General features: G+C 46.1%; 93 protein-coding genes, 2 pseudogenes and 1 riboswitch (1 of these 96 running past the window's edge). Of the genes and pseudogenes, 70 read left to right on the top strand and 25 right to left on the bottom strand.

Annotation, left to right across the window (positions count from 1 at the left end):
* Positions 1–256 precede the first annotated feature (256 nt).
* Positions 257–811 carry an NADPH-dependent FMN reductase gene (locus QVE09_RS23505; RefSeq protein ID WP_315938760.1) on the bottom strand — a complete coding sequence of 185 codons (555 nt, stop codon included), beginning with the start codon at positions 809–811 and terminating at the stop codon, positions 257–259.
* A gap of 302 nt (positions 812–1,113) precedes the next feature.
* Between QVE09_RS23505 and QVE09_RS23510 the strand changes: the two genes are divergently transcribed.
* On the top strand, positions 1,114–2,118 hold the full coding sequence (locus QVE09_RS23510) for a ketoacyl-ACP synthase III (protein ID WP_315938761.1): 1,005 nt from the start codon (positions 1,114–1,116) through the stop codon (positions 2,116–2,118).
* 178 nt (positions 2,119–2,296) lie between these two features.
* Here the strand turns inward: QVE09_RS23510 and QVE09_RS23515 are convergent, their stop codons facing one another.
* Positions 2,297–4,231 carry an amidase family protein gene (locus QVE09_RS23515; protein WP_315938762.1) on the bottom strand — a complete coding sequence of 645 codons (1,935 nt, stop codon included), beginning with the start codon at positions 4,229–4,231 and terminating at the stop codon, positions 2,297–2,299.
* 372 nt (positions 4,232–4,603) lie between these two features.
* Between QVE09_RS23515 and QVE09_RS23520 the strand changes: the two genes are divergently transcribed.
* The 23 genes from QVE09_RS23520 to QVE09_RS23630 all read left to right on the top strand — a co-directional run bounded on the left by QVE09_RS23520 (position 4,604) and on the right by QVE09_RS23630 (position 31,736).
* Positions 4,604–6,733, top strand: coding sequence for a DNA topoisomerase III (locus QVE09_RS23520; protein WP_315938763.1), 2,130 nt, complete (start codon positions 4,604–4,606; stop codon positions 6,731–6,733).
* A 104-nt stretch (positions 6,734–6,837) separates the two neighbouring features.
* Positions 6,838–6,975, top strand: coding sequence for a hypothetical protein (locus tag QVE09_RS23525; RefSeq protein ID WP_017690703.1), 138 nt, complete (start codon positions 6,838–6,840; stop codon positions 6,973–6,975).
* Between the two features lie 125 nt (positions 6,976–7,100).
* On the top strand, positions 7,101–7,364 hold the full coding sequence (locus QVE09_RS23530) for a DUF1294 domain-containing protein (protein WP_315938764.1): 264 nt from the start codon (positions 7,101–7,103) through the stop codon (positions 7,362–7,364).
* Between the two features lie 178 nt (positions 7,365–7,542).
* Positions 7,543–7,977, top strand: coding sequence for a universal stress protein (locus QVE09_RS23535; RefSeq protein ID WP_315938765.1), 435 nt, complete (start codon positions 7,543–7,545; stop codon positions 7,975–7,977).
* 270 nt (positions 7,978–8,247) lie between these two features.
* Positions 8,248–8,349: riboswitch (purine riboswitch) on the top strand.
* A gap of 194 nt (positions 8,350–8,543) precedes the next feature.
* Positions 8,544–9,029, top strand: coding sequence for a 5-(carboxyamino)imidazole ribonucleotide mutase (gene purE, locus QVE09_RS23540; protein WP_017690699.1), 486 nt, complete (start codon positions 8,544–8,546; stop codon positions 9,027–9,029).
* On the top strand, positions 9,026–10,228 hold the full coding sequence (purK, locus tag QVE09_RS23545) for a 5-(carboxyamino)imidazole ribonucleotide synthase (RefSeq protein WP_315938766.1): 1,203 nt from the start codon (positions 9,026–9,028) through the stop codon (positions 10,226–10,228). Before purE ends, purK begins: the two co-directional genes overlap by 4 nt.
* Complete coding sequence (purB, locus tag QVE09_RS23550) at positions 10,225–11,523, top strand: adenylosuccinate lyase (RefSeq protein WP_047840491.1); 1,299 nt, start codon at positions 10,225–10,227, stop codon at positions 11,521–11,523. Before purK ends, purB begins: the two co-directional genes overlap by 4 nt.
* Positions 11,524–11,910: 387 nt before the next feature.
* Complete coding sequence (locus tag QVE09_RS23555; RefSeq protein WP_315938767.1) at positions 11,911–12,783, top strand: phosphoribosylaminoimidazolesuccinocarboxamide synthase; 873 nt, start codon at positions 11,911–11,913, stop codon at positions 12,781–12,783.
* A gap of 607 nt (positions 12,784–13,390) precedes the next feature.
* Positions 13,391–13,636 (top strand): phosphoribosylformylglycinamidine synthase subunit PurS, encoded by a 246-nt coding sequence (gene purS, locus QVE09_RS23560; protein WP_017690695.1) that lies wholly within the window; start codon positions 13,391–13,393, stop codon positions 13,634–13,636.
* Between the two features lie 4 nt (positions 13,637–13,640).
* Positions 13,641–14,330: a phosphoribosylformylglycinamidine synthase subunit PurQ gene (gene purQ, locus QVE09_RS23565; protein WP_091000868.1), complete on the top strand. Its 690-nt coding sequence runs from the start codon at positions 13,641–13,643 to the stop codon at positions 14,328–14,330.
* Positions 14,308–16,551 carry a phosphoribosylformylglycinamidine synthase subunit PurL gene (gene purL, locus QVE09_RS23570; protein WP_315938768.1) on the top strand — a complete coding sequence of 748 codons (2,244 nt, stop codon included), beginning with the start codon at positions 14,308–14,310 and terminating at the stop codon, positions 16,549–16,551. Before purQ ends, purL begins: the two co-directional genes overlap by 23 nt.
* Positions 16,536–18,014: an amidophosphoribosyltransferase gene (purF, locus tag QVE09_RS23575; RefSeq protein WP_036606069.1), complete on the top strand. Its 1,479-nt coding sequence runs from the start codon at positions 16,536–16,538 to the stop codon at positions 18,012–18,014. Before purL ends, purF begins: the two co-directional genes overlap by 16 nt.
* A 442-nt stretch (positions 18,015–18,456) precedes the next feature.
* Positions 18,457–19,497: a phosphoribosylformylglycinamidine cyclo-ligase gene (gene purM / locus QVE09_RS23580; RefSeq protein ID WP_315938769.1), complete on the top strand. Its 1,041-nt coding sequence runs from the start codon at positions 18,457–18,459 to the stop codon at positions 19,495–19,497.
* Complete coding sequence (purN, locus tag QVE09_RS23585) at positions 19,497–20,114, top strand: phosphoribosylglycinamide formyltransferase (RefSeq protein ID WP_315938770.1); 618 nt, start codon at positions 19,497–19,499, stop codon at positions 20,112–20,114. Before purM ends, purN begins: the two co-directional genes overlap by 1 nt.
* Positions 20,115–20,408: 294 nt before the next feature.
* The gene (gene purH, locus QVE09_RS23590; RefSeq protein WP_315938771.1) at positions 20,409–21,956 is read left to right on the top strand and encodes a bifunctional phosphoribosylaminoimidazolecarboxamide formyltransferase/IMP cyclohydrolase; all 1,548 of its coding nucleotides are present in this window, start codon (positions 20,409–20,411) and stop codon (positions 21,954–21,956) included.
* A gap of 130 nt (positions 21,957–22,086) precedes the next feature.
* Positions 22,087–23,352, top strand: a complete 1,266-nt coding sequence (gene purD, locus QVE09_RS23595; protein WP_315938772.1) for a phosphoribosylamine--glycine ligase — start codon at positions 22,087–22,089, stop codon at positions 23,350–23,352.
* Positions 23,353–24,067: 715 nt separating this feature from the next.
* Positions 24,068–25,405, top strand: coding sequence for a hemolysin family protein (locus QVE09_RS23600; RefSeq protein WP_315938773.1), 1,338 nt, complete (start codon positions 24,068–24,070; stop codon positions 25,403–25,405).
* Positions 25,406–25,689: 284 nt separating this feature from the next.
* Positions 25,690–26,772 (top strand): hemolysin family protein, encoded by a 1,083-nt coding sequence (locus QVE09_RS23605; RefSeq protein WP_124118555.1) that lies wholly within the window; start codon positions 25,690–25,692, stop codon positions 26,770–26,772.
* Between the two features lie 250 nt (positions 26,773–27,022).
* Positions 27,023–27,973, top strand: coding sequence for a ring-cleaving dioxygenase (locus tag QVE09_RS23610; protein ID WP_315938774.1), 951 nt, complete (start codon positions 27,023–27,025; stop codon positions 27,971–27,973).
* 14 nt (positions 27,974–27,987) lie between these two features.
* Positions 27,988–28,593, top strand: a complete 606-nt coding sequence (locus QVE09_RS23615; RefSeq protein WP_315938898.1) for an alpha/beta hydrolase — start codon at positions 27,988–27,990, stop codon at positions 28,591–28,593.
* Between the two features lie 281 nt (positions 28,594–28,874).
* The gene (locus QVE09_RS23620; RefSeq protein ID WP_315938775.1) at positions 28,875–29,765 is read left to right on the top strand and encodes an alpha/beta hydrolase; all 891 of its coding nucleotides are present in this window, start codon (positions 28,875–28,877) and stop codon (positions 29,763–29,765) included.
* 64 nt (positions 29,766–29,829) lie between these two features.
* Positions 29,830–31,122: a threonine ammonia-lyase IlvA gene (gene ilvA / locus QVE09_RS23625; RefSeq protein ID WP_315938776.1), complete on the top strand. Its 1,293-nt coding sequence runs from the start codon at positions 29,830–29,832 to the stop codon at positions 31,120–31,122.
* Positions 31,122–31,736 (top strand): GNAT family N-acetyltransferase, encoded by a 615-nt coding sequence (locus tag QVE09_RS23630; protein ID WP_315938777.1) that lies wholly within the window; start codon positions 31,122–31,124, stop codon positions 31,734–31,736. Before ilvA ends, QVE09_RS23630 begins: the two co-directional genes overlap by 1 nt.
* A 152-nt stretch (positions 31,737–31,888) precedes the next feature.
* On the opposite strand, the gene QVE09_RS23635 is transcribed toward QVE09_RS23630, so the two are convergent.
* Complete coding sequence (locus QVE09_RS23635; protein ID WP_315938778.1) at positions 31,889–32,860, bottom strand: hypothetical protein; 972 nt, start codon at positions 32,858–32,860, stop codon at positions 31,889–31,891.
* Positions 32,861–33,176: 316 nt separating this feature from the next.
* On the opposite strand from QVE09_RS23635, the gene QVE09_RS23640 reads away from it, so the two are divergent.
* Together QVE09_RS23640 and QVE09_RS23645 are read left to right on the top strand one after the other, a co-directional pair.
* Positions 33,177–36,335, top strand: coding sequence for a stalk domain-containing protein (locus QVE09_RS23640; protein ID WP_315938779.1), 3,159 nt, complete (start codon positions 33,177–33,179; stop codon positions 36,333–36,335).
* Between the two features lie 380 nt (positions 36,336–36,715).
* On the top strand, positions 36,716–37,633 hold the full coding sequence (locus QVE09_RS23645; RefSeq protein WP_315938780.1) for an AraC family transcriptional regulator: 918 nt from the start codon (positions 36,716–36,718) through the stop codon (positions 37,631–37,633).
* Positions 37,634–37,649: 16 nt separating this feature from the next.
* On the opposite strand, the gene QVE09_RS23650 is transcribed toward QVE09_RS23645, so the two are convergent.
* On the bottom strand, positions 37,650–38,462 hold the full coding sequence (locus QVE09_RS23650) for a hypothetical protein (protein ID WP_315938781.1): 813 nt from the start codon (positions 38,460–38,462) through the stop codon (positions 37,650–37,652).
* A 412-nt stretch (positions 38,463–38,874) separates the two neighbouring features.
* Between QVE09_RS23650 and QVE09_RS23655 the strand changes: the two genes are divergently transcribed.
* From QVE09_RS23655 to QVE09_RS23665, 3 genes are all read left to right on the top strand, one after another.
* A complete protein-coding gene (locus QVE09_RS23655) occupies positions 38,875–39,108 on the top strand; it encodes a hypothetical protein (RefSeq protein WP_315938782.1) in 234 nt (77 codons plus the stop codon).
* Between the two features lie 254 nt (positions 39,109–39,362).
* Entirely contained in the window at positions 39,363–40,193 is an 831-nt protein-coding gene (locus tag QVE09_RS23660; RefSeq protein WP_091038809.1) for an alpha/beta hydrolase, read from the top strand.
* Between the two features lie 103 nt (positions 40,194–40,296).
* Entirely contained in the window at positions 40,297–41,082 is a 786-nt protein-coding gene (locus QVE09_RS23665; protein ID WP_315938783.1) for a DODA-type extradiol aromatic ring-opening family dioxygenase, read from the top strand.
* Between the two features lie 167 nt (positions 41,083–41,249).
* On the opposite strand, the gene QVE09_RS23670 is transcribed toward QVE09_RS23665, so the two are convergent.
* Positions 41,250–41,462: a hypothetical protein gene (locus tag QVE09_RS23670; RefSeq protein WP_017690673.1), complete on the bottom strand. Its 213-nt coding sequence runs from the start codon at positions 41,460–41,462 to the stop codon at positions 41,250–41,252.
* 155 nt (positions 41,463–41,617) lie between these two features.
* Positions 41,618–42,160, bottom strand: coding sequence for a DoxX family protein (locus QVE09_RS23675; protein WP_017690672.1), 543 nt, complete (start codon positions 42,158–42,160; stop codon positions 41,618–41,620).
* A gap of 338 nt (positions 42,161–42,498) precedes the next feature.
* On the opposite strand from QVE09_RS23675, the gene QVE09_RS23680 reads away from it, so the two are divergent.
* From QVE09_RS23680 to corA, 4 genes are all read left to right on the top strand, one after another.
* Positions 42,499–43,575, top strand: coding sequence for a DUF3048 domain-containing protein (locus tag QVE09_RS23680; RefSeq protein ID WP_315938784.1), 1,077 nt, complete (start codon positions 42,499–42,501; stop codon positions 43,573–43,575).
* Between the two features lie 316 nt (positions 43,576–43,891).
* Complete coding sequence (locus QVE09_RS23685; protein ID WP_315938785.1) at positions 43,892–44,509, top strand: DUF47 domain-containing protein; 618 nt, start codon at positions 43,892–43,894, stop codon at positions 44,507–44,509.
* Between the two features lie 14 nt (positions 44,510–44,523).
* Entirely contained in the window at positions 44,524–45,513 is a 990-nt protein-coding gene (locus QVE09_RS23690; protein WP_036668387.1) for an inorganic phosphate transporter, read from the top strand.
* A gap of 306 nt (positions 45,514–45,819) precedes the next feature.
* On the top strand, positions 45,820–46,779 hold the full coding sequence (gene corA / locus QVE09_RS23695; RefSeq protein WP_315938786.1) for a magnesium/cobalt transporter CorA: 960 nt from the start codon (positions 45,820–45,822) through the stop codon (positions 46,777–46,779).
* A gap of 244 nt (positions 46,780–47,023) precedes the next feature.
* Here the strand turns inward: corA and QVE09_RS23700 are convergent, their stop codons facing one another.
* Both QVE09_RS23700 and QVE09_RS23705 read right to left on the bottom strand, forming a co-directional pair.
* A complete protein-coding gene (locus QVE09_RS23700; RefSeq protein ID WP_315938787.1) occupies positions 47,024–48,112 on the bottom strand; it encodes a DNA alkylation repair protein in 1,089 nt (362 codons plus the stop codon).
* A 134-nt stretch (positions 48,113–48,246) separates the two neighbouring features.
* Positions 48,247–48,882, bottom strand: a complete 636-nt coding sequence (locus tag QVE09_RS23705) for a tyrosine protein kinase (protein ID WP_315938788.1) — start codon at positions 48,880–48,882, stop codon at positions 48,247–48,249.
* A 452-nt stretch (positions 48,883–49,334) separates the two neighbouring features.
* Between QVE09_RS23705 and QVE09_RS23710 the strand changes: the two genes are divergently transcribed.
* Positions 49,335–49,625, top strand: a complete 291-nt coding sequence (locus QVE09_RS23710) for a YerC/YecD family TrpR-related protein (RefSeq protein WP_017690665.1) — start codon at positions 49,335–49,337, stop codon at positions 49,623–49,625.
* A 1-nt stretch (position 49,626) separates the two neighbouring features.
* Positions 49,627–50,412 carry a sirohydrochlorin chelatase gene (locus QVE09_RS23715; RefSeq protein WP_315938789.1) on the top strand — a complete coding sequence of 262 codons (786 nt, stop codon included), beginning with the start codon at positions 49,627–49,629 and terminating at the stop codon, positions 50,410–50,412.
* A gap of 146 nt (positions 50,413–50,558) precedes the next feature.
* Here the strand turns inward: QVE09_RS23715 and QVE09_RS23720 are convergent, their stop codons facing one another.
* Positions 50,559–51,128, bottom strand: a complete 570-nt coding sequence (locus tag QVE09_RS23720) for a TetR/AcrR family transcriptional regulator (RefSeq protein ID WP_315938790.1) — start codon at positions 51,126–51,128, stop codon at positions 50,559–50,561.
* A gap of 168 nt (positions 51,129–51,296) precedes the next feature.
* Between QVE09_RS23720 and QVE09_RS23725 the strand changes: the two genes are divergently transcribed.
* A complete protein-coding gene (locus QVE09_RS23725; RefSeq protein ID WP_315938791.1) occupies positions 51,297–52,223 on the top strand; it encodes a ketopantoate reductase family protein in 927 nt (308 codons plus the stop codon).
* A 65-nt stretch (positions 52,224–52,288) separates the two neighbouring features.
* The gene (locus tag QVE09_RS23730) at positions 52,289–52,711 is read left to right on the top strand and encodes a DUF4395 family protein (RefSeq protein ID WP_315938792.1); all 423 of its coding nucleotides are present in this window, start codon (positions 52,289–52,291) and stop codon (positions 52,709–52,711) included.
* Between the two features lie 95 nt (positions 52,712–52,806).
* Here the strand turns inward: QVE09_RS23730 and QVE09_RS23735 are convergent, their stop codons facing one another.
* Positions 52,807–53,523, bottom strand: coding sequence for an NPP1 family protein (locus QVE09_RS23735; RefSeq protein WP_315938793.1), 717 nt, complete (start codon positions 53,521–53,523; stop codon positions 52,807–52,809).
* A 524-nt stretch (positions 53,524–54,047) separates the two neighbouring features.
* Between QVE09_RS23735 and QVE09_RS23740 the strand changes: the two genes are divergently transcribed.
* Entirely contained in the window at positions 54,048–54,929 is an 882-nt protein-coding gene (locus QVE09_RS23740) for a diacylglycerol kinase (RefSeq protein ID WP_047840512.1), read from the top strand.
* Positions 54,930–55,551: 622 nt separating this feature from the next.
* Complete coding sequence (rlmD, locus tag QVE09_RS23745; RefSeq protein ID WP_315938794.1) at positions 55,552–57,366, top strand: 23S rRNA (uracil(1939)-C(5))-methyltransferase RlmD; 1,815 nt, start codon at positions 55,552–55,554, stop codon at positions 57,364–57,366.
* A gap of 1,065 nt (positions 57,367–58,431) precedes the next feature.
* On the opposite strand, the pseudogene QVE09_RS31640 reads toward rlmD, so the two are convergent.
* Positions 58,432–58,584 (bottom strand): annotated as a pseudogene (locus QVE09_RS31640) (IS256 family transposase); the annotation flags it as partial.
* A gap of 227 nt (positions 58,585–58,811) precedes the next feature.
* On the opposite strand from QVE09_RS31640, the gene QVE09_RS23750 reads away from it, so the two are divergent.
* The 18 genes from QVE09_RS23750 (at position 58,812) to QVE09_RS23835 (ending at position 77,456) form a co-directional block, all read left to right on the top strand.
* Positions 58,812–59,051, top strand: coding sequence for a phosphopantetheine-binding protein (locus QVE09_RS23750; protein WP_315938795.1), 240 nt, complete (start codon positions 58,812–58,814; stop codon positions 59,049–59,051).
* Complete coding sequence (locus tag QVE09_RS23755; RefSeq protein ID WP_315938796.1) at positions 59,048–60,541, top strand: class I adenylate-forming enzyme family protein; 1,494 nt, start codon at positions 59,048–59,050, stop codon at positions 60,539–60,541. Before QVE09_RS23750 ends, QVE09_RS23755 begins: the two co-directional genes overlap by 4 nt.
* A 49-nt stretch (positions 60,542–60,590) precedes the next feature.
* Positions 60,591–61,646 (top strand): cysteine peptidase family C39 domain-containing protein, encoded by a 1,056-nt coding sequence (locus tag QVE09_RS23760; protein ID WP_315938797.1) that lies wholly within the window; start codon positions 60,591–60,593, stop codon positions 61,644–61,646.
* Between the two features lie 345 nt (positions 61,647–61,991).
* Entirely contained in the window at positions 61,992–62,546 is a 555-nt protein-coding gene (locus QVE09_RS23765) for a GDP-mannose 4,6-dehydratase (protein ID WP_315938798.1), read from the top strand.
* 13 nt (positions 62,547–62,559) lie between these two features.
* Positions 62,560–62,811, top strand: a complete 252-nt coding sequence (locus QVE09_RS23770; protein ID WP_315938799.1) for an acyl carrier protein — start codon at positions 62,560–62,562, stop codon at positions 62,809–62,811.
* The gene (locus tag QVE09_RS23775; RefSeq protein WP_315938800.1) at positions 62,808–64,166 is read left to right on the top strand and encodes an ATP-grasp domain-containing protein; all 1,359 of its coding nucleotides are present in this window, start codon (positions 62,808–62,810) and stop codon (positions 64,164–64,166) included. The genes QVE09_RS23770 and QVE09_RS23775 overlap by 4 nt, the downstream gene beginning before the upstream one ends.
* A gap of 43 nt (positions 64,167–64,209) precedes the next feature.
* Positions 64,210–65,325, top strand: coding sequence for a UDP-glucuronosyltransferase (locus QVE09_RS23780; protein ID WP_315938801.1), 1,116 nt, complete (start codon positions 64,210–64,212; stop codon positions 65,323–65,325).
* Positions 65,326–65,352: 27 nt separating this feature from the next.
* Entirely contained in the window at positions 65,353–66,447 is a 1,095-nt protein-coding gene (locus tag QVE09_RS23785) for a radical SAM/SPASM domain-containing protein (protein WP_315938802.1), read from the top strand.
* A 43-nt stretch (positions 66,448–66,490) separates the two neighbouring features.
* Positions 66,491–67,669 (top strand): radical SAM/SPASM domain-containing protein, encoded by a 1,179-nt coding sequence (locus QVE09_RS23790; protein ID WP_315938803.1) that lies wholly within the window; start codon positions 66,491–66,493, stop codon positions 67,667–67,669.
* Between the two features lie 32 nt (positions 67,670–67,701).
* On the top strand, positions 67,702–68,706 hold the full coding sequence (locus QVE09_RS23795) for an ABC transporter ATP-binding protein (protein ID WP_315938804.1): 1,005 nt from the start codon (positions 67,702–67,704) through the stop codon (positions 68,704–68,706).
* On the top strand, positions 68,684–69,493 hold the full coding sequence (locus QVE09_RS23800; RefSeq protein WP_315938805.1) for an ABC transporter permease: 810 nt from the start codon (positions 68,684–68,686) through the stop codon (positions 69,491–69,493). Before QVE09_RS23795 ends, QVE09_RS23800 begins: the two co-directional genes overlap by 23 nt.
* Before the next feature lie 4 nt (positions 69,494–69,497).
* On the top strand, positions 69,498–70,310 hold the full coding sequence (locus QVE09_RS23805; protein ID WP_315938806.1) for an ABC transporter permease: 813 nt from the start codon (positions 69,498–69,500) through the stop codon (positions 70,308–70,310).
* 40 nt (positions 70,311–70,350) lie between these two features.
* The gene (locus QVE09_RS23810; protein WP_315938807.1) at positions 70,351–71,199 is read left to right on the top strand and encodes an FkbM family methyltransferase; all 849 of its coding nucleotides are present in this window, start codon (positions 70,351–70,353) and stop codon (positions 71,197–71,199) included.
* A gap of 5 nt (positions 71,200–71,204) precedes the next feature.
* A complete protein-coding gene (locus QVE09_RS23815) occupies positions 71,205–72,158 on the top strand; it encodes a class I SAM-dependent methyltransferase (RefSeq protein ID WP_051446948.1) in 954 nt (317 codons plus the stop codon).
* A 46-nt stretch (positions 72,159–72,204) separates the two neighbouring features.
* Complete coding sequence (locus QVE09_RS23820) at positions 72,205–73,239, top strand: hypothetical protein (protein ID WP_315938808.1); 1,035 nt, start codon at positions 72,205–72,207, stop codon at positions 73,237–73,239.
* Positions 73,240–74,152: 913 nt separating this feature from the next.
* A complete protein-coding gene (locus QVE09_RS23825) occupies positions 74,153–74,515 on the top strand; it encodes a hypothetical protein (RefSeq protein WP_315938809.1) in 363 nt (120 codons plus the stop codon).
* A 1,600-nt stretch (positions 74,516–76,115) separates the two neighbouring features.
* Positions 76,116–76,775, top strand: coding sequence for a CPCC family cysteine-rich protein (locus QVE09_RS23830; protein ID WP_315938810.1), 660 nt, complete (start codon positions 76,116–76,118; stop codon positions 76,773–76,775).
* Positions 76,776–76,877: 102 nt separating this feature from the next.
* Positions 76,878–77,456: an InlB B-repeat-containing protein gene (locus tag QVE09_RS23835; RefSeq protein WP_315938811.1), complete on the top strand. Its 579-nt coding sequence runs from the start codon at positions 76,878–76,880 to the stop codon at positions 77,454–77,456.
* A gap of 193 nt (positions 77,457–77,649) precedes the next feature.
* Here QVE09_RS23835 and QVE09_RS23840 read toward each other — a convergent pair whose 3' ends face one another.
* The 3 genes from QVE09_RS23840 to QVE09_RS23850 all read right to left on the bottom strand — a co-directional run bounded on the left by QVE09_RS23840 (position 77,650) and on the right by QVE09_RS23850 (position 80,890).
* Complete coding sequence (locus QVE09_RS23840) at positions 77,650–79,416, bottom strand: leucine-rich repeat domain-containing protein (protein WP_315938812.1); 1,767 nt, start codon at positions 79,414–79,416, stop codon at positions 77,650–77,652.
* A 583-nt stretch (positions 79,417–79,999) separates the two neighbouring features.
* Positions 80,000–80,581 carry a GNAT family N-acetyltransferase gene (locus QVE09_RS23845; protein ID WP_315938813.1) on the bottom strand — a complete coding sequence of 194 codons (582 nt, stop codon included), beginning with the start codon at positions 80,579–80,581 and terminating at the stop codon, positions 80,000–80,002.
* 102 nt (positions 80,582–80,683) lie between these two features.
* The gene (locus QVE09_RS23850; RefSeq protein WP_062836253.1) at positions 80,684–80,890 is read right to left on the bottom strand and encodes a DUF2536 family protein; all 207 of its coding nucleotides are present in this window, start codon (positions 80,888–80,890) and stop codon (positions 80,684–80,686) included.
* 219 nt (positions 80,891–81,109) lie between these two features.
* Between QVE09_RS23850 and QVE09_RS23855 the strand changes: the two genes are divergently transcribed.
* The 3 genes from QVE09_RS23855 (at position 81,110) to QVE09_RS23865 (ending at position 90,713) form a co-directional block, all read left to right on the top strand.
* Positions 81,110–82,258, top strand: coding sequence for a response regulator (locus QVE09_RS23855; RefSeq protein ID WP_315938814.1), 1,149 nt, complete (start codon positions 81,110–81,112; stop codon positions 82,256–82,258).
* The gene (locus tag QVE09_RS23860; protein ID WP_315938815.1) at positions 82,255–85,308 is read left to right on the top strand and encodes a sensor histidine kinase; all 3,054 of its coding nucleotides are present in this window, start codon (positions 82,255–82,257) and stop codon (positions 85,306–85,308) included. The genes QVE09_RS23855 and QVE09_RS23860 overlap by 4 nt, the downstream gene beginning before the upstream one ends.
* Positions 85,309–85,565: 257 nt before the next feature.
* Positions 85,566–90,713 carry an Ig-like domain-containing protein gene (locus tag QVE09_RS23865; RefSeq protein ID WP_315938816.1) on the top strand — a complete coding sequence of 1,716 codons (5,148 nt, stop codon included), beginning with the start codon at positions 85,566–85,568 and terminating at the stop codon, positions 90,711–90,713.
* A 131-nt stretch (positions 90,714–90,844) separates the two neighbouring features.
* Here the strand turns inward: QVE09_RS23865 and QVE09_RS23870 are convergent.
* Both QVE09_RS23870 and QVE09_RS23875 read right to left on the bottom strand, forming a co-directional pair.
* Positions 90,845–91,892: pseudogene (locus tag QVE09_RS23870) on the bottom strand (MFS transporter).
* 250 nt (positions 91,893–92,142) lie between these two features.
* Positions 92,143–92,610: a DinB family protein gene (locus tag QVE09_RS23875; protein ID WP_315938817.1), complete on the bottom strand. Its 468-nt coding sequence runs from the start codon at positions 92,608–92,610 to the stop codon at positions 92,143–92,145.
* Positions 92,611–93,039: 429 nt separating this feature from the next.
* Here QVE09_RS23875 and QVE09_RS23880 point away from each other — a divergent pair, with 429 nt between their 5' ends.
* On the top strand, positions 93,040–94,014 hold the full coding sequence (locus tag QVE09_RS23880) for a tRNA dihydrouridine synthase (RefSeq protein WP_315938818.1): 975 nt from the start codon (positions 93,040–93,042) through the stop codon (positions 94,012–94,014).
* 113 nt (positions 94,015–94,127) lie between these two features.
* On the opposite strand, the gene QVE09_RS23885 is transcribed toward QVE09_RS23880, so the two are convergent.
* Complete coding sequence (locus tag QVE09_RS23885) at positions 94,128–95,183, bottom strand: ankyrin repeat domain-containing protein (RefSeq protein WP_315938819.1); 1,056 nt, start codon at positions 95,181–95,183, stop codon at positions 94,128–94,130.
* Positions 95,184–95,434: 251 nt separating this feature from the next.
* Between QVE09_RS23885 and QVE09_RS23890 the strand changes: the two genes are divergently transcribed.
* Both QVE09_RS23890 and QVE09_RS23895 read left to right on the top strand, forming a co-directional pair.
* A complete protein-coding gene (locus QVE09_RS23890) occupies positions 95,435–96,004 on the top strand; it encodes an SF0329 family protein (RefSeq protein ID WP_315938820.1) in 570 nt (189 codons plus the stop codon).
* Positions 96,005–96,118: 114 nt separating this feature from the next.
* Positions 96,119–97,279, top strand: a complete 1,161-nt coding sequence (locus tag QVE09_RS23895) for a uroporphyrinogen decarboxylase/cobalamine-independent methonine synthase family protein (RefSeq protein WP_315938821.1) — start codon at positions 96,119–96,121, stop codon at positions 97,277–97,279.
* A 529-nt stretch (positions 97,280–97,808) separates the two neighbouring features.
* Here QVE09_RS23895 and QVE09_RS23900 read toward each other — a convergent pair.
* Positions 97,809–99,344: a carboxylesterase/lipase family protein gene (locus QVE09_RS23900; protein ID WP_315938822.1), complete on the bottom strand. Its 1,536-nt coding sequence runs from the start codon at positions 99,342–99,344 to the stop codon at positions 97,809–97,811.
* Positions 99,345–99,425: 81 nt separating this feature from the next.
* On the opposite strand from QVE09_RS23900, the gene QVE09_RS23905 reads away from it, so the two are divergent.
* Complete coding sequence (locus QVE09_RS23905; RefSeq protein WP_315938823.1) at positions 99,426–100,235, top strand: helix-turn-helix domain-containing protein; 810 nt, start codon at positions 99,426–99,428, stop codon at positions 100,233–100,235.
* A gap of 2 nt (positions 100,236–100,237) precedes the next feature.
* Here QVE09_RS23905 and QVE09_RS23910 read toward each other — a convergent pair whose 3' ends face one another.
* Both QVE09_RS23910 and QVE09_RS23915 read right to left on the bottom strand, forming a co-directional pair.
* Positions 100,238–100,441, bottom strand: coding sequence for a hypothetical protein (locus QVE09_RS23910; protein ID WP_074093540.1), 204 nt, complete (start codon positions 100,439–100,441; stop codon positions 100,238–100,240).
* A complete protein-coding gene (locus QVE09_RS23915; protein WP_315938824.1) occupies positions 100,442–101,611 on the bottom strand; it encodes a glycoside hydrolase family 27 protein in 1,170 nt (389 codons plus the stop codon). It abuts the gene before it with no gap.
* A 512-nt stretch (positions 101,612–102,123) separates the two neighbouring features.
* On the opposite strand from QVE09_RS23915, the gene QVE09_RS23920 reads away from it, so the two are divergent.
* Positions 102,124–102,831, top strand: a complete 708-nt coding sequence (locus QVE09_RS23920; RefSeq protein WP_315938825.1) for a DNA alkylation repair protein — start codon at positions 102,124–102,126, stop codon at positions 102,829–102,831.
* 219 nt (positions 102,832–103,050) lie between these two features.
* Here the strand turns inward: QVE09_RS23920 and QVE09_RS31560 are convergent, their stop codons facing one another.
* Positions 103,051–103,131 (bottom strand): putative holin-like toxin, encoded by an 81-nt coding sequence (locus tag QVE09_RS31560; protein WP_370739116.1) that lies wholly within the window; start codon positions 103,129–103,131, stop codon positions 103,051–103,053.
* A 155-nt stretch (positions 103,132–103,286) separates the two neighbouring features.
* The gene (locus tag QVE09_RS23925) at positions 103,287–103,862 is read right to left on the bottom strand and encodes a TetR/AcrR family transcriptional regulator (protein WP_315938826.1); all 576 of its coding nucleotides are present in this window, start codon (positions 103,860–103,862) and stop codon (positions 103,287–103,289) included.
* Positions 103,863–104,063: 201 nt separating this feature from the next.
* On the opposite strand from QVE09_RS23925, the gene lpdA reads away from it, so the two are divergent.
* The 4 genes from lpdA (at position 104,064) to QVE09_RS23945 (ending at position 108,756) form a co-directional block, all read left to right on the top strand.
* Positions 104,064–105,449, top strand: coding sequence for a dihydrolipoyl dehydrogenase (lpdA, locus tag QVE09_RS23930; protein WP_315938827.1), 1,386 nt, complete (start codon positions 104,064–104,066; stop codon positions 105,447–105,449).
* Positions 105,450–105,498: 49 nt separating this feature from the next.
* A complete protein-coding gene (locus QVE09_RS23935) occupies positions 105,499–106,131 on the top strand; it encodes a biotin/lipoyl-containing protein (RefSeq protein WP_315938828.1) in 633 nt (210 codons plus the stop codon).
* The gene (locus QVE09_RS23940) at positions 106,115–107,287 is read left to right on the top strand and encodes an ABC transporter permease (protein WP_315938829.1); all 1,173 of its coding nucleotides are present in this window, start codon (positions 106,115–106,117) and stop codon (positions 107,285–107,287) included. Before QVE09_RS23935 ends, QVE09_RS23940 begins: the two co-directional genes overlap by 17 nt.
* A gap of 284 nt (positions 107,288–107,571) precedes the next feature.
* Positions 107,572–108,756, top strand: coding sequence for a DUF4317 domain-containing protein (locus tag QVE09_RS23945; RefSeq protein ID WP_091038856.1), 1,185 nt, complete (start codon positions 107,572–107,574; stop codon positions 108,754–108,756).
* Between the two features lie 112 nt (positions 108,757–108,868).
* Here QVE09_RS23945 and QVE09_RS23950 read toward each other — a convergent pair whose 3' ends face one another.
* The 3 genes from QVE09_RS23950 to QVE09_RS23960 all read right to left on the bottom strand — a co-directional run bounded on the left by QVE09_RS23950 (position 108,869) and on the right by QVE09_RS23960 (position 114,299).
* Positions 108,869–109,987, bottom strand: a complete 1,119-nt coding sequence (locus QVE09_RS23950; protein ID WP_315938830.1) for a response regulator — start codon at positions 109,985–109,987, stop codon at positions 108,869–108,871.
* On the bottom strand, positions 109,984–113,115 hold the full coding sequence (locus QVE09_RS23955; protein ID WP_315938831.1) for an ATP-binding protein: 3,132 nt from the start codon (positions 113,113–113,115) through the stop codon (positions 109,984–109,986). Before QVE09_RS23955 ends, QVE09_RS23950 begins: the two co-directional genes overlap by 4 nt.
* Positions 113,116–113,345: 230 nt before the next feature.
* A complete protein-coding gene (locus QVE09_RS23960) occupies positions 113,346–114,299 on the bottom strand; it encodes an AraC family transcriptional regulator (protein WP_315938832.1) in 954 nt (317 codons plus the stop codon).
* Between the two features lie 171 nt (positions 114,300–114,470).
* Here QVE09_RS23960 and QVE09_RS23965 point away from each other — a divergent pair, with 171 nt between their 5' ends.
* Positions 114,471–115,343: the 5' portion of a glycoside hydrolase family 88/105 protein gene (locus QVE09_RS23965; RefSeq protein WP_315938833.1), read on the top strand. The gene runs 147 nt beyond the window's last position; only the first 873 of its 1,020 coding nucleotides appear in the window; the start codon lies at positions 114,471–114,473; its stop codon lies off the right edge, out of view.

Here is a 115,343-nt window from a genome sequence, read left to right on the forward strand (position 1 = left end):
ACGACCGTTAAGCCCTCTAGCGCCGATGGTACTTGGACCGCAGGGTCCTGGGAGAGTAGGACGCCGCCAAGCAATAGAAGACACACTTGATGATATCGAGTGTGTCTTTTTTTATTTTAATCCTAAATACTTATATAAACCTTAACAGCCCTGGTAAATAACCAAGGCTGTTTTTTTATTTCATTATTTATGAGAATGTTAAATAACTTTAAAAGGATCATTTCTTCTCTATCATCAATTTAAGTACAACATCTGTCTATACTTTCATTTGGTTGCAAGCCTCCCCAAGGATTGTAAGGGAGTTCTGCAATGCATGCTGGGTTTCCGAATCAGTGATGACGCCTTGTTTGTTCATTTTCAATGTAATATGAGGAATGGTTAAACAGCCCTCCTGTAGAACTTGTGCATTAATCATGTTTAGTGTGAGCAATAAGGAAGCGTGGGCTTTGTCACCTCCCATGGGGCTTGGGGAAGCAGCAATGACAATGGTGGTTTTATTGAGCCATTCTCCAGAAGATACAACCCAATCTAGTGCGTTTTTTAAGACCCCAGGAACGCCGTTTCCATACTCTGGCGTGCAGATAAGGACACCGTCCGAATGCTTAAGTTGGGCTCTCAAGTTCTGTACGGACATTGGACCCTCCTCGACATCGAGGTCAGGGTTAAAATGCGGCAGATCATTTAATTCATCATATACTTCAAACTTAAGGTTAGTGTGAGCCAGTTTAATCATGGCGTGCATTAGTAACGTATTGGAGGACTGATTGCGCAGACTTCCAGAAATGGCAAGGATATTTAATTCTTTTTTCATGGATATAGATCATCTCTATTCTTTAGTAATGTAGGGCAATTTGTTTATTTTCCTCCTATTTGAATGAGCTGTCTATAAAAAACGCATATAATTAAGGCATTCTTCATGTTAGTCAGGGAATATCCACAATTCTTCATCAAAAATGCATGCCATCGTTTGTATTGCTCTGGGTAATAGAATGAAGAGATCACTTTAAAATAAACAACTAACGAAAGAATCATAATAAATATTTTTTAAAATTAGTACCAAGTACTAAGACTTAGTGCTATAATGGTAAAAAAACAAATGAGGTGACTGCCGGTATGAATCATCAATCTAAGGCAACTATCACGGCAATGGGGGCGTATGTACCGGATCGAATATTAACAAATGCTGATCTGGAGAAATTAGTCGAGACAAGTGACGAATGGATTGTGCAACGTACAGGCATGAGAGAACGGCGAATTGCAGCTGAAGATCAATTTGTATCTGACCTGGCTACGAAGGCTGTAGAAGACATGATACGTCGTTATGAAGTAAGTGTAGAAGATGTGGATATGATCTTGGTGGCTACTAGTACACCTGAATATGCTTTCCCAAGTACGGCATCCAGAGTACAGGCTAATCTTAAGATCCCACACACGGGCGTACTGGATTTAAATGCTGCCTGCGCAGGTTTTACCTATGGGCTGCAGCTAGCCGACAGTCTGGTGACCAGTGGAATGTACCGCAAAGTACTTGTCATTGGAGCAGAGACGTTATCCAAAATTACGGATTACACAGACCGCACAACTTGTGTACTGTTTGGTGATGGAGCGGGGGCCTTCTTGGTGGAGGGATCAGCGGCTGGAGAAGGTGACTTTATGGCAGCCATATCCGGTACGCATGGAGAAGGCGGTATACATCTCTATAAGAGTGGTCTGTCTTCAGAGATGAATGGTGTGCCTTTACAGGGTGAAGGTTGTCTGGTTCAGAATGGTAGAGAGGTTTATAAGTGGGCTGTACGGACGATTCCTGAGCAATTGGATAAGCTGATAACAAAAGCTGGGTTAAGATCTGAACAGATTGACTGGTTTGTCCCGCATAGTGCCAATATGAGAATGATTGAGGCTGTTTGTGAACGTGGTCCGGTTCCATTGGAACGAACCTTAACCAGTGTCGAGTACCGTGGGAACACATCTGCCGCTTCCATTCCGCTTGCTTTACAGCTTGCAGTGGATGAAGGGAAATTGAAAGAAGGACAGAGCGTGGCTCTCTTTGGCTTTGGCGGTGGTCTGACATACGCAGGTTTGGTACTGAAATGGGGCGTGCCGGACAGGGTTCAATAATAGATAACATACGACTGTATGCAACACAAAAATAAATTAGAGAAAATTAAAGAGACCACCCAAACTTCATGTAGCCATGAAGAGGGTGGTCTCTTTAGTGAGTTAACTCGTTTCAAAAAAGTGATATGAATGCAGCTATTTTTTGTGTTAACCGGAATTGCTTAATCCCATAAACATTTTACGGCGTAAGCTTAGGGGCATGGCGGTGATGAGTTCCTTGTTCGTAGCTGTAAGCGAGCTTGATCAAGGTACCTTCATCAAAGGCACGACCCAGGAATTCCATACCTACAGGCAAACCATCGGTTGTGAAACCGGCAGGTACAGTGATTGCCGGGAAGCCGGAGAATGGACTCAGACGGTTGTTACCACCGGAGGTTTGACCCTCGCCGATCACGCCAGCGGCCTGTGTAGATGTAGGATAGATGATGGCATCCAGATTATTATCTGCCATAACTTTCAGCAAGGACTCACGTGTAACTTGGGTGCGTTTCAGGACGATGTCCTTGTATTCGGTAGTCTCCAATGTTTGGCGTGCATCCCGAGTTTTCATGGATTGCTCCTGAGACTTGTCGAACTCTCCGGAAGCGATGATTTCGGACAGACTGTGATATGGAGCATCTGCGCCCAATGAGTCCAGATAGTCATTCAGTTGGAACTTGAATTCATATCCGCTGAGACTTGGGTATTTGTTGATCTCAGTCAAGTTCGGGATGGAAATGGGAACTGCGGTAGCGCCCAGTGTCTTCAGTTCTTCCACAGCTGTGTTTATGACGTCAGCAACGGCTTTTTCTTCAGCTTTTGTACTTGGGATGAGTTCTGTGGCCACACCGATGCGTGCACCTTTCAGTCCGTTTACATCCAAGAAGTCTGTATAGCTGGATGGGATTTTTCCAACCGCGTAAGCTGTAGCGACATCTTTTTTATCATATCCGGCTGTAGCATCCAACATGATTGCTGCATCACTCACCGTACGGGCCATAGGTCCACCGACATCCTGTGTCAAAGCCAATGGGATAATGCCTTCACGGCTGGACAGTCCGATGGTTGGGCGAATACCCACAAGGCTGTTGAAGCTGGATGGGATACGGATCGAACCGCCAGTGTCTGTACCCATGCCGGCTGCGGCAAAGTTAGATGCAATGGCAGCACCTGTTCCACCGCTTGAGCCACCTGGATAGTGGTCCAGGGCGTAAGGGTTCAGTGTTTGTCCACCCAATGAGCTGGATGTCGTGATGCCAAATGCGAATTCATGTAGGTTTGTTTTGCCCAAAATAATGGCCCCAGCTGCTTTGAGTCTCTTCACTTGTTCAGCATCGTGAGCAGGAATGGAATCTTTCAGACAGATACAGCCTGCGGTTGTCGGCATGTCATTGGTATCGAAATTGTCTTTCACCAGAATCGGAACGCCATGCAGAGGTCCACGAGCACCTTGAGCTGCACGTTCTTCATCCAATTGCTCCGCAATTTGGAGCGCATCCGGGTTCAGGGTTAATACAGCGTTGATGCTTACCCCTTGATCATCGTATTTTTCAATGCGGTCCAGATATTTCTGAACCAGCTCTTTTGATGTCAGTTTTCCTTGCGTCATTGCAGTCTGGAGATCCATAATGGTTGCTTCCTCCAGCACAAACGGTTTTATGTAGTTATAAATGCGGTCTTTCAATACAGATAGATCATTCTCGGTAAGTACAGCGTTTGGAAGGAAGAGGGACTCCGTATAACCTTTCATTAACCCCGCAGTGTTCAATGCACCAACAGCACCTGCGAAAGTGGCTTCATCCGGGACATCCTTAAATGATTCGGTAGTCGAATCCAGCTTGAGCCATTGTTGCAAGGCGACCGCAGCATCTTTACGTTGTACGGTTGTGCCGGAGAGCTTGTCCATGGTAAAAGGAACACCTGCAAGTGTAGCCGCTTCTTCCATGGCCTTAAAAAATGCTGCCGGAGTAGCTGGCGCTGTTCCTTTGGATACAGCTGCTACTGTTGTTTTACTCGTAGGCGTTGCCGTTGCGGCTGATGCCGAAGGTACCGATCCTCCCCATGTTGTGGCAACAACAGCACCTACCAGTAACAAAGCCCCACTTTTTTTCAATACAGATCCATGATAAGTCATGCATCCACGCTCCCTTCCTGTGTCTCATTGATGTGTGTTAGCAGCGATTCTGTTTCTATGCTTTTGACACATTGTATAGTTATGTCAGGTAATCTTACAATGTTTATATTTATCCAAAAAAACGTATACATCAATGCTGTACAGTGTTAATACTTATTCATGCTTCTGTTTACATGTACTCAGAAAAACTATTACATATTTTGATGTAAAGAAATATAACATGAATTTGATATATTGATTAAACATAAGGTTGCAGGATGCGAGTAGATTAGGAAGTAGAGATGACAGAGCATACCTTTAGTGTGAAATGATATAATGAAAAGATAGGAATAAAAGAGACATAACGTTCTACCAGAGAGGAAGAGATATGAAGTGAAGACATTGGTACTTGCAGAAAAACCGTCTGTGGCACGCGAAATAGCCAGAGTCATGGGTGCGCGTGATAAACATAAAAGTTATATGGAAGGCCCGAAATATATCGTTACCTGGGCGCTTGGACATCTGGTTGGATTAGCTGAGCCAGAGGATTACGACAAGAAGTATGCAACATGGAATCTGGAGGACCTGCCCATTCTGCCAGAGCGTACGAAACTGAAGGTACTTAAAGAGACCAACCATCAATATAAAGCCGTGCAGCAGTTGATGAAACGTCAGGATGTAGGCGAACTGGTCATTGCGACGGATGCTGCACGTGAGGGAGAATTGCTGGCCCGTTGGATCATGCAGATGGCGGGGTGGAAAAAACCTTTTAAACGCCTGTGGATTTCATCCCAGACAGATAAGGCGATCAAAGACGGATTTACTTCGCTGAAGCCAGGCAGTCAATTCGACCGTCTCTATGAATCTGCACGTTGCCGGGCTGAGGCCGACTGGATGATTGGACTTAACGTGACCCGTGCGCTAACCGTTCGTTTCAATGCGCAGTTGTCTGCTGGACGGGTCCAAACGCCGACCTTGGGCATGATTATGGACAGGGAAAATGAAATTAATGGTTTCCGCTCTCAGGAGTATGAGACGTTAACGGCAGATTTGGGTGGTTTTCAGGCTGTGTGGCGGGCAGCTGGGGGAGATTCACGAATTTTCGACCCTCAAGAAACGCAAGAATTGAAGAAACGGGTAGACGGGCGCAAGGGCACGATTGCCCAGGTGAAGAAAAGCGAGAAAGTAGAGCCACATCCACTGGCATATGACCTGACGGAGCTGCAACGGGATGCCAACCGGAAATATGGTTTCTCTGCAAAGCAAACATCAAATGTCCTGCAACGTCTGTATGAACAGCACAAACTCGTGACGTACCCACGTACGGACAGCCGGTATCTGACTTCCGATATGACAGCTACATTGAAAGAACGTCTGGACAGTGTAGCCATTGGACCTTATGCGTCTTTGGCACGTCCTTTGCTGCGCAAAAATCTGAATATCACCAAACGTATTGTGGATGACAGCAAAGTGACCGATCACCATGCGATTATCCCGACGGAGCAAACGGTGCTTCTGAATCAATTGAACCCGGAGGAACGCAAATTGTACGATCTGATTGTACGTCGTTTTATCAGCCTGTTCTATCCGGCAGCGAAGTACGATTCGGTTGCGATCATCGTTCAGGTGGGGAATGACTCCTTCCATGTCAAAGGTACAACGGTGAAAGAAAGTGGATGGCGTGAAGTATACGGCGGCGATTACAGCGATGATGACGATGACCGGGCTGACGATGCAGCAGATCATGAGCGTGCGCTTTTGCCAGATGTGCAGCAAGGACAGTCCGTGACGGTTCAGCGTTGCCATATTAAAAGTGGACGGACGATGCCGCCCAAACGGTATACCGAAGCCGCTTTGCTTTCGCAGATGGAAAAGTATGGACTCGGCACTCCGGCTACGCGGGCGGATATTATCGAGAAGCTGGTCAGTTCCGATACAATAGATCGTCAAGGCAACAGCATGCACCCGACTGGCAAAGGAAAACAGTTAATTGAACTGGCTGCTCCGCAGCTTCGTACACCGGATCTGACTGCTCGCTGGGAAGCTGAACTGGAACGCATCGCTCGTGGGCAAGGGAAACCGGGGCCGTTTCTGGATAGTATCCGATCCATGGCGAAAGAGCTGGTGTCTACGGTAAAAGGCAGCAAAGCAGAGTACAAGCCGCATAATGTGTCTAATAGCCATTGCCCGGACTGCAATGCGCGATTGTTGGAGAAGAAGGGCAAGCGCGGCAAGTTTCTTGTATGTCCTACGGAGGACTGTGGATATCGTCGTTCGGCCGAGAAAAGATTGTCCAATCGTCGTTGTGCGCAGTGCCACAAAAAGATGGAAATCAAAGAAGGCAAGGCGGGGCTATACGTGCAATGTCTGCCTTGTGGAATTACAGAAACATTGGATAAGGATAAACAGCATGTGAACAAACGCGATCAGCAAAAGTTGGTTAAACAGTATGCAAAGCAGGAGTCCATCGGTTCCAATCTGGGTGATCTGCTAAAAGCGGCTATGGAGAAAAAAGGAGAGTAGACAAACTCCAGATGAACTGATGATGACTTTTCACTGCTCGTTCATGCCAAGTCGTATAAGATCCTCCTTTTTCAGGAAACGTAAGCCAAGGAGGTGATACCTATATGCCGCATAACAAACCAGAGAAAATCCATAACCAGCAAAACAAAGACAGTATTCGGGAAGAGAGTATCGCTGTGCGCCCGGACAAAGCAGCCAAAAGAGCACCAAGCCTGAACGGTATTCCAAAACAGGAGTCCTAGGTCAGAGCGAGGTTAGTGTTCTTACACAAATTTGGGGTTCCCTACCGGTGCATTGAACATGTCTCTGTTGAGGATTATAATGGAGACAGGGAGATGTCCCGGGACAGGGGGATCGCTAGAATTATATGCAAACCGGACTTATATTGTGGTTTTTATTTATTAATGTAGTTGGTTATCTGGTGATGTCGGATGATAAGAGGCGTGCACAACAGCGTCGTGACCGTACACCCGAACGGACGTTATTCTTGCTTGCGTTTATTGGCGGTGCTTTGGGAGTCTGGATCGCGATGTATCGGAAAAGGCATAAGACCAAACATCCCAGCTTCACCATTGGCATTCCGTTGTTGTTGTTCTTGAATGCGGTATTCTATGGTTACTTTATTCAATGAACACATGGAACACATGCGTAACCGTTCATAGAATGGTTACATATGTAAATTCATTCGTATAAATGGTTCATTGTGGCTATGGAACGTTTAAGGAGTTATATGGTTCTGTTAGTTTATTACATGTCAGACCGAAGCTTGCTTCGCGTGCTCTACATATAAAGGAAGGGACGGGATTCACATGTTATTTTCCAAAATATTAGTGGCTTATGATGGTTCCAAAGCTTCAAATAAAGCACTTGATCGTGCGATTGAGCTAGCTAAAGTGTCCCCAAATGCAGTGCTGGATGTCATTCATGCGTTTGATTTCCCGCGTGTATTCATCGGTGAGGGGTTGGCTCCACTGCCACCTTCACTTAATAATGACTACTACAATCTGGCGGTACAGACGACAGATGAAGCAAAAGAGCGAATTCAGGCTGCTGGTATAACGGCCAATGTGGATCTGATTCAAGGAGCGGCTGCGGAAGTATTGCTTGATTTTGCCAAAGAAAATGATTCTGATATCATTATTATTGGTAGCCGCGGACTCGGTGGAATTCGGGAATTTGTCCTGGGTAGTGTCAGTCACAACGTGGTGCAGCATGCTCAGGTTCCAGTACTGATCGTAAAATAATGGATGAAGTGTGCACGCACTGAAAAGCAGGAAGCCGGTTGTCTTCGAGAGATTGAAGAGGAGCCGGCTTTCTTTTATGGAATGAAATGGATGTCTAAGCGAATTTAATGAAGCAATTCCCGAACATTATATTTGTCAATATGTTAAATGTTCGTCTTTAAGTTGACATTAGCTGTAGGGGATTGTTAGAATGTTAGATGTGTCGATCAGGTAAGAATAAGGTCGAGTAGGAACGAAATATGTAATAAGAGATTACAAAAATGAACGAAGATAGTTTGATAGATATTTGCTCGTATAACGCCGGGAATAGGGCCCGGAAGTATCTACCCGGGAACCGTAAATTTCCGGACTACGAGGAGATACGGCTGAGAGTCGCATGCAACCAGATGCGGACAGCAAGCCCACTTTTGGCATGCCCAAATGAGGGATACGTATTTCTTGGAGTCCGGTGTCCGAAGAAAATGTGATGTTTTCGCGGGTAGCGGATTTTTTCATTTCACACGTAATAAGAGTTCCTTAATATCAGATGTAATCAAAAAAAGCTCAGACGGGAGTTGGATGTATTCATGTCACTGCAAGTCGCTGTAATTATGGGCAGCAAGTCGGATTGGGAAACGATGAAACATGCGTGCGAGGTGCTGGATGAACTGGAAATCGGATATGAGAAAAAAGTTGTCTCAGCCCATCGTACACCGGATTTGATGTTCGAATACGCAGAGCAAGCAATTGATCGAGGATTCAAGGTGATCATTGCAGGGGCAGGCGGGGCAGCACATCTACCCGGTATGGTAGCCGCCAAAACGATGCTTCCAGTCATTGGCGTACCGGTTCAATCCAAAGCATTGAACGGTCTCGATTCCTTGTTGTCCATTGTTCAGATGCCTGGTGGTATTCCCGTCGCAACTGTCGCGATTGGCAAGGCAGGGGCAACGAATGCAGGATTGCTCGCAGCTCAAATGATCGGTGCTTTCGACCCGGATGTCCAACGTCGCTCTGAAGCTCGCCGAGAGCGCATCAAACAAGAAGTACTTGAAAGTAGTGAAGAACTATGAGTAGTACAGGGAAGAAATCCGGTACGGCAGGAGAAGTACAGCATGTCCTGCTGCCGGGGAAAACAACCATCGGCATTCTTGGAGGCGGACAGCTCGGACGTATGATGACGCTCGCAGGAACGGCAATGGGGTATCGATTTGTTACTCTTGATCCCGCTGCGGATGCACCTTGTGGACAAGTTGCTCGTCAGATTCAAGCTGGATATGATGATGCCAAAGCTGCGCTTGAACTGGCTCGGCAATGCGATGTCATTACGTATGAATTTGAAAATGTGGATGCAGAAGTCGCAGGGCTGCTCGAGCGTGAGTCTTACGTTCCGCAAGGAAGTGCGTTACTGTACACCACACAACATCGGTTGCGCGAAAAACGTGCGATTGAAGCCGCTGGAGTAAGAGTCGCGCCTTATCGTGAGATCACGAGTGCGGATACGATGCTTGCTGCTGTAAGCGAACTTGGAGTGCCATGTGTACTGAAGACGGTGACTGGAGGTTACGATGGCAAAGGCCAGCGTGTAATTCGGGAAGCGAGTGAGGCGGTTGCCGCATATGAAGAACTTGCAGCTACAGGTGCGGAACTGGTGCTGGAACAATTCATTAAGTTTGAATGCGAGATTTCGGTCGTAGTAGCACGTAGCACAAATGGGGAGATCAAGACCTTCCCGCCAGCGGAGAATATTCATGTGAACAACATTTTGCATGTGTCAATCGTGCCGGCTAGAGTTGCTGCAGACATTCAGATTGAAGCGCAAAAGCTGGCAGCTGCGGTGGCAGAATCGATGAAGGCTGTTGGGCTGCTGGCTGTGGAACTGTTTGTAGCGGCGGATGGAAGACTGTACGTCAACGAACTGGCGCCAAGACCGCATAATTCCGGTCACTATACGATGGAAGCTTGTGCGACTTCTCAGTTCGAACAACATATCCGTGCGATCTGCGGATTACCACTTGGGGACACTTCGTTATTGAGTCCGGTTGTTATGGTCAATGTGCTTGGAGAGCATCTGGAAGGCATTATCGCCAGAGCAGGGCAACCTGATGCGGAAGCGATAGAACTCGGTGTGATTCCCAAGCTTCACATATATGGTAAAACCGAAGCAAAAACAGGACGTAAGATGGGGCATGTGAATCTGCTCTGTCAGGATGTTGAAGAAGGATTGCAATGGATTGAACAAACTAACCTCTGGAGGAATACAAATTCATGATTGAACGTTATAGCAGACCCGAAATGAGAGCCATCTGGACCGAAGAGAACAAGTTCCAATCGTGGCTGGAAGTTGAAATTTGTGCATGTGAGGCGTGGGCCGAACTGGGTGTAATTCCTAAGGAAGAAGCAGCATTGCTTCGTCAGAACGCATCTTTTGACATCGACCGCATCTATGAGATTGAACAGGAAACACGTCATGATGTTATCGCATTTACACGTACGGTATCTGAAAGTCTGGGTGCGGAGCGGAAATGGGTGCACTACGGACTGACTTCCACAGATGTCGTGGATACGGCTCTGGGTTATGTACTGCGTCAAGCGAATGAGATTTTGGAAAAGGATATTGTGAATTTCATTGAAATTCTGCGTGAAAAAGCACTGGCTTATCAGCACACACCAATGATGGGACGTACACACGGCGTGCATGCAGAGCCAACAACATTTGGACTGAAAATGGCGTTGTGGCATGAAGAAATGAAACGGAACCTGGAACGTTTCCGTCATGCAGCAGATAATGTACAATATGGCAAAATCTCAGGCGCAGTAGGAACGTACGCGAATATCGATCCGTTTGTTGAAGAGTTTGTCTGCGAGAAGCTGGGCACGAAGCCAGCGCCGATCTCGACTCAAACATTGCAACGTGACCGTCACGCGGAGTATATGGCTACACTGGCGTTGATCGCAACGTCACTGGACAAGTTTGCTACAGAGGTACGTGCGCTGCAGAAGAGTGAGTTCCGTGAAGTGGAAGAAGCTTTTGCTAAAGGTCAAAAAGGATCTTCAGCAATGCCGCACAAGCGTAACCCAATTGGTAGTGAAAACATCTCCGGTCTGTCCCGCGTCATTCGTGGACATATGGTATCCGCATACGAGAACGTAACGCTCTGGCATGAGCGCGACATCTCACATTCTTCTGTAGAACGTATCATTCTGCCGGATGCAACGATGCTGCTGAACTACATGCTGAACCGTTTTGGTAACATCGTGAAGAACCTGACGGTATTCCCTGAAAACATGAAACGTAACATGGAGCGCACCTACGGGGTACCATTCTCCGGTCGCATCATGACTAAACTGATTGACAAAGGCTTCAGCCGCGAGCAAGCGTACGATACCGTTCAACCACGTGCGATGCAAGCATGGGAAGAACAACGCCAGTTCCAGGATATCGTGAAATCCACACCGGAAATCACGGAAGTGCTGAACGAAGAAGAAATCGCAGATGCATTCAACCCATCATGGCACCTGAAGCACGTAGATACGATCTTCAAAAAGCTCGGCTTGAACGATTAATATATAACTTCCATAAGGCTATAGCGCAGAATGATGGTTTTGCACTTGAACGCAGAAGATAGAAATAAAAAGCTACTTCGGAAGCATACGCTGTGCCTTCATCAAATTTAAAACAAGTTTTATTCCCTAAAAGTATAGGTTGATTATGTGTTCACGCTGGAACGGAGAAGGCAGAAAAAACCTGAAGAAGCAAAGCGCTCGCCTAAAAGCTTTCTGAAAGAAAGCTGCATCGGAAGCATACGCTTATCACAGGATTTTCCCCTTGAAAAAGGCGATCAGAAAAATCCGGGGATAACAGCGATCGGAAGGTTGTTCTGCATTCGGAGTGGCCCTGCGTGATGAGGGAATTGGACGTATACTTTACATCTCCTGAAAGAAGGTGAGCCCATGGCACTGTCCACTGCGGCAGATCTCGTTAAAGCACCTCTGTTATATAAAGGAAAAGTACGTGAATTGTACGATCTGGGTGAACATTTTCTGATCGTGGTTACGGACCGAATCTCGGCATTTGATTATGTGCTGGACCCGGCAGTTCCTGAGAAAGGAAATGTACTGAATAAACTCAGCAGTTTCTGGTTTGAACTGACAGGTGACATGATGGATAACCACGTGGTTCATACCGATGTGAATCAACTGGGTGATCTCATCACAGACCCTGAATTGCTCAAAGACCGCATCATGGTGACCCGCAAAGCAGAGCGCATTGATATTGAATGTGTCGTGCGTGGATACATCACTGGTGGTGGATGGAGACAATACGAGACGAGCGGTGAAGTCAATGGCATTAAACTGCCTGAAGGACTGCGCAAGAACGCCAAACTCGAAGTTCCCATTTTCACCCCGGCAGCCAAAAATGATGTAGGGCATGACGAGGACATCTCGATGGATCGCATGAAAGAACTGGTGGGAGACGGACTTGCAATGGAGCTTCAGGAAAAAAGCTTGCGCTTGTACGAATTCGCTCGTGATTACTGTGATCAACGAGGCATCATTCTGGCAGACTGCAAATTCGAGTTCGGCATCGTGGATGGCAAGGTCATCCTGATTGACGAAATCTTCACCCCAGATGCATCACGCTTCTGGGCCAAAGAGAATTATGAACTCGACATCGAGATCGACAGCATGGATAAAGAGCCAGTGCGCACCTACCTTGCCGGAACCGATTGGGACAAGAACAGCAAACCTGATCCACTCCCACAAGCGGTAGTTGAAGCAACAACCGCAAGATACGTCGATATTTATAACCGTTTAACGAAATAATAACGTTTGAGCGCGGGCTACGGAAAAGTTTGAGGAAGCTAACGTTTGAGCGAGAGCTATGGGAAAGTTTGGCTTTCGATCGCTGTTGCCCCCGGAATGTTTTGATTGGAATCCTTTTTTCAAAAGGAAACATTCCGGTTGCAAAGGCGAACGCTTACGCTTCTCTAGCTCAAATCTTTCCCTCCGCCAGTGTTCAAACTGGTGGGTGAGGCAATTAAGAGCGGTGGCTTCCCACAGGTAGGGAAGCCTGAAGAGATTGCAAGATTCAAATTCATTGATTCATAAAGTAACTTAAAGACCAGTCGCCATTAAATGTTTTCACGTAATGGTCAGGCTAGACCATTACCCACCGTGCAACGTAAAGGTTTAGGCCTTTAAAAAAACGTCGCATGGACAGCGGAGGGGCGGAATTGTTCTTAAAAGGAGCGATAGCGTTCGCCTTTGTCCCCGGGTTTTGACCGCAGAGCGGGCCAAAACAATCCAAAAAAAACTGGGGACAACAAGCGATCGGAAAGAACAATCCCCCCCCGGAGCAAGCGCCCCAAGTCACTTTTTTAACAGCGTAAAGCATTTATCCCGTTCATTACTGAGGAGGAACATAAGGATCATGATCAAAGCAACCGTATATGTCACTATTAAGCAAAGCGTACTCGACCCGCAAGGCGTAGCTGTTCAAGGAGCCCTGCATTCCATGGGATTCAACGAAGTGGAAAGTGTACGGATCGGTAAAGTCATGGAATTGAACCTGGATACAACAGATCGTGCGGAAGCGGAGAAACGATTGAAAGTCATGTGTGAGAAGCTGCTGGCCAACACCGTTGTTGAAGATTACCGCTACGAATTGGAGGGTTAATCTCATGAAATTTGCAGTTCTTGTGTTCCCTGGCTCCAACTGCGACATCGACTGTTACAAGGCAGTGGAAGATGCGATCGGACAAGAGGTTGATTATGTATGGCACACGGCTACAGATCTTTCGGCTTATGATTGTATTTTAGTTCCGGGTGGTTTCTCTTATGGTGACTACCTGCGTTGCGGAGCGATTTCCCGCTTTGCACCGGTAATGAACGAGGTAGCGAAAGCTGCTGAACAAGGTAAATATATTTTGGGTATTTGCAACGGATTCCAGATCCTGACGGAAGCGGGCTTGCTTCCAGGCGCATTAATACGTAACACTTCCTTGAAATTCCGTTGTCACGATACGGTATTGAAAGTGGCAAACGCGGATACACCATTTACACGTGACTATGCACCCGGCGAAGAGATTATCATCCCGATTGCTCACGGTGAAGGCAACTATTATTGCGACGAGGAGACGCTCGCGAGTCTGCAAGCGAACAATCAGATCGTATTTACGTATGGTAACAACCCGAACGGTTCCCTGGGTGATATTGCAGGAGTCTGTAACGAGGCTGGCAACGTGGTCGGCATGATGCCGCATCCAGAGCGTGCAGTGGATTCACTGTTTGGTTCGGAAGACGGCAAACGTATGTTTACATCTATTTTGAAAGCATGGAGGGATCGGCATGACGCAGCAGCTATCCGCTAAGGAACCAACAGCAGAACAGGTCGCAGAACATAAACTTTACGCACAAATGGGCGTATCTGACAGCGAGTATGAGCTGATCTGTGAGTTCATGGGGCGCAAGCCAAACTACACGGAAATTGGTGTGTTCAGTGTAATGTGGTCTGAGCATTGTGCTTATAAAAACTCCAAGCCATTGCTGCGCCGGTTCCCAACCACTGGACCACGTGTCCTGATGGGACCTGGTGAAGGTGCCGGTATCGTGGATATCGGTGATAACCAGGCCGTTGTATTCAAAATTGAAAGCCATAACCATCCTTCCGCAGTTGAGCCTTATCAAGGTGCGGCAACAGGTGTGGGCGGCATTATCCGTGATATTTTCTCCATGGGTGCAAGACCGGTAGCAATACTGAACTCCCTTCGTTTCGGTAAGCTGGAGAGTGATCGCGTTAAATATTTGTTCGAACATGTGGTATCGGGTATTGCTGGATACGGTAACTGTATCGGTATTCCTACCGTTGGTGGCGAAGTGATGTTTGATGAGAGCTATGAAGGCAATCCACTGGTTAACGCGATGTGTGTGGGTCTGATTGATCATGACAAGATTCAGCGCGGTGTAGCTAAAGGTGTAGGTAACCCGGTTTACTATGTGGGCCCGCCAACAGGCCGTGATGGAATTCATGGAGCAACCTTTGCATCGGTTGAATTGACGGAAGAATCCGAGTCCCAACGGACAGCTGTTCAGGTCGGTGATCCATTTATGGAGAAACTGGTAATGGAATCCTGTCTGGAATTGATCGACACGGGCATCGTGCTCGGAATTCAGGATATGGGTGCTGCGGGTCTGACATGTTCGAGTGCAGAGATGGCAAGTAAAGCGGGTAACGGTCTGGAACTGTATCTGGATCAGGTGCCACAGCGTGAAGAAGGCATGACGCCTTACGAGATGATGTTGTCCGAGTCCCAAGAACGGATGTTGTTCGTTGTTGAGCCGAAGGATGAGGCGCAGGCGATGGAAATCTTTGAACGTTGGGGCGTAATCTGTGCCAAAGTTGGTAAAGTAACGGATGATGGTCGTCTGAAATTGATCCACCACGGCGAAGTGGTCGGAGATATGCCGGTAACGGCTTTGGTTGACGAATGTCCAGTGTATGACAAACCTTCTTCTGTACCTGCCTACTACGAGCAGAGTGCTTCCATCGACACGCTTCGTTATGACGAAGTGTCGGATCTCGGCGGAGCACTGAAACAAGTATTGGCTTCACCAACAGTAGCTAGTAAAAAATGGGTGTACGATCAATATGACTACATGGTGCGTACAAGCACTGCCGTTCGTCCAGGTTCGGATGCTGCCGTAGTTACGATTCGTGGTACACGCAAAGGTCTCGCGATGACAACGGACTGTAATGGACGTTATGTGTACCTTGATCCTGAAGTTGGTGGACGGATTGCCGTAAGTGAAGCAGCGCGTAACATTGTATGTTCCGGTGCAGAGCCGCTGGCTATCACGGACAACCTGAACTTCGGTAACCCGGAGAAGCCGGATATTTTCTGGCAAATGGAGAAAGCGGTAGACGGTATGGCGGAAGCTTGTCGTGTGCTGGATACGCCGGTCATCGGTGGTAACGTAAGTTTGTATAACGAAAACGCCAAAGGCTCCATCTATCCAACGCCAGTTGTCGGTATGGTAGGTCTCGTTCATGATACGGATCATATCACGACACAAGCCTTCAAATCCGAAGGTGATGTTATCATCCTCCTCGGTGAAACAAAAGCTGAACTGGGTGGCAGCGAGCTGCAATACGCGGTTCATGGTCAGACGGAAGGTCGTCCGCCAGAACTGAACTTGCAAACGGAAAAAGCATTGCTGAGAACCGTGCTGGAAGCTATTCAATCTGGTCTCGTTCGCTCTGCACATGACTTGTCTGAAGGCGGCTTGGCTGTTGCACTCGCAGAGTCTTGTATCAGTGGTAACGTAGGAGCACAGGTGAATGTGGAGACTGCATTGCGTGCAGATCACGCCCTGTTCAGTGAGAGCCAATCCCGTATCTTGTTGTCGGCTACGCCAGAGCAAGCGGGTAAACTTGAAGCATTTGTACGTGAGCGCGGTGTACCTGTAGCTGTGATTGGCCGTGTAGAAGGCAGTAACCTGACGATTGAACTGAACGGAACATCAGCCGTGAACGAACCTGTAGGAGGTTTGGCTCAGGTCTGGGAGGATGCGATTCCATGTCTCATGAACTGACGACAGGACCGTTGTGGACAGGCGATTATTATAATGAAGGGTCCGGCAAGGAAGGACTCGACAAATTGAAAGAAGAATGTGGCGTGTTCGGGGTGTTCAGACACCCTGACGCGGCTTCGCTCTCCTATTATGGACTGCATGCGCTGCAACATCGGGGCGAAGAAAGTGCAGGCATGTGTGTGAGTGATGGCAGCCAGTTTAACTATCATCGCGGCATGGGTCTGGTGAAGGAAGTGTTCACTAAAGACCTGATGCAAACGTTGACCGGGGATATTTCCATTGGACATGTCCGGTATTCCACAAGTGGTGACAGTAAACTGACGAACGCACAGCCACTGGTATTCAAATACCGTGATGGCGATTTGGCAGTAGCAACCAACGGAAACATTGTGAATGCACCAACGATCCGGCGTGAGCTGGAGCAGAGTGGGTCCATTTTCCAAACAACGAGTGATACCGAGGTTATTGCGCATCTGATTGCACGATCCTCCAAAGGGCTTGTGGAAGCGGCAAAAGAGGCATTCCAGCGCATTGTTGGCGGTTATGCATTTCTGATCATGACCAATGACAAGCTGCTCGTGGCTTCCGATCCGCACGGACTTCGTCCGCTGACGATGGGTAAGCTGGGAGATGCGTATCTGTTTGCATCCGAGACGTGTGCACTGGAAACAATCGGCGCAGAGTTAATTCGTGATATTGAACCGGGTGAACTGCTTGTGCTGGATGCAGATGGTCTGCACGAAGATCGCTTTGATCATCACAAACACCGCAAGGCATTATGTGCGATGGAATATATTTATTTTGCCCGTCCAGACAGTGATATGAATGGTACGAACCAACATGCTGCGCGTAAACGGATGGGAAGCCGGATGGCGATTGAGTCGTTTGTGGATGCGGACTTGGTTACGGGGGTACCAGATTCCAGCATCTCGGCAGCAATAGGATACGCTGAACAGACAGGTATTCCGTATGAGATGGGTATGATCAAAAATAAATACACCGGACGTACGTTTATCCAGCCGAGCCAGGAATTGCGGGAGCAGGGCGTGAAGATGAAGCTGAGCGCTGTGCGTCGCGTCGTGGAAGGCAAGCGTGTGGTTATGATTGACGACTCCATCGTACGGGGAACGACCTCCCGGCGGATCGTGAACATGCTGCGTGATGCAGGAGCAACGGAAGTTCATGTGCGCATTACATCACCACCTTTCAAAAACCCGTGTTTCTATGGCATCGATACCCCGGACAGCCGTGAATTGATCGCTTCACAGCTGTCGGTGGAAGAAATCTGCCGTGAAATTAATGCGGACTCCCTGGAGTTCCTCAGTCCCGATGGACTGATAGCATCGATTCAGGGAGATAATCAGGATGATCCTAAAGGCGGACTATGTCTCGCATGTTTTGATCATGATTACCCAACCCGCCTCGATTTTGGCGGCGAAGAAAAATTCGGCTGCAGCTGTTAGCCCTTAAGCCCCGCCTTGCGGAGCAACAGGGGCTAGGCAGCCAGGCGAAGCAGCTGCCCTGCGGGCCTAGCCCGCGCCCTCAAGCCCCGCCTTGCGGAGCAACAGGGGCTAGGCAGCCGAGCGAAGCAGCTGCCCCCGGGCCTAGTCCGCGCCCTCAAGCCCCGCCTTGCGGAGCAACAGGGGCTAGGCAGCCAGGCGAAGCAGCTGCCCAGCGGGCTTGCCCCGCAGCGTAGCTGAGCGGGGTTCGCCGACCGATGGCTTGCAGCTAACGGAATCGGCGAACAATCCCGCGAGATCACGTACGAATCAACCATAGCAAGATCACACCAGCCACCTCTGCACCGCTTTTTTTGGCGGGTGTCCAGAGGGCCTGCCAAGGTCCTATGGAGTCCTCCCGGGCGGGAGGATTTAGGTGGGGCGAAAAAAAAGGAGATGATTCCACTTGTCCGAAGCATATAAAAAGGCCGGCGTTGATATCGCGGCAGGTAATGAAGCGGTTGAACGGATGAAAAAACACGTGAAGCGTACCTTCCGTCCGGAAGTGATGACAGATCTGGGCGGATTCGGTGCCCTGTTCGGTTTGAACAAAGATAAATACGATGAGCCGGTGCTTGTATCCGGTACAGACGGCGTAGGCACCAAGCTGAAAATTGCATTTGCCATGGACCGTCACGATACCATCGGAATCGACGCGGTAGCGATGTGTGTGAACGACATTGTGGTACAGGGTGCAGAACCACTCTTCTTCCTTGACTATCTGGCATGTGACAAAGTCATTCCTGAGAAGATTGAAGCTATTGTTTCGGGCATCGCTGAAGGCTGTCATCAATCTGGTTGTGCGCTGATCGGAGGCGAGACGGCGGAGATGCCAGGCATGTACAGTGAAGGCGAATACGATATTGCCGGATTCACGGTGGGTATCGTGGACAAAGGAAAGATCATCAACGGTACAACCATCGCCCCTGGCGACACAGTGATTGGCCTGGCTTCCAGCGGTGTGCATAGTAACGGATTCTCGCTGGTACGCAGACTTTTGTTGGAAGATGCGGGTCTTGATCTGCATGATGAAGTAGCGGAACTGGGCGGTAAGCTGGGTGATTCCCTGCTGGAACCTACAAAGATCTATGTTAAACCCCTGTTGTCCCTGCTGGAAAAGGTAAAAGTAAAAGGCATGGCACACATTACAGGTGGCGGCTTCATCGAGAATATCCCACGTATGTTGCCGAGCAACGTGAATGTGGATATTGACTACGGCTCTTGGCCGATCCTGCCGATCTTCAACCTGTTACAGGAAAAGGGAGCTGTCTCGAACCGTGACATGTTCACCACATTTAACATGGGTGTTGGGCTTGTACTGGTCGTTAATGAAGCAGATGCAACGGAAGCGCTGCAACAACTGAAAACATCTGGTGAAGAAGCGTACATCATTGGCCGTGTTACTGAAGGAGATGCGCGAGTAACCTTCACGGGAGCGGATGTTTAATGGCGAACTACCGCATAGCTGTATTTGCCTCGGGTGAAGGGTCTAACTTTCAGTCATTGGTCGATGCAGTACGAAACGGTGGGCTGGATGCATCCGTAGATCTGCTCGTGTGTGATAAACCGTCTGCACGCGTTGTGCAGCGGGCACAGGATGCAGGCGTGGATTGTCATCTGTTTACTCCGAAAAATTATGCTTCCCGTGAAGCCTATGAGGCAGAGATCGTGGAAGTACTTGAATCCAAAAAAATCGACTTGGTCGTTCTTGCGGGATATATGAGATTGCTGACTTCTGTTGTGGTGGATCGTTACGCAGGGCGGTTGATTAACATTCATCCGTCCTTGCTACCAGCATTTGCAGGTAAGGATGCGATTGGACAGGCTCTCGAATATGGCGTGAAAGTAACGGGCGTGACCGTGCATTTTGTGGACGGAGGCATGGATACCGGACCGATTATTGCTCAACATCCCGTTCCCATTTTGCCAGAGGATACGCCTGAGTCAATCAGCCGTTCCATTCATGCAGCCGAACAGCAGTTATACCCTGAGGTTGTTTCCTGGTTCGCTCAAGGTCTGGTTCAATTAGACGGACGTCACGTCACTATTAACAAACCGGTTTGATATAAGTTGAATTTTTTTTACACATTAACGGAGAGGACAGAAAAAACCTGAAAAAGCGAAGCGTTCGCCTTTATCACCGGATTTTCCCTTTAAGAAAAGGGAATCAAAAAATCTGGGGATAACAGCGATTAGAAGGTTGTTCTGTCATCGGAGTGTCCCGTGTAAACATCTTGGTTCAACTTCTATAACAGAAGTCGAATATTGGTACGCATTTTGTGATATTTCTCGGGAAATAAATCGGCTGTGTTTCGTCAGGAAACGCGAAGCCATGGGACATTAAAGGAGGAGCATATTGTGAGTATCAAAAGAGCGCTGGTCAGCGTATGGGATAAAACAGGCATCGTGGACTTTTGCCGCGAGCTGTCGCAAATGGGTGTGGAGATTATTTCGACAGGAGGTACAAGCAGCCTGTTGTCGAAGGAAGGCGTACCTGTCATCGGAATTTCGGATGTGACCGGGTTCCCGGAAATCATGGACGGACGTGTTAAAACATTGCATCCGGCGGTTCATGGTGGGTTGCTGGCTGTGCGTGACAGCGAAGAGCATAAGCGCCAGATGGAAGAAAACGGATTGGATTATATTGACCTCGTTGTCGTAAACCTCTACCCCTTCCAAGATACTATCGCCAAACCGGATGTGACGTACGAAGACGCCATCGAGAACATCGATATCGGTGGTCCAACGATGCTTCGTTCGGCAGCCAAAAACCATGCTTTTGTTAGTGTCGTTGTTGACACAGCAGATTATGGCAAGGTGCTTGAAGAAGTTCGCAGTAATGGCGATACCACCCTCGAAACACGCAAACGGCTTGCGGCAAAAGTGTTCCGCCATACAGCGGCTTACGATGCAGTTATTTCTGACTATCTCTCCAACCTGAACGGTGATCCGTTGCCAGAGCGTCTGACGGTTACTTACGAAAAACTTCAGGATTTGCGTTACGGCGAAAATCCACACCAGCAGGCGGCATTCTACCGCAAACCGCTGGCTGCTCAAGATACGTTGACAACAGCCGAGCAATTGCATGGCAAAGAGTTGTCTTACAATAACATTAACGATGCGAACGCAGCATTGCAGATTGTCAAAGAATTTGAAGAACCAGCCGTTGTCGCGGTAAAACATATGAACCCATGCGGCGTAGGTATTGGCGCAAGTATCTATGAAGCCTACAGCAAGGCATATGCTGCAGATCCAACGTCTATCTTTGGTGGCATCGTGGCAGCGAACCGCATTATCGACAGCGATACAGCAGGCAAATTGAGCGAGATTTTCCTGGAAATCGTACTTGCCCCTGACTTTACACAAGAGGCACTCGATATCCTGACGAAGAAGAAAAACATTCGTTTGCTCAAAACGGGTGAATTGAATGCTGCTCGTAAACGGGAAAGCCAATTCGTGGTAACGTCTATCGACGGCGGCATGATCGTGCAACAGTCCGATGTACACTCCATCGAAGCGAGCGAGTTGAATGTTGTAACCGATCGTGCACCATCGGAAGAAGAACTGAAACAGCTGTTGTTTGGCTGGAAAGTAGTTAAACACGTGAAATCCAACGCGATTGTACTTGCTTCGAATGACATGACGGTGGGTGTGGGCGCTGGACAAATGAATCGTGTGGGTGCAGCCAAAATTGCGATTGAGCAAGCGGGAGAGCAAGCAAAAGGCGCTATTCTGGCATCCGATGCGTTCTTCCCAATGGGTGATACGCTGGAACTGGCAGCAAAAGCCGGAATTACAGCGGTGATTCAACCTGGTGGTTCGATCAAAGATGAAGAATCCATCAAAGTAGCCAATGAATACGGAATTGCCATGGTCTTCACAGGCATTCGTCACTTCAAACACTAGAGCGAAAAAGGTTTAAATAAGGGGTGTCGCCAGTCATACTTATGACTTATGGTACACCCCCTCTTTTTTAGGTTTTTCAACAGGCATTAGCGTAACAAATCCAGTTATGCACGGAGGGGGAACAGAGCGAATGGATATTCTGGTAGTAGGCGGCGGTGGCCGGGAACATGCAATCATCTGGGCGCTGGCGAAGAGTCCAAAGGTAGACAAGATTCACTGTGCACCGGGAAATGCAGGCATTGCTCAGCTCGCTGAGTGTCATGCCATTGCGGTGAATGAATTCGATAAACTAACGGCTCTTGCTGTAGAGCTTAAAGTGGGTTTGGTGGTTATTGGTCCGGATGATCCGTTGGCGGATGGGATTGTGGATGCATTTGATTCGACAGGTATTCCGGTATTTGGACCTCGTCGCAATGCAGCAGAGATCGAAGGTAGCAAGACGTTTATGAAGGATCTACTGCACAAATACAACATTCCAACCGCAGCCTATGAGAAATTCGATAATTACGAACAGGCTCAAGCATACTTGAATGAACAAGCAATTCCGGTTGTCATCAAGGCAGATGGACTGGCAGCGGGCAAAGGTGTGACGGTAGCGTATTCCCGTGAAGAGGCTGATCAGGCACTTCGCAGTATTATGGTGGAGAAGGTATTTGGTGAAGCAGGAGCCAAAGTGATTATCGAGGAATTCCTCGCAGGACAGGAAATGTCGATTCTGGCTTTTGTCGATGGAGAGACGGTTCGTCCGATGGCGGCGGCACAGGATCACAAACCTGTATTCGACAATGATCAGGGGCCAAACACAGGCGGTATGGGTACATACTCACCGCTGCCACATATTCCTGCTTCCATTATTGAGGAGGCTGTGGAGACGATCATCAAACCAACGGCTAAAGCGATGGTGTCCGAGGGACGTCCATTCCAGGGTGTATTGTTTGCCGGACTGATGATCTCGCCAGATGGCAAACCCAAAACCATTGAGTTCAACGCACGGTTCGGCGATCCCGAAACACAGGTCGTATTGCCACGTCTGAAGAGTGACTTGTTTGATATCTTCTGGGCAACCGTTCATGGCAAGCTGGCTGATATTGAGATTGAATGGAGCGATGAAGCCGCAGTATGTGTGGTGCTTGCTTCAGGAGGTTATCCGGGTCCTTATGCCAAAGGCGTAATCATTGAAGGTCTGGATCAAGTAGATGATGCCGTGGTATTCCACGCAGGTACTGCGCGTAGTGAAGCAGGAGATTGGGTCACCAATGGTGGACGAATCCTGGGCGTAGTTGGCCTTGGTGCGGATATTGCCGAAGCTAGAAACAAAGCTTATGAACAGGCGGAGCGTATCCATTTTGATGGTAAACATCAGCGGACGGATATTGCTGCCAAAGCACTCGTATAGAATGAATATAAGAGCCCGTAAAGATGTGTACCGGAAAGGTATTTGCATCCTGCGGGCTCTTTGCTACGTATATAGATATATCTTGTGCAATGGCCGAACTTGTCCATATGGGAAAGAAATGGGGAAGATACGAAAGGATCAAATCTGGGTGTATAGGCATGTTGTTTAATGCCCTAAAGTACAGGGTAGTATTTTTATAAATTGGACTATACTAAATATGTGAACAATATCACATTATGAGGTAATAACAATCATATTATAAAAAGTAAGTAACATACATAGAGACTAATTTGTGAACATTATACTGTAAGCTTGTGGCAAACCATAACGTGCAACTGGATGGTTGAGCGGGAAACATGGTATACTTTTCGGAAACAGGAATGAGTACGAGGGGAGGTGGATATCTATTGGGTAGGCGATATTGTAAATTGTCCAAATGGCGAATCTAGGTGGAGTTAAGCGAGGAACAATTGACAGCATGAGGGGTAACCCGATTTGAATGAAGAAGTTTCTGCATGTCATTGACTTCATCTTGAATTCCTGTTTTGGTTTTACAAGGTCAAACACGTACGACATATACAAATATGATCATTATTCGATTTCATATAAGGCATAAGCCATGATGAACGACAAACAGCGCATGAATGGTTAACGTAGTTAACGGATTACGCTGTAACTATCTCTGGAGGTGAATCCCTGAGAACCGGGGAAATCATTGGACATAATTACCATATTGAATATCGTTTTACTTATTATCTTGATTGCATTGACTGCATTTTTCGTAGCATCGGAGTTCGCTGTTGTCAAAATTCGTACATCAAGAGTGGATCAACTGGTTGCCGAAGGCAATAAAAAGGCTGTACTAGCCAAAAAAGTTGTCTCGGACCTGGATTATTATCTATCAGCCTGTCAACTCGGTATTACGGTCACTGCTCTAGGACTGGGAGCGCTCGGAAAACCGACGGTTGAGAGATTGTTATACCCGGTATTCAATTATTTAGACGTACCTGCTTCGATCTCATCAATTGCTTCCTATGCAATTGCCTTTATCCTTGTCACGTTTTTGCATGTGGTTGTTGGTGAGATGGCACCCAAAACATTGGCGATTCAGTTTTCGGAAAAACTGACGTTATTACTCTCGCCACCTCTATATTGGTTTGGTAAAATCATGTATCCGTTCATCTGGGCGCTTAATGGAACCTCACGTGTTCTTCTGCGGGGATTCGGTGTAAAGCCTGCCAAACATGATCAAGCCTACTCTGAGGACGAGATTAAGATCATCATGAACCAGAGTTATGAAGGTGACGAGAACAACAAGACCAAGCTTTCTTATCTGGAAAATGTATTTGTGTTTGACGAACGTGATGCCAAAGACATCATGGTGCCACGTACGGAACTGGTGACATTAGATCAGGAAATGACCTATGACGATATTATTCCTATATTGGATGAACATAACTACTCACGTTACCCTGTCATCGAGGATGGGGACAAGGACCGCATTATCGGCGTTGTGAATGTGAAAAAGATTTTGCCTGACATGGTAGCCGCAAGATCATATCAACTAAGCGAGTTCGTTCGTGAGATCCCATTTGTTTCCGAAGTTACAAGTATCCAGGATGCGATGATTAAAATGCAGCAGGAACGTGTACACATGGCCGTGGTCGTGGATGAATACGGCGGTACTTCGGGAATCATTACGATGGAGGATATTCTGGAGGAGCTGGTCGGTGAGATTCGTGATGAATTCGATGCCGATGAGGTGGCTGATATTCAGGAGACCGGAGAGAATCAATATCTCATTAATGGTCGGGTACTTTTGGATGAAGTGGAGCGGCAGTTCGGACTTATCTTTGAAGGTAATGAAGAGATGGATACCGTTGCCGGATGGATTCAATACCAGAAGGGTGTAGGTGTGGAAAAAGGAGACACGGTAGAACACGGTGATTATGTCTGGACTATTGTTGATACCGAAAATTATCACATCAAACAAGTTCTTCTGGAGCGGGTAAACGGCGCTCAGGTTGAGGAAGCAACAAGCGATCTTGCGTGATGTTGGTTGGTTCGATCATGACTGTAATCTAGGGTTTGATTGCCTATTTGGCTACTGCCCTCAGAATTTAAAACGTTTTGGCAACGTAGCAGTGTAGGGGACGGAATCGATTCTGAAGAAGCGTAGCGTTCGCGTTTGCAAACCAATTTTAAACCTTTGAAAACAACAATCAGGAAAATTTGTAGGCAATGGCGATCGGAAGAACGATCCGTCACCGGAACGTCACTCGTGCAACCTTATTTTAAATTTTAATGGAGGTGAATCCCTCAACCTGGGGGAAATCATTGGACGGAATAATAGCCTTGAATTTATTTTTAGTAGCCGTATTTATAGGTCTGACAGCCTTTTTCGTTGGAGCCGAATTTGCAATTCTTAAAGTACGGATGTCCCGAATCGATCAATTGATTTCGGAAGGCAACAAAAAGGCAGTACTGGCCAAAAAAGTGGCGCACAACCTGGATTATTATCTGTCGGCATGTCAATTGGGGATTACCATCACGGCGCTGGTATTGGGAGCCCTGGGTGAACCTACCGTTGAGAAAATGCTGCATCCGCTCTTTGAGCGAATGGAAGTGCCGGCGGCATTGTCTACCGTGCTTTCCTATGGTATCGCTCTGGCGATCATTACGTTCCTGCACGTGGTTATTGGTGAATTGGCACCGAAAACTCTGGCGATTCAGTTTGCAGAGAGAATGACGCTGTTGCTGGCACCACCACTGTACTGGTTCGGTAAAATCATGAATCCATTCATCTACGCGCTTAATGGAGCTGCTCGTTTGTTGCTTGGCATATTTGGTGTAAAACCTGCCGGGCATGATACCGTTCACTCGGAGGAAGAGCTGAAACTGATTATGGCACAGAGCTACGAGAGTGGCGAGATCAACCAGACGGAGCTGGACTATCTCAAAAACATTTTTGCTTTTGATGAGCGTTTGCTTCAGGAGATCATGATTCCACGAGATAAAATTGTTACTTTGAATAAGGAAATGCCGCTTGATCAGATCATTGAGACGCTGAATCGACATGAATACACGAGATACCCTGTTATTGCAAATGGGGATCAGGCTCATTTTGTTGGCTTTATCAATACAAAAGAAATGCTGACGAGTGTGGCTGCGGGCAGAGATTTCAATATGGAGACATTTGTTCATAATACACCGAGTTTCTCCGAGCGTTCTCCAATCAAGGATGTACTGATCCAGATGCAGCAAAGCCGTGTACACATTGCAACCGTAAAAAACGAGGCAGGTGCTACGGTAGGTATGGTTACGATGGAGGATATCCTTGAAGAGATTGTCGGAGATATCAAGGATGAATACGAGCACAAAGATTTGGTGAATCCACCAAAAAGAATGAAATTGGTTTAAGAATCAGGGATATAAAGATATTAAAGGATTAGCGAAGCAACGTAATTGTTCTAACGATAAGCAGGTTCCCGATGTGATCGGGGCCTGCTTTTTGTATTAAATCTTAATGTTAAAATAAAAGCTTGCATATTGAAGTCCAATGGATTAATATAAATTTAAAGAATCTTAATTTAAAGATAAATAACGAAAGCAATAAATAAAAGAAGCGAAATTAACCTATGATACTATTAAAACTAAGGGAGTGGAGAGTATGTTCAGAACTACAGGAATTCATCATATTACAGCTTTTGTAGACGATGCACAGAAAAATGTTGATTTTTACGCAGGCGTGTTGGCGCTTAGACTGGTGAAAAAAACAATTAACTTTGATGCACCAGATGTGTATCACTTGTATTACGGAAACGAGCAGGGTGCACCGGGCACAATCATTACCTTTTTCCCACAGCAGAATTCAAGAAGAGGTGTCATTGGTTCCGGTCAGACTGGAGTTACCGTATATGCGGTTCCTGTAGGAAGCCTGCCTTTCTGGAAAGAACGTCTTGCTTCCTTCGATATTCCATATGAAAATAAAACGAGATTTGGTGAGCAGTACATTCGTTTCTTCGACAAAGGCGGTCTGTTGCTTGAACTGGTTGAGCGTGAAGGCGGTCAGCCAAGCAAATGGACTTTCAACGGTGTGACACCGGAGCATGCCATCAAAGGATTCGGCGGTGCCGTATTGTTCAGCCACGTTCCTGAGAAAACTATGGACGTCTTGGTGAGCAAACTGGGTCTGGAGCAAGTTGGTGAAGAGAACGGACTCCTTCGTCTTCAGGCAAGCGGCGATATCGGTCAGATCATCGATATTCAGTCTACAGGCATCCAACGCGGGATTGGCGGAGCCGGAACGGTTCACCATATTGCATGGCGTGCCAAAGATTACACGGAGCATGAACAAATTCAGCAGGATCTTGAACAATCCGGGTATCACCCAACGCCAGTCATTGACCGTCAATACTTCAACGCTGTGTATTTCCGGGAGCCGGGAGGCATACTGTTCGAACTGGCTACGGATCCTCCGGGATTTGCAAAGGATGAACCAGCAGACAGCATGGGTGAGAAACTGATGTTGCCTGAATGGTATGAGCCACAGCGTGAGCAGATTGAACAATTGTTGCCACGAATTGAAGTACGTGAATGGAAAGGAGAGTCCAAATCATGACTACAACCAATACAATGAAACATATCTATAAAGCAGGTGCTCAGCCGGATGCGCCAACAATCCTGTTGCTTCATGGTACAGGAGGAACCGAGAACGATCTGATTGGTCTGGCGGAGATGATCGCACCTGGAGCTGGCATACTTGGGGTGCGGGGGAATGTATCGGAGAACGGGATGCCCCGTTTTTTCCGCCGTCTGGCCGAAGGCATTTTTGACGAAGAAGATCTGATTGCTCGTACGGCAGAGCTGGGATCTTTTGTAGATGCAGCTGCGGTGGAATACGGTTTTGATCGGTCCAATGTGTATGCACTGGGCTACTCTAACGGTGCCAATATTGCGGCAAGCTTGATCTTCCATCAAGCAGATGTATTCAAAGGTGCAATTCTGCATCACCCGATGGTACCGCTGCGCGGACTCGAACTGCCGGATCTGAAAGGTCTGCCTGTGTTCATTGGTGCGGGAGAGAACGATCCGATAGTACCAAAACGTGAAACGGAGGAACTTGCTTCGCTGCTCAGCGGTGCAGGTGCCGATGTAAACACGCATTGGGAGCGTCAGGGTCATCAGTTAACTCGTACCGAGGCAGAAGCCGCGGCAGCCTGGTTTAAGACACAGGCGTAAGGTAAAGGTAGCCCTAAACCGAATATTCGTTCACCCTTGCATTGAGTGATTGTGCAATCTTGCAGGAGCTGCGTACGAAGCAATAAGAATATGTATATGAGGGCCAGTCGCATAGTGGCTGGTACAGTTACCCGATCCAAACATGGATCGGGTTTTCTTTTTGCATAAGGAAAAGCAACATGGTTGTCGTAAAGCATGGATTATTTTATAATGAAGTAATTGATAATCATTTTCAATTAGATTCGGTGACAGATGACTATGCACGTAATCAGGAGGGGAATATGAATCCTAACCCTAGCTCACATACATTTGGTTCAAGTGCGTTTGTTCGGACCCGTGATGGTCGCAAACTACATTATATGTCCAGGGGAACAGGAGAACTGACGGTTGTATTTGAGTCCGGTATGGGCGCCTCCAGATCGAACTGGGGACTGGTTGCACCAGCCATTGCTGAGCATGCACGTGCTGTCGTGTATGACAGGGCAGGGGCGGGACGAAGTGATGTCGACTCGGCTCCCCGCAGCCTTGAACGCATTGCAGGGGATCTTGGAGAACTGCTGACAGCTCTGGGCCCGGGCCCATTCATTCTGGTTGGACATAGCTGGGGCGGTCCGATTGTACGGGCTGCGGCAACTGCACATCTATCTCGATTACGTGGCATTATTCTAGTAGATCCATCAGACGAGCATTGTGAGATGTATTTCTCCAAACTTACTAAAAAGAGCTTTGCCATCAATGGTTTCCTTATTCCAATTATGGCGCGTACAGGCTTATATAAGCTGCTCGGTAGCAAAGCTGGAAGCATTCAGCCTGACGATGTGGCGGCGGATCACCTCACGGAGGATTTCACTGTACGGGCAGCCAGCACGATGCTTGCGGAAGGCAAAACATTTCTGAATGACATGGCAGGGCTGCTGGAAGATCCTCCAGATCTGGGTGATCTGGAAGTCAGCGTGATCTCGGGTACGAAACCGGGCAAGGGAGAGGGGAAAATCAGACCTGCTCTCATCTCGGCGCATCGCCAGACAGTGAGCAAGTTATCCAATGCAAGATGGATTGGGGCGGATCAATCGGGACATATGGTTATGTATACAGACCCTCAGGTCATTATTGATGAAATTGTACGAATGATTAATGAAGTGAGCTCAGGCGCAAGAACAGAACAAAAGTGATACAATACAAAGAAAAGCAGTGCACGGCATTGCTAGACCATAAAAGCGGAGTGTGGAGAACAAAATGAAACCAGTTGAACAAGAACCAACGGGAACCACAAGTCCCGGTCGTGCCAGTGTTGGCATGGAAGATATCGTGCGCGCACATCATGTGCTGCGTGAGGTCATTGTAAGAACGCCGTTGCAGCGGGATGCTGTATTGTCGGCCAAATATAACTGTAATGTGTATCTGAAAAGGGAAGACCTTCAAGTGGTGCGTTCGTTCAAAATCCGAGGCGCCTATAATATGATTCGCAGTCTGACGCCAGCCGAGATGGAGAAAGGTATTGTCTGTGCGAGTGCAGGCAACCATGCTCAGGGCGTCGCTTTTAGCTGTAATGCCCTTGGAATTAACGGCAAAATCTTCATGCCGAGTACAACACCGAACCAGAAGGTGAAGCAGGTACGTCGCTTTGGCGGAAACAACGTTGAAGTGGTGCTGATCGGGGATACGTATGATGATGCTTATGGAGAAGCGATGCGCGCATGTGACGAACAGGGCATGACGTTCATCCACCCTTTTGATCAACCCAAGATTATTGCAGGTAATGGTACGGTAGCGATGGAAATTATGGAAAGTCTCGATGAGAATGCCGACTATGTATTCGTGACGATTGGTGGCGGTGGGTTGGCAGCCGGCGTGGGAACCTACATGAAGACCGTGAGTCCGGAGACACGCATCATTGGTGTCGAGCCACTTGGGGCAGCTTCCATGAGTGAGGCGATGTTCCGCAAACAGGTTGTGACGTTGGATGACATTGATAAATTCGTGGATGGCGCAGCGGTGAAACGGGTTGGCGATCTTACCTATGATATCTGCAGCAGTATACTTGATGACATTGTGAAAGTGCCCGAAGGCAAAGCCTGCACAACTATTCTGGAGCTATATAATGAAAATGCGATCGTGGTCGAGCCTGCCGGTTCCTTGGCTGTTGCGGCGCTTGAGCAGTATCGTGAGCAAATCGTGGGCAAGACGGTGGTATGTGTTATTAGTGGTGGGAACAACGATATCGACCGGATGCAGGAGATCAAGGAACGTTCCCTGATCTATGAAGGGCTGAAGTATTATTTCATGGTTAATTTCCCGCAGCGTGCAGGAGCTTTACGTGAATTCCTGGAGGAAGTTCTAGGGAAGAATGATGATATCACCCGGTTTGAATATACGAAAAAACATGATAAAGAAAATGGCCCTGCCTTGGTGGGCATCGAGCTGATGTACAAGGAAGATTACCAACCGCTCATTGAACGCATGAACCGCAAAGGTATCGCCTATACCGAGCTGAACAAAAATCTAAATCTGTTCAACATGTTAATCTGATGAATCATTCGACAAGACAGTCAGGTATGCCGTCAGACAACATGGAGACAACTCCTCGGTTAAGACCTGCGCACATAGAAGATGCTGATCAGGTCATTCCTTTGCTGTACCAGGCGATAGGAGACATTGCATACGCCCTTGCAGGTGAGGCGGATCATGAGAAGGCGATGCAGATTTTGCAGGAGTTCTATGTACAGGAAGACAATCGGATTAGCTATCGTCATGTGACAGTGATGGAGCAAGATGGGCTGATCGCGGGGATTCTCGTAGCCTATGATGGTGGTGAGGTGGATCGTCTGGACCAGCCAATTCTGGATCGCCCTGGACGAAGCCGGGAAGAGAAGTATGCATTGGTCAAAGAAACCCGTCCGGGCGAGTATTATCTGGATACTCTTTCGGTAAGTGAAGCATATCAAGGGCAGGGCATCGGCCGCGCACTGATGGCTGCTTTTGAGCAGCAGGGCAGAGATCTGGGTCACTCGCAGGTATCCCTGATTGTAGAACGAGACAACGGCCGTGCGCTAATGCTGTACGAACGGCAGGGATATGTCAAAGACGATGTAATTGTCATCGCAGGACATGAGTATAATCATATGGTCAAACCACTTCAATAGTGCAGGGAACTGGAGCGTTAAGTCAGTTATTGATTATAGAAGCAAGAAGAAACCGCCACAGGAGTGAGTCCTGTGGCGGTTTTTGTCGTGGTGATATGTTGGATGGAACTTAGCCTGAATTTGAACCGGATGTTAACCATGGGAGCTGATTATCAATAATTCGCATATTCGTTGACCGGCACATTCTGCTCCAGCCATTTCTCCACCGCAGCTGTTTTCTCATACTTCGATTCCTTAACCACGTCCATAAAGGCATCCAGCTTGGTGAGGAATTCACTATCGACGGATGCAAGACGCTGCAAGACGCCGTTGTAGCCTCTTTGGGCGTTCGCAACCATTTTGTTGGTGTCATAATCAAACAGCGGTGTATTGTTCAGCCCATAAAAGGTATACAGGGTATAACTGTTTAACAAATTATGCACCTGCTTGGCCCGATTTGATTTTGGATGCCGTTCCAGAAATTTTTCCTGGCTGAGTGCTCGAAGGAGAATTTCTTGATAGCCAATGACCAGAGCACCGTCATCCGCAGGCAAGTTTTTCGTTTCCTTTGTCATGATATGGATGTAGCTTGAGATGTCCTCTTTAATTACAGAGGTATATTTCACGAATGCGGCATAATTCATTATGGGATAGAGGGAGCCTTCCAGCATGACGAGGCGGTAGCCGCTGTCACGAGCTTCTTTTAACAGTGCACGCAGATCGGAGTCCTGGGTACGCTCCATGAGTTTGGTGAAGCTATCATTCAACTTGTAAGCCTTGATCATCTTGTCCTGAACGTTAGGAACGAGAAGGCGGTCTGTCATGGCGCTTAGCGCCTTCATTCGAGCATTCTCCAATTGAAGCACCATCAGGGTGGCGTGATGCTTTGTTACTTTTTTGATATGAGATTCGAGATAAGTATCCGCGGCAGGCAAGCCGTTCTTTTTGTAGAGCATGGACTGAAATGTTTTATATATGGTTGTTGAACTGGCAGTCGTGACTTTGTTGGTATCTGTACTGGAAGATGCGGCAGCAGCGACTCCGGATAATGGGGCGACAGCCGTTTGTAGCAGCATGAGGACGGCGGTGGCTGTAATGAAGGTGCGCATGCCTTTACGTTTGGCAGATTGGAGCAATGATGTCATAGATATGAACCTCCCGTAGTTGAGAAAATGATAGGTGTTGTTCACTAGTCACTATACCTTAACCCAATTGGTGCAGGATGTGGTTGCGGAATGGTGACAAATTCTTCTGTTATTTTTAACTTTTGGAGGGTGGAAGATAGAGGAAGATTTCTGAGAAAATATTTTTTGTACAACTGGAAACTTTTGAGCCGATCGGAACGTCTTAGTTGTGCATAGGTAAATACAGGAATTAATGAAAAGAACAGCGAATCTATTTCGATGTTAACTAAATGCGAGAATGGGGATATGGGATATGAGGAAAGCGGGAGGAAAACAAGTGAAGAAGGTAATGTCAGCGCTGGCTGTATCGGCCATGCTGATGTCCGCACTTCCAACGTCGGTTATGGATGCAGCTGCGAGGATCAGTATATATATTAATGATGCAGAGTTATCATCTGCTCAGGCACCTGTCATGAAAGGTGGGCGCGTACTGGTTCCGCTGCGGTCGATTTTTGAAGGATTGGATGCGAAGGTACAGTACACGAACAGAACCAAAACGATTGTTGCAACTCGCGACGATCAGGAAGTTAAATTGACACTCGGTTCCAAAACGGCATACATCAACGGGGAAGCGATATCGCTGGATGTACCTGCAAACACGATTAAGGGCAACACGATGGTTCCCATTCGTTTTGTCAGTGAGGCTTTTGGAGAGAAAGTATTCTGGAACTCGCGCAATCAACGTGTAGATATCAAGACAACGGTAACACCTCCAGTGGATGAGACACAATATGCTGCATGGAACATCTATGGTTCGGTATCCGGAAGTAATGGAGATGGTCGTGACCTGACCGTGAGCTTCACACGTCCAACTTCAGAGAAGGCGGTATCTGCTTACCGGATTATGTTGGTGAAAACTCGTGATGTGAATAGCTTCACGGAGTCCTCAGCAACTGCCGTACCTTCTGCGAACTATACATCCGTTACACCAAATGGTAGTAACCCGAAACTGACACTTAATGCACAGACGCGTGACGTGAACGGGGATTTGCTCAATAGTAATGAAACGTATCGTCTGTATGTACTGACTGTTGGTAACAGCAGCAATAATTATAAAAATTCACTGAACTGGTCTTCCCAAGCATTGAAGCTCAATAATGTGAAATCCACAGTACAAGCGGTTACAAGTCTGCGTGCTGCAGATATTAGTGACTATGGCGATGGTCGCGATCTGGAGATTAACTTCACGCAGCCGAGCACAACATCGAACATTACGTATTATCGTGCTTTTGTTGTTAAAGCGAAGGACTCTTCTGCATTCAATCTGGCTGCAGCGAACAAAGTGTCCAGTGCAAACTCCACGATCATATACAAAGGAAACAGTAGCGCAGTGAAAAGCCAGCTGACTTCTTCGACACGGGATACGTCCGGGGAAATGATCAAAAGCGGTACAGCATATGTAGTTTACATCTTGTCGGTAAGCACTAATACAACAACAGACAGCAAGCTGTCCGCAGCATCATCTTCACTTACGCTGTCCGTGAACACAGCAACCTCTCCAGTAATTACGCAGGTGAAGGATAACTCGGATTATGGAGATGGTCGTGATATTCAGGTGAGTTTCAACCGTTCATCGGATGAGTCCAAGGTGGCGAATTATCGCGTCTTTGTGGTGCGCAACTCGGTTGCCAGCAGCTTTAATCTGACGACAGCAAGCAATCTGTCCTCCAGTCTGTACTATACGGTGAACAAAACAGGTAACAACATTACAACGACTTTGCCTTCATCCATGAAGGACACAAGTGGTTATAACGTAACAAATCTGCAAGATTATCGCATCTTTGTGATGGCGGTGGGCAACCAGCAAAATGGATACACCAATGCGCTGTCAGCCTCCTCCACAGCTCTGAGACTGACAACGACCGGTAACGCGGGAGTCATTAGCAACCTGGCTGTTGCGGATATTGGTGACAACGGTGATGGGCGTGATCTGCGGGTTTCGTTCAACAAGGCCGCGGATGAATCCAGAATCTCTGCCTACCGAGTATATGTAGTTCGTTCCGCTAATGTGGGCAGCTTCACACTAAGCGCAGCTAATGCGTCGAACAACTATACGCAGGTGAACAAAACGGGTGGTAACCTGTCAGTTACGCTTCCGAATGCATATGATACAAGCGGTTCTAAAGTCCAAGAAGGTGTGAGTTATCGTGTATTTGTTGTATCGGTGAGCAACAGTGGGAATGCTAGCCAGAATGCACTGTCTGGTTATTCTTCATTAATCACATTATCCAAAACTGCTGCTTTGACTGCACCGACAATCATTACAGCAACGGATATCGGCGATAATGGTAATGGTAGCGACATAAGTGTGACGTTTAATAGATCGGCGAATGAGACTAATGTTCATCACTATCGTGTATTCGTGGTAAAGAAAACAAATGTAAGTGGATTTGATCTGGCAGAAGCGAATCGGAATCCTAATTTTACCCTCCAGAGTAAAACTGCAGGAAGTGGAAACTACACTTTGACTTTAAATAATGCAAAAACGACAGATGGCGCAAATATTCGTAATGATGAAGATTATCGTATATTTGTACTGGCGGTGAGCAACACCGGTACTATTTCTAATGCTCTATCTACGGTTTATTATGATGTTAGGTTGTCTGTAAATAGTGAAGTTGGGAAAGTTGCAATCACAGATGTTGAAGTCAAGAAAGAAGAGCAAGCTGCAGGTAATGCTACCGATGTAAAAGTGACATATACAAAACCAGTCCCTGATCAAGCCATTGGACGTTATGTGTTAATGGTAGTACCTGCATCTACAACTTTCGATCTAAATGCGGCCAAAAAAACTGCGAAATCCAGCAATTCACTCGATGTTTCTGCAAGTACAGTTACAGAACTTCCTATTTCTTTATCCGATAGTAATGGTGACGAGATCAAAGCTGGAGCATACAAGATTGTTATTTTGTCCGAATCATCTGATGGTAAACGAGAATCAAGTATGACTACGTCGGCTCCTTTCACGATTAAAGCAAAGAAACAGGCACCAACGCCTGTTGAGAAGGTAACGGGTGTGGATGCAAGTGTAACTAGTAATTCAATCAATGTAAGTTTCACTAAGCCAACTAATGAGGCAGGCATTGCTCGTTACGATGTGTACATTGTTAAAGAAGGGGGCGGTACAGGTACTTCTGGTACAGTTCTAGCTACAGTACGTACGGGTACTGCTCCAGGGACAGCAACAGTGGGTATTACAGCTAAGGATTCAGATAATGTAGATTTTGGAGCAGGGAAATACCGGGTATTGGTAGTCGCAGTGGCTGACACAACGTTAAATACATCAGTCACTTCTGAAGGGACTTTGACCATTCCGCCAGTTTCTTCTGGTGCTGATCAGGGAAACGACAATTCAGGTACATCCTCTAATCCGGATAGCGGAGCAAGTGCTTCCGGTGGTACTGGTGCGCAAGCATCTGCTGGAAATACCCCATAAAACAAAGTTTAATGCATGAATCATACATCATCTTGATAAGAGTGACAGAATTAGTGAAGGGCACGGAATCGATTCTAAAGAAGCGTTAGCGTTCGCTGTTGTCTCCGAATTTCTACCTTTTAGAAATTAATGACGAAAATTTGGAGACAACAGCGATCGAAGGAACGATCCGTGACCGGAACGACCACTCAGTGAAGAACAATCTATTATTCAGTAAAGTAACATGTTAACTCCCTTTCTAAACGAGAAGGGGAGTTTTTTATTTCCATTTTGAAAATCTTGTCGCTAAAAAGGTTCCTTAGACCATTGCTGCAATGGGACAACCCGATGGATAATAGAAGGAATAAGCTATAAGCCTATGAGCCGAAAGGAATGATGGAATGCTTGCATTTCGTTTGACGGGCCTGCCGGATTCCCGGTTGCCGCTGTACCTGTATTGTGTGGGTACGCAGGAAGAGAAAGTTCTGCATAGACCGGATGGATTTCCGGTGTATCAGTTGTTTTTGTTACGCGGCGGTGAAGGGCAGTTCAGGCTTCCGGGAAAAGGGACATGGACGATGGGAGCAGGGCAGCTATTCATCGTGGAACCTGGGACTGCGCATGAGTATGTGCCTCATTCCAAATCCAAAGGAGAACTTGGTTATATCGGTATTGGCGGTGCATCGGCTGGATCGGTACTTCAATGCGCGGGTTTACTTCAGAACGAGCCATACCCTATCTCCGGTTTTGACATCATCTGGTCACGGATGACCAATCTCTGGCATGCGCTGGATCAAGGTGCAACGGAGATGTGGAACAAATCAGCCCTCATCTACCAGCTCATTTTGGATATAGCACAATCCCAAATTCCATCTGCTGTCGATATCGGAAGTGTTAGACCATCTAAGGAACAGGACAGCACTGTAACACGTTCTAATCGGGAGTCAGATCCGAGCAAGGATGCACTGGATGCACTCACCCGAGCCGTAGCTTTGATGCATACTCATTATCAGGACGATCTGTTATTGAAGCACATCGCTGACGCAGTGGGTTATTCGGTGCAGCATCTCAATCGATTATTTCATCATCATTATGACGTGACAGGACATCAATATATGCAGCGATTGCGTTTGCAGAAGGCTTCAGAATGGCTGGACAAGCATCCACGAGCAAGTGTACGAGAGGCGGCAGAGACCGTAGGCATGGAAGTGAACTATTTTATCCGGATGTTCAAGCGAGAGTTTGGAGAGACACCGGGCAAAGGAATCAAACATCGTAATCAACTCCAAATGGAAAAAGGGACCCTCAAGGCCCCTTAATCGCTTATATAACGTGTTATGCAGTTTTCTTTTGTCCAAATAAAGGCCTTAACGTTGCAAGCCCCACAATGCCGATTACAGCGCTCACCCATGGAGCCAGCGCAAATACCGGAAGTTTATCACGTAGTGGATACCCGACAAACAGCACGAGTACTACGACCACGATGTAGATGACGATCCCCCGAATATTAACCTTAGGTATCTTATTTCTGTCCGCTCCTTCATCGTCCGGTCGCTCAGCAAGGCGGCGAAGCATCTCCACCAATGCAATACCGCCAACTGCCGCAACGATCAGAGAGAACAGACTGATGTGTTGGAACGGTTCCGTATCTCCGCCAGTCCAACCCACGAACAATCCCGCACATCCTTGAATTAACATGACAAAAGACAAAGCCGCCCAAGCGATCATGGCATACCACTTTGGTGTCCGTTTCACAGGCTCTGGATTCTCCGTTGGCTGTGGTTCTACAGCGTAGGCATTCTTTTTCGATGAAGCTGATGGACTATTACCACGGGTTGGGCTGGATTTACCCACCTCAACGGCAGCTGTCTTCTCCGGTGCTGTATTTGTTATCCCGAGCTGTGCATGGATGTCTTGTTCCAGATCAGGTCCGTATAATTCGCGAGCGGGTTTGTTATCCCGCTGAGCCTGTACGATCGCTTTTCCTGCGGAGAGAATCCATTCTTCCTGTGTTCTCTCGTCCGCTGGCGCATGACGCGCAATTGTGCTGATCTCGTCATACAGTTTCACATGTTCAGGTGTCATTCGACTCATCTCAGTTATTTGCCGATTCTGTATTTCTTTAAGCTTCTTATAGGAAATCCCCAATGATTGCTCCCCCTGTCTACACACGTTCTGATCTTCCATTTCTCTGAAGACCCTGACGGTATTTTAGTATACGGGAAGGGCTCTCGTTTCGCAAAGTCATTCCTTATTAAAAAGCTGCTCATGGTTGGCCCATATCCCCACACAGGCCAGTATGACACAGGTGCATAACAGCACCAGTTTACCGTGATGTTGAATCCATTCCAGTAGATGTTCCATGAATTCATTCCTTTCGGCAGAAGGATTCCGAGGCATATGCTGCCATTGATTGTTCGTTTATTTTCCCCCGTTCATTCAAAAAAATACCCTCACGCCTCACAGATCTAACGATTGTGTGAAGGATGCATAAAGAGCAGCCGATTCCATCACAATAGTAGCATTTCCAACAGAAATCCAAGATTGGAGTGTGCTTGTTATGGATAAACAAACAGAATTGACGCGTAAGCTGCTAATGAACAGCAACTCCCGTGGAGTTGTGGACGAGGTTGTATCCTTTGAGGAGAACCTGGAGGATACGGAGTATGCAGAAGAACTGACAGATGGCAATTTGAAGGGAAGAAGTTTCTGGGACAATAGTGATTCGGGTCATGAGCATGCGTGGAATGGACGGGTGGAGACCCACGAGATGTTCCGTAGAAGCTACGAATAACGAACCTGCAACACTTGGTTTGAATTCCACAAGATTTCCGGGCCAGCTGTCATCAGCGTGGCTCATTTTTTTGCGCTCATCAACCGATAAAATGTAGAATAGCAGTCGACGTAGAAAGGGTTCTTACTTACGTTGACTTGAAGGTTACGGGATGATAATATATGAATAACATCTTAATACACACTAAACTTATCGGATTATATATATTTAATAAATGGAACTCAACAGGCTAAGAATGGAAAGGGGAAATCGGTATGGAACGTCAGATCAGTATCCGTCACGGACAGGAAGAATTAACAGCCACGATTCATTATCCGGTTGTGAAAGATATCAAGGAGGGGAAGAGTCAGCAGCGCGTACCTCTTGCCGTTATCTGCCACGGCTTCGTTGGTAGTCGGATCGGCGTGGACCGTTTGTTTGTAAAGACTGCACGGGAGCTGGCTGAAGACGGTTATCTGGTCCTGCGTTTCGATTATATCGGTTGCGGAGAGAGCAGTGGGGAGTACGGAGCGGAGGGACTGGAGTCCATGGTGCTGCAGACCCGTTCGGTGCTGGATTACGCGGTGAATTGCAGTGATGTAGATCCTACGCGTGTTACACTGATTGGTCATAGTCTGGGTGGTGCCGTTGCCTTACTAACTGCTGTACGTGACAAACGTGTCAAAAACCTGGTGATGTGGTCCTCCGTGGGTTATCCATTCAATGATATCGTGAAGATTACGGGACGGGAAGTATACGATGAAGGCGTGAAACTGGGTGCGGCTGATTATCTCGGATACAAATTCACACCAACCTTCTTCGAGTCTCTCGCTGAACAACAGCCATTCCAGGAAGCAGTCAAATTTAGTGGTGATGTTCTCGTCGTACATGGCACGTCAGATGAAATTATCCCTGTAGACTACGCATTCCTGTATCAAAAGGTATTCTGGATGCGTCAGGAAGGGCGTTGCGACAAGGAAATCATCTTCCAGGGCGATCACACCTTCTCTTCAGGTAAAGAGCGGGAACAGCTCATTACGCGTACCAGAGAGTGGCTGGGCGAACGTCAGAAGATTGAGCAGGATTGGCAGCACTGGATGATATAAGTGGCAGGATTACAACTGTTTGGGGATGTCAGCTTGGAAAAGCGCCTTCTTAGGGGTAAAATAGAGGAGTAAGCATTCTATCCGTGTCTGGAGGTTGGCAGCAATGACATTACCCGCACTTTTCATTGCGCATGGTTCTCCCGCTCTGGCGGTGGAGAGCAATGACTACACTCACTTCTTGAACCAGCTTGGAGACAGGCTGCCGGCTCCGAAAGCCATTGTTGTATTTACGGCGCATTGGGATTGTCCTGAACCGTCCGTGACGATGGATGATACACATCAGACCTTGCATGATTTTTACGGATTCCCTTCTACGATGTATACAATGGAATACCCTGCATCTGGGCAGCCGGATTTAGCGAACGAGATATGTGCTTTGTTCACCCGCAGCAATCTGGCACATCAGCCGATTCGAGGCCGAGGGTTGGATCATGGCGTATGGGTACCGTTGCTCCATATGTATCCCGAGGCTAACATTCCTGTGATCGCTGTATCTGTAGACTCGCTGCGTACGCCGCAGGAACAGTATGATATTGGCCGAATGCTGGAACAGCTGCGTCATGATGATGTGCTGATTATTGGCAGCGGTGGAACGGTTCACAATTTACGATTGCTGGGCAATACGGATGAACCGGAAGAGTGGGCGGTGGAATTTGATAACTGGATCGGGGAGCGCTTGCAGCAGTGGAACACAAGAGAACTGTTTCAATATGAGAAAAAAGCCCCTCATGCACGCACGGCAGTTCCATCGTATGGTACAGAACACCTCGCACCTTTGTTTTACGCCATGGGTACAGCCGATATGTCCCGATCAGCGAAGCGTCTATTCCAGTCTTATCCTTATGGAACGCTCAGTTTGAACTGCTGGCAGTTTGGAGACGGCGTGTAACTTGGAACAGACAACAGCCTGATTATGGTTTTTGAAGCCAGTTGGGTACGGATAACGTGTGTTAATGTATACAATTACAATATATAAACAAAAGAAGGTTCCTGTACACCCTTGATGGGCTAAAGGAGCCTTCTTTCAATACGAGGACTTATTCAGGTAATAGATCTTTATTTGCGAATTTCGAACAATTCACAGTCTGTACGCGAATGATAAGCGAGCTCACTGACACTGGATTGTACAACTACGGTGTTGCTGTCAAAACGGATAATGATGCCACCGGAGTCAATCTGGTGATTATCTTTAAAAACTCGAACTTTATACTTCATATTCATGGCTTCCTGGAAGTCCGCATCGGTCTCAAGACGTCGCTGGGTCGGCATATCGTGTACTCCTTTGAAGTTCAACTTTATTTCATCATAATACGATTTTCTGTAGCTGGGCAAGTCAGTCAGAGCAGCCAGGCTATTTATGAAAAGAAAAAGCCCTGCTCTCCAGGGGGATTGGGAGCAGGGCCGAGAATTCGTTGAATGATTGCTTAAGCTGTTTTTTGAGTAGGGCTAATCGTTGGTGTGTCTTTAGGAAGATTGCCTTTGTTGTTACGAGTGAACAATCCGCGAAGGTAAGGCAGTACCCAGTGATCCAGCCCGATTTTACCTGCATTTGCACCAGCAACGACAAGGAAGATTTCCATTACAACCAGTTGAGCATTCGTGCTTACTGTTCCCGAGAAGAGGAACGCGAAGTTCATGACCATAGCCATCAGTGCTGCTAGTGTAGTGAAGCAACCGAGGATGAGACCCAAACCTACAAGGAATTCACCCAATGGGATAACGAAGTCGAACAGTCCTGCGTTTGGTACTGCGAATTTCTCAAGGAACGTTCCCCACCATGCTTGAACTGCTGGATGATCACCCGTTGTTTTTTCCAATGCCCCTGCAAGGAACCCGCCAGCTTCGAATCCGCCAGTCAATTTGCTCCATCCGTGAGTCATCCAATCATAACCGATATACACCCGAAGTACTGTCAAAATCCACATTGCTACTTTGTTTTCTCTAAGCCATTGGTTTGTGCTGAACATATGAACCACTCCTTCATGGAATCTAGTGTGTGTTGTTTTTGTTTTTTCTAAGTGATCACCTTTGATGTCTTTATTGTATAGTTCAAAAGTTGTTTTGTTTGTGATTAAAATCACAATCTAGTTCAAATTTTAAGTAAGGTTTGAGAAGTTCACATTTAGGACATATTTTTCTCGCAATTCGCTGTTTCAAATGTGAATTTCACGCTGTATCAAGGCCTTCTGGGCGCAGACAAATCGGATGGGGTGTGATTAAATGGAAAGAAATACGTGAAATGGTTGCCCACATGAGACATATATCACAACTTAGAACCAAGCCATATCGTTCAGGAGGTCCTATATTGAAGCTTTTTAAATGGAACAAAGCAGCATCGGCTGCATCTCTATTTATTCTCTCATTAAGTCTTGTTGCCTGCCAAAACCAGGAGGTGGCGCAGATGCCACTTCAGCCGGAACCGACACCTGCACCTGTACAAGAAGAACAGAACGTGGAGGAATCCAACACGTCTCTCTATACAGCACCTCTTACGGGTCTGCCTGTAGATGAAGCGATTACGCGACGACCACTCGCCGTAATGATTAATAATGCACCAGCGGCTCGGCCCCAATCGGGTCTAAGTTCAGCCGATATCATTCTTGAAGTCCTCGCAGAGGGAGGCATTACTCGTTTCATAGCCATCTTCCAGAGTGAAGGCGGTGCGGAGACGGTTGGACCCGTTCGCAGTATACGTCCATATCTCATTGAGCTCGGCGAGAGTTATGATGGAGTACTTGTTCATGCCGGAGGCAGTCCGGAGGCGTATTCCATTTTGCAAAGGCAGCAGAAACAACATATGGATGAAATCTCGAATGGTGGACCTTATTTCTGGCGTTCCTCGGATCGTAAAGCCCCACATAATCTGTATACTTCAGCGGACAAGCTGAGAGAAGGGTCAGATATCAAGGGTTATAGCCATGATTTCAGGTCTCCCGTGTACATCTACAACGAAGAAGGTGCGACATCCGCAGGAGAGGCAGTGAAGCAATTCGATATCCATTATTTATTGGATAGTTACCGGGTGACGTATGATTATGATGAAGTTAGCGGACGATATATGAGAATGGTGAATGGCAAGGCAGATCAGGATCTGGATAATGGGACTCAACTTGGCGCAGCGAACATCATTGTGGCAGGTGCAGATCACAAGGTGCTCGATAGTGTAGGTCGGTTGTCCGTTAATTTGGAACAAGGCGGGGAAGCCATGTTGTTTCAGAAAGGCAAGATGATTCGTGGGCAGTGGGTGAAGAAGCAGGGGGATATTATACGTTTTGTCCAGGGTGGCAGTGAAGTGGCTCTTGTGCCTGGTAAAACCTTTATCAGCATTGTTCCCAATCAACCGGAATTTTCCAGTCATGTGAAGCTGGCTGTGCAGCAATAAAAGGATGAAATGAAAGAAACGATGAAACATGTATCCATTTTTTCTTCGAAAAGGCATTATATTTTACCTTAGCGTGAAAAGTAGAATCGTGTCGATTCTGTATTTTGATGTCGAATTGTAAACGCAGTGTAAAATCTTGACTTGAATTTACCATTATTCCAAATAATTAAGATTCATTTCAGATTAATGTGATAAGAATATAAAAAAGGATCACACCTTTTGTACAAACCATGAAACAAATATGATAAGATATCAAAGGTTGTCATTTCATGTTTCATCGGTTATCAGCAATTTTTCTCGTAAAGGGGATAGAGCTATGAAGCTTAAGAAGAAGAAGGATATATTTTTTGAGACACTGGAGAACATGGCAGATACGGTTGTTCAAGCGGCAGATTATTTCTCCCAGCATGTTTCCAACCTTCAGGATGTGACTCTTTTCGCTAATGAAATGAAGAAGTACGAGTCGAAATGTGATGATTACGTGCATACGATTATTACAGAACTCAACAAAACATTTATTACGCCGATCGAACGCGATGATATCATGGAGCTGACAACAACTCTTGATGACGTATTGGACGGACTCGAAGCAACGGCTTCCCGTTTCTATATGTACCAATTGACGGAACCGGATGAATTTATCGTTCAGTTCTCTGAAATTTTGCGCCAATCGGCTTACGAAATTCAGAAGGCGATCCATCTGCTGTCCCAGAAAAAATTGCTGGCTATTCGTGAGTACACCATTCGTTTGAATGATCTGGAAAACCAGGGCGACGAAGTGCTGCGCATGTGTATCAAACATCTCTTCGCTACCGTGTCTGATCCGATTGAACTGATCAAGCGTAAGGAAATTTACGAACGTCTTGAGACAACAACGGATGCTTGTGAAGACGTAGCGAACGTGCTTGAATCCATCATTATGCGTAATTCTTAAGGAGCCAGAGAATAATGGAAACAACGATTTGGGTATTGGGTATAGTCGTCTTCCTTGCACTGGCGTTTGACTTCATCAACGGTTTTCACGACACGGCGAATGCTATTGCGACTTCGGTCTCAACCCGAGCGCTGACGCCACGTCGAGCTATTCTTATGGCAGCGGTGATGAACTTTGTCGGTGCGATGATGTTCACAGGTGTTGCGAAGACGATTGGGGGGAGTGTGACCGACCCCACCACGCTGGATAACGGTATAGAGGTCGTCATAGTCACCTTGATATCAGCGATTATCTGGAACCTGGTTACATGGTGGTTCGGTATTCCGTCCTCATCCTCACATGCACTTATTGGAGCCCTTGCAGGTGCAGTACTCGTTGGCGCAGGATCTGATAAAGTGAAATGGAGCGGATTCATTGATATCGTCGGAGGTTTGCTATTATCACCTCTGATCGCATTTGCCATCGGTTATGTGGTCATGACGATTCTCAAATATATTTTCGCCAAACGCAGTCCGCATAACGTGAACAAAGGTTTCCGTACGGTACAGATTTTCACGGCAGCACTGCAAGCATTCACGCATGGTACGAATGATGCACAGAAAGCGATGGGGATTATTACGTTTGCTTTGGTTGCAGCAGGTGTGCAGGATAATCTGGATGTTCCGCTGTGGGTTAAAATCTCAGCAGCAACTGCGATGGCTCTCGGTACATCCATTGGTGGTTGGAAAATCATCAAAACGATGGGTACCAAAATCTTTAAAATTGAACCGATCAACGGATTTGCCGCCGATCTGTCAGCTGCATCCGTTATTTTCACAGCAACGTTGCTTCACCTTCCAGTTAGTACAACGCATGCGATCACATCGGCTATTCTGGGTGTGGGTTCCGCGAAACGTTTCTCTGCGGTGAAATGGGGACTTGCTGGACGTATTATTATTACGTGGTTCATTACGATTCCGATTACTGGGGCACTGGCAGGATTATTGTACTGGATTATTTTCTAAAAAGAGAAGTTATCCCGAACAAATTCGGGGTTACCAGACAATCTGTTCATAACTGTGTGAATATCGGGATATGTGGACAATTAAACAACAAAAACAAGAGACGCCTGTGCATGAACGTGTGGACAGGCTGGATATGTGGATAGCCATCCGTGGAATGATAAACCAAAAGAAGATATTCCTGTGGATACAGGGAACTGTGGATAGGGAAATGAGAGAAGCCAACAGGGTTGGCTTTTTTTGTTGTCGAGTTTGAAGGTACCTGTGTACAATAACGTAAAGATACAGGACAAGGATGTGATCTGATTTATGATTCGTACACTCGCCATTACACGAGAACATCAAGTCTCCGTTAACGTACCACTTACACAGCTGGATCTGAACGATTACGCCTGGGTATGGGCCGATTTTAACCAGCCAACGGAAGAGGAAAGCCGTTTGCTGGATACATATTTTCATTTTCATCCATTAGCGATAGAGGATTGTCTGCATGTATTGCAACGGCCCAAGCTTGATTATTATGATAATCTGCAGTTTCTTGTGCTGCATGCACTGAACCCGTCCACACTGGAAGCCGAGGAGGTTGACTTGTTTCTCGGATCAAACTTCCTAGTGTCTTTTCATCATGGCGTATTGGAGGAAGTGGATGAAGCGTGGGAACGCTTGTTGCACCATGCACATGAACGAACCATCTGGGCGCGAGGTCCGGTGGCAGCAGCCTATACGGTGATGGACAAGCTGGTCGATCATTATTTCCCGTCTCTATTTGCGATTGAGGATGAACTGGCTGAACTGGAGAACCGGGGTGGACAAGAATCGGTTGAAGACTTGATGAACCAGGTGTTTGATCTGCGGACTCGATTGCTGAAGCTGAGAAGAACCGTAGTACCGATGCGGGATCTGCTCTATCGGGTGGTTAACTCCCAGCATGTGCAGCGAACAGGTGAACATACGGCTTATTTTACCGATATCTATGACCATTTATTGAAGCTGACGGACATGATTGAAGCCGATCGGGAGATGACGGCCGACCTGCGTGACAGTTATATTTCCTTGAACTCCAACCGGATGAATCAGATCATGAAGACACTCACGGTGATTACGACTGTATTTATGCCGCTCACACTGATCGCGGGTATTTATGGCATGAACTTTGCCCATATGCCTGAGTTGCAATGGAAGTTTGGGTATGGGGCGGTGTTATTGTTAATGTTTGTGCTTGGAGGAAGCATGGTGGCCTGGTTTGTGAAGCGGGGATGGTTTAAGTAGAGAACGTGACACCTTACTGCTCCGAACGCCGCTTTCTTTCAGAAGGAATAGAGTCAAGCTTTTCGGTCTTCATGAAAAAGGCCACTGAGCAAGGATCACGGGCAGGAATGGAATAACCTGTCGGGAGATGATATTTGCCTAATGGCCTTTCTGATTCTTCTATAGATGTGCTAGAAATAATCTATCCACATGTGAATAACTATTCCGCTGTAATACGCTGTGTATAACTTATCGTGATTTCCTTTTATTCCACTTCAAGGACAAAAGAAGTCGTTGCTGCCGCTTTACCATTCACAACAATCGTTAGCGTATGTAGTCCAGCATAGTATTTTCTCGTTGTAATGATTTTGAACGATTGTTTGGTGGCTACCTTGGTTCTGCCTGTCGGGTACATTTTATCGGAGCATTTGAACCGCTTGGGGGCCTGCTTGCCGTTTGCCTTCATATAGCCCATCTCATATTCAATTCGCAGCATCTGTGACTCGCCGCTCTCATTAACGACATCAAACGAAAAATGAAGATCCTCGCCAATGCTAATCGACTCCTGGACAAGTTGAAGCTGCTCAATGTGAATCGAATCCTGCTCGTTATAACCAAAAAGACTTAGCGCTTTGCTATGTCCTTTCTTCAGTAATGACCTGCTGGCATGCCGGACAATCCAGTCTGTGTGTACATGTTGTCCGTACCAGGTCGTGGCCAGATCCATAACCAGTTCAGGGTGGTCTTTGGAGATGTCATTCAGATGATTGGCGACGCTTTTGCGAACGTAGAGGGACTCGTCCTGTTTCAATGCATGCAGAATCGGAAGTACAGGTGTTGGATCAGTGATAAAGTTCTGGAGTTTGGCACCCCATGGCAAACGTGGCCGGCTGCCCTCACTGGCAAGTCTGCGGATATGCTCGTTGTCGCTCTCTGCCCACGTCATCATATGTTTCATTGTTTGGATTGGATAATGTTCAATAAACGGGCGTACCGCGAACTCCGAGCTGGAATAAGGTGTGAAGAGGGTCAGATACTTCATGGATAACTCGTAATCCTTCGGGTCAAGTCCGTTCACTTCGATAAAATCCGGTACAAACAGATATTCAACACCTCTCATCGTTGGTGCGGCTTGTTCGATAATATGTAATGCTTCCTCATAATTGTCCGGCAGTACTGCAGTCAAGGCCAGTGTGATTCGGCGAATGCGCGCTTTGAATTCCAACTGTTCCCAGCCTTCAGCGAAAACCAATTCATGAAATTGCTGTGTATCCAGCTTCGGGTAGAATTGACGCAACTGTTCGCCGGTCCGATCGATTAATGCGGGAGTGTATTTGTCTTTGAAAAGTTCCATGGTCCGCCTCCTTTAAGTTACTATCCAGTATACCTCAAATTACAGAAATAGGAACGTAAGTTCCTGAAATTTATTTATATACCGATGAACAGAGTTAAGGCACCCACCTTCTGTATGGGGGTGCCTGGAGTTTTTTAACCTTTGCGACTTTTGGGACGGCGCTTCGTGGTATTGGATTTGCGGCGGACTGGAGTTGTATTGCGGCGACGTGTAGCATTCGTTGTTTTGTTCCGACGTTTACTTTTGCGTTTCCGGGGCGGCGTATATTCTTCATAGTCTGCATCAGCTGCGCTGTTATTCGTTTTTCCTTTTCCAAAAGGCAGAATGCCCATAACGAGTTTCATCATCGGAGCCATCTGCTGGATCCCACCAACGACCTTTTGCATTTTGCCTATTCCACTCATGATTCCATCAATTCCGCCAAAGCGGTCGATCATTCCTTTTAACTCACCGATGTTGGCTAATGAAAAGCCGGTACTGCCAGTAGCAGGCGCCGTTACCGGAGCTGGGGGAACAACCTGAGCTGCACCTCCATAAAAGTTCCCTCCAGCTACACCTTGCCCATAGGGTACCACTGCAGATGCTTCGACTTCACCGAAGCCCGGGTAATGGGGCTCTACTCCAGGGTACATCGGTTGAATCTGAGTTTCATTTAAAGACCGCGGAACCACACCGGGCGGCATATAGGCAGAAGTATATGCCTGCCGATGAGCATGAGAAGACGGACGGTGCCCTTGTGCTGGCTGGCGGTGATAATAATGCTGTGGCATGAACGATCACGTTCCTTCTATTGGATTTCGGAATTGCGTTCCACAAGTTTCATGACAGATGTACATCATATACGGTAGTGGAACTCCCTTTTGTTATACTGTATGTCATTCGCGGAGAGACGGCGTAGGCGGGTATCCCGGAAAACGGGATATTTGCGGATTTGGGCGCATATATGATGGCAGGTTCTCGACGAGTAAAATGCAGTTTAGACACAAAGTTGTAACATTTAGGAGGGTTGAAATCCTACATAAGTAATCGGATATATACAGGTGAAAACTGGGAAATAACGCGGTAATTTCGCCAGATGTACGCGAGGGGAGGACAATAGTACCTTTTGTAAGCGGTAACATGTATTTTTATTCTGTAGTGCGTGAAATCGGTAACGCTTGAAATACCAACTCAGGGTGAGTACAATGTAGGTACACAGTAACCGCTAGGGGATGATGATGAAATGCAGCTGAAAAAGCTAAATGATAAAAGCATTGAACAACTATTCGAGGCTATTTTGACGCTAAAAGATATTGAAGAGTGTTATGTTTTCTTTGATGACCTCTGCACAGTTAACGAGATCCAATCCATGTCCCAGCGGCTGGAAGTGGCTCGTATGTTGGGTAAAGGCAATACGTATAACCAGATTGAAGCAGAGACAGGTGCGAGTACAGCTACAATCTCACGTGTGAAACGTTGCCTGAATTATGGCAATGATGGTTATAAAATGACGCTGGAACGCCTGGGACGCTAACATGAAGAAGCCGGGTGTACTCATCATCAGTCACGGTTCACAGGAGCAGACCTGGGTGGAATCCGTCGATGACGCGATCTCCCGGTTGAATCTGCCTGTTCCATTACCGGTTGAAGCCGGTTTTCTTGAACTTGTGGAAGGACGCCTGATCCAGGACGGTATCGACCGACTGGAAGCACAAGGCGTAACCGATATTCTGGTCGTACCTCTATTTGTTTCGTCCGGGAGTACACATGTGGATGAAATTGAATATGCCATTGGTGCAAAGGAAACACCTGATCGCGAAACGGATCTGGAACCGTTCGATGTGAAGGCTCGTGTTCACTTCGGTTATCCAGTGGATAACGATCCGGATATTGCCGTGATGGTGTGGGACAAAGTCCGATTGTTGTCGCAGCAACCGGAGGAGGAAACGATTCTGCTTGTAGGCCATGGGAGTATTCATGATGGTTTTCGCGAGCGTTGGGAAGCCGGAATTTTTTCCCTTGCAGAGCGTGTGCAGGAAGTTAGTGGTGTAGCCCATACGGATTATGCACTGCTGAATCCGGAGAGTGTGTACGACAAAGTGAAGTACTGGAGCGAAGAGCGGGGGAACCGAGTCATTGTGGCGCCGCTGTTTTTGAGTGCGGGTTATTTCACGAGGAACGTTATCCCGGATCGGCTGCAGGAACTGGACTATGTGTACAGCGGTGAGACACTGTTGCCACATCCATTGCTTGGGCAGTGGCTGGAGCGCCAGATCCAGATTTTGCTGGAGAGATGTAATGAAGTTAAAGCTTCTTCTTGAAGTGATCGCTTTGGCATAGGTGTGACATCGCATCACTCGTAGTAATGTCGCATCAGTTGATGTGAACTCCATAGCTTCATAAACAATCAAACCACGTCGAAGGACGTGGTTTTTGTTTGTTGTAGATCACTTGAACGAGGATTAGTTTATCCATTAATGGGTGCGTGCAAATTCAGATGTAGCTCCAGTAAATCTATTAATTGGTCAACGATCTCCTCGGCCGGATAAGGCATGGAATTCATAATCCACCACTCCAGGAGACCAACTGCAGCGGAAGCAAGAAATTGTATCGTAATCTCTTTTTTCATACCCTCCTGGATGCCACAGGCATCCATTTGCTCCTGCACTCCCTGGACCAACAATGTCATCAACTTACTACGGAATGCCGGAATACCTTTTTTGGTTAGAAGTGTGGTATAGGTAGTGGCATGCTGTTCCAGATAACGGAAGGTCCGGAGCAACGCATCCTTGGCCGTAACGGGTGTTGTAGTAGAGCTTTCGATCATACAGGCATCCAACAACTGCTGCAAATAGGTTTCAATGCATTGATCCAACAGGTCGAACTTGTCAGCGTAATGCAAATAGATGGTTCCTCGGTTTACATTAGACCGATCAGCAATTTCGTTTATCGTAATTTGTTCGAAATCCTGTTCCTCCAATAACCCCACAAAAGCTTCGATTATCGCCTTTCGTGTCTTGAGTACTCGTCTGTCCATGGCCCCTCCTATGATGGTTTTCAACAATAAGGAATCATTCGTTGATTATTCAACAAAAACGGATATTTTAACGATTGAAGCACAGTAGGTGCTTTGTTACTCTTATTTTATCAACAAATGTTCATAAAGCAACGAATATTGATAAAATATGAAATAGAGGGATAACCAATGAAGATATTAGTGTATGGCGCAGGTGTTTTGGGCAGCCAACTGGCACACGTTCTGGTGCGCGGTGGAAATGATGTTACTGTTCTGGCCAGAGGGAAGCGGGCAGAAGAACTGGAGAAGGATGGAGTCGTCATCCGGCATATTTTTCAATTCAAAACGACAGTTGATCAGGTTCGGGTAGCCAGAACGTTGGAAGTGGATGACCAATATGATCTTATTTTTGTAGTCATGAAATATAATGATTTCCCTTCTGTGTTACCTATTCTGGCAAACAATCAGAGCAGCAATATTGTGATTGTGGGAAACAACGCAGATGCACGAAGCATGCAAAACGTTTTGGAGGAAAACAGCAGGGTGGCAAAACAGGTCGCGTTTGGATTTCAGGTGAGTGGAGGTAAGCGGGAAAAGGACCGCATGTTATCCATAGGTGGAAGCAGCGGACAAATGGTAATCGGCAGTCTGGACGGTGAGATAAGATTTAAACCTTTGCTGGATCAAGCTTTCCAACATGTGAAATACAAGTTGAATGTTCTGAGTGATATTGATGCCTGGCTGAAAAGTCATATCATCCCCATTCTGATGCTTAATGCGGTGAGTTTTAATGAGGAGCGCGAATTGATCAAGTTGGACGGGAACAGAAAGCAAATCCAACATATGATTAGGGCGATGGATGAGGGCTTCAGCGTGCTTGAGGCTATGGGCATAACGATTATACCGGAGATTCAGGCTAAAATGATTCGCAAGCATCAACGGATGTTGTACCTTCTGTTGAAGATCTATAGCATGCTTCCGGTTCATAAGCTGGTCGCAGGTTCTTTTGGAGAGATTGAGGCGTTAAATAATGCATTTACCGATTGGAAAAAGACAACAGGCATCCCGACTCCCCATTGGGACGTGCTGAAAAGAGATTTTACTATCCTTAAATGAAGTGTTGCTCATTACCCCAATACCGACTACAATAAAACCAACTAATAAAATGGGGATAAGGTGATATGAGGATGCGGGAAGTGCCCATGCGCTATGTGAAAGCGAATCAGGTTGGTATTGTATTGTTTGTTCTGCTCTCGTTTGTGTTCAATCCTCTTGTAGTTTTGGGCGTGCTGTGGGTCGTTCAGGTGGTTGGGCTGGCTTCCAGTGGCAAGCTTAATCTGTTTGTGCAGATTGGGAAAGTTGTGTTGACTGGTAAAGGTACAGAGACGCAGGCGGTGGAGCTACAGCGATTCAACAATATTCTGGCCGTGCTCTTCCTGTCTCTGGCACTCATCTCATTCTCGCTTGGCTGGGTAGGTGCAGGTTATGTATTCTCCGTCATGCTTCTCGCGGCTGCAAGTGCGGCACTGCTGGGTTATTGTGTTGGCTGCACCGTCTATTTCTGGTACAAACAGCTGCGTGCAGGTAGAAAAATTGGATTTTGAGGTTGGATGAAGAAGTGATACAGGTATCCGGGATGCTACGATTGCTTCATAACGAAATCCCCCTCAAGTGAACTGTTCACTTGAAGGGGATTTTTTTATCTAAACCAGGCTTTGTTTAAATTGTTGGTGAAATTGTTATCGTTGAAAGGCACGTTGGCGCTACCGAAGTCCGTCGTGTTGAGTGCATTTCGTGCCGCAGAAGTCAGATCGTCCCATCCGATCAAAGGCTGAGTTCCACCAACAGCGCTAGTAACGCCGAGCTCATGGTTCAGCGGCCAGGTACTGTTATAGGAAATCAACGGATGATTACCTTGTGTATTGGTATTGCTCGGTGTGACGTTGGTGAACTGTCCGTGACCGGAATAGGCGATGGAGAGGATTTGGGGGTTGGCCGCTGTCGGATTATCTACCCACACGACGATTCCTTCCCAATCATGACGATGGCCGAGTCCGGAGGAAGGGGAGTCTTTGGGAAAATACCACGAATACATGATGGCCCACACCCCATTGTGCCAGGCGGAACGGGAGTAGATCTGCCCCGTACTTGAGCTACAGTTTCCATTCGATGACCCAGACGTATTCAACCCAGCGCTGGTATTGCCCTGTTGATCCACTGCGGGGAAAGGCACACAACCATGATAGACTTTCAGAAAAGGCTGAAAACGCTTGGCTGCTTGCTGCATTACGGTGACTGGTGAGACTTCCTGAAATCCGACAACCTGATCATGATTAATTTCTGCTGCTTCAACAACGGTGACCCAAGGAATACATGCCATAAGAAAAACCAGGAGCATTAACACGATTTTTTTCATTTACAATTCTCCTTCAAGGGTATGATGTGGTGCTAAGTTGAGGGTGCACTAAAACTATATTGGAAAAAGGTTTATATTATTTATCTTTTCATCTTAAGATTTGTAAATTTGTAGCATATCTATGTCATAATCATATGAAGGTATCAAAACGGAAGACTAATTCCTGTCCAAGCGGGCAGAATGGTTGATTAATGAGACTATTTTACATAAAAGGTAGTGGGATAGATTCAGGACTGGTGCATGAGGTTTATTGGCTAATGGATAGATTAGTGGGTACATATATGAAAAAATATACTTATGGATTACAGGCTAGGACATCTTTACATTTGATGATATGATAGGAGTTAAAGGCTTTGGAATGAGACGGAATTCCTGATGCATAGATATAAGTAAGACGAAAGATTAGAGCAGAATGAACGTAAGTTCATTATTGTGTAAAAAATATGCCCTTTTGTGGACTGATGCAAGGTAAGATTATGAGGTTGTATAGACTCATGGATATTGTGGAATAGGTGGCGTATGAGATGAAAAAAGCTCGTTTAATATATAATCCGACCTCAGGCCGGGAAGAAATGAAGAAACGTCTGGCTGATATTTTGCAGCGTTTGGATCAAGGTGGTATTGAAGCTTCATGTCACGCAACAACCGGTGAAGGTGACGCAACCCGGGAAGCTGAACTTGCGATTGAACGCGGATATGACATGATTATTGCTGCTGGTGGCGATGGCACGTTGTACGAGGTTATTAACGGTATGGCTGAGCGGGAGAACCGTCCTCCGCTGGGTGTGTTTCCTTTGGGAACGACGAATGATTTTGCACGTGCACTCGGCATTCCGAGACAGTGGGAAGATTACGTGGATCTGGTCATTAATCAGCAACTTCGTCCGCTCGATCTGGGCAAAGCGAATGATAAATATTTTATCAACATCGCCGGTGGCGGATCATTAACTGAATTGACCTATGAAGTACCGAGTCGTCTGAAAACGATGATTGGGCAACTGGCCTATTATATGAAGGGTATTGAGAAAATGGCGAGCCTGTCTCCACAGGAGCTGATTATTCGCGCCGACGGTCAGGAAGAGATTCATGATGAATTCATGTTATTCCTCATCGCCAATACCAATTCGGTCGGGGGATTTGAGAAATTGGCTCCGGGTGCAACCATTGATGATGGTCTGTTCGATGTCATTTGCGTGAGGAAATGTAATTTGGCTGATATGATCCGCCTCGTAACGCTTGCGCTGCGTGGGGAACATCTGAACGACAAGAAAGTGGTTCATTTCCAGACGAGTCATATGGAAGTTACGTCGCCAGGTTATGTGCAACTGAACCTTGATGGAGAGTTGGGCGGCACGCTGCCAGCTACCTTTACGAATTTGCGTCATCATCTGATGCTGTATCGTTAAACTTGGCACTTGGCTTAGAATGTTGGTTGCTTGCGGAAAACATCGATACCTCAGCAGTGGTTGCACAGCATCGCACAAGTGATAAGGAGAGTTGGATTCAGCTCTGCCGTAAGGCGAGATGGAAGTGTATTTTCCAGTTGCTGTGTACGGTGGGATCGCGTATAATCTCATGTGGTCACCATGCGTTGAGCTGATACAGGGCACATTGTGGTGATTGAGTGAACGTGAACATTGAACGGTGAATAATGAACAGTGAAGGTTAAAAGTGCTGTTCTTGTTCGATGGTAATGCGATGTGGTACACCGTGCTGAATGTAACAGTTTGGTCGGGTGCCGGCTGGCGGCTAACGAACTCAGAAAGCCTTAATATGGCGAAATCGCCGAATCTGCGAATTTAACGAATCTCAGCGTCGTTATTTTGGAGAAAATGACCGAAAAAGGTCGGAAAACACCATCCGAACTTGATATAACGTTTCTGAAGTTCATTAGAAATTCGGAACGTTATTTTTGATGTGAATAAGGTGTGTCAGGTTCTTTAGAATTGTGAACAGAGTGAAAAAAGAGATTTCTCCCTCGCCTGCATAGGCAAGGGTACTATATAAGAAGAAAGAAGTGAATGTACGTTGTCTAATACGAACCGCAGCGGTCGTGGAAAAAACCGCCGGAATTCGGCTGCCTCTCAGGGGCAAGGGAACGCTTCTGCGTCCCGTCAGCCAAGTCAATCATCTCGTCCATCTACACGTCAGCAGGGAAAAGAGGTGCGGCCACAAGGCGCATCTCTTTCTGCCGTTCGTCCAAAGGGGAGAGCGCGTGAATCTGCACCAATCGAGGGACTGCCCGTTAGTAAAAATGAAGAGACTGTCATCGACATCATTGGCATGAACCATGACGGTGAGGGTGTAGGTCGCGCGAATGGATACACGCTCTTTGTGCAGGGTGCGCTTCCAGGTGAAACCGTGCGTGTACGTGTGATGAAAACCAAGAAGCAGTATGGCTACGCCAAACTTCTGGAGATCGTGAAAGCAAGTCCGGATCGAGTGTCCGCGCCTTGCCCGATCTACGATCAGTGCGGCGGCTGCCAGATCCAACATATGAGCTATGCCGGACAGCTTGCGTGGAAACGCCAGTTGGTAGTCGATAATTTGCAACGGATTGGCAAGTTGAACGTGATGGTGGAGGATGCAGAGACGTTGGCATCCAACGTGCAGAATGATAAAGAGGGCGCCGAACAGCGCGTGCAGGATGACGCTTCAGTTGGTGAGGCGAAGCTGGAGGAGCGGTTGGTACAGGATGAGAATCAGCCAACTCAACCTGGACAAGCATCTTCTGAAGTACAAATGAATGGTAGCAATCGTATACGCCTTCGCCTTGAAGGTGTCATGAACGAAGAGGATACGGAGCAGGGCATTCGTGTGCTGCCTACCATGGGCATGGACGAGCCATGGCGCTATCGTAATAAAGCACAGGTGCCGATTGGAGCAGCTGAGGGTGGCCTGGTAGGTGGTTTCTACGCTAAAGGAAGTCACCGTATCATTGATATGGAGAGCTGCCTCATTCAGCATGAGCATAATGACGAAGTGGTTGCGAAGGTTAAGGAGATCGGCAGTCATTTTGGAATTAGCGCGTACAACGAAGAGACAGGTCGCGGTTTATTGCGTCATGTCGTTGTGAAGAAAGCGTTCCGTACAGGCGAGATGATGCTCGTTCTCGTCACCAATGGCCGCGACATTCCACACAAGGATGCATGGATCGGTAGTATTCATGAAGCGATCCCGCATGTGGCGAGCATCTGCCAGAACGTGAACAAGAAGCAGACCAATGTCATCTTTGGCGATGAGACCCGCGTCCTGTGGGGCCGTGATGTAATCTATGATTATATCGGAGACGTGCAGTTTGCAATCTCGGCGCGTTCGTTCTATCAGGTGAATCCGGTGCAGACGGAAGTATTGTATGGCAAAACTGTTGAATACGCAGGACTGAGCGGCAAAGAGACCGTGATTGATGCTTATTGCGGCATCGGGACGATTTCTCTTTTCCTCGCGCAACATGCGGATCAGGTGTACGGGGTAGAGATTGTGCCTGAAGCGATCGAGGATGCGCGTAGCAATGCCATGTTGAACGAGATGCGTAACGTTAAGTTCGAAGTTGGTGCTTCTGAGGACGTTATTCCACGCTGGAAAGAACAAGGCATCGAGGCCGACGTGATCGTTGTCGATCCGCCGCGTAAAGGCTGCGATCCACGTTTGCTGGAAACGATCCTGGAGATGAAGCCGGAGCGAGTGGTGTATGTGAGTTGTAATCCGAGTACGCTGGCACGTGATCTGCGTGTGCTGGAGGATGGTGGCTATCGCACGGTTGAGGTAACGCCGGTGGATATGTTCCCACACACGGTGCATGTGGAGTCGGTAGCGATGTTAAAATGGAAGGGGCAGGATTAATTCCTACGCCTCTCGTTGTTCCAACTTCCTTATGGATTGAGGACGGGAAATATGTAATGTATGGCTTTGATTGAACCGTCTTTAATAACTTCAAATTTTTTGAATAAGTCTTTGAAGTGCCTGCTTAAAGACTTGTTGACCTTCAATTTGAAGTTCGGTGAAGCGGGATTTGCTATATATAGGCACGGAGTTGTTCTTCCGTGTCTTTTTTTGTACCTGTAATAATGAAGTAATTACTGATTTTGTACACACCCTAATTCTAATACAGATAGAGGTGAAATTCTTGAACTATAGGGGCATAGATCTCATCAAGTAGAAGCTTCTTATCATCACGCTTGTAGCCAAATGTGGGTAGAGAAGCCTTGTAGGGCGGTTCGTAAAATATCATTTTCATGTGGCTCGCCGCTGGTCAACAGCCAGACTTTCGTACCAGTAACCTCTTTCTTTCCGAACGGATGAAAGAGGTTACTGGAAACCGTGTTTACTCATGTGCTAGAGTTATAACTGATTTCGAATGGACGTCAAAGCGAGGCAAACTTCATTAACTCAGCTTTGGACGCCAATACACGTGATTCTGTATCGTGTTCGTGAGCGATTCCAGTTTGAAGTCGAGCCGTTCTCCTTATATGATTGACGTTCGTTCTTGACAGCCCCACAGCATGCGTTGAACATCTCCTTATCAATATCTCCGCTCGTCCGTTTCCTCGTAAGCTTAACAGTCCCTAGACGAAAACACTTCGACATGCGGCTATGAAGCATTCTGACAATGTTTATTGTATTGGGCGTATTCTTTATGGCTGGAATGGTTGCGTTAAATATATTTTCCCTTTACCATACACATTTTGAAACAATCGCAAAGGAGAGAAACAGCAGGATGACGAATGGAATTCCAGAGGGCATCAATGGGCTTTTTCGAAATTGTTGACAATTGGCATATATGGAATTATATTAAATATATCACGCACTTGGTACTGTAGATCTACCAGTGTAAACGCTCTCCAAGCAAAACTTTACGCAATATAGTTCGATCCCGTCGAGGAAGAAAATGGAGAGGTGATGGGGTACTTAGTCCCAGTTTTGTACACGCCCTGTCCATTTACGAGTGACATTCATCCTAGTTTTGTAGAGCATTTTCAGCAACGCTTCATTGCTTGGGAAAATGCTTTTTTCTTTAGGCTTTGCGATGTTGACGAAGGAACCCTCAATTATTTCCGTCGTTGTACTCTTCGCGTCAAGCTTTTTATGTCCTGCATCGTGTCATACTCCGCCTCCAGCATGAATTGCAGAATCTCTGCATACAACTATGCAAACAACTCTTTCAGTGCAAATTCACCTTGTACATCGTTATGAACTTATTCTTCTTCACAATACTCTCACTTGCTTATCACATATAGTATCCTCTTTAATCGGCCTTTTTCTAAAGATTATCTAACGGGGGAAACATGATGTCTAATTCAATAGAATTGATCTTGAGAAACGAAATTTTTGCTGAGCTGGACATCGAGTATCCGGAAGACCACGATACCCGTTTGTTGGACCAAGGGATCGATTCAGTAGGCTTCATCAAGCTTATTGTTTTAATGGAATCGAAGTTTAACATCTCGATCCCTGATGAAGATCTGTTATTTGAGAAGTTCTCCACGGCTGGATTAATCCTTAATTATTTGACTGAGAAAACGCTATGATGACTATCATTCAGCGTCTATTTCTGGAGGCCTCTGATCGCCAAGATCATATTATCCTTGAAGATCTAAAGCAGCAATGGACTTACGCAGAGGTGATGACAGAAGCTTACTTGATTTCTTTATATATCCACAAGAGTTTTGAGCTTGAGACCGGAAGTCATCTTGCATTATACACAAATAATGAGCCCTTGTTCATTATTGCGGCGCTGGGCATTCAATTCTGCGGTTATGTGTTAGTACCGGTTCCTTATTCGGCATCCAATACTGAAATTGAAAATATTTTAAATGCCAGTGACGCCAAATTGGTTATCAGCAAATATGCACAGCCTGCGCATATCAATTGCGACATTCCTTGGGTTACCGCTCAGGATTTATCGCAAGAACCAATGCCTTCGTTTGAATCGATCTCGTTAACAAATCAGTCCGATCCCAATCAATGTGCGATTCTCCTTCCTACATCGGGCACAACCGGAAAATCTAAAATCGTTATGTTATCCCATTGGAATGTATTAACGAATGCCTTGGCACATGGCGGAAAGGTGGGGTATACGGATCAAGATTCGTTTCTTGTAACGATGCCCGTTCATTTCAGTTCTACGATTGTCACGCAATTGATTTCTTGCATGCTATATGGAACCCGAATTAAACTTATCAGCTTGCCCTTTCTGCCGCGCACCGCGTTTAAACTGTTTCAGAATAAGGCGGTCACGGCATTCTCAGCGGTGCCTACGCAATTGATGCATTTTGTTTCCGATTTCCATCAGACAAAGAACTGGAGTGCCTTTGATTCCATTGAATTTATTGTAATTAGCGGTGCGGCGACTCCTGCGAAATTAGTAGACCATCTTCAGACTGTATTTCCTCATGCGGACATTATTCAAACCTATGGATTGACCGAAGCTTCTCCGCGGGTAAGCATGATGGAACGGGGAGAGCGCTACTTATCCTGTGGATCACCCATAAATGACGTTTCTATTCGTCTTGTTGACGAAGAAGAGAATGAGGTAGAAGGAGCTGCTATCGGAGAAATTTGGGTCAAGGGCCCGAATGTGATGCTCGGTTATTACAAAAACCCGGAGTTAACGAACGCTACCATTGTTGAGGGTTGGTTAAAGACAGGAGATTTGGGATATTGGAATGAATCAGGGTGTCTTATACTCACAGGTCGAAAGAAGAATATCATTATATCCGGCGGTATCAATATCTATCCGGAAGAAATCGAGGAATTTTTGTACGGCTTGAAAGAAGTGGAGGAGGTCATGGTTGTTGGTGTACACGATGATCTGTTAGGCGAAGTACCTATCGCATTTCTGAAAGTTTTTAATGAATGCCTGGTTGATATAGATGCACTGACACGACATTGCAACTTACATTTGTCATCGTATAAAGTGCCTAGACAATGGAGGGTTATAGATAACATTCCAAAAACAAAAACAGGAAAACTGGACAGGGCAAGTACGAAGCGCTTATTGCTAAATGAGATATACTGATTCGGCATCCTTAAGCCATTTAACCAAATAACGAGGGGGGAACGAAAGGTTGAAGAATTCAACTCAAACATTGGGCAGAGAAATATTGCCGGTCAGTTATCCGATGATTACAACCTATACGCAACATGCTCATCTCTTGTCCATACTTACCCATTACGAGTGCGCACATCCATGGATATTTAGCAATTATATTCAATTATTTATTAACAAAGATTATAAACACCATTGGGGAGATTTTTATTTCCCGCTGACTTATGAGCTGCGGCCTTCGGATGCGTGCAAATGGATTACTACTCAAAAGATACATAGAGATACGGTAACAACTAAATGGGAGTCTGTTATTCATTTTATTATAGAAAATATTAACGCTAATAACTATGTCCACACCATGGTCAATTATTTCTACGTGCCCCTAAGCGATCGCTACAATAGACTCCATTTGCATCATGACATATTTGTTTACGGCTATGATTTGGATAGAGAGATATTGTATGTTTCCGATTTCTTTAAAAACGGCGTGTATAGTCAGGCTGAGATATCATTTACTGATTTCAATCTTGCGTTCGACACGAATCATCTAACAACCAATCATGATTATCTTAGAGAAATGGTTTATCTGTATAGATTCAATGATCAATATCAGGATAAATTCAGTGCAGATACCCTAGTGAATTCTATAAGAAATTATTTCACTAAGCAAACGCCGGAGTATTGGGAGATGTTCAACTATGGGGGCGACAGGGATAATCTTGACTTCGGCATGCAAATATACACAACTCTATATAATTATGTGAAAGAGACATTGGAACATAAGGTTATGCTTGATATAAGACCCTTTCATTTACTTTATGATCATAAGAAGATAATGACGCTAAGACTCAAGTACTTGTACGATAATCAACATTTAATTAAATCAAATCAAGAGCATATAGATGAATTCACAGCTATTGAACTTAAAGCAAAAATCCTTGTGAATCTAGCGATTAAATATAATTTGACAAAGGACACGAGTATTTCCGAAAGTTTACAAACGCTGATTACGAATATAGAAAATGAAGAATCCATATTTCTTGAACGATGGCTGAAGAAGGTAGCTATTCAGTAATGTTGAGGGAGCAGATGATGTCAGTTGTGGATATCTCTTCTTGCACCCGAATAGAAGCCTTAGCGCGAAGCCCGTGGTGATCCGGTCATATTTATGGAGGGAGTGATGCCGGGATTATAATCGTTGCGATACAGCGTGTTGAGTAAGCCAAACCGTTCCTCTTGTATTAAAACAAACGTTTGCTGACAGCCTATTGTCTTCTTGTCTTTCAACGATCCGCATTGCTTCAAGCTCTTTTTCTGGCACAACCACAACGGATCCACTCACCTCAAGAATCTCTCCTGGTATTTAACCCAACATCTTGTGACTCATGCATAGAACCATATCTGTTCGATTGAATTAATAGTGGTTTCACAAACCTTAAGCAAGGGGGAGGATCATAATATTCATTGTATTAACAGGAGTCGCAGGCTTCATCGGTTCCAACCTCGCCGAGAGGCTGCTGCGGGAAGGCATACCGTTATCGGCGTCGATAATTTTCTGACCGGGTCTACTGTCAACATAGACAATCTCTTACGGTCGCCAAATTTCAAGTTTATCGAGCATGACGTCATTTATCCGCTCGCAATTGAAGGCCCTGTCGATTGGGTGATGCATTTTGCAAGTCTTGCCAGTCCGCCCAAATATTTGTCCTATCCGATCGAAACGATGAGGGTCAACAGCGAAGGGACGATGCATCTGCTGTATCTGGCCAAAGAAAAGCAGGCTGCTTTCTTCTTGGCTTCAACAAGCGAGATCTACGGTAACCCAACTGTTCTCCCGCTGCCGGAAGACGATCCAAGGAGAAGGAAGCCGGATATTACCATTTCAAGGACGATTATGGACTGGGAACCGGCGATCAGTTTGCATGATGCACTCGCTAGAACGATCCATTATTACCAGGGTCAATATATCCATTAAACGGGAGGTACCTATGCAAGAACAGATCATAGCGATGATATGCGAAATCAAGGAAGACGCCCAACTGGCAAACAGTTTGAACGAGCATTCGAACATCATGGAAGACGGGGGATTGGACTCCTTACAGCTAATTACTTTTGTATTAAATGTGGAAGAGCGTTTCGGTATTGAAATCGATTTTGAACAATTCGACTTCAATCTTATGGAGTCAGTCACGACCTTCTGCAATTATATCTCGGAGCTGCAGAAAACAGCGCCTGTATGAACGATAGACGCAAGTTCGAGCTCATTATCGGGACATTTGACGCGGAACGCTTCTGGCGCGACCCTAATCTAGCCAAACTGCCGTCGTTTCACGATCCTGAAATGGAGAATATCGTGATGGCCATGGATGAGCTGCTCTTCCCATTTTGCGAGGCGCAGGATAAGCTCATTACTCGCTATCGAATGAACGTTTGCCATAAAGAGTATTTGCATGAGATCGGATTTAAATTTCTTTCCAATTCAACCGATCTCGAGAGTCCTGATGTAGGAAGCGCAGGCAGAACCACCAATATATTCGACCTGCTCACATCAGCCGATCGAATGGGTGACGTGGATCTCTACTTGCTGGACGGCGCCCGGTTGTCGCCCTTTGCCGTCATTCCGGGGGTGGATCGTACTGCAGCGCGTTACGGGCTGGAACAGGATTTTCCAGCTATCGAAACGGTTCAGACTGTCAATTCGAAGCTGTATTCAACCGAATTGAACCGTCGCCTTGATCTTCGGTGTGACAGCCAGACGGTCTATTCTCCCGAAGAGCTGCTGGCAAGCGGCTTGACTTTGCTGAATCAAGGACCCTTCCTGATCAAAGATGAGTTTGGGGTATCCGGGAAAGGGAATTTGCTGATCGAGTCGGAAGCGATTTTGCAGCGAGTCACATCCTATGTCGCCGATCAGTGCAGCAAGGGAAAAACGGTTCGGTTTATTATTGAGCCGTTCCTCCGCAAGGAATTGGATTTTTCTTGCCAATTCCACATTGACCCGGACGGTACGTACCGACATATCTCAGTGCAGCAGTTGGTCAATCACAATTTCGCTTACCAAGGCTCCTATACAGCAGACGATAGGTTGCTTCATATGCTGCAGGAAGCGAAGTATTTTGATGTAATGAAACGGGCGGCTCGCGAGCTTTATCGGTCGGGTTATCACGGCGACGTATGCGTCGATTCCATGCTGTTGACAGACGGCCGCATCGTTCCGATTGTTGAGGTGAATGCAAGAAGATCGATGAGTCTGATCAAGCATTACGTTGACCGCTACCTGAAAAAGCACGACACGGCCGGGAGCATGACGCATGCGAATTTACAGTTTGCATGCGATGTATCATTCGATCAATTGCTGGAATCGCTGGACCGCGAGGGTGTTCTATATAAGCCTGATCGAGGATTCGGTATTTTACCGTTAAGCGCGAATACGCTCCTTATTAACAAAGTCGTCAGCGAGTGCAAGGGGATCCGGAATAAGCAGGTGAAGGGCAGATTATATTATTCGTTGATCCAGGGGGAATGGGATAACGAACGATTGACCGCTAAGGTTAAGGAGGTGCTGTCGTCGTTATCCTTCAAGATCGCCCGCTGATGCAGTCCGAAGCGCTTGAAGCCATGAATGGAGGAAGAAATTTATGGGTAAGCGGAAAGTGACGATTCTATGCTCGGGTTTCGGTCTGGGTTTCTACATTCCCGGTCTGTTAGCTGCAAGTGATTTCGAGAAAAGGGATATTGCGACGGAAGTGCTCGTGTTCGAAAGCTATTTGGAGCAAGACAAGATGGATCATATTGCAGACAGTAGAAAGGCTTACCACAATAATTTCGCACTTGCCAATATATCGGCCCGAATGCCGGTGGATATCCGCAACAGCATTGATGATGCCCAGGTCGAGCTATTGCTGGAGGCGTGGAAAGCGGAAGACCGGTACGAATTTATATCGTTATCCGGACACTGGATCTATATTCTGGATTTGTATAGGGAGAAGATGCTGCCGAATCAAATTCATGTAGACCTGCTCTACGTCGATTCAGATCTGGCCCCGTCCTGGAAGAGCTTGAAGAAGTTTCATCCTCGTTATGACGAGTATTATTACAATGCTTGTCTCTATGACACTGACAAGATGGAGATTCGATGCGAAATCCCATTTCTTCATCGTACGCCACTGCCCTTCGACTCAAGGAAGCGGCGGCTTGTTGTTCATGGCGGCGGCTGGGGGATGGGCACATATCAAAGTACAATTCCAGAGCTTGCCGGCCATAACTATGGGCTTGATATCGTAGCTTACGATTGGAAGGAAGCGAAACCCGATCCCGATCACCGATATTGGATGAACGATCCGGAATGGTGTGCATGGGTGAAGAGTGCGAACGGCCTGCACGAGTTTCCGCCATACATCGAAATAACGGGAGAAGGTACGAAGTCATACGCCGCTGAGGTTGATCATCATTGGTTATTCGATATCGCTTCGGAGGCGATGGCTATCGTGGCCAAGCCGGGAGCGGGCACATTAATCGACTCGCTTGCATCCGAAACCCCTCTTATTCTGCTGGAGCCGTTCGGAAGTCACGAACTTAGCAATTTGGAATTGTGGGAGTCACTGGGGTTCGGAATACGCTACGAGAAGTGGCGGGAGATGGATTTTTCCGTAGAGGTCCTTAAGGAGATGCATCAAGCGATCATGAACAGACCCGGAGAACGGACGAATTATGTGGATCATTATTGTGCGAGAGTCGCGTTAACGAAGGGGTAAGATTTCAATGGCAGAAGGGGTTATGCGATGAGCGTAAACAAATTGAGTGTCGTCCAAGATAAGACAAAGACTAGCTATCCGAGATGGATCGTCATGCAGCTGTTGGAGGAGTGTAATTTACGATGCAAGATGTGCTATGAGTGGGGACTCGAAGGGCCCTACAAAAGCAAAAAAACGTTAGCGCATCTGGATCCGGATCTCATCAAAAAGATCATCGTCGAGTGCAGCCCGGGCAAGCCGTATTACGATTTTTTCGGCGGCGAGCCGCTGATGTACCCTTGGCTGAGCGATATTCTCGACATGATCAATCATTATGGAAGCATAGCGGACTTCCCCACGAACGGCACATTGCTTGAGCAGCATGCCGAGATGCTTGTCGAGACTGCTCCAAATAAGATATGGATGTCGCTCGACGGCCCTGAGGAAATCAACGATAGGCAGAGAGGCAAAGGCGTATTCAAGAAAGTAATCAAGGGGATTGAGAAGCTTTATGAGCTTCGGGAAAGCAAGGGCAAGCAATTTCCGAAAATGGGTGTATCCTTTATCATTACGCCCTTGAACTATATGTACGTTGAGGAATTTTTCTTTAAGCATATCGACTTGTCGATGTTGGACCATATCAGCATGGAAGTGCAGCTCTATGCAACGGAAGAGCAGTATGCCCAATATGTGGAGGTTCTTAGTGACAAATTCGACGTGCATGAAGCTCCTTATGCCAAGGGGATGGTGTGGCGGGACACCAGTTCGTTCAGCCAGATCGATATTCCCGAATTGACGAGACAGCTCAATAATGTTAAAGCGTATTGCTTGAAAAACAGCATCCATGTGATCACCTATCCGAAGACGATAGATGAACAAAATTTGAGCAACTATTTCTCGGGGCAATTCCATCAGATGGCTGATAAACGAAATCGGTGCTCCCTTCCGTGGGTTTATGCGGAGATTACGGCAAGGGGCGACGTTTCGCCCTGCCATGCCTTCTATGATTTGACCTTCGGCAACGTGAACGAAGAGAGTTTGTTGGATATCTGGAGTAGTGACAAGTACAAAGATTACCGCGCGTATATGAAAAAAAATATGCTTCCGATTTGTACCGCTTGTTCAAGGTATTATATCTATTGATTCATGTGAATGACCTAATAGGTTTAAGAGGGGTGGTGTTGATATGAATCCGAAATCAGAGATTAAACGTTCCCCAAAGGATTTGCAAATATTGAAACGTACTATCAAGAATACGGTGGAAACAAAGCGGAACATGGAGAAAATAGCGGGTTACGCGACACCGTTGCCAGAGTCGGTCGGGATTAAACTGACGAACCAATGCAACTTGCGCTGCAAGCATTGCTACCAATGGAACGACACCGGATACCATCACTTTATGACACCGGAGCAGCAGCGGGAACAGCTCGACTACGGGCTGCTGGAGAAGCTGATCCTTGAGACGGAACCAGCCAAGTCGAGACTCTATATCTGGGGCGGCGAGCCGCTCGTATACAGCCATTTCGACCGTTTGGCCGATTTGCTTGAAGCCCATCCTCGCGAGACGACGATCTGCACGAACGCGATGCTGATCGAGCGAAAGCTGGACGCCTTGCTGAGAATCTCCGACAATCTGGAGCTGCTCATTGCACTTGATGGATTCGAAGAAGAGAATGATGCGCTTCGCGGCAAAGGGGTATTCAACAAGGCGATAGATGCTATTCGGATGCTAGTCGAGCTGCGCAAGGAAAACCGATTCAGGGGCAAAATTACGATCCATACCGTCGTTAACGATGCTATGACCGACAAGCTTTACGATCTGCTGGACTTTCTGGAGGACGTCGGTGTAGATATGGTCATGGTCTGCTTCCCGTGGTACATCTCGGACGAATGCACGAAGGGAATGGACGATTACTTTGACCAGAAGTTCGACTTCCTTCCGGCGAGCGAGCACAAGGGCGAACGAAGCTGGCACGCCTTTAACTACAAGCTCGATCCGGAGCGTATCCCTGCTTTGATGAGCGAGTTGGACCGGGTGAATAATCGGGTCTGGAAAATGCGTTTACGCTACCAGCCGAATCTGGATTATGACCAGATCGAAGATTTCGTGCTCGGCAAAGAGGTGAGGAGTAAAGGCACGATGAACAAGAAGTGCCTGGCTCTCTCGAACCGGATGGATATTACGCCCGATGGAACGATTGTTGCATGCAAATTTTTTAAGGAGTTCGAGATCGGCAATTTAAATGAAGCGTCCGTACAGGAATTATGGCACGGCATGACCTACAGAAGGATAAGGGAAATGATGGATGAACGACTGACACCGGCATGTTCCAAGTGCAGTGTCTTGCATTTGCACGGTGTTTAACTATTCTACATGAGCATAAATGAGGTGACCCAGTGAGCATTATCCAAGTGGAACGCTTATCCAAAAGCTTCAATTACTACGAAAAAGAATTGGGGTTTAAAAAATCGCTAAAAAATTTAGTGAAGCGGAAATCACTGATCAAAGAAGCGGTTAGCGAGATATCACTTGTAATCGATCAAGGCGAGATGGTCGGGTTCTTAGGCCCGAACGGTTCCGGCAAAACAACTACGCTTAAGATGCTGTCCGGCATCTTGTATCCGACAAGCGGGCAAGCGACGGTATTAGGCTATGTCCCTTGGGAGCGAAAAAAAGAATTCAAGATGCAGTTCTCGATCGTGATGGGGCAGAAATCGCAGTTGTGGTGGGATTTACCGGCGAACGAATCGTTGTACCTGAACAAATGCATTTATGAGGTCGAGGATAAGCCCTACAACCTTGTCCTGGATGAGCTTACGGAGATGCTTGATGTTAAAGATCTGCTCAATATTCAGGTACGTAGGCTTTCGCTGGGGGAACGGATGAAGATGGAGCTAATTGCGTCGCTCATCCACCGGCCTAAGGTGATTTTTCTGGATGAGCCTACAATCGGACTCGATCTGATTTCGCAGAAGCGCATTCGGGAGTTCCTGAAGTATTATAACCAGCAGACGAAAGCAACGGTCATTCTGACAAGCCACTATATGGCGGATATTGAGGATTTATGCAAACGAACGATCATCATCAATCAAGGGAAGATCGTATACGACGGCGATCTTCGGCGTGTGAACGAGCTGTTTCATGCAAAAAAGATCATCAAGCTGCAATTTACGGACGAAGTGCCGAGGCAAGCGCTAATCGACTATGGCGCTATCATGCAACATGACGGCATGAATGCCGTCATGGAGATCGATAAGCATGACCTCCAGCGGCTTTCCAAGATGATGCTGGACCGGTTCCCGATCCTTGATTTCACAGTTGAAGATATACCTGTCGAGCGAGGCATCGAAAGCTTGTATCAGAAAGATGGGGTCAGACATGAAAGCCTTACAGAAGTATAAAAGGACGTACATCCTTGCGCTTCAGAATGCGATGGAGTATCGGACCGATTTCTTTATGAGTATCATCAGCGGCGGCTTCATCATTCTCGTCCAATGCTTCCTCTGGACAGCCGTGTTTCGCAGTTCGCCGCAAGAGATTATTAACGGCTATACTTATTCACAGATCATCATTTATTCCGTGTTGTCCGGCGTCGTCTCCAAGCTGGTTTCTGCCGGCTTCGAAGGGGAAATCGCGAATGATATCAAGACGGGTGGACTGAGCAAATTTATCGCTCAGCCCATTCATTATTTCAGCTATCGGATATGCAATTTTTTCGGTGGGAAAACGGTTCAGATCGGGGTCGTCCTTGTCTTATTCGTCATACTGATGGTCGTTTTTACTCAGATTTGGGGGTTTCAGCTTAGAGGGGTGCAGATCGTTATGTTCCTGGTCAGCATTCTGTTCGGACTGCTCATCAACTTCCTGCTTTTTTATTCGATTAGTGCTCTCGCGTTCATCATTACCGAGGTTTGGGGCGTTTATATCGCGTTCAATCAAGGAGTCTATCTGCTAAGTGGTGCCATCTTTCCGCTTAATATTTTCGGAGATACGTTTGCCAGAATCTCCAGCTATTTACCGTTTCAATATGTCGTATTCTTCCCGGTTAACATCATCAATGGGAGCATGGCGATTCATGAAATCGTGCGCGGACTGCTCTTACAAGCGGTCTGGGTAATTGTGCTTATGATGATTTCGAAGTTGTCGTGGGATTCCGGGATGAGGAAATATGTAGCCGTTGGAGGTTAGATCTGTGAGTATCAGCTTGACGGAGTTTCGGAAGCATGTACGTATGTTCTTTATTTTCGCTAAGAACAGCTTGGTCGGTTACATGGAATACAAAGCGAATTTCTACTCCGGTTTGATCATGGAGACCGTATTTCTGTTTTCCAAGCTGATCTATATCTTGTTCGTTTTCCAGCTCGGGATCGAAATCAATGGCATTTCTCCTGACCAGATGTTGATTTTCACGGGGACCTATACGATTATGATCGCAATCTATACAGGACTGTTTATGGATAACTTTTATAGATTCGCCGGCCATATCCGCAACGGGACGCTGGACTTGTATATGACGAAGCCGCTTTCGCTGCAGTTCATGATTTCATTCCGGCACGTTAACTTTGCGTTTCCGATCCCGAACCTGATCGCCGGGATCACGATGATCGTACTGGCTTGGCATCGTCTTGACATCGAGCCAAGCTTGATCCACGTGGCCGGATATATCGGCGTGATCTTGAGTAGCACGATCGTGACCTATTCGGTGCTTCTACTTCCGCAAATCCTTGCCTTCTGGACGGTGAAGTCCGGTTCGATCTTCGAAATACTCGACAAATGTTGGGATTTAAACAATATGCCGATGTACATATACCCCAAATGGCTGCGGAGAATAGGGCTGTATGTTGTGCCGATCTTGTTCATCACCAACATGCCGTCGGTTTATTTGATCGATCGATTGGACTTGTTCCTTGGGATATGGATTTTTGTAGCTCCCGTTATATCGCTTCTAGTGGTCAGGCTGTTCTGGAAGCTGGCCGTCAAACGCTATGAAAGCGCCAGCAGTTAGAGAAATGCCCTACAAACAAATTGTTGAGAAGGTGAATTGAATGAGCAAGATGGAGCATGAGCGTCATCCATTGCAGACAGAGGCCATTACAAAGAAACGGCTGCACAACGGGATTGAAATCTATCAAAACAACGAAGGAGAGACCGAGTTTCTCTACAACGAGATTTTCCACAAGGAGATGTATTTCAAGCACGGTATTACGCTTCCGGATCATGGCACGGTCCTGGACGTCGGGGCTAATATCGGCATGTTCAGCCTATATGTCAGCAGCAAGAGCGACTGCAGGGTGTATGCCTTTGAGCCACTGCCTCCGACGTTTAAACTCTTGAAGATGAATACGAGTTCGCTGCCTCGCGTAACGACGGTTAACGTCGGGCTTTCCAATGAGATCAAGGAAGCGGAGTTTGCCTATTTTCCTACGATGTCCACGGACTCTGTCCAGATCAAATACAGGGAGAACCACGATCAAGATCTCCGATACGGGTTAATCAACCATTACGAAGATAATTTCGCTGACCGGCGAATGCTAAACCGCTTTGTCGATCATCTTATGTCGCCGAAGCTTCTGAATGAACAAATCTATCGTTGCAAGTTAACTACGATCTCCGAAATGATCCGTTTTTATGATCTGAACCAAATTGATCTTCTCAAAATCGACGTGGAAAAAAGTGAGTTCGAGGTGCTGGAAGGAATCGAACCGGAAGATTGGGGCAAAATCAGGCAAATTGTAATGGAGGTACACGGACTGGACGGAGAGCAGATCAGCAGGCTCGAGAACATCTTCCAAACCAACGGCTTCTATGCCGTGATCGATTACTACGAAGATTTGAATATCCCAAATTACTATAATGTGTACGCGTTGAATCAAATGCATACGTCGGCTGGGTGATAGTCATGCTACAACATCTACATGCAAGGTTGGTATGCTCCAGCTGCAAGGGCGTGCTGGTCCAGTCGGAGGCATTGCTGCAATGCTGCAGCTGCGATGCGGTATATACGAACGATGACCGTTATGTATCGATGCTCGACCGGCGTGAGCAGTTTGTCCACCCTTCCGAATGGAACCGGAAAGAGGCTGAAATTCGGGATTATAGCGAGATTTCGCACTCTCTTGCACTGTCCGGTATAGGCCGATTCGCCACCTTCTTAAATTATGGTTACGTCCCGCACGGGAATGAGCAACATGCGGTGATCGAGCCCGACGATGCATGGAATAGAAACTCGGTCAAGCTGCTGCTTGAGACAGTGGGCAGGACGGCGATTCGGGAGCGGCAGGTGATCGACATCGGATGCGGCAGGGGAGGGAACATAGCAGCTCTGTCTAAATATTTCAAGCCACTGTCTATTGTCGGTCTCGACATCTGCCCGGCGAATATTGCCTATTGCAATGCCAAATCCCGAGGGGGGGAATCTTTGTATCTCGTCGGTGATGCGGAGAATATACCGTTTGCAGACGAGAGCTTCGATGTGGTGTTAAATATAGAATCCGCACATGCCTATCCGAACCGATCACGATTCTATGAAGAGGTGTACCGGATAATGAGAGTTGGCGGCGTATTTCTGTATACGGAGCTGATGCTGGGAGATCAGGTAGCGCAGAACATCAGGCTGTTAGAGGAAGCGGGCCTGTCTGTAATCCGCAATCAGGATGTGACTTCAAATGTTCTTCTATCATGTGATGAGAGTGCGAAGCAGCGTACTGGCACACAAGGGATTGCGAGCAACGCCAAAGCGAGCACGAATATTGGAGATATTAATGAATTCATCGCATTGCCCGGCTCGAAGAAATATGAAGAGATGAAGGCTGGAACGCGGCAATACCGTATGATGAACCTTGTTAAGAGGTAATATAGCCGTAATATCAACAATAATTTTAGTATAGGAGAAATATTTTATGGAAGAAATTATTTCCCTGGACACCTTTCAGCCCTTCGACGGCATGACAAAAATGTTTCCTCATCATAATTTTCCTTATTTTAATTGCGGCTACAATTTGTTATTAACGCTTGCCAGATATTTCAAAAAAGATGAGTTGCCGATTTTGAATAATGTCATTACTATTTATAGATTTGATAAACAAAAAATACAAACAAGAGGATATTTCAAGTTAGAGGTGTTGGATCTTGAGGGGGAAGATCAGATCCTTGAGGAAATGGGGATCTCTATTCGTAAAAAATCCCCTGCACTAGATACGTTACAAGATGAGATCATAAACTCTATTTCTAGTGGTCATCCGATTTCCATATTTATTGATTTATTTTATCAACGCGGGAGAGACTTTTACTATAACAAAAAACATGGACTGCACCCTGTTTTTGTCTATGGCTTCAATCTTACGAACGAGGAAATATATACGGTTGATGATATTACAGAATACAGACAATATTCTCTGCCATTTTCAGAATTTAAATCGTCATGCATGACTTCGGAACACGTAAAGATGCCAGACTACTTTTGGGAATATGCGCTAGTGACCCCCGGTAATCATGAGATCTTGGACAATAAGAATTTAGCACATACAACAATCAATTCATTCGTAGAAAATATGTGCAGGTATCAAAATGAAATAACGGAAAGTTTGAATAATATCCTGTTGCTCGCAGAAAATTACGAGCTCATTATACAAAATGAAACGATTATAGAAACACTGAGCAGTACGATTTATAGAAAATGTTCTGAGAAATACAGGTTAAATACGCTCTATAAGTACAACATTGATCATATCCATGCAAAACATACGCTTGACCCGTTATTGGACCAAATTATTCATGATTGGAAGACAGTAAGGATCTATTCGAATAAAGCCATCATGTCTCAAAAGTTTACTGGGGAAATCATAGACAAGTGCGTTGGTTTATTTACAAAAATATATACGAATGAAGTACATTTTAATAATCAATTATTTTTAATGTTAAAGACTTCCAGGTAAAATCACATCTAATATTGCTAGAAATGAGCCGCATCAACAGGCATACTGTGCATGTGTCTTTTCATCGTATGAAAACCGCCGCTGTCTGCATCAACACTTTAAACACAAACGGCAGAGATGCCGTTTTTTTTTGATTTTGTTACAGCACTGCTCAAAAAAAAAAATGAAATATAACAACCTTTGTCCAGAAAGCCTAGCCTAATCTGGGCTTTTTATTGTGTTCTGTAAGAGCTCCTCTAAGAATGTGTCGAGTATACCAACTAATTATCGAATGGTCAGAGTCGTATGAAAAATGTTTTAATGACAACGTAACTCGTGGAATTTTATTTGAGCAAGGGGGAACACGCTACTTTTTGACATAATTCGATAAAATAATTACAATTTTTACCTTATGACGGTATTATATACTCAAATCCAATTAGTTGAAGGGGGGCTATATAGAAAATCGCAATTCACCAATTCGCTCCGACTGTTGGGAAAAATTAATATGGTAGGGTAATTGCATTGTACATTTTGACGATAAGCTAAACTAGAGGGTGGCGTACATTTAATGAAGGCTAAAATTCTCTATTCCTTGTATTATTTGTTTCTTTAGGAGTAAGTGTTGCGCTGTATGTATTAACTAAATATGATTTGGTTGAAAGGGAAGTGCAAGTAGTAACTCAGATTCACTAGAATTACCAGCAAGTGAACATGTCATAGAAGAAGAGAATACATATGGATCAAATGCAGCAAACGGAATGGTTGACAAGAAACTCGAAACAAAATCAGATGATACCGGATATATCTATTATTTAACAGATGATATAATCATTGAGGCGATCAATTACGGAAAAAAACTAATAAGGAGTTTCATGAGAGTTTTAGATTACCCTTATTATCCTCGACCAGCAAGGATAGTACGTTTGAATACATGGATGTTTTTATCAACACACCGTACAGATTGGTGACAGCACATTCATATAATCAATATATACAGCACGATAAGACGGCATCTATTGATGAAGTTATGAGCTTGATCAACGATGATTCTATTTCATTTACTGCTTATGTGCTGAGAGGAACGGCTAGTATGCTAGCTACCGAATTGATACAGGACGGAACAGTAATTGAATCATATAAGATTGATAATAATGTGAAAGGAGATATGAAGACTATCTATTTTTCCGTAGATGCTATTGGTTTCCGGGAACCCGCTATTCTGAAAATATTCGAAAAAAGCAATCCTTCAAATTACTCTGAATATCAGATTTCTTTTGAGAATTATATTAAATAGAGTTTTATTGGAATAGTATAAACCACTAGTCACTGAGGACGGGAAATGTTGTAATGCATGGCTTTAATTGAACTTTATTACCTTCAATTTTTTGAATAAGTCTTTGAAGTACTTGCTTCAAGACTTGTTCATCGTGGATGTCGTCAAGTTCGGTAAAGTAAGATATTTGTTTTCTGAAGGCACGGAGTTTTTCTTCCGTGTCTTTTTTTGTTTCAAGTAGGCTTTCAATCTCTGCCTATGCGTATTACTGATCGTAAAATGTTCCCAAGTTTGGATGTATTATAAATTCTCTTTGAATGTTCATCGTCATCAACTCATTACTATCTATGGCCGTTCTATGGATTTATAAAGGTACGCTCGAAAGATAAAGGGTTTTGGAAGGTTTTGTCGAATAGTTCTACATGCCTACAAACATTCATTGAGGAGGGAATCAAACGAAGTGCAACGTGATAATAGACCTACATACAATCAGCCTAATAGATCATCCGTACAAACTAACAGGGCTGTTAGCGGTCAATCTAGGACGACTAGTCCCCAAGCAAGCAGTACAAAGAGCGTAAATGCAGTTATTTGTCGTAAGTGCAAGTCACAACAAGTGGTAGCCAATAAAAGAGGTTACAGCTTCGCAAACTTGTTCACAACTCTTAGTATTATGATTCTTTTTGGCATACTGACTTTTGTATCGAACTACCTTATCACTTTGTATAGAGTGAGCTATGCTTTAGAAAGCTTTATGATATTATTCATGGGATTAGGAGCAATCTCCTTGTTTCTAGCGCTACCAGTAAGTATATTAGTCGGGTTCGTTGGGAGAAGTGAAATTGTTAACGGCTGTATGAACTGTGGTTTCAAATGGAGACCAGCTAAGAGGAAGTGAAATTGATGGGAAAAATGTAGATCTACCCGGCCAATGTTGAGCTATAAGGGAGTTACAATACTCTTAGGAAATGCAGACTATTCTGTATAATGAATTTTTGAGCGGTTCAGAAGGCTAAAGGTGTTCAAATGTTAGTTAGTGGCCGGCTCCCTGTGTCAGTAGATAGTTTTATACATAATATGTTAATTTTTTAGGCGTTTATGAACCCCTAGTTCCTGGTATTGGTGATATGTCTCACATTAGTTTTATCGAGACATCAGCAAAAGTGTTCAGCAGTGAACTGATATTACCGGTGAGAAAATAAGGACAACTGCTGTCAGTTGCCCCTGATTGAGCAAATGCTAATCCTGTAACTTGTTTTAAGTGTCCACACGCACATGTGGAGAGTGTAGCCATGTTAGTGAGAAAAGATTAAACTAAATGTTACGGTTTCAGAACCCTTTCAACACGACGGAAGGGTTCTATTTTATATGGGTAATTACGGTGATAGGCGATTCATATTAAAAATTGAGCAGTATTTACTTTCCAAACTTCAGGAAGATGTGATTTTAGTGTAGAGAACACACAAAAGAATATTGAATGTATTAAGCAAAGGGTATATAAGAATGATCCAATAAATTTGAGTGGTATATGTATTACAGTTTTTAATGTGAGGGTTGGGCATGTTTGGGTAAGCGAGATGAAAAGGAGTAGCTAATAGAAACAGATTTAATTGTCCCTGTTGTGGCTATCCCCACACTGGAGGAAAGACAAGGTTGGGAAATTTGTTGTTTATGTAATTGGGAAGATGATCAGCATGCAGATGAAGTTTGGGGCGGACCCAATCAAGACTATTCACTTACTGAGGCTCGTGAGAACTTCAAAAAACACTACATCATGTATAGAGATAGACGAACAATCTTAAAACAAACGAATAAAGAAGTTCAAACCAAGAAAAGATTAATTCATGCATTTGAAAAGCTTAGAACCGCCGCAAATAATGAATCTGACCAACATATATGGCAAGAAATCGACTCCTTCGAAAAGGAACTAGATGATATAGTTCACGAAAGAGTAGAACGTTACAGCAACAACATAGAGAAGAATCAAGAGATTATAAACCTGATCAATTCCGATAATCCTGACACAATCGTAAATGGCTTGCTATCTCTAACATTAAATGCGGATGATGGAGAGTTTGTACAAGAACTGATGGTCCGATACACTCAGCATAAAAATGAAAATATAAGAGGAATAGCCGTTCTTTGTTTTGGCCATATCGCAAGAATACATGGAGCAGTGAATAAACAGTTGATTCTTCTCAGAAGAGTTTGCTCCAAAACCAATAGTAGGGTATACATTCCTGTATTGGAGCCCGAAAGGAAACACAAGCAAGGCATATGATTTCACGAAACCGGTCAGTGAGAACTTCGATCTGCACGCGATATTTAAAATAGCTGCCTATGAAGTTGATTTTATGAGTGACGGCACAAAGGTGATCAGTCAGTGAATTATAAAGAATTGGCTAAGGTTCCTTCAACGCCAACGAGGGAGGGGTATGCGTTCAAAGGTTGGTATACCGATACGATCTTGACGAACGCATACAACTTCGGCAGTCAAGTGCTTGGTCCTATTACGCTGTATGCGAAGTGGGCGCCTACGTTCACAGTGAGCTTTGATAGTAAAGGTGGGTCAGCAGTAAATACACAGTCGTTGGAATACAATGCTAAAGCCAAGGCACCTACATCCCCGACACGGACAGGCTATGTATTCAATGGATGTTATGTTGATGAAGCATTGACGGAGGCTTATAATTTCGATAATCCAGTGACAACTGCCCTTATGTTGTATGCAAAGTGGAAGGCTCTGTATACGGTGAAGTTTGATGCGGGTCTTAGCAATACTACTCCGCCGCTTCCTAAGATCGTGGTAGAGGGCGATGTGGCTCATGCACCTGACACATCTGAACTTCCATCCAATCCCGGAAATACCATCTACAGTTGGATTGTTCCTTATGATTTCGAGCAATTGGCTATAAACGGAAACCTTACACGTACCATATACGCAAGGTGGACTGAACTATAAATGAATTTCAACAGAAACATGACAAGTTAGATCACAAGCCGATTGCCCTGAAATTCAGTGCAGTCGGCTTTTCGTATCATGTAATGACTAATCATTGAGATTCATTAGGTGAAAAACTAAAAGAGAGACTTTCGTCTCTCTTAAGTTCATTAATCACAGGAGTTTAAGAATCTCCATTGATCTGTATACTGGTTTAATATACCTTCGCGTCCGTTCCAAGCACGGATTTGTTTTGTACGGAATTACCAGATAGATATACCTTTTGCAGATCAGGCAGCTGGCTTAGGGTCTCGATATTGGAAATGGCATTGTTTTCAAGATGAAGCTCTTCTATGGCCTGCCAGTTACTCATGAATTCGAGAGAAGCCAAGTTGCTGTCTTGCATAGTGAAGGAACGTAGAGCGGACATGTTGGCAAAGTAAGGCATCATTTGGTCAACTTCAGTAACAGAGGTGTTGTTTATGCTGAAATATGGCTGCTCTAAGGTCAGATGTTCAAGCACGCTGTTCTCCGCGGCCGCCTTTTGTTCAAAGTTCAGCCTGCACTCGGAGCACATCAGAGATTTGATCTGCTTCAAACGAAATAAAGCATCGCTCTCCTTATATAGTGACGAGTCGTAAATGTTTAGAGTCTCTAGGCTGGACAAGCCGTCCAGGGCGCCAAGACGGGTTATTTCACTGATCTCCCAGAGCGAGAGTTGCTCCAGTTTCGGGAATTTTCCCAACGCCGCCAAATTTAACTCTCCGCTTCCGCCACGGAGCGTCAGGCTGGTTGCAGCCGGCGCCTTCAGGCCCGAGAGAAAGGAGGTTGGTATTTCCACTCGCTCTACTTTAGGCAGTGTCAGCGCTTCTGCATTCTCGTAGTAGCCGGACAACGTTAATTCCCGCAAAGAGGACAGGCTATTGATGGCTTTTACCGAACCAAGCTGACTTAGAGAAGCCAGGCGCAGCGTAGTAATAGAGTTTTTGCCGGTCAAGCGCTCCAGACTGGAGAAGTTTACATTTTCGATATCTAGTGTTTGTAGAGCAGGCATATTTTGTACAAAGTCGATGGACTTTACATTTGATAAATAGGACAACTGAAGGTCCTGAAGCTGGGTTAAGGCGTACAGCGGCTGCAGGTCTGTGGCTTCGCTGTAATGTATGGACAAGGATGACAGCCCGGTCATGGAAGATAACCATCCGAGTTCATCGACAAAGGTGAGAGACAGGGACTTGAGCGGCAGTTTATTCAATAGATAAAAATCCGTTACGGACTCATCCACATAGGTAATGGATAAAGAACTCAGATTAGGAAACTCCAGCAACATGGCCAATTCCTGATTGCTGCGAAGCTGAGTGGTAAGCTCCGTAATTTTAGACTTGTCGCCAAAGTAGCCCGAAAATGTACTGAAGGATTCGTTAAAAGCGCCTCCATAACTTTTTAATCCGGGCATATGGGCCAAAGTGATTTGGTCCGTCTGGGATATCTCATAGGTATTTGTCAGGTCCAATGTCGTCAGTCCCTTAAAAGCTTCAAAATCTCGCTGATCAATCCGCTGGCTATTCAGTTTTTTATCTTGAGTAACATAAGTGATCTTCTTGGCCTGTTCATCGCTGAAGGGATCGGAGAGGCTATATGTAAACTTCCACTGATCATTCTCCGAATGCTCTACGGTTAAATAGCGAATACGAGCCAATTCCTCCACTGTTGGCAAGGCGGACCCTTTATCGAAGATATCTCGCAAAAAGGAGAGTAAAACCTCGCTTTCAGGCATCTTTCGCACAGGCAGATTGGCTTCTGTTTTTGAATAGGTGGAGCTGTTGTTATAATAAAAATATGTACCGATGGCGCCAGCTAGGACTAACATCAGTATCAGCATTACCTTTACGGAGGCAGTCTGCTTCAGCGGTGCTTTAGGGGGCGTTCCGTGGTAATGATTAATGGTCTGGTCTACGTAATAGACATGATTTTGCTTCAATAAAAGCTCTGTTTCACAATAGGGACACTTTAAAACCTCATCCTTCTTGTATTCAATTCTTCCGTTGCAATTGGGGCAGTTTAGCGGGATAAACGCCACGAATGTCCCCTCCTTCATTATGATGGTCATAAGATTATGCTGAACGGTCATCTGATTTCATTATACCTTGTGAATTTACGTTTGATGAGAGAAAGAAGTTTCACATAGCAAAGGAGCAGGGAAATCCTGCTCCTTTTTGATCTTTTTTAAGTATGGTCAGGTGGCAGATCTTATTAAATAAATCATCAAGCGATCGAAGTAATCGGATGTTTAACGTGCACAGGCTAGAGATATTCACCATGAGTTCTTACAAATAAACCTTCATTGGTGATCGAACTTTTTAGAACGATATGATCTGTTGCATCTGGCGTGAAATGGAAGGTTATTTTCTCCGTATCCTCATCTGCGATCTTATCCAAGATATCTTTCATATTTATTTCGTTTAAGCTAACAACGTCGAAGAGCTCAATATGATTGTCTTCTTTCTGATAAATAACAATGACGTTCTCGTTTTCCAAGTAATAAATATCATCACTAAAGACATTCAGGCAATAAAACATGAGTATTCCTTGAGCATGATGGGTTGCGAAATGCCGAGAAACAGGTAATCTTTCCGATGCAAATTTTTGAATAAGACGTAATCTTCCGCATTAGTAACATTTAGTTTTCGGATATTCGCAGGTTCGGGTGATTTTTTTGCCGTATAATCCATTGAAAAAAGATGTTCTTCCACGGGCTTAAATCCAAACTTGGGGTAAAAATCAAGCACCGACTCATTGGCAAAAAGGTACATGTAATCATACTTGTTGTCGTATTCCTCTAAAACTTTATTCATTAAACGTGTAGAGAGTCCTTTCCCCTGATAATCAGGATGTGTCATCACCGTGCCGATTTGAATCGCTTTTTTCTTCTCACCGTGAATGATGAGCTCGAGGATGTTAACAGAAACGTTGGCAATAACCTGGTCTCCATCGACATATGAATAAGGGATGTAACGCTCGCCCCAGTATCCTTGTTGATACCAATCTTCAAAATTGATCTCAAACGTGTTGACAGCAAGCTCGAAAAAACTCTTGCGCAGTACTTCATTGTTTTTATAATTCTTCATAAATATTAATTCTTGCATGGTATTCTCCCCTTAATCCTCAAAAGTGACTACATAATATGACCATGCCGTAACTGCAATGAAGTCAGTAATCTGGTATTCACTATTCAAAGTCTTGGTCCGTTAATCTACGGCAAAATGCACAACTGCACTATATAACATTTTGGTACGTATAGGGTCAAATGTTACTTGATGTTGAACTTGCTTCACTCGCAGCATTAGCGCTTTGTTGATTTCAATTCGTTCTTCAATCGCTCGCGCAAGTTCATGAAAGTCATAAGCCTGCAAGCATTCGACTTTATCTTTAATTATATCCAGTGAAATTTCCATATTTAAGTCATGCCTCCTCCAAATGTCGATCTGCAGGTTAAATGCCTGCCGAGCTTCATTTTAGAGGAGCTTTTCCAGTTCGGCAAGATTAATTGCACCCAACATATCAGGATATAAAGAGACGAAGCCGCTCGCCCGATATATATTTATAAATATTGTGAATGGAACATTGACTCAAGGCCGCCAATCTTTAGCATGAACGGAAAAGGAGAACAGCCGATGATACGTGTCATATTGATTGACGATGAAGAAGATGCACTGGATCTGCTTGAAATATTGCTTGGTCAAATGGGGAATGTGGAAATCGCAGGAAGATATCTAAATCCCATTCAGGCGCTAGAAGATTTAAGCCGAACCATGATAGACGCCGTGTTCCTGGATATTCAGATGCCGGGTATGAAGGGCACCGAAGCAGCCCGGCGAATAAGGAGCATTTCTCCTGAGCTGCCCATCATTTTCACGACAGCCTACGCCGAATATGCACTTGAAGCGTTTGAGATTGATTCAACCGATTATCTGTTGAAGCCGTTTACGGTGAGCCGGTTACAAACTACGGTGGCACGGATAACCAAAAATCTTTACAAGCAGGCCAGTCCACCAGAGCCAAAAAAGCCTTCAGTGCCATCAGTTCTTTCTCTCGGAGGATTTCATATCGTATCACTGGGCGAAACGGGCAAGGAAGTCATTTGGAAAACGAAAAAAGAGAGGGAGCTATGCGCATTTCTGATTCATCATGAAGGCAAGCGCGTAAATACTGCTGTCATTATTGAGGCGTTGTGGCCGGGTTACGATCTCGATAAAGCCAAATCGTATTTGTACACCTGTCTTTCTTATCTTCGAAGAAGCTTGACAGAGCAGGGCGTACCAATCCATATCCGTAAGGGAAATCAGGGGTTTTCCGCCGAACTGAACGACATTACAATAGATGTTTCTCAATTCGAGAAATTGCTAAACAAATTATTAGCGGAAGAGCAAATGAATGAGATGCACTATGATCAGATGAACGAGATGTACATCGGAGATTATATGGATGGATGCAATTTCGACTGGGCGATTGCTAAACAGTTGGATATCAAATCGTTGTATGTCCGTGCGCTTCGAAAATGGCATGTGCATTATCGTAGTCAAGGAAAGCTTTTGTTTGCAGCGGATAGCTTGCAGCGGTTGTTGTCGCTTGTTCCTGACTCCGAGATTGATGGACGTGCGCTGATTAAACTCCATCTGGACCTGAACAACCGCAGTGAGGCGTACCGTGTAAGCTTGCAGTTAGAGCAAGCCGTGCGTATACAACTTGGAACAGAACTGGAGGAGGAGACGTTGTTATTGGTTCAGAAAACGATAGAAGGATCGGAACGCACAGCTCGATGAAGCGCAAAATCCTTGCGGTACTTATTACGATAACAATGTTATTCGCGACTTACGGGGTGTTGTTGAATTACTTCACAATGAACAAGAAAACCATGCCGATCGCGGCGAACGGAGCCATGGACTTGACCGATTGGGCATTTGAGGAGAACGGTGCGGTACGGCTGGATGGGCAATGGGAGTTTTACCCGAATCGGCTACTCTTCAGCGATCCCCTCACCTCTGAGGAGGTGGGAGATGAAGCCCCTTCGTTCATTCAGGTGCCAGGATCTTGGTCCAAACAGATGGATACGTTGGGTGTGGCAACGTATCGGTTAAGGCTTTTAATTGATGACGATAGCGTGATATACGGAATGAAGACGGCAGCCATTCTGATCTCCAACAGGCTTGTTGTCAACGGACAAGTCGTAGGCTCCAGCGGGCATCCCGATAACAAAGACAGTTATTGGGCGCTTAACAAGCCGTATGTCAGCTATTTCACACTAAAGCCAGGTTGGAACGATATCGTTATCGAGGTTGCCAATCATGAATTCCGGGTAACCAGTGGACTCGGGGAGTCTATCCAATTTGGCAAGGCTGACCAGATCGCGAGAATTCGGGATGTCGCGACTGCACATGACTGGATTGCCCTAACAGCCTTCCTGATCATGGGGCTTTATTTTATCGGATTATTTTCTCAGCGCAGGAATGACCAGTCCCTTGTTGTATTTGGACTCGTCTGTGTATTTATCGCAGCGTTTACAAGCGTCAGTGGTGAGAGGGTGCTGTTCGATGCGATGGGTCCACTTCCATTTTGGCTATATTTTCGCATTCAAATGGTGTTGACAATCGGGGTAGGTGTAGGATTTTTCTTGTATGTGTATACCGCATTTCGTCCCTACAGCTATAGATGGTTTACGAAGGCAGGACTACTATCAGGGGTTGCTTTACTTCTCTTGCATATGGGTTTTGCTACGCAACTTACGACAGGACCGTTTCGCCTTGTGACGTCACTGTACGTCACGTTAGCTTTGTTGTACGCCACCTATGTGTTTGTTTACGCTGTTCTCCATAGAGTGGCTGGCAGCTGGTATTTGGCTGTAGCGGCTATGGCTTTGAACGCGCTGGTGTTGAACCAAAACTTAAACGTCTACTTTGGCGTTCCGATCTATTCGCTACCACCCGTCGAGCCGTTTCTTGTACTGCTCATGCTTGCACTGTTGATGTCGCTCCGCTTCTCAAACGCGTTCCAGAGAATAGAGGAGCTCTCGGGGCAGCTGATGGAGGCGGACAAGCACAAGGATGATTTTCTCGCACGCACCTCACACGAATTCAAGACGCCTCTTCATGGCGTTATGAACATATCCCGGTCTATGCTCGATGATACTGCTATACCGCCTACGTCAGGACAGCGAGAGAAGCTGCAGCTGATGATCGATATTACCAGGAAGCTCTCTCAGCTTGTCTATGACATTCTGGACTTGTCCAAGCTGAAACAGGGGGAGCTTAGAATTGATCCGGCGCCAGTCGATGTCCGTTCAGTCGTAGAGATGCAAATCCGTTTCTACTCTTATCTCAGTGCGGAAAAGGAGATTCAACTCGTCAATCAGGTGCCAGCGGACTTGCCGCTTGCTTATGCTGATGAGATCAGGTTGAGCCAGGTCATTAGTAATCTGTTGGACAATGCAATTAAGTACACAGAGAACGGAACGATTATTGTAGCTGGCAAGGAACAAGGAGGCCTATTGCAATTCGAAGTGCAGGATACGGGAGCGGGTATTCATTCTGAGGATATGCGGCATATCTTTGAGCCATTCAAATCCATGGAAGGAGTAAGCCAACGCGGCTCCGGGCTTGGGCTGTCTATCGCTAAGCAGTTGATTAATCTGCAAGGGGGAACACTATCCGTGAGATCAACCCTGGACGTGGGGACGACATTCACGTTTACCCTGCAGCGGGCAACGTCAAATAATGAAAATATAGCTACCTCGGACCATTCATCAGCATCCTACATTCAACCTTTGGAGAACGAGTATTCGTTTCCTACACCATATATTGCGAATGCCGCTGGTAAGCGCACGATTTTGATCGTTGATGATCAGTATGTGAATCTGAAGGTCTTGCTGGATACACTACAATCCCATGACTATCGGATCATCGCAGTCAAAGACGGATACGAAGCACTTCGCCAGATCGACGAACCGGGCAGAATCGACCTTGTCATTCTGGACCTGATGATGCCAGGCATGTCCGGATACGAAGTATGCCAAGAAATTCGCAAGCGCTATTCACTATTGGAGTTGCCCGTACTGATGGTTACTGCGGCAATACAGCCACAAGATAAGGTGGCTGCATATCAGGTTGGAGCAAACGACTACTTGCCCAAACCGTTTGATTTGGAAGAATTAAAAGCCCGAATCGGAAGTTTGCTTGCCATGAAGGAATCGCTGGGACGCGCAGTATATATGGAAGTGGCTTTCCTTCAATCTCAGATCAAGCCGCATTTTCTATATAACGTTCTTAATAGTATCGTTGCCTCCAGTTATACAGATATAGAGCGTGCGCGGAGCATGATAATCGCGTTGGCTGATTATTTGCGAGGAAGCTTTCGGTTCAGCAATTCGGATAAACGCATCGAACTCGATGAGGAATTCAAGCTTATTCAAACGTATGTGCAGATTGAGCAGGCAAGATTCAGGGACCGTATTTGCTTCCAATATGAGATTCCTGAAGAGGCATATCGTTTACAAATACCGCCGTTGCTGCTTCAGCCGTTGATCGAAAATGCGATTCGCCACGGCATCGGAGATCGAATTGAAGGCGGCACAGTGAAATTGATAGTAGAGAGATCAGAAGAGGATTGGTTATTTGTTGTATCCGATGACGGAGTCGGAATTCCCTCAGAAAGTATGAAGATATTACTTGAACAAAGCGAGTCCTACGTCCAGCAAGGAGTAGGTTTGAGAAATATCGATAAGCGATTGAGATTTGAATATGGAACTTCACTGGCGCTAACGAGTGAGCCTGGGCGTGGAACGAGTGTTGCCTTTCGTATTCCTTATGTATTGTCTTAAGAGAAGATGTGTTATATCAATGGGTTCCATCGTAATGGCGATGGGGCTTTTTTGTATTTATTTGAACGTTAGTTTATCAAAAATATGATTGATTGGACTGGAATGCCCAAGCTGACCCAAGGCAAAAGATACATGTGATCCGATTAAACTAGTCGAAGTATGTCGAATAACATCGTTTTTTTAAGGTTTTTTTAAGGTGTACTCCGTTATGCTGATTAGAATGTATTCGATTGATATTGCGGAGGGGGAGACATGTAATGGTTTCAGTGGGGGGAGCAAGTAAGAAATACAAAAAATTTCGAAGAATGGCACATCTATTTCTAGCCATCATTCTTTTTATACCATCCTTGATAGTTGGAGGTGGTGTAACTTCGGCTGCTTCCGGCTGGTCGATCATTGATGGGAATGGAGCAACTGGCATTAACGTAAATCCAAGCATGAGGGGTGAAAGGCCTGCCATCGTGGAATGGAATGGTGAGATTTATGTGGCGTGGAAAGAAACTATTCCGAGTACACCTACGATTAGCCAAATCAGAGTTAAAAAGTTTGATGGCTCAAACTGGGTTAGTGTTGATGGGGGTCACCCAACACTTGGTTTAAACTACGATGTTAGCAAAGATGTCGTATCTCCGACCCTCGCCGTATATAACAACGCTTTATATTTGTCTTGGTCGGAAATGAAGACTTCTTCTATTGGTCAGATTCGGGTCAAAAAGTATGACGGCACGAGCTGGACAAATGCTGAAGGAGGAAGTGTAGAAGGAATCAATGGAAGCCCCTCAATAAGCGCGAGTACTCCCAAGTTGACTGAATACAATAATGAGTTGTATGCAATCTGGACGGAAGCAGCTAAGATTCGCGCGAAGAAGTACAATGGCACTACGTGGACAAGCCTCGACGGGGGAGGAACAGACGGATTGAATGTGAGTCCAGGCAGTGGAGCAAGTAACCCCGTCATGGTTGTATATGGTAATGATTTATATGCACTATGGTCTGAACGAGTGAGTAACGGCTTCAATACGGTGCGTGCTAAGAAGTATGATGGAAACAATTGGATAGTAGTTGACGGTGGAGCTGGATTAAACAAGGTTAGTTGGAACAACGCTATAACCCCAGTCTTAAGTGTTATCAATGATCATCTCTATGTAGCATGGGTAGAAGCCCGCGGTGGTCAATATAGCACGGATGATCAGATTCGTGTAAAAAAATTTGATGGCAGTACTTGGACAAATATTGATGGAGATGGCGAATATGGCATCAACGTAAATATAGGGATGAGAGCTTTTGAAGTTCAGTTAGCGAGTTTGAATAATGAATTATATGCCATTTGGTCCGAATATTCTGGAGTGACGAGTAACGCTAGTGCTATTTTTAAAATTCGTGTAAAAAAATATGATGGAAATGGATGGGTTCTAGCCGAAAACGGAAGAAATGGTGGTCTAAATGCATTTGGAACTAAAACCGCTAGCAATCCTGCCATAACAGCAATGAATGGAGCGCTGTACGCGGTGTGGGACGAGAATGACAGAGCAGTGGTCAATATAAGGGCAGCGCAATTCACGCCGCCACCTCCACCAAGCGTCACCAGTGTTACTGTGAACCCAATTGCGACGAGTACGATGCAAGGTGGCAGCAGACAACTATCAGCCGTTGTTAATGCAGTAGGGGATGCGCCAACGACAGTGACATGGAATAGTAGTGATGTCACGAACAAGGTAGCAGTAAATGCTACGGGCTTAGTTACTGTTGCACGGGACGCAACACCAGGGAATTACATCATCACGGCGAGTTCCACGTTTGATAGTACCAAAACAGCAACCGCAACCGTTACGGTGACATATGCACCAGCGGTTCAGAGCATAACGGTTAGTCCAAGTACTGATAGCTTGATGCAGGGGGAGAGCACCCAGTTAACTGCAACAGTTGTAGCCGTAGGTGGAGCGCCAGACACGGTAAGATGGCATAGCAGTGATCTCAGTAATAAAGTAACGGTAGATGCAACGGGGAAGGTAAGTGTGGCATCGGATGCTACACCGGGTGACTATACCATTACAGCATCTTCCTCATATGATACTTTCATGAGAGAATCTGCGGTCATTACGGTGACCTATGCGCCAGCTGTTAATAGCGTTAGCGTTAGCCCAGATACCGACAGTTTGATGCAAGGAGAGAGCAGACAACTGGTAGCAACGGTAAACGCTGTAGGTGGGGCGGGAGCAACGGTGACATGGGTCAGCAGTGACACGGACAACAAGGTTGAGGTAAGCGATACTGGCTTTGTGACGGTTGCCGCAGATGCTGTGCCAGGTAATTACACGATTACGGCAACTTCGACGGTAGACAGCAGTAAGGTGGGGACTGCAACCATTACGGTGACGTATGCACCAGCAGTAAACGGAGTTATCGTTACGCCTGATCCAGCCAGTATTGTACAGGGAGATGGTATACAGTTAGAGGCAATCGTTGAGGCAGTTGGTGGAGCTTCGACGGAGGTAACATGGAACAGCAGTGATCTAACTGGCAAAGTTGAGGTAAGTGATACAGGCTTTGTAACGGCTGCAGCAGATGCTGTACCAGGGGACTATACGATGACAGCTACATCAATTGAAGACGGAAGTAAAACGGGAAGGGCAACCGTTACAGTGACGTATGCGCCAGCTATTCACAATATCACTGTCAATCCGGAAAGTGCTAATGTCGCACAAGGAAGAAGCGAGCAACTCACTGCCACGGTAACTGCGGTAGGTGGAGCCGATCCTTCCGTGATGTGGGCGAGCAATGATTCTAGCAACAAGGTAACTGTAAGCAGCATGGGTAATGTTAGCGTTGCTTCCGATGCTGTCCCAGGTGACTATGTGATTACAGTAACATCCGTGTACGATCTAACCAAGGTTGCAACGGCAATCATTAAAGTGACGTATGCACCGGCTGTGAACAGCGTCATTGTTAACCCGGCTACGGACAGCCTTATGCAGGGAGAGAGCAGACAACTGACGGCAACGGTAGATACCGTAGGCGGAGCCGATGTAACGGTGACGTGGAGCAGCAGCGATGCAACCAATATGGTGAAGGTCAGCGATACAGGTTATGTTACGGTAGAAGCCGATGCTGAGCCCGGGGAATATACCATTTTCGCGACCTCGACAGTAGATATTAGTAAAAAAGGTAGCATGGTTCTCACGGTGACAGCAGCTCCAACGTATACGATTGCTCCAATTGAAGATCGCACACTGGAACCACTATTGCTCGATTACGAGTCTGGTACTCAGGAAACGAACACCGTGTCCATTCAACATACGGGTACAGGAGATTTGATTCGTTTATCTGCATCCCTGAGCGGGGATGATTCGGATGCCTTTGTTATCACGCAGCCGGATACTGAATTGACCGCTGGAGATCAGACAGAGTTCACTTTGCGTGCCAAAGATGGATTGCCAGCAGGAACATATACAGCTACAGTTACTTTGACAGCAGATCAGATGCTGCCTGTCACTTTCAAGGTAACACAGGCGGTAAATCTGCCTTATGCGCCGGCCAACCCTCGGAATCTGACAGCTGAACCTGGGGATGGTCATGTAACGTTGAAATGGGAAACGGAACCCGAAGTAGAGTACCGGATTTATATGGCAACAGACGATGATCCTGACCATAGGGTTGAAATTACAGACGAGGCATCGTCACCTTATACCATTCCTGAGTTGGTTAACGGTAAGAACTATTACTTTGTCGTAAAAGCAGAGAATAAGGGAGGTCTTAGTGAAGCCTCCAATCAGGTCAGCGTTACTCCATCAAGCGTTCCGGGGGCGCCAACAGATGTGACGGCGACTCCGGGCAACGGGCAAGCTACAGTGAGATTTACAGCGCCAGCCCATGATGGTGGAAGTCCAATTACGGGATACGAGGTGACCGTATTTCCTGGGAACACGGTAATTACAGGTACTGCTAGTCCAATAACAGTACCAGGATTGAGTAACGGAACAAGCTATACGTTTACGGTGAGAGCCATTAACGGTGCAGGCAAAAGCAGAGACTCGGCGAAGTCCAATGCAGTTGTGCCAGTTGCAGCCTCAGTTCCGCCAACCAATCCGCCTGTAACAGAAGCTCCATCGACCACACCAGTAACGCCAGTCACACCACCGACAACAGCAACGACGAAAGGTGTCGATATTCTAGTTAATGGAAAAGTGGAGAATGCTGGACAAGCGACATTATCCCGACGTAATCAACAAACGGCACTGACCATTGTTGTGGATCAGCAGAAGCTGAACGATAGATTAGCAGCAGAAGGGCAACGTGCTGTTGTTACGATTCCAATCCGTCAAACGTCTGACATCTTCGTTGGTGAGCTTACTGGCGAAATGATCAGGACGATGGAAGCTTATCAAGCTATACTGGAATTCCAAACGGAGCAAGCTTCATATACCGTTCCTGCAGGGCAAATCCGCATTGGGGAGATTGCGAGCCAAGTTGGAGGGTCTAATGACTTACAGGGAATCAAGGTACAGATTGAAATCGCAGCTCCGACCTCAGTTCAATCGGACATTGTAGGGCGCGCAGTCGCTCAGAATGAGTTAACACTGGTTGCTCAGCCGCTTAATTTTACAGTTAATGCCGTTTATGGTGACAAGTCTGTTGAAGTCAAAAATTTTGATGTTTATGTTGAGAGAACGATAGCTATTCCATATGACGTAGATCCGAACAAAATTACAACTGGCGTTGTCGTGGAGCCAGACGGATCAGTTCGCCATGTCCCGACCAAAGTACGTCAAAACAATGGCAGATACGAAGCTCAAATTAACAGCCTGACCAATAGCACATATGCCGTGGTGTGGCATCCGCTACAATTTGATGACGTCACGAATCATTGGGGGAAAGATGCTGTAAATGATATGGGATCTCGCATGATTGTGGAGGGCGTTGGCAACGATACCTTCAATCCTGATCGAGCCGTGACCCGTGCAGAGTTCGCCGCAATCATTGTTCGTGGTCTAGGGCTTCGTCCGGAGAATGGGGAAACGCCATTTATGGATGTACAGACCGAGGATTGGTACAATGGTGCTATCCGTACAGCACATGCTTATGGGCTGATCAACGGCTTCGAGGATGGCACCTTCCATCCTAACGAAACCATTACGAGAGAACAGGCGATGGTCATATTAGCGAAAGCGATGACGATTACTGGGTTGAAAGACAACCTGAACACAGAGCCTTTAGATGCCACGCTCCAGTCATTCCAAGATGAGACTACTGTATCCGCCTGGGCACGCAGCAGTGCAGCGGACAGCGTGAAGTCAGGTCTTGTGCAGGGGCGCAGCCAGTCTTTACTAGCACCAAAAGGTAAGATTACACGTGCCGAGATTGCCACGATCATGCAAAGATTGTTACAGAAGTCGAATCTAATCTAGTGATCGTTAAACTTTTGGGTATAGTAATTTGTAAGGTACAGTACAGGGAAGCTAGAAAAGCGGAATGAGTACTTATTAGTACTCATTCCGCTTTTTTCCCATTCAGGGTGTACAGTGGATTCATAATATACCTAATCTTCCTTATTTCCCGGCATGAGAACACGTTTCATGAAGAGAGACAGGACGAAGCCTAGCACTGATAAAAATATGGCGACTAGAAACACATGTTGTATACCTTCGGTCAGAGACAATACCGCATTCGCCGAGTTGGCCTGATCTGTAGATTGCAGCAGTGATTTATTTGCAACAATAGACATAATACTTACCGCAATCGCGGTACCAATTGCACCTGCCACTTGCTGAACCGTATTCATAATAGCGCTACCGTGCGGATACAGATAAGGAGGCAGTTGGTTCAGACCATTCGCTTGAGAAGGCATCCATACCATGGAAATACCAATCATCAAGAAAGTATGAAGCAGTATGATGTGAGTAAGGCTATCTGTTGCTGTAATTCCTGAGAGAAGCCAGAGTACAACGGAGATGACCATTAACCCAGCAGGTACAACCCATCTTGGACCATATTTATCAAATACTTTTCCCATAATAGGCTGCATAATGGCGTTGATAATTCCTCCCGGTAACAACACAAGTCCTGCAGAGAACGCATCCAGACCTTGAACTCTAATCAGATACATGGGTAGCATGAGCATGGCTGCCATCATCACCATTACCGCAAGCATAAGCATGACAGTACCCATCGTAAACATCGGCTGCTTGAATGCTCTTAGATCCAACATCGGGTGCTTCATCCGCAATTGTCTTATGGAAAATAAGATAAGGGATAATACGCCGATGAATAATGAAATGACAACCGTAGGTGATGCAATGCCTCCTTCACCTTCGCCTGCGCTGCTCAAAGCAAATACGATTCCGCCGAAGCCAAGTGTCGATAAGAGGAGTGAGAAGATATCAATTTTAGGTTTGGTCACATTCGTAACACTGGAGGAACAAACCGGACACCGGCACTAAGATACCCAGAGTTAATAAGTAACCTGTTGTCAGCCACTGGGCTGTTGATGCGCTAATATTAAAGAGAAGAATGAGATTACTGAGCGCAATGTTTAAAGCCGTCTCGTTGAACATACCAATAAAACCAGCTAATAGTAAGGCAGTCATGATGGGGATGATTTTATACTTTTGAACGGTGGTACTCTGATTTTGTGTCGTATTTGCTTGCAATCTTTCCACGCTCCTCAGATAATCTTGTTTTTGAGGATATTAAAGATATTTGTTATCTTTAATATGGCGAAAAAAAACGCATAACAAAAAAAGCCTATACTTGATAAGAATCAAGTAGAAATATGTAGACATGATTAATCGTTTATCACTCACCCCTTTTGTTAAATAGATGATTCCCAGGCTCATTTTATTTAGATAAATTCATTTTGGGAGGGATGTATCCAAGTAGTCTGGCTATTTTCGTGATTTGTCCTCGATGATGGAATTCATGGGTTGTGCAATGTGTAAAAAGCCATAATTCACTTAATTCGGCGGTTTCACTCATCCAACTGGCTTGAATGTCGGGGTTCCAGTTGCTTGTAAAATCCTGCAGGAATTCGTCAACGAGCGAATCTGTCACCTCAAATAATTTACGCATCTGCTGAACATCTCGGATGGATTCTGGTTTTATTTTGGCCATGGATCTCCCAAGACCACGAACACCTAACCATACGCGATAACAATCTGTAACATGAACATGCAGGTTACGGATTGAATCTCCACCTAAAGCTTCTACCGGATTAATATACGCTGTGGGGGACATGTTTTCACACATTCGGAAGAGGGATTCCCTTGTTCGTTTAATCATTTCGTACTGACTTTTTAATACATCCATGTTTATTGATCTCCTTTCTAACTGTACTGTCTGTTGTATGTCGAACCGCAATCTCGAACAAGGTCTGACATTGTCTGGTTACTCAATTAAAGATTACATGTGTCTATAATATATGCAATGTATCATGATGTCAAAAACACATATTTAGCTACTCCTTGATGGGTTAAATAAAGTGAATGAACAGGAATGAACAGATGGCAAAAAGAAATTAGGTTTAAATGTGGATAATGAAGTTGTCTTGCGCCAAGCAGTGGTTTTATAATGGTACATTCAAGATATTTAAGATATTCATTCCTATGTAGTTGACTTTGTTTATTCAGGCGAGCGGGAGAAGTATGCTTCTCTCGGGGGTGTGATATAATCGGTTACAGATGATTTAACATTTTCGGGATAAAGAATTTCCCTAGTATGCATAGAGAGGTTTTGGATATGACGAAAGACAATTTTTGGCGTGAATTGCCACGACCATTTTTTATATTGGCACCGATGGAAGATGTGACGGATGTTGTGTTTCGGCATGTCGTAAGTGAAGCGGGCAGACCGGATGTGTTTTTTACGGAGTTTGCGAACACAGAGAGTTATTGTCACCCGGAGGGGCACCATAGTGTGCGTGGACGGTTGACGTTTACAGCGGATGAACAGCCGATTGTGGCTCATATCTGGGGAGATAAGCCGGAGTTTTTCCGCGAGATGAGCATTGGTATGGGGAAAGAAGGCTTTAAAGGCATCGATATTAATATGGGCTGTCCGGTAGCGAATGTAGCGGAGAATGGAAAAGGAAGTGGATTGATCTGCCGGCCAGCCCTTGCGGCGGAGATTATTCAGGCGGCGAAAGCCGGGGGGCTGCCGGTCAGTGTGAAAACGCGTCTCGGATTTACTGAGGTCGATGAATGGCGCGACTGGTTAACTCATATTTTGCAGCAAGACATCGTGAATCTGTCCATTCACTTACGAACGAGAGAAGAAATGAGCAAAGTAGACGCTCACTGGGAACTGATTCCGGAGATTAAGAAACTTCGTGATGAGATAGCACCAAATACACTGTTGACCATTAATGGGGATATTCCTGACCGTCAGACAGGCCTGAGACTCGCGGAGCAATATGGTGTGGATGGAATTATGATAGGACGCGGTATTTTCCAAAATCCATTTGCTTTTGAGAAGGAGCCAAGGGAGCATAACACAGAAGAGTTCCTTCATCTACTGCGGCTGCATCTGGACCTGCATGATCAATATTCTGAGCTTGAACCGCGTTCGTTTAGCCCGCTGGCCCGTTTTTTCAAAATCTATGTCCGTGGCTTCCGCGGGGCTAGTGAGCTGAGAAACAGCTTGATGAACGCTAAAACGACTTCTAAAGTACGTGAATTGCTCGATGAGTTTGAAAGTAATGAACAGGCGGAGTAGAGTAAGACGAAGAAAACGAATCGTTGTCATCATGGATACGGAGTATGATTCAGGTAGATTTAATAGAAAAAAAGAAGCGGTAACTTTTCCGCTTCTTTTTTTTGCTTTGCTGTTTAACGCGTATACTCTGGCTTCTCTATAGCGACTGGCTGAGGATTGGAAAGCACCCATAATACCGCCAACTCGGATAATCTGGCAGGCGCATCAAAATCGTATCCATTGCGAAGCCTGCTGACCAAGTCTGTTGCCTCTTGGAGCAGAGCCGGGGCGAGTGGCGCACCAGTGCCTAGGTGACGAATCAGTGCATCCAGCATCTTGCGATACTCCGCATCCCAGTTTCCTCCGCCATTATCCAATACTTCATGGGACACACGTCCTGTGATGCGAATGACCTCTCCCTGCACCGTTTGAGCGTGGCCTTGGGCCGGGATAAGATATTCCCACAGCTCTTGGTGCTGCTTGGGCCAAGTGGTTGCCTTTACCTGAATGGGTGCAGTCCCATCGTGCATGATCCGATTCGCTACCGGCTCGACATCAAATAACTGGTACAGTTTGATCAGCGCGTCTGAAACTCCATCGACCTTGTCCTTATTGAACTTCTCACGGACGAATTCAAAATCCTTACCGATCCGCTTCACCGATTCTTTCATATCCGGGGTGACCGATGCTCCGGCATCCAGAAGAATTGCGGCAATCTCTGCCAGATTAACTATATCGCTATTCCTACAATTGACTAACCCCTTAGCTAATGGCGTATTACCCTGTTTATTTTCTACGTTAATCGTAGCGCCCTGGTTTACCAACTCTTGAACCACTTTGGTTCGATACCCACTGACCGCTGCATGTAACGGTGTTTCATTTTGGTAATCCACAGCGTCCAGATCCGCACCTAATTCAAGGAACAGGGGTACATTTCCTGACCAGTGTGAGGCATGGGCATGTAAAGGCGTGCGTTGATATTTGTCACGTGCATTAATATCTGCCCCTTGCTCTATCAGCCAGCGGACCAATTCATCCGAAATATGCCGAAAGCTGAGGGCCGTACCTTTGCTGTAACCCCCGCGGGCAACCCATTCGCATTGCTCAAAGACTTCTTTTACGGTTGCGATATCATTATCTTTAACGAGTTTTTCCATATGAGCAGGTAAGGTTGCTTTCTTCGTAGCCATTACACTCTTCCTCTCCTTTGTGAATAACAACGTAAGTTCCAATGGTAGGTTATGACGATTTAATAGTAAGTAGATAATTTTCTGCAATTTTATCACATAGGGGATTTTAAAACCAATAACTGGGTTTCTTCCATCGTCAATTTGGTTTGCTATGTTATAATTTAGGTGAATGTTGATACTGGAGACGGATTGAAAAATATTTGAATGATCGCCGCAATTCATGCGGTAGGCTTTTAATAATAGGAGGATCTATGTCCTGGAGTAAATTGAAGCAACAACTGGAGAGTTTTCTTAGTCCTGCGTTAGTTGGAAGGGTGGAGTACCGTGCTACCAGCTATCGCTATTCACCTGATAAATCAGGCAATTGTTATATTACTGTAGATAAAAAGAATGTACTCAACATGAGCGATACTACAACCCCAATCCGATGGTATCAGACAGAGCAGGAGATCAAGAATGATCAGAATATTGTGATTCCTGTGAGCGATGAAGAGATTGAAGCTATCCGAAAAGATTCCAAAGGACCCGTTCCCGAGGATCGTATTAATGTCATGGCTAGAAGTAGAAAAATCTCTGTACATGCCAAAGAGCTTTTGGTGGCTCAGACCGCACTCAGTAAATCGAATTTTACCGTTGCAGCCACGACATATTTATCAACTTCTATAGAGGATAATCTGGAGAGCAAGGATATCTTGTTTAATATTCTGGCTTTAATGGACAGACGAGTTGGCAAAAAGCGAATCCTGAACATGTCCGAGCAGATCAAGTTAAAGCATCCAGCTGTACAGTATTTCTATGAAATACGGCGTAGTACGTTGTGACATTGAATAACTTTTGATATAGCTTTTAACTATAACTAGTTATGGTTTTTAAGTATCCCTTCTAACTGCTCTCGGCGTGATATGATCAATGTATACAACAAGGGGGTTTTTTAGATGACTGATAAGTTCCAGATCGTAGGAAGTTTATTGCGGCCGGATGAGCTGTTGAAATATAAAACGCAAATTGAGCATAACGATGATATCCAATATCCGTTCTATGAAAACTACGAAGGATATGAGAAGTGCGAGACGGAGGCAATCAAACAAGTTGTCGCAAAGGAAATCGAACATAACTTGTCCGTGGTTACCGATGGCGAATTTTCCAAATCGATGTGGCATTTAGACTTTGTATGGGGATTTGGCGGCGTGAAGCGTTACATCGCGGATCATGGTTATTTTTTCAGAGATGTGGACGGAACGTCGAAATATGAAACACGCAAAGATATTGGACTGCGCATCACTGACAAATTGAGTGGGAAAAATCATCATTTCATTCAGTTGTTCAAACAACTGCAAGACACGGCTGGCGAGCAACAAACGAAACTTTGTGTACCATCGCCTTCCCATATTTTCGGTGAGCTTTCCTGGTCGGATAACATTGGCGGTACGGATTCTGTATATCAGAACAAACAGGAACTCAAAGAGGGCCTTGTGATCGCGTATAAGGAATTCGTCGAAGAATTCGCTGCTATAGGCGGTAAAATTCTACAATTCGATGATTGCTTGTGGGAACTGTTTGCAGACGACAATCCGAACTCTCCGTTTACAGGGGAGCATATTAATCAAGATGAAGTAAAGGGTCTCGCTACCGAATTCATTGATATTAATAATACCGTGATTGACTTTGGTCATAGCCTTGGCTTGAAAATGTGGACACATAACTGCCGCGGCAATTATGATTCCCGCAACATGGGCGGTGGATCATATGTGAAAATCGCTAATCTGTTCCTGAAGCAATTGAAGTATGACCGTTTTTTCCTGGAGTGGGATGATGATCGTGCGGGTTCAATTGAAGCTCTGGAAGTGTTCAAGGACAGACCTGAAACGGAAATTGTACTGGGTCTGTTGTCATCCAAAACGAGTACACTCGATGATGAAGCACGTGTTGTCCGTTTGCTGGACGAAGCTTCCAAAATCATCGATAAGGATCGGCTGCTGCTGTCTCACCAATGCGGCTTTGCATCTTGTGATGGCGGTAACGAATTAAGCGAAGCTCAGCAATGGGCGAAGATTGATCAGGGGCAGAAGATTGCGAAGCAATATTGGAACAACTAGATTGAAATAACACTATTTTGAATTAAAGAGATGACTCGTAGGGCCGTTAATGGACCTTTGAGTCATCTTTATTTTTTATTTAGCGTGAAAGAACTTTGAATCTAGCCCCTTAATGAGTAACTGGGATGGAGCTATTTTTTACTATCATCGCTGCGAAACGGTTATGCAATCGAATTGCATATCAGGTATCATGTTCGTTCATATGAAGTGTATAATTTTGCTGGGATATATTACATAGATAATCGAGGATTCGATAAACGAATAATCCATATAAAGATAGGATGTACAAAATGATTTGATATACGTGGTAGAATTGACTTCGCAAGTGCTATCTAAAGCTCCACCATGATATATTGACTGATGTTTAAGATGTATAAAAGTATCTTCCAGATGGCGAAGTGGCGTATATCAGACATGTGGGAAAGCACATAAGTAGACGAATGAACACATGCTTAACCATCCCAAATGTAAAAAGAGCCATGCAACAGCATGGCTCTTACATATATCGTGAGAGGGCAAACCTCATGTTTTAAACAACAGGTGCATTCTGTTTCTTGAAGTATTGTTCAATTAGAAACGCGAGCATCGGTCCGGGCTCAGCCTTCTGTAATTGAGCCTGATTACCAAATTCCATGAGATACGGCTGTTCCGTAGTACAAGGAGTCCAATGAGGCATCAGCTTTCCGGTGGAGTCCGGACCGTTTGGATCACCTGTAGCAATAAAATTGGATAAATAATTGCACATCTGGCGGGCCAGATCATAATGCTTGCCTGTGAAAGGCCGCCAGCATTTGGCAAGTGTTTCGAAGAAGAACCACAGATCAACCGAGTGAAAAGTGCCTGGCTGATCCCAGCCCGGAATCTCGGCGTCGAAGTTATAATAGTAGAGAGGCGTTTCAGACGGATGACCGCTGTTCGCGCGGATGGCGAGCAGAATGGCATGTTGGATCATGCGGACCGATGCTTGTTGCAGAGCATGTTCGATTTGGCCGGTATCAGCCTCACATAGCTGCAAAAAGGCAGGAGCATCCTCGCCAAATAGCTCCACAGCCATCTGCTTCAGTTCTTCCAGATTGGCTGCGGCGGGACGGGTCCAAAATTCGGAAGACGTATGCCCCAGCATTACGGGTATCGCCTCGCGCTCCTGCTGAACAAAACGAGTAAACGGATCGCCTGCGCAGAATTGTTCGTCGATGACGGTTCCCCAGAAGCTTTTGTATTCGAGTGCTTTGTCACGGAGATATTCAGCATCCAGTTGTCTCGCCTCAGCCAGGGAAGATACGCCCAGGAAGCCGAAAAATTCAACCCCTGCTTGCTCTGCATCCCTTAGTGTGGAGCGGACAGAAGGCACGCGGACCTTCGGGTACAACTCGGTAGCTATACCGCTCATGATGACGGCTCGCTGGAACAAGCCTTTATTTTGCGGAGAGGTCATCTGGCTGAGTACACTTCCTCCGCCTGCTGACTGTCCGCCGATGGTGATCTGGTCTGGATCACCGCCAAAGGCGGCAATGTTGCGTTTGACCCACTGGGTACCTGCTTGCTGATCGAGATGACCGAAGTTGGCGGGTGCATGGGGGGATTCGGCACTAATCTCAGGATGGCACAGGAAGCCAAAGGCATTCAGCCGATAATTAATCGTCACAACGACAATACCTCTACGAGCGATTCGCTCGCCATCAAATTCCATTTCGGCTGTATGGCCGACTTGCAGGCCCCCACCAAAATACCAGACAAAGACAGGCAGCTTCTCGTCCGTGCGTTTGGCTGGTGTCCAGACATTCAGATACAGGCAATCCTCGTTCATGGGCAGGTCGGGATCAACGGCCCATTCGCGGGTATAAATATTGTTATCATCGATGACTGTTGGGGCTTGCATCGAGATGGGGGCAAAATCAAAAGCTTGCAGTACACCTTCCCAGTTCGATTGCGGCTGCGGAGCGCGCCAGCGGTTCTCACCTACAGGAGGTGCGGCAAAAGGAATTCCCTTGAAGCTGGTAATCCGCGGGTCCGCCGCGGGCAGTCCTTGCACTTGTCCATGTTCTACCGTAACCATTCTAAGCATACAACATTCTCCTCTCTGGATTTAGCGTGTAAGCGTTACCGAACATCTGATCAACGTGGCATTAGAAAGGGGGAATCAAGGTTGAATCCGATTTGGCATGAGAGCAGTAGAGCAAGTCATTTGTATTTTATCAGCGGTGGTCACAAGCCGGCCAACGCTCACCAATGGGGGCCAGGTGTACGTGACGTTTATGCGCTGCACTATATTATCCGCGGCCAAGGGACGCTGGAGACGGGCGGGCGCGTTTTTCGGCTAGTTACGGGGGAAAGCTTTATCATATTCCCGCAAAAAGAGATTTACTATTATCCAGACCCGCAAGATCCATGGGAGTACGTCTGGGTGGAGTTTAGCGGTGAGGATGCCGGGCGGTTGCTTGGGCTGACGCAGCTCTCAGAGGTACAACCCGTGGTGACGGTCTCGCCGGAGACACTGCAGCCTTTTTTCCACCTTGCCTGGAACGCGGGTGCATCATCCTATGAATTGCTACGGGCGGATGCACGTTTGCGTCTGCTGCTCTCCTACTATATGGAACATTATCCGAAGGAGCCGCAGGTGGACGCCAAGGATTATGTCTGGCTGGCGAGAAAGTACATCGAGCAGAACTATTGGAAGCCAACATTGACCGTCACGGAGATCGTAAAGGCAGTTAATCTGGAGCGCAGTTATTTGTTTCGTCTGTTTAAGGCAGCAACCGGCAAGTCTGTTTTGGAGTATATTACATCCTGCCGAATCGAGCGCGCCTGTGAACTGCTGAAGACGTCAGGCCTGCCGATTCAATCGGTAGCCTATTCTGTCGGCTACAATGATCCGTTATATTTTTCCAAAGTATTCAAGAAAGTAACTTCACACACGCCAACAGCGTACATGACGCTCCACCGGACGAAGGTATAAAGTTAACGGAACAGGGCGCAGTTTCCGGACTCTCGGAAATAACGGATCAGCTTCTCAATAGGCTCGCGTCCACAGTTCAGCTTCACTCCTATACAATCAATGCACAGAAATTGCTGGGCAGAGCGCGAGATCAATTTGAGGTAGATGCCCACATCGTCTGAAGAGAGCGGAACCTGACAGGAGGTGCACAGGCGATGTTGAGCCATCTATTTCACCAGTTTGGCCCGGACGACGAGGCAATCATGTGCTGCGACAACGGGAGCGAAGCGTTCACGGAATACGCCAAGTTCTTTATGTTCCCAGCAGTCATACAGGGACAGGGCGTAACCGGCAGCGTAAGGCAGACCCATATCCCAAAATTGCAAAGACAATTCCCGCTGGCTGTCACTCAGGTTGAAGAAACCAATAGCTAGATCTCCATCTGTGAGTACCTTCACCAGCATAAATACATCGTCCGTGTGAAACCATTGCGGTTCTGGTTTAATGCGGTAAGCTCCGCGTGCTTCTACATCCTGATTGATAGCGATCAGGTCAGGATTCAGGAGAATATCCTTTGTAATCTGGTTAGCCTTGCGCACGTCACATCCGATCATTAATGGGGAACCCATGATGGACCAGAGTGAGAAGTGGGTTTTATATTCGATGTCGTTGCATCCGCCGATGCTGCCAATATAATCATTGTTGCTTCCACCGTACATACCTACAATCAGCATATCCATGTCGTTATGGCAGAAGGAGCCGGTGTAGCTTTGTTTTCCCAATTGAGACAGGGCAAGTTCCTTCACTGAATCCCAATTGTCGCGGATATCGCCGGTAGAGCGGTACATATGAGCGCCCGATTCCCGAATCCAATCGTATACATCGTCGGCTCCCCAGTTGCAGGCGGAGAACAGGATATCGCGTCCGCAGTTTTTGAGCGCAAGGCTCATCCGTTTGTACAGCAGCTCTCCTGAGATATGGCGCGGCTTGAAGCAGTAATCATACTTCAAATAATCAACGCCCCATTCGGCAAAAAGGGCAGCATCCTGGAATTCATGCTCGAAGCTGCCTGGATACCCGGCACATGTATGTGTACCCACGCATGAATACATGCCGAACTTTAGTCCTTTGCTATGGATATAATCAGAAAGCGCTCTCATTCCACTCGGGAATTTCTCCGGGTCAGCCACCAGATTGCCGCTCGCATCACGTTCCTTCAGGCTCCAGCAATCATCAATGACAATATACTCGTAGCCAGCGGCCAGATAACCTTCCGATACAAACACATCAGCGACATCCCGAATTAATTGTTCGTTAATATCCCACGTAAAGGTATTCCACGAATTCCAGCCCAGGGCAGGGGCAAAGCCTAACACTTGATTGTTGCTCCTTCTCACGCATCCTTCCTCATCTCGGTTTTGTTAACAATAATATACTGAACATAAACGATGAGCGACGTTTCCTGCCATAGCTTAACGTTGCTTGGACATGGACATATGTTGCTCTGCTTGTGCTGGTGGAATTAGCTCTTCCAATCAGACTCTGGGAAGGTATTCAGAAGTTGCCAGTAGAAACACAAGAAAGGAAAAATGCCTGTCTGCGCAGAAGTTATATCTATCTTTTCAGGGATCTGTGCGAAACGATGCCATGGATGTTATGATCGATGATAATGCCCGAACAGGATGGTAGAGCAACGGGGAAATCTGAATAGTATTCAGTTTTTTTAGGAAAAATACTCCAGTGAGGAGTCCCCATACGAAAGGTAATAATTTCGCCGGAATGATTATGCAAATGGCAGAACGGTTTGAATCGGATAATGAGCGATTTACCTATCCGGTTTTTCGTTAAACATAAGTGTCTGTTTGATTTTGATCAGATATATAATTTATACGATTGGGAGTGTTGCAAAATGAATCTAGATGAAGTGATGCAAGAGTTAGAGGCGCTGGGCAAAGAACGAACGAAAAAAATTTACATCTCCAACGGTGCGCATGAACCGCTATTTGGCGTGGCAACTGGGGCGATGAAACCAATGGCAAAGCAGATCAAAAAGGATCAGCCTTTGGCAGAGGAACTATACGCAACGGGGAATTATGATGCGATGTATTTTGCGGGTGTGATTGCCGATCCTCAAGCGATGACGGAAGCTGATTTTGACCGTTGGATTGACGCTGCTTATTTTTACATGATCGCTGATTTCATCGTTGCCGTCACGTTGGCAGAGACGGATATTGCTCAAGAAGTTTCGGATAAGTGGATCGCGAGCGGAGATGAACTGAAAATGTCAGCAGGATGGAGCTGTTACTGTTGGTTGCTCGGTAGTCGAAAGGATGCTGAGTTTTCGGAGAATAAACTGATGGAGATGCTGGAACAAGTGAAAAATACGATTCACGAATCTCCGGAACGAACGAAATATTCGATGAACAACTTCCTGTACACCGTTGCAACATCCTATCAACCATTGCACGAACAGGCGGTGGAGACGGCCAAGGCCGTTGGCCCTGTCGAAGTGAACAAGGACATGCCCAAAAGCAAGCTGCTGAATGCCTCTGAGAATATCCAAAAGGCAGTGGAAAAAGGGCGGACGGGGTTCAAGCGTAAATATGTAAGGTGCTGAAATTTTCGCCGTATCGTCATTTTTAACATACGGAACATATGGTTATCGTGGGATTGAAATCCACAATCTCCATGTTATAATGAGGACAGAAACAGCTTATAATGCAAAGAGAGCCGTGCGCTAACACAACTCCCTGATGCAATAGCCGCTTTTAAGGGCGGTGGGCTTAACAAGCAGGGTACCGACTAAATAGACCGCATCCCTTAGCCAGAGGGCGGTCTATTTGTCTTTATTGGACAGCAGCGCTACAATTAGCAAACCGAAGGTAAGCATTAGCATAATTGCTTCAAATACTGTCACAAGGCATCACCTCCCTTCTCGTACTTTGAATACGAGAAGAGCGTTACGGTGGCTGGTATGGAATTTATTTAGTTGCAAACAGATAAGAAAAACACGCCATTTATAGGCGTGTTTTTTGTTGACAGCTAGATAATAAGCATATAGCAACTTCAAGGCTACATATCGTTCCTTTTAACCATTTCTTTGGCTTGCTGCCTGCCCGCCGAGAGAAAGCTGTCGCTAAGCTCAGGATCACTAACAGAGCGTGCAAGTACAAGCGAGCCAACCATTGTACTGAACAGTGCACGACCTCTGGACACATCGATTTCAGCCAGATTGGAGATAAAAGCGATCATCCGCTCCAATTCATGGGTAAATACCTGCCGAACCTCTTCGGACGAACGGGATATTTCGCTGGAGAGGGAAGGGAAAATACAGCTCATTTCCGTTTGGTCGCGGTGATAGGGACTCAAATAATAATCGATTACTTTATTAATTTTGGAATTCTGCTCTTCCTGATCAGCCACGTTCTGTAGAAGTGTAATGGTATCACTAATGGCATATTCACAGGCTTCGGCAACCAATTGTTCCTTGTTGTCAAAGTGTGAATAGAACCCTCCGTGAGTTAATCCAGCTCCCTTCATAATAAACGGGACACTCACCTCCTGGATACCATTGGTGCGAAAAGCTCGAGCCGCACTCTCCACAATCTTACCTCGTACTTTTATCTTATGTCCTTTGGGATAGGGCATTATCATTCACTCCATAATTTCATCATTCTGCTTTTCTAAAATATTATAGTCATCATAATAAAGCCTGTCAATTTGGCGAATGAATATCAGTTGATTTATAAAAGGGCCAAATACGGTTGTTGACGGTCTTAAAATATGATGGTTATAATATATTATGGTCATCATATTTTAAATTGACTTCAAATCGGGAGGTATCAGATTATGAGCAAGCTTGAATCTGTGGATACGTTAGTTATTGGATCAGGTCCAGGGGGATATGTGGCGGCGCTTCGTTCTTCGCAGTTGGGGATGAAGACGGCGATTGTTGAACGTAAACAGCTCGGCGGAGTCTGTACACATGTGGGTTGCATACCATCCAAAGCATTAATTGCGGAATCACAACGCTATGATTTGTTCAGACAATTCAATCAAGCTGACGCGGCAGCGACATTTAAGATTGCTCAGCATTTTAAGCAGGGGGTTGTGAATAAACAGGCAGGTGGCGTCCACTATTTGTTAAAGACTGCGGGTGTGAACATTCTGGAAGGAGAGGCCAGTCTGGTGGATGAGCACACAGCCATGATCCAGCAAACTGGACAGGAGCAAGGCATTTCTTTTAAAAATCTCATATTGGCAACGGGGTCTCGTCCAATTGAGTTGCCAGCATTTCCAGTTGGAGGTCGCATCTTATCTTCCACTGAAGCATTATCTCTACAGGAGGTTCCGAGTAGTCTGATTGTGATCGGCGGAGGTTATATTGGGGTGGAGCTTGGACAGATGTATGCCAAATTCGGAACCAAAGTAACGATTCTGGAGGGAGGCGCACAAGTATTGCCTGGATTCGAGGCGGAACTTGCAGCCCCTGTAGTCAAACAATTAAAGGCGGACGGCATCCAGATCGTAACCGGAGCGATTGCCGAAAAGGTGGAGCACAAGGCGGATTCCATTACACTTCATTATTCAAAAAATCAGGAGCAGCATCAGGTTACAGCGGAATATGTATTGGTCACAATCGGCAGGAAACCCAATACAGACGGCCAGTTAGGACTGGAACGCATAGGCTTGCCCGCAACAAACAAAGGACTGGTTGAGACGGATGAACAGTGCAGAACGGTTATCCCGCACATTTATGCCATTGGAGATATTACAGCCGGTCCGGCACTTGCCCACAAGGCATCCTATGAAGCCAAAGTAGCCGCAGAAGCCATTGCGGGTCTTACCTCCAAAGTGGATTACAAGGTGATTCCGCTTGTTGTCTTTTCTGATCCGGAGCTATCCAGTGTTGGAGTAAGTGAGACGGAAGCCAAAACACAGGCCATTCCAGTGGTTATTGGAAAATCTTCTTTTGGAATCAACGGAAGAGCATTGGCATTAAGAGAACCCGAAGGATTTGTGAAAATAGTGGCAGACCCGACCACAGGAATTGTCATTGGTGCGCAAATCGTAGGCGTGGAGGCATCCACACTGATATCGGAGCTCGCACTCGCAATTGAGATGGGGGCAACCGTGGAAGATCTGGCCATGACGATTCATCCTCATCCGACTTTGGGAGAAGTGATCATGGAGGCAGCCGAGAACGCGGTCACCAAAATGAAAAAGCAAAAATAGTCAGCAAATTTAACCATACACGAGGATTGGGAATGGGAGAGATAAAAAGATGAAGTTAAAAGCAGGTTTGTATATCGGAATTGCGATGGTGTTTATTATTGGAGGTTCACTTCTTGCGGTTAAAGGGAAGGATGCTGTAAGTCAGGCCGAGAGCCGGAAACAAGGCATACTTGAGGCAGAGCAAACGACCTTATTTTATCAGAAGAGTCCCGGGGCAATTAAAGAGGCGGGCGCGTCTGCAGGTGACTCCGTGAAAGAGGGAGAGATTCTTTTCAAAGTGAAATTAGCGGACGAGGGAGATGTGGAGGTACTCGCACCGTATGACGGGTTGGTTGACCGAGTCAATGTAGAGAAGGGAGATCAAGTCCAAGCAGGAGTGCCGCTGGCAGTTGTGCAAAAGAATACGTATTACACCGACCTTTACATACAGGAAAGTGAAATTCAACAGCTTGAAGTGAATCAAAGTATTGATGTTCATTTTCCGTATTCGGATCAGCCAACGCAGGTGAAGGGGATTGTTACCTCAATTTCATCTGCTCCTCAGTTCGCAACCTTGCGCATGTCACGGGAAAAAGGGCAAGCCGATTTAAGTATGTTTCTGGTCCGAATATCGATGGATTCGAATACCGATTTGCTTCCGGGGATGACAGCAGAGGTGAAACTTGATGAAATCACTGATTGACGAGTGGAGGTACGTCGCAGGAAGTAAGTATACACGGCTAATTTTTATTGGGCCAATGATTGCAGCCCTATTTTTTGGTTTAATGTTCTCGCAGAATCAACTCAGTAAATCACCAGTTGTGGTCATTGATGAGGATCATAGCGAATATTCACGACAATTGATCTCCAAAATAAATGCGTCTCAATACATGAGCATCAAAAGCGTATATGCGAGCCGAATGAGTCCTGAAACAATACTTGCTAACGAGCAGGCTGTAGCGGTCATTATGCTTCCCAATCAGTTGGGATTGCGCCAACAACAAGGGAAATCGACAAATATCGGCATCTTGATGGATAACACGATGCCCTCGGGGCTGACCGGTATTCGCACTGCGATTCAGGAGATCATCCAGACGGAAAATATGACCCTTTCCATGACACGTTTGATCCAAAAAGGGATGGATACCGAGACAGCTAAAGGAATCGTATCACCGTTATCCCTTCAGCAGCGGATGCTGTTTAATCCAACCTCCAGTTATGTCGGTTTTATGGTGCTTGGATTTGTGAATATCGTAGTATTGATGATTACAACAAGTGCAGCGGGCTCAATTGCACCTCGGCTTCGTCAGGAAGGGAAACTGTTTGCAAACGGAAGGTCACCTTTCCAGCTATGGGTTCGGAGTGTACCTTACGCCGTGTTGAGTTCCCTTTCGCTGCTTCTATCCTATGGATTGTTAAAACAAGTGGGGGGAATGCGGTTTGAAGCAGAGCCTTATCTTTTCATCATTCCATTGGTTGTTTATGCTTTTGCCTTGTCACTCATGGGTATGCTGATTGGATACACTGCCAAAGACATGTCGAAAGTCAGTCTACGAACCAGTTTTGTATTGTATCCCTCCTTTCTGGCTACGGGAATTCAATTAACGCCACTGGCGTTCCCAGAACCGTTCCAAATGTTCGCATGGGCACTACCCATGAACTGGCTTAACCGCCTAATTCGTGGAATGGCGCTTCGGGACGGGGCGCTGACAGCCTACAGTCAGGAGTTGGGGGCATTGCTGATTATTATTGGCGGAGTGTCCTTGTTTATAGGATTACTGTTTCTACGGGAAACCAGGAAAGTTTCTTCCAGCAGAGCCCCCCTGTTGAATACGGATATAATGCCGAGCAGTAGTTAATTGTTTTAGAATCGTTAAGCAACGAAAAAAGGCGCACGGGAGTCATTCCTGTTGCGTCTTTCTGTTTCCATAGATTGATTCTCATTAATCGTCATCATTATATGATATAATTTTTCACTGAGAGTACAGAAATGGAGAGCAAGAACGGCTTGATCCAGCTACTCCATAGCTGCGCCCATTTGTGACCTACTGCTCAGATAAAAACTTCCAAGGGAGCACTGATTTTTAGGATATAGAGCTGCACGCAGATAAAATTATTTATTATGGGAGTTGTCTAACGAATCATGAATAAAAAAGAAGTCGCGCATATACGAAAGCAGTTTAAACTCGATCATGATCTACTGAATATTTACGATATTCTCAACGTTTATATTACGAAGGAAACCAACGAGGTCTATCACTGGGAGCGTCACCCGTTCGAACTGGTGGACAGAGAGAAGCAGGAGTTGTACATGGGCAATTTCAAAAAGTTGCTGACAGGTGATTTGGATCAGAAGTTGTTTGAGTTGAAGTTCCAGGAAGCGGCGGAGGACCCGGCCCAGGTGCTGCTTCACCAGGCGCTGGTAACAGGGGATCCGGATGAATGGCAGGATCTGATGTTGCTGCTCGTGGATCGAATGTTGGTGGATACGAAGTTTGAGCGGGATATGGTAGCTACGTTCGTGCGTGGACAGTATTATCTGCCGACCAAGGCTAGAAACGAAGCTACGGAAGAGAGTGAGAAGAATGAAGTGTTCGCCCATCCGTTCATTCTGTGCAGCGTGAATTCCACGGAGAAACAGCGGAAAACGCTCTTGTTTGATTACGTGGAGAGAGAGTTCAAATACAACATTATTGTCGATCCGATTATCAAATTAAGCACGCCAGAGCAAGGATTCCTGTACCCTAGCGTGACTGACAACTACTCCGATGTGAATCGAGTGTTATATTGCACAGGGAAATCCAATTTCCCGGACCCGCATTTTGTTGAAAATGTTTTGAATGGAGAAAGATCCGTAACCGCACTGGAAGAACGGGCGATCTTCGAAGATATCGTTAAGGAAGTGGCGGGTGAACAGCTCGATTCAGCCACCATTGCACATGTATATGAGGAGATTAACCGAGTCATCGAAATTAACGAAGAGTCCCATGAGGAAGAACCTCCGAAGCTGGATTATAAAGATCTGGAACGTGTACTGACCGCAAGCGGTATAGAGGATCTGACGACGGAGAAAGTGGAACGGGCTTTCGAAACCATCGTTGATAACAAGAATTATGAGATGAAAGCGACCAGTGTTATGCCGAAGTTTACGTCCAAGTCCATTAAGATCGAAACCAAGGTTGCTACGATTTCGGTTAGCCCGCAAGACTTGAGATATGTGAAACAGGTGAACTATCAAGGCAGACGATGCATCATGATTGAAGTGGACGAAGATGTTGTGATTGAAGGATTTACGCTCAATACCGAAAAACTTATAAATGAGGATTGATTGTAGACCATGACGGTGTAAAATCATCCGACAAGGACGAATGAACGTCCATCTATGTTGAAAAAAAGCCCAAGCCTAGGCATTATGCCAAAGCTTGGGCTTTCTTGATATTTCATGACTGTCGCAGCAGTTGTTTGATATCCGCTGCCGGACTGGAGCCAAGCTCCTCTTGGAGCAATTCCTCCAGAACCAGATACTGTCGCTGCGCCTCGGTTCTTCGTCCAAGGGACAGATACAACAGGATGATCTCACGATGAATATCTTCTCGAATTGAATCAATCTGGAGGATCCGTTCAAAATAATACAGCGCCCGTAACGGCTCGCCTGCCTTCGCGTGATAGTGGGCAGCAGTTTCCATCGTCATGATGAAATCCAGCTCCAGCTGTCTGGACCACGCGAAAGCCCACTCATAATGCCTTCCTTTCAGAAGTTCACCCGTATACAACGTGTCCATTCGCTCGAAGAGCTCGGGGCGATGTGCCGATGCCTGACGCATCTGCCGGAACAAGGCTTCGAACTCGTACAGATCACAGTTGATCGCTTCCCGGTCGATACGGATGCCATTCCTGTCTTTAAGAATGATCGGCACGTCACTGTTATCACCGATGGCACGTCGCACGTAGTACAGTGTGGAATTGATGTTGGTCCAGGCTTTCTGCGGACTGAGGTCCTTCCACAACGTATCGGCTAAGGCATCGCGGGTGGTCGATTTGGTATACAGCAAGAATGCAAGTAACTCTTCGGTTTTGGGCGTTCTGAGCTTGATGGGACTGTCTGCTCCTGCTCCGCCGAACACGGTGAATTCACCGAACAAACGAACGTTTAGTTTGGGTTCAGGCACCGCTGGTTCAGGCGTTGTCACGGACTTGTGAAGCTTTTCCTGCAACCGCTTGATGCTGCGGTTCAGTCGCTCTGCCGTGACTGGCTTGATGACGTAATCGATCACCTCTTTGTCGAAGGCCTGCACCGCATATTCCTCATATCCAGTCACCAGCACAATGGGGAGCGAAGGGTGATGTTTACGCAATTCACCAATGAGGTGCATACCCGAGATGCGAGGCATCGTAATGTCCAGAAATGCCGCATCGAAGCTATTCTCTGCCGCATATTCACAGGCTTCCTCCGGATCATGAAACGCACGACATACCTCGACTTCTCCGCTTTCTGTCAAAATGCGATTCAGTCGCTTCAGCGACAAATCCTCATCGTCCACGATGATGACTTTTATCATGTATCATAACCCCCGTTCCCATCTGTGCTTAGACGTTGATTTGGAAGATCAAATGTAATCCGCGTTCCCTCGCCGTCCAGACTGTCCATCTGAAGGTGTCTGCCATACAGCAGGTTCAATCGGCTGGAGATATTCCATAGTCCAACGCCGTTACTGCCGTCCGTGGATTGCCGAATTTCCTCCATCCGTTGCTTGGTTATGCCAATTCCGTTGTCCTCAATGGTGAATCGTGTTTCCGTATCATTCAGATTGCGAATGGACAACATGACGCGACCACCGCGAATGCTGGACATCAGTCCATGCCGAATCGCGTTTTCAATCAAGGGCTGCAACGTGAGGGGCGGAATGTCCATGTTCCGGTTCACGTCGGCATCTACATCGATGATGACCTCCAGCCGGTGGCCAAAGCGAGCTTGCTCTATGGCTACGTATGCCTCGATCATCTCCAGTTCGTTCATCAGGCTAGTCTTTGAGTCCAGATGTTTAAAGTGCACACTCCGCCGTAAGTAACTCGATAATTGCAAAATCAATTGTTCTGCCCGATTCGGCGCATCCACGCACAATTCGGCGATGGCGTTCAGGGCGTTATATAGAAAGTGCGGGTTCATCTGAGACCGCAAAAAAGATATTTCCGCATCTCGCGCAGCTTGCACGGATGTTTTCATCCGAGTCAAACCGCCGATCCGTGCCAGCAGTTCCTCCGATTCGAACGGCTTTGATACGAAATCATTGGCGCCTTTTTCCAAGGCCAGCTTCAATTGATTAGCTTTATTACTCGCCGTCAGCATGAGCACGGGAAGCTCGGAAGGGGAATAGCGCTCCCTGATCCGTTCCAGCAATTCGTAACCCGACATGTCCGGCATCATGATGTCGGCAATGACCAGATGCACGGCAGGAAGCTGGTCCAGTAGTTCCAGTACGGAAGGGGAACGTGCGGTTACCGCATAACTGTAACCTTCCAGCTTCAATAGGTTCACTATTGTCTGCAAATTAGCCGAGTCGTCGTCCACAACGATGATCCATTCGTTGAGAAGCCCTTCCACAATCTTTGGTTCTTCGAACCGGAGCAGCTGATTACCATGACTTGTAGGAGCGATGGTAATCGGCATGACGTTAGATCGTTTCTCACCTTTGCCATCTGCCAGTGGAAAAGTCAGGATGAACGTAGCACCCATGCCAGGTGCTGATTCCGCATGAATGGTCCCCCCATGCAGCTCAACCAGCTTACGTGTAATACTTAGTCCTAGACCGGTGCCTCCGGCAACTACTGGCCCCGTATCTGCTTCCTGCTCGAACGGCAGGAAGATATGTTCCAGCTTGTCCGTACCGATACCACGGCCGGTATCCACAATACGCATTTCCGCTTTGCCTTGCACGACCGCAGCTTGGATGCTTACCGTGCCACGTTCCGTGAATTTAACTGCATTGCCGATCAGATTATGCAAAATCTGAATCAGTCGGTTGCCGTCTGCATAGATCGGCGGGAAATGCGCCGGGATGCGGTTGATAAGCTCCACCTTTTTCGTACCAAGCAGGAAGGAGTGCATACGCATGACCGATTCGACAAACGAGTACAGATCGGTCGAAGACCGGTGGAGCGGGATGTCGCCATGTTTCATTTTCGAATAATCCAGCAATTCATCGACCAGATAGGTTAAACGTCTGCCACTTCCCGTCACGATCGCCAGATTGTGCGCCTGTTCGTCGGTAAGCGGGCCTTCGGCACCTTTGAGCAGGCTCTCACTGATATTTACAATCGCATTCAGCGGTGTTTTGAGCTCATGCGAGGTATTGGACAGGAAGTCATCCTTCACCTTGTCCAGCAAGAGCAGCTGATCTTTGAGAGTGCGGACCGTACGATAGGCCTCGAAGAACCGAAGCACCGCCAGAAACAGCATCAGGATGCTGAACAGGACAATGGAAGCCTGTCCGATGTTCATGTTTTCCTTGAGCGAGATCGAGAAGAGATTAATGTCCAGACAATACAGCATGATGCTTAAGAGAGCCGCATACCACAAGAAAGTAGAGAGCCGTTCGCCCTTCTCACTGGTCAGAAACTGTGATGCGCATTGATACAGCAACCACAATAGCAGCAACGTGTACATAACGACGACGTAAGGCGCAGCAAGCCCATAGACGGAAATAGGCAGAAGCGCGACCATGCATAAATAAGCTCCGAAAATGATCAGGATCACCGTTGTGAGCAGACCGGACAGGATGCCTGTTTTGAATCGGTAGAAGTAAAAGGTTAACAGACCCAGACATGCCACGGAGCAGAAATCTTTTAATTTATAGAGTGTGCTAAAGGGAATTTCCGTGCCCGCCATGGATAACACACGTTCGCTGATCATGCCGTTATAGAGTGCATATAACAGACAGATTAGACCAATCAGCAGTAGGGAATCGTCCCTGTTTCGGTAGAGTGCAGACCCCAGGTAACTGACGAGGAATATGATTGAAATGGTAGCCAGTACAGCGAGCGTGCCGAATTCGATAGCTGTGCTCATTTGATGTTTTTTCAGCATGGCTGCTTGTTCGCCGAAAAAGAGTGGACCCGGAATGCCAGAGTCCGTGTAATCGTAATTAGCCACCCGAATCAAAATCTCAATGTCACCGCCATGATAGGGGAAAAAGCCAATCTGGGGGGAGTTGCCTGGTCGGTAACCTGCTGATTTTGCCACAGCATGCCCGTCTTCCAGCAGCTTGTTGCCATTGATGTAGATCTCGCTGGCAAAACGAATGTTCATTTTTTTGATCGCGAGCGTTCCCCGAGCAGGTGCATTACGCAGCACTAGTCGATACGTAGCGAAGCCGTGGGTTGGCAATCGTTCACCATCCACTTTAAGTCGATTCCAGGAGCCGGGAACGGTTGCATAGGTATCGGGTGCATTCGTTGGACCAGCCTGATTCGATGTTGCAGATTCGTCAGGAAGCAATCGCTCCCAGTAAAATTCCCACTCCCCGTCCAGCTTGATCCGCTCGTCTTGTTCAGGATTCCAGGCCGAGAGGTCCAGAACACCTTGACGGGCATGAAGCGCCGCAGATTGGGGTTCTCTGATCGTTGACAGCAGCAGTACGGTAATAGCTAGTACAACAGTCAGGACAACGCCTGAAATTTTTAATAACACGAAATGCTGCTCCTTTAGAGGTTGTTTGATCCATTGGAAGATTCGGACCAAATCTCTTGTATTCTATCGGCATTGTAGCGAATATCTCTAGGGGGCGCAATCAAATTTCGACATTTTTTTCTGTTTATTATTTGTTTATTGTAAGGAAAAAGCCCGAAAGTCATCACGACTTTTGGGCTTTTTTGTACCTTTTTTATGAAAAAGGTTACTTCAATATATTGTACGTGAATTCATACCCAACCCGTAAATTCCAGTATGGATGCTTTTGCAGACTGTGCTTCCGTATGAGCCCCTTTGCGCCAGGCTTTGGGCGATTCTCCCATCAGTTTGGCGAAGCAGCGGTTAAAGCTGGAGATGGATCGGAAGCCGACCTGCTCAGAGATGGACAGAATGGAGGCCTCGGTGCTTTTTAATCGTTTGCATGCCTCTTCAATTCGGGTACTGTTCAGAAAATCAAGCGGCGTGGTTCCCATAATTTCATGGAACTTGCGGCGAAAATGCGTTGTACTCAGATGACACAGATCAGCGAGGTAATCGATGGTCACAGGCATCATGTAATTTTTGGTGATAAACTCCAACACAGGTGAGATGACCAAGTCACCTTGGAGGTCTCGTTCTCGTTCCCGTTCCTGATCCTGAGATGACAAGCGCTCGCTGCTCGCATGAATGCGAAGCAGTTCAATATATAGAGACATCAACAAGCCGTACGCGCTCTCCCGATAATAGGGGGACTGCTGTTTTATCTCTTCTACCACTGAAGTTGCGAGTGTGTGGATTTTGGGATACTGTTCCTTATTCAGAATGCAATTGGTTCCTTGAATAGCCCATAGATTCGGTTCAATGTGACTTTGGGATGTTTTGAGTGAATGGCGGAAGAGTTCTTCCGGTGAAAAAAAGATATAAGCCCACAGGCTGGCGTTATTAGGTGAACTGTATGTGGTATGCGGAAGATAACGGGGAATGAACGTGACGTCGCCTGCACGAAAAGGAACAGATTCCCCCTTAATCTCCATGATGCCTCCATCTGAATAACAGATGCCAATCTCCATGTGATTATGGAAATGAAGATGCTCACTCTTGATATCGGATATTCTCCAGCGGTCTCCACTGAGTAACAGGACAGGAAAATCAATGGGCAGGCTGTAGTGACGATATTCAATGACAGGTTTCTTCGGTTTGGGCATTTTCGAGGACTCCTATGTATAAATGATTGAAATTGCACAGTTTTGTTGCGAATATGCTTAGATTGAGACTATTTTACTGCTTACAATGGAATAAGTAAAGCGTTTACAAAAATGGACGGACACCTCTCAGGGCGCACTTGGGGGCGTGTGCGCAGGGAGAGGGGAATAACAATGCTTCAAGTGAAATATGACAGGGAACAGATTCTAAACGTAATCGAGAGCGTTACCAAGAAAACACTGGATATGGATCTGACATGGGATTGGCCCGGCGGTGTCGCTTATTATGGCGTATCCAGAGCTTATCAAACGACAGGCAACCAAGAGATTCTGGACAGGCTGGTGAAGTGGGCGGACGAATATATCGAGCTGGGTCTGCCAAGTTGGACGGTAAATACATGTGCCATGGGCCATGTACTCATCACTTTATATGAAGAAACCGGGGATCAGAAATATTGGGATATTGTCCTCAGTAAGGTCGATTATCTCCAGAATCATGCACTTCGCTTTGGAGACAATGTGCTTCAGCATACGGTATCCGTTTCCAATGATTTTCCGGAACAGGCTTGGGCGGATACCTTGTTTATGGCGGCATTTTTCCTGCTTCGCGTAGGTAGCAAATTAAAAGATGAAGCCATGATTCAAGATGCGCTGAATCAGTATTACTGGCATATCAAATACCTTCAAGATCCGACCAGCAGTCTGTGGTATCACGGCTATAACAATATCAACAAGGACCATATGTCCGGATTTTACTGGGGAAGAGCGAATGCTTGGGGAGCCTATACGATGTCTCAAGTGAAACCGCAACTGAACGACTGGTACTTGTATCCGCAGTGTATGGATGTAGAATGTGCACTACGCGATCAATTAGCGGCCCTCAAGCTGGTACAGACCGAGAACGGCTTGTGGCGTACGGTTTTGGATGACGAAGATTCGTATGAAGAGGTGTCAGCTTCAGCGGGTATTGCAGCAGCCATGATCAATAACGGCAATCCGCTGCATACCAAATACGTGCAAAAGGCATTGGAAGGCATCCTGAACAAC

The sequence above is a fragment of the Paenibacillus sp. ClWae2A genome, assembly GCF_032452295.1.
In the GTDB taxonomy this organism is placed as follows: Bacteria; Bacillota; Bacilli; order Paenibacillales; family Paenibacillaceae; genus Paenibacillus.

Bases quoted from the DNA above. Each gene is read 5' to 3' on its own strand.
- purB (WP_047840491.1), top strand. From the start codon at position 10,225: ATGATTGAACGTTATAGCAGACCCGAAATGAGAGCCATCTGGACCGAA.
- QVE09_RS23690 (WP_036668387.1), top strand. From the start codon at position 44,524: ATGGAAACAACGATTTGGGTATTGGGTATAGTCGTCTTCCTTGCACTG.
- purL (WP_315938768.1), top strand. From the start codon at position 14,308: ATGACGCAGCAGCTATCCGCTAAGGAACCAACAGCAGAACAGGTCGCA.
- purN (WP_315938770.1), top strand. From the start codon at position 19,497: ATGGCGAACTACCGCATAGCTGTATTTGCCTCGGGTGAAGGGTCTAAC.
- QVE09_RS23615 (WP_315938898.1), top strand. From the start codon at position 27,988: ATGAAACATATCTATAAAGCAGGTGCTCAGCCGGATGCGCCAACAATC.
- QVE09_RS23845 (WP_315938813.1), bottom strand. From the start codon at position 80,581: ATGCAAGAATTAATATTTATGAAGAATTATAAAAACAATGAAGTACTG.
- QVE09_RS23665 (WP_315938783.1), top strand. From the start codon at position 40,297: ATGACATTACCCGCACTTTTCATTGCGCATGGTTCTCCCGCTCTGGCG.
- corA (WP_315938786.1), top strand. From the start codon at position 45,820: ATGATTCGTACACTCGCCATTACACGAGAACATCAAGTCTCCGTTAAC.
- ilvA (WP_315938776.1), top strand. From the start codon at position 29,830: ATGAAACCAGTTGAACAAGAACCAACGGGAACCACAAGTCCCGGTCGT.
- QVE09_RS23505 (WP_315938760.1), bottom strand. From the start codon at position 811: ATGAAAAAAGAATTAAATATCCTTGCCATTTCTGGAAGTCTGCGCAAT.
- QVE09_RS23515 (WP_315938762.1), bottom strand. From the start codon at position 4,231: ATGACTTATCATGGATCTGTATTGAAAAAAAGTGGGGCTTTGTTACTG.
- QVE09_RS23900 (WP_315938822.1), bottom strand. From the start codon at position 99,344: ATGCTTAGAATGGTTACGGTAGAACATGGACAAGTGCAAGGACTGCCC.
- QVE09_RS23715 (WP_315938789.1), top strand. From the start codon at position 49,627: ATGAAGAAGCCGGGTGTACTCATCATCAGTCACGGTTCACAGGAGCAG.
- QVE09_RS23645 (WP_315938780.1), top strand. From the start codon at position 36,716: ATGCTTGCATTTCGTTTGACGGGCCTGCCGGATTCCCGGTTGCCGCTG.
- QVE09_RS23510 (WP_315938761.1), top strand. From the start codon at position 1,114: ATGAATCATCAATCTAAGGCAACTATCACGGCAATGGGGGCGTATGTA.
- purK (WP_315938766.1), top strand. From the start codon at position 9,026: ATGAGTAGTACAGGGAAGAAATCCGGTACGGCAGGAGAAGTACAGCAT.
- QVE09_RS23785 (WP_315938802.1), top strand. From the start codon at position 65,353: ATGAGCGTAAACAAATTGAGTGTCGTCCAAGATAAGACAAAGACTAGC.
- QVE09_RS23705 (WP_315938788.1), bottom strand. From the start codon at position 48,882: ATGCCACAGCATTATTATCACCGCCAGCCAGCACAAGGGCACCGTCCG.
- QVE09_RS23790 (WP_315938803.1), top strand. From the start codon at position 66,491: ATGAATCCGAAATCAGAGATTAAACGTTCCCCAAAGGATTTGCAAATA.
- purE (WP_017690699.1), top strand. From the start codon at position 8,544: ATGTCACTGCAAGTCGCTGTAATTATGGGCAGCAAGTCGGATTGGGAA.
- QVE09_RS23920 (WP_315938825.1), top strand. From the start codon at position 102,124: ATGAATCTAGATGAAGTGATGCAAGAGTTAGAGGCGCTGGGCAAAGAA.
- QVE09_RS23935 (WP_315938828.1), top strand. From the start codon at position 105,499: ATGAAGTTAAAAGCAGGTTTGTATATCGGAATTGCGATGGTGTTTATT.
- QVE09_RS23620 (WP_315938775.1), top strand. From the start codon at position 28,875: ATGAATCCTAACCCTAGCTCACATACATTTGGTTCAAGTGCGTTTGTT.
- QVE09_RS23670 (WP_017690673.1), bottom strand. From the start codon at position 41,462: ATGCCGACCCAGCGACGTCTTGAGACCGATGCGGACTTCCAGGAAGCC.
- QVE09_RS23750 (WP_315938795.1), top strand. From the start codon at position 58,812: ATGTCTAATTCAATAGAATTGATCTTGAGAAACGAAATTTTTGCTGAG.
- lpdA (WP_315938827.1), top strand. From the start codon at position 104,064: ATGAGCAAGCTTGAATCTGTGGATACGTTAGTTATTGGATCAGGTCCA.
- QVE09_RS23700 (WP_315938787.1), bottom strand. From the start codon at position 48,112: ATGGAACTTTTCAAAGACAAATACACTCCCGCATTAATCGATCGGACC.
- QVE09_RS23875 (WP_315938817.1), bottom strand. From the start codon at position 92,610: ATGGATGTATTAAAAAGTCAGTACGAAATGATTAAACGAACAAGGGAA.
- QVE09_RS23630 (WP_315938777.1), top strand. From the start codon at position 31,122: ATGAATCATTCGACAAGACAGTCAGGTATGCCGTCAGACAACATGGAG.
- QVE09_RS23855 (WP_315938814.1), top strand. From the start codon at position 81,110: ATGATACGTGTCATATTGATTGACGATGAAGAAGATGCACTGGATCTG.
- QVE09_RS23910 (WP_074093540.1), bottom strand. From the start codon at position 100,441: ATGGCTCAACATCGCCTGTGCACCTCCTGTCAGGTTCCGCTCTCTTCA.
- purF (WP_036606069.1), top strand. From the start codon at position 16,536: ATGTCTCATGAACTGACGACAGGACCGTTGTGGACAGGCGATTATTAT.
- QVE09_RS23660 (WP_091038809.1), top strand. From the start codon at position 39,363: ATGGAACGTCAGATCAGTATCCGTCACGGACAGGAAGAATTAACAGCC.
- purS (WP_017690695.1), top strand. From the start codon at position 13,391: ATGATCAAAGCAACCGTATATGTCACTATTAAGCAAAGCGTACTCGAC.
- QVE09_RS23735 (WP_315938793.1), bottom strand. From the start codon at position 53,523: ATGAAAAAAATCGTGTTAATGCTCCTGGTTTTTCTTATGGCATGTATT.
- QVE09_RS23755 (WP_315938796.1), top strand. From the start codon at position 59,048: ATGATGACTATCATTCAGCGTCTATTTCTGGAGGCCTCTGATCGCCAA.
- QVE09_RS23730 (WP_315938792.1), top strand. From the start codon at position 52,289: ATGAGGATGCGGGAAGTGCCCATGCGCTATGTGAAAGCGAATCAGGTT.
- QVE09_RS23865 (WP_315938816.1), top strand. From the start codon at position 85,566: ATGGTTTCAGTGGGGGGAGCAAGTAAGAAATACAAAAAATTTCGAAGA.
- QVE09_RS23720 (WP_315938790.1), bottom strand. From the start codon at position 51,128: ATGGACAGACGAGTACTCAAGACACGAAAGGCGATAATCGAAGCTTTT.
- QVE09_RS23950 (WP_315938830.1), bottom strand. From the start codon at position 109,987: ATGATAAAAGTCATCATCGTGGACGATGAGGATTTGTCGCTGAAGCGA.
- QVE09_RS23860 (WP_315938815.1), top strand. From the start codon at position 82,255: ATGAAGCGCAAAATCCTTGCGGTACTTATTACGATAACAATGTTATTC.
- QVE09_RS23655 (WP_315938782.1), top strand. From the start codon at position 38,875: ATGGATAAACAAACAGAATTGACGCGTAAGCTGCTAATGAACAGCAAC.
- QVE09_RS23535 (WP_315938765.1), top strand. From the start codon at position 7,543: ATGTTATTTTCCAAAATATTAGTGGCTTATGATGGTTCCAAAGCTTCA.
- QVE09_RS23710 (WP_017690665.1), top strand. From the start codon at position 49,335: ATGCAGCTGAAAAAGCTAAATGATAAAAGCATTGAACAACTATTCGAG.
- QVE09_RS23945 (WP_091038856.1), top strand. From the start codon at position 107,572: ATGAATAAAAAAGAAGTCGCGCATATACGAAAGCAGTTTAAACTCGAT.
- QVE09_RS23885 (WP_315938819.1), bottom strand. From the start codon at position 95,183: ATGGCTACGAAGAAAGCAACCTTACCTGCTCATATGGAAAAACTCGTT.
- QVE09_RS23530 (WP_315938764.1), top strand. From the start codon at position 7,101: ATGCAAACCGGACTTATATTGTGGTTTTTATTTATTAATGTAGTTGGT.
- QVE09_RS23880 (WP_315938818.1), top strand. From the start codon at position 93,040: ATGACGAAAGACAATTTTTGGCGTGAATTGCCACGACCATTTTTTATA.
- purD (WP_315938772.1), top strand. From the start codon at position 22,087: ATGGATATTCTGGTAGTAGGCGGCGGTGGCCGGGAACATGCAATCATC.
- QVE09_RS23890 (WP_315938820.1), top strand. From the start codon at position 95,435: ATGTCCTGGAGTAAATTGAAGCAACAACTGGAGAGTTTTCTTAGTCCT.
- QVE09_RS23960 (WP_315938832.1), bottom strand. From the start codon at position 114,299: ATGCCCAAACCGAAGAAACCTGTCATTGAATATCGTCACTACAGCCTG.
- QVE09_RS23740 (WP_047840512.1), top strand. From the start codon at position 54,048: ATGAAAAAAGCTCGTTTAATATATAATCCGACCTCAGGCCGGGAAGAA.
- QVE09_RS23525 (WP_017690703.1), top strand. From the start codon at position 6,838: ATGCCGCATAACAAACCAGAGAAAATCCATAACCAGCAAAACAAAGAC.
- QVE09_RS23685 (WP_315938785.1), top strand. From the start codon at position 43,892: ATGAAGCTTAAGAAGAAGAAGGATATATTTTTTGAGACACTGGAGAAC.
- QVE09_RS23725 (WP_315938791.1), top strand. From the start codon at position 51,297: ATGAAGATATTAGTGTATGGCGCAGGTGTTTTGGGCAGCCAACTGGCA.
- QVE09_RS23940 (WP_315938829.1), top strand. From the start codon at position 106,115: ATGAAATCACTGATTGACGAGTGGAGGTACGTCGCAGGAAGTAAGTAT.
- QVE09_RS23820 (WP_315938808.1), top strand. From the start codon at position 72,205: ATGGAAGAAATTATTTCCCTGGACACCTTTCAGCCCTTCGACGGCATG.
- QVE09_RS23815 (WP_051446948.1), top strand. From the start codon at position 71,205: ATGCTACAACATCTACATGCAAGGTTGGTATGCTCCAGCTGCAAGGGC.
- QVE09_RS23800 (WP_315938805.1), top strand. From the start codon at position 68,684: ATGAAAGCCTTACAGAAGTATAAAAGGACGTACATCCTTGCGCTTCAG.
- QVE09_RS23895 (WP_315938821.1), top strand. From the start codon at position 96,119: ATGACTGATAAGTTCCAGATCGTAGGAAGTTTATTGCGGCCGGATGAG.
- QVE09_RS23780 (WP_315938801.1), top strand. From the start codon at position 64,210: ATGGGTAAGCGGAAAGTGACGATTCTATGCTCGGGTTTCGGTCTGGGT.
- QVE09_RS23770 (WP_315938799.1), top strand. From the start codon at position 62,560: ATGCAAGAACAGATCATAGCGATGATATGCGAAATCAAGGAAGACGCC.
- QVE09_RS23775 (WP_315938800.1), top strand. From the start codon at position 62,808: ATGAACGATAGACGCAAGTTCGAGCTCATTATCGGGACATTTGACGCG.
- QVE09_RS23825 (WP_315938809.1), top strand. From the start codon at position 74,153: ATGGATGTTTTTATCAACACACCGTACAGATTGGTGACAGCACATTCA.
- QVE09_RS23850 (WP_062836253.1), bottom strand. From the start codon at position 80,890: ATGGAAATTTCACTGGATATAATTAAAGATAAAGTCGAATGCTTGCAG.
- QVE09_RS23810 (WP_315938807.1), top strand. From the start codon at position 70,351: ATGAGCAAGATGGAGCATGAGCGTCATCCATTGCAGACAGAGGCCATT.
- QVE09_RS23675 (WP_017690672.1), bottom strand. From the start codon at position 42,160: ATGTTCAGCACAAACCAATGGCTTAGAGAAAACAAAGTAGCAATGTGG.
- QVE09_RS23925 (WP_315938826.1), bottom strand. From the start codon at position 103,862: ATGCCCTATCCCAAAGGACATAAGATAAAAGTACGAGGTAAGATTGTG.
- QVE09_RS23610 (WP_315938774.1), top strand. From the start codon at position 27,023: ATGTTCAGAACTACAGGAATTCATCATATTACAGCTTTTGTAGACGAT.
- QVE09_RS23635 (WP_315938778.1), bottom strand. From the start codon at position 32,860: ATGACATCATTGCTCCAATCTGCCAAACGTAAAGGCATGCGCACCTTC.
- QVE09_RS23555 (WP_315938767.1), top strand. From the start codon at position 11,911: ATGGCACTGTCCACTGCGGCAGATCTCGTTAAAGCACCTCTGTTATAT.
- purQ (WP_091000868.1), top strand. From the start codon at position 13,641: ATGAAATTTGCAGTTCTTGTGTTCCCTGGCTCCAACTGCGACATCGAC.